At 33.6% G+C, this 98780-nt stretch carries 90 protein-coding genes and 3 tRNA genes; 50 read left to right on the forward strand and 43 right to left on the reverse strand.

Features of this window, described 5'->3' with window-relative positions; genetic code table 4:
* The 4 genes from DNK47_RS03420 to DNK47_RS00815 all read left to right on the forward strand — a co-directional run.
* On the forward strand, positions 1–494 hold a 494-nt coding region (locus DNK47_RS03420; protein ID WP_181454137.1), incomplete at its 5' end, for a hypothetical protein.
* 7 nt (positions 495–501) lie between these two features.
* On the forward strand, positions 502–915 hold the full coding sequence (locus tag DNK47_RS00805; protein ID WP_112665056.1) for a hypothetical protein: 414 nt from the start codon (positions 502–504) through the stop codon (positions 913–915).
* 141 nt (positions 916–1056) lie between these two features.
* Positions 1057–1314: a hypothetical protein gene (locus tag DNK47_RS00810; protein WP_112665058.1), complete on the forward strand. Its 258-nt coding sequence runs from the start codon at positions 1057–1059 to the stop codon at positions 1312–1314.
* Between the two features lie 10 nt (positions 1315–1324).
* Positions 1325–1768, forward strand: coding sequence for a hypothetical protein (locus DNK47_RS00815; RefSeq protein ID WP_112665060.1), 444 nt, complete (start codon positions 1325–1327; stop codon positions 1766–1768).
* 7 nt (positions 1769–1775) lie between these two features.
* Here the strand turns inward: DNK47_RS00815 and DNK47_RS00820 are convergent, their stop codons facing one another.
* The 3 genes from DNK47_RS00820 to lon form a co-directional block, all read right to left on the reverse strand.
* Complete coding sequence (locus DNK47_RS00820; protein WP_112665062.1) at positions 1776–2000, reverse strand: hypothetical protein; 225 nt, start codon at positions 1998–2000, stop codon at positions 1776–1778.
* Positions 2001–2436: 436 nt separating this feature from the next.
* Positions 2437–3024 carry a hypothetical protein gene (locus tag DNK47_RS00825; RefSeq protein WP_146737506.1) on the reverse strand — a complete coding sequence of 196 codons (588 nt, stop codon included), beginning with the start codon at positions 3022–3024 and terminating at the stop codon, positions 2437–2439.
* 42 nt (positions 3025–3066) lie between these two features.
* Positions 3067–5484, reverse strand: coding sequence for an endopeptidase La (lon, locus tag DNK47_RS00830; RefSeq protein ID WP_258393880.1), 2418 nt, complete (start codon positions 5482–5484; stop codon positions 3067–3069).
* Positions 5485–5701: 217 nt separating this feature from the next.
* On the opposite strand from lon, the gene rpsI reads away from it, so the two are divergent.
* From rpsI to DNK47_RS00860, 6 genes are read left to right on the forward strand one after another with little or no spacing between them, the layout of a single operon-like run.
* Positions 5702–6142, forward strand: coding sequence for a 30S ribosomal protein S9 (gene rpsI, locus DNK47_RS00835; protein WP_112665068.1), 441 nt, complete (start codon positions 5702–5704; stop codon positions 6140–6142).
* Positions 6142–6987, forward strand: coding sequence for an aldo/keto reductase (locus DNK47_RS00840; RefSeq protein WP_112665070.1), 846 nt, complete (start codon positions 6142–6144; stop codon positions 6985–6987). The genes rpsI and DNK47_RS00840 overlap by 1 nt, the downstream gene beginning before the upstream one ends.
* A gap of 3 nt (positions 6988–6990) precedes the next feature.
* On the forward strand, positions 6991–7311 hold the full coding sequence (rplU, locus tag DNK47_RS00845) for a 50S ribosomal protein L21 (RefSeq protein ID WP_220033418.1): 321 nt from the start codon (positions 6991–6993) through the stop codon (positions 7309–7311).
* 5 nt (positions 7312–7316) lie between these two features.
* Positions 7317–7796 (forward strand): division/cell wall cluster transcriptional repressor MraZ, encoded by a 480-nt coding sequence (locus DNK47_RS00850; RefSeq protein ID WP_112665072.1) that lies wholly within the window; start codon positions 7317–7319, stop codon positions 7794–7796.
* A 46-nt stretch (positions 7797–7842) separates the two neighbouring features.
* The gene (gene rsmH / locus DNK47_RS00855; RefSeq protein ID WP_112665074.1) at positions 7843–8775 is read left to right on the forward strand and encodes a 16S rRNA (cytosine(1402)-N(4))-methyltransferase RsmH; all 933 of its coding nucleotides are present in this window, start codon (positions 7843–7845) and stop codon (positions 8773–8775) included.
* Positions 8776–8822: 47 nt separating this feature from the next.
* Positions 8823–9374, forward strand: coding sequence for a Holliday junction resolvase RecU (locus DNK47_RS00860; protein WP_110555193.1), 552 nt, complete (start codon positions 8823–8825; stop codon positions 9372–9374).
* Here DNK47_RS00860 and DNK47_RS00865 read toward each other — a convergent pair.
* Positions 9367–13698 carry a PolC-type DNA polymerase III gene (locus DNK47_RS00865; protein ID WP_112665076.1) on the reverse strand — a complete coding sequence of 1444 codons (4332 nt, stop codon included), beginning with the start codon at positions 13696–13698 and terminating at the stop codon, positions 9367–9369. The two genes, DNK47_RS00860 and DNK47_RS00865, sit on opposite strands and share 8 nt — an antisense overlap.
* Positions 13699–13858: 160 nt before the next feature.
* Between DNK47_RS00865 and DNK47_RS00870 the strand changes: the two genes are divergently transcribed.
* Positions 13859–14392: a hypothetical protein gene (locus DNK47_RS00870; protein ID WP_112665078.1), complete on the forward strand. Its 534-nt coding sequence runs from the start codon at positions 13859–13861 to the stop codon at positions 14390–14392.
* On the opposite strand, the gene DNK47_RS00875 is transcribed toward DNK47_RS00870, so the two are convergent.
* The 10 genes from DNK47_RS00875 to DNK47_RS00920 all read right to left on the reverse strand — a co-directional run bounded on the left by DNK47_RS00875 (position 14389) and on the right by DNK47_RS00920 (position 25383).
* Positions 14389–14859: a tRNA (adenine(22)-N(1))-methyltransferase TrmK gene (locus DNK47_RS00875; protein WP_181454139.1), complete on the reverse strand. Its 471-nt coding sequence runs from the start codon at positions 14857–14859 to the stop codon at positions 14389–14391. The two genes, DNK47_RS00870 and DNK47_RS00875, sit on opposite strands and share 4 nt — an antisense overlap.
* Before the next feature lie 51 nt (positions 14860–14910).
* Positions 14911–15519 carry a 30S ribosomal protein S4 gene (gene rpsD / locus DNK47_RS00880; RefSeq protein WP_112665082.1) on the reverse strand — a complete coding sequence of 203 codons (609 nt, stop codon included), beginning with the start codon at positions 15517–15519 and terminating at the stop codon, positions 14911–14913.
* 5 nt (positions 15520–15524) lie between these two features.
* A complete protein-coding gene (locus DNK47_RS00885; protein WP_112665084.1) occupies positions 15525–15728 on the reverse strand; it encodes a large ribosomal subunit protein bL28 in 204 nt (67 codons plus the stop codon).
* Positions 15728–19114, reverse strand: a complete 3387-nt coding sequence (locus DNK47_RS00890; protein ID WP_112665086.1) for a hypothetical protein — start codon at positions 19112–19114, stop codon at positions 15728–15730. Before DNK47_RS00890 ends, DNK47_RS00885 begins: the two co-directional genes overlap by 1 nt.
* A gap of 83 nt (positions 19115–19197) precedes the next feature.
* Complete coding sequence (locus DNK47_RS00895; protein ID WP_146737507.1) at positions 19198–19644, reverse strand: hypothetical protein; 447 nt, start codon at positions 19642–19644, stop codon at positions 19198–19200.
* Between the two features lie 159 nt (positions 19645–19803).
* On the reverse strand, positions 19804–20664 hold the full coding sequence (locus tag DNK47_RS00900) for an ATP-binding cassette domain-containing protein (protein WP_112665090.1): 861 nt from the start codon (positions 20662–20664) through the stop codon (positions 19804–19806).
* Positions 20664–20936, reverse strand: coding sequence for a hypothetical protein (locus tag DNK47_RS00905; protein WP_112665092.1), 273 nt, complete (start codon positions 20934–20936; stop codon positions 20664–20666). The genes DNK47_RS00900 and DNK47_RS00905 overlap by 1 nt, the downstream gene beginning before the upstream one ends.
* Before the next feature lie 24 nt (positions 20937–20960).
* Complete coding sequence (locus tag DNK47_RS00910; protein WP_258393881.1) at positions 20961–21983, reverse strand: energy-coupling factor transporter transmembrane component T; 1023 nt, start codon at positions 21981–21983, stop codon at positions 20961–20963.
* 208 nt (positions 21984–22191) lie between these two features.
* Positions 22192–23082, reverse strand: a complete 891-nt coding sequence (locus DNK47_RS00915; RefSeq protein WP_309250883.1) for an ATP-binding cassette domain-containing protein — start codon at positions 23080–23082, stop codon at positions 22192–22194.
* 114 nt (positions 23083–23196) lie between these two features.
* Positions 23197–25383 (reverse strand): ATP-dependent helicase, encoded by a 2187-nt coding sequence (locus tag DNK47_RS00920; protein ID WP_112665098.1) that lies wholly within the window; start codon positions 25381–25383, stop codon positions 23197–23199.
* A 31-nt stretch (positions 25384–25414) separates the two neighbouring features.
* Here DNK47_RS00920 and DNK47_RS00925 point away from each other — a divergent pair, with 31 nt between their 5' ends.
* On the forward strand, positions 25415–26557 hold the full coding sequence (locus DNK47_RS00925) for a hypothetical protein (protein WP_112665100.1): 1143 nt from the start codon (positions 25415–25417) through the stop codon (positions 26555–26557).
* On the opposite strand, the gene DNK47_RS00930 is transcribed toward DNK47_RS00925, so the two are convergent.
* Complete coding sequence (locus tag DNK47_RS00930; RefSeq protein WP_258393882.1) at positions 26523–27854, reverse strand: alanine--tRNA ligase-related protein; 1332 nt, start codon at positions 27852–27854, stop codon at positions 26523–26525. The genes DNK47_RS00925 and DNK47_RS00930 overlap by 35 nt on opposite strands.
* A gap of 2 nt (positions 27855–27856) precedes the next feature.
* Complete coding sequence (mnmA, locus tag DNK47_RS00935; protein ID WP_112665102.1) at positions 27857–28957, reverse strand: tRNA 2-thiouridine(34) synthase MnmA; 1101 nt, start codon at positions 28955–28957, stop codon at positions 27857–27859.
* Between the two features lie 57 nt (positions 28958–29014).
* Here mnmA and ligA point away from each other — a divergent pair, with 57 nt between their 5' ends.
* Both ligA and asnS read left to right on the forward strand, forming a co-directional pair.
* Positions 29015–31018, forward strand: coding sequence for an NAD-dependent DNA ligase LigA (ligA, locus tag DNK47_RS00940; protein ID WP_112665104.1), 2004 nt, complete (start codon positions 29015–29017; stop codon positions 31016–31018).
* A gap of 1 nt (position 31019) precedes the next feature.
* Positions 31020–32363, forward strand: coding sequence for an asparagine--tRNA ligase (gene asnS / locus DNK47_RS00945; RefSeq protein ID WP_258393883.1), 1344 nt, complete (start codon positions 31020–31022; stop codon positions 32361–32363).
* Here asnS and nrdE read toward each other — a convergent pair.
* Both nrdE and nrdI read right to left on the reverse strand, forming a co-directional pair.
* Positions 32360–34489 carry a class 1b ribonucleoside-diphosphate reductase subunit alpha gene (gene nrdE / locus DNK47_RS00950; RefSeq protein ID WP_112665106.1) on the reverse strand — a complete coding sequence of 710 codons (2130 nt, stop codon included), beginning with the start codon at positions 34487–34489 and terminating at the stop codon, positions 32360–32362. The two genes, asnS and nrdE, sit on opposite strands and share 4 nt — an antisense overlap.
* Before the next feature lie 14 nt (positions 34490–34503).
* Positions 34504–34872, reverse strand: a complete 369-nt coding sequence (gene nrdI, locus DNK47_RS00955) for a class Ib ribonucleoside-diphosphate reductase assembly flavoprotein NrdI (RefSeq protein ID WP_112665108.1) — start codon at positions 34870–34872, stop codon at positions 34504–34506.
* A gap of 142 nt (positions 34873–35014) precedes the next feature.
* On the opposite strand from nrdI, the gene nrdF reads away from it, so the two are divergent.
* Positions 35015–36013 (forward strand): class 1b ribonucleoside-diphosphate reductase subunit beta, encoded by a 999-nt coding sequence (gene nrdF / locus DNK47_RS00960; RefSeq protein WP_112665110.1) that lies wholly within the window; start codon positions 35015–35017, stop codon positions 36011–36013.
* A 211-nt stretch (positions 36014–36224) separates the two neighbouring features.
* Here the strand turns inward: nrdF and rpmF are convergent, their stop codons facing one another.
* From rpmF to lysS, 6 genes are all read right to left on the reverse strand, one after another.
* Positions 36225–36392 carry a 50S ribosomal protein L32 gene (rpmF, locus tag DNK47_RS00970; protein ID WP_110555157.1) on the reverse strand — a complete coding sequence of 56 codons (168 nt, stop codon included), beginning with the start codon at positions 36390–36392 and terminating at the stop codon, positions 36225–36227.
* Between the two features lie 3 nt (positions 36393–36395).
* Positions 36396–38834 carry a hypothetical protein gene (locus DNK47_RS00975; protein ID WP_112665114.1) on the reverse strand — a complete coding sequence of 813 codons (2439 nt, stop codon included), beginning with the start codon at positions 38832–38834 and terminating at the stop codon, positions 36396–36398.
* A 71-nt stretch (positions 38835–38905) separates the two neighbouring features.
* A complete protein-coding gene (pth, locus tag DNK47_RS00980) occupies positions 38906–39487 on the reverse strand; it encodes an aminoacyl-tRNA hydrolase (RefSeq protein WP_112665116.1) in 582 nt (193 codons plus the stop codon).
* Positions 39453–40286 (reverse strand): 5'-3' exonuclease, encoded by an 834-nt coding sequence (locus DNK47_RS00985; protein WP_112665118.1) that lies wholly within the window; start codon positions 40284–40286, stop codon positions 39453–39455. The genes pth and DNK47_RS00985 overlap by 35 nt, the downstream gene beginning before the upstream one ends.
* A 4-nt stretch (positions 40287–40290) precedes the next feature.
* Complete coding sequence (locus tag DNK47_RS00990; RefSeq protein ID WP_112665120.1) at positions 40291–42567, reverse strand: hypothetical protein; 2277 nt, start codon at positions 42565–42567, stop codon at positions 40291–40293.
* A 243-nt stretch (positions 42568–42810) separates the two neighbouring features.
* Positions 42811–44271, reverse strand: a complete 1461-nt coding sequence (gene lysS, locus DNK47_RS00995) for a lysine--tRNA ligase (RefSeq protein WP_258393884.1) — start codon at positions 44269–44271, stop codon at positions 42811–42813.
* Positions 44272–44285: 14 nt separating this feature from the next.
* Here lysS and DNK47_RS01000 point away from each other — a divergent pair, with 14 nt between their 5' ends.
* Entirely contained in the window at positions 44286–48146 is a 3861-nt protein-coding gene (locus DNK47_RS01000) for a DUF3713 domain-containing protein (protein WP_112665122.1), read from the forward strand.
* Positions 48147–48148: 2 nt separating this feature from the next.
* Complete coding sequence (locus DNK47_RS01005) at positions 48149–51718, forward strand: DUF3713 domain-containing protein (protein ID WP_112665124.1); 3570 nt, start codon at positions 48149–48151, stop codon at positions 51716–51718.
* Here DNK47_RS01005 and DNK47_RS01010 read toward each other — a convergent pair.
* Both DNK47_RS01010 and DNK47_RS01015 read right to left on the reverse strand, forming a co-directional pair.
* Positions 51696–52340, reverse strand: coding sequence for a DJ-1/PfpI family protein (locus tag DNK47_RS01010; protein WP_112665126.1), 645 nt, complete (start codon positions 52338–52340; stop codon positions 51696–51698). The genes DNK47_RS01005 and DNK47_RS01010 overlap by 23 nt on opposite strands.
* A 300-nt stretch (positions 52341–52640) precedes the next feature.
* Complete coding sequence (locus tag DNK47_RS01015; protein WP_112665128.1) at positions 52641–53312, reverse strand: CPBP family intramembrane glutamic endopeptidase; 672 nt, start codon at positions 53310–53312, stop codon at positions 52641–52643.
* A gap of 244 nt (positions 53313–53556) precedes the next feature.
* Here DNK47_RS01015 and DNK47_RS01020 point away from each other — a divergent pair, with 244 nt between their 5' ends.
* Both DNK47_RS01020 and DNK47_RS01025 read left to right on the forward strand, forming a co-directional pair.
* A complete protein-coding gene (locus tag DNK47_RS01020; protein ID WP_112665130.1) occupies positions 53557–53748 on the forward strand; it encodes a hypothetical protein in 192 nt (63 codons plus the stop codon).
* 202 nt (positions 53749–53950) lie between these two features.
* Positions 53951–55294 (forward strand): MFS transporter, encoded by a 1344-nt coding sequence (locus DNK47_RS01025; protein WP_112665132.1) that lies wholly within the window; start codon positions 53951–53953, stop codon positions 55292–55294.
* On the opposite strand, the gene nadD is transcribed toward DNK47_RS01025, so the two are convergent.
* Together nadD and DNK47_RS01035 are read right to left on the reverse strand one after the other, a co-directional pair.
* On the reverse strand, positions 55291–55878 hold the full coding sequence (gene nadD / locus DNK47_RS01030) for a nicotinate (nicotinamide) nucleotide adenylyltransferase (RefSeq protein ID WP_112665134.1): 588 nt from the start codon (positions 55876–55878) through the stop codon (positions 55291–55293). The genes DNK47_RS01025 and nadD overlap by 4 nt on opposite strands.
* Complete coding sequence (locus DNK47_RS01035) at positions 55879–57738, reverse strand: hypothetical protein (protein ID WP_112665136.1); 1860 nt, start codon at positions 57736–57738, stop codon at positions 55879–55881.
* Between the two features lie 100 nt (positions 57739–57838).
* Between DNK47_RS01035 and rpsB the strand changes: the two genes are divergently transcribed.
* The 22 genes from rpsB to DNK47_RS03640 all read left to right on the forward strand — a co-directional run bounded on the left by rpsB (position 57839) and on the right by DNK47_RS03640 (position 79676).
* Positions 57839–58633, forward strand: a complete 795-nt coding sequence (gene rpsB, locus DNK47_RS01040; RefSeq protein ID WP_112665138.1) for a 30S ribosomal protein S2 — start codon at positions 57839–57841, stop codon at positions 58631–58633.
* Positions 58634–58640: 7 nt separating this feature from the next.
* Positions 58641–59081 carry a transcription antitermination factor NusB gene (locus DNK47_RS01045; RefSeq protein WP_112665140.1) on the forward strand — a complete coding sequence of 147 codons (441 nt, stop codon included), beginning with the start codon at positions 58641–58643 and terminating at the stop codon, positions 59079–59081.
* Between the two features lie 302 nt (positions 59082–59383).
* On the forward strand, positions 59384–59590 hold the full coding sequence (locus DNK47_RS03630; protein WP_258393885.1) for a hypothetical protein: 207 nt from the start codon (positions 59384–59386) through the stop codon (positions 59588–59590).
* 4 nt (positions 59591–59594) lie between these two features.
* The gene (locus DNK47_RS01055; RefSeq protein WP_112665144.1) at positions 59595–60875 is read left to right on the forward strand and encodes a NusA N-terminal domain-containing protein; all 1281 of its coding nucleotides are present in this window, start codon (positions 59595–59597) and stop codon (positions 60873–60875) included.
* A gap of 31 nt (positions 60876–60906) precedes the next feature.
* Entirely contained in the window at positions 60907–62631 is a 1725-nt protein-coding gene (gene infB / locus DNK47_RS01060) for a translation initiation factor IF-2 (RefSeq protein ID WP_112665146.1), read from the forward strand.
* 4 nt (positions 62632–62635) lie between these two features.
* Positions 62636–62986, forward strand: a complete 351-nt coding sequence (rbfA, locus tag DNK47_RS01065) for a 30S ribosome-binding factor RbfA (RefSeq protein WP_112665148.1) — start codon at positions 62636–62638, stop codon at positions 62984–62986.
* A gap of 5 nt (positions 62987–62991) precedes the next feature.
* The gene (locus DNK47_RS01070) at positions 62992–63846 is read left to right on the forward strand and encodes a hypothetical protein (RefSeq protein WP_112665150.1); all 855 of its coding nucleotides are present in this window, start codon (positions 62992–62994) and stop codon (positions 63844–63846) included.
* Positions 63847–63849: 3 nt separating this feature from the next.
* Positions 63850–64953, forward strand: coding sequence for a DUF1967 domain-containing protein (locus DNK47_RS01075; protein ID WP_112665152.1), 1104 nt, complete (start codon positions 63850–63852; stop codon positions 64951–64953).
* A gap of 459 nt (positions 64954–65412) precedes the next feature.
* A complete protein-coding gene (locus tag DNK47_RS01080) occupies positions 65413–65892 on the forward strand; it encodes a hypothetical protein (protein ID WP_112665154.1) in 480 nt (159 codons plus the stop codon).
* A gap of 149 nt (positions 65893–66041) precedes the next feature.
* The gene (locus tag DNK47_RS01085) at positions 66042–67640 is read left to right on the forward strand and encodes a CTP synthase (RefSeq protein ID WP_112665157.1); all 1599 of its coding nucleotides are present in this window, start codon (positions 66042–66044) and stop codon (positions 67638–67640) included.
* A 194-nt stretch (positions 67641–67834) separates the two neighbouring features.
* Positions 67835–68626: a hypothetical protein gene (locus tag DNK47_RS01090; RefSeq protein ID WP_112665159.1), complete on the forward strand. Its 792-nt coding sequence runs from the start codon at positions 67835–67837 to the stop codon at positions 68624–68626.
* A 379-nt stretch (positions 68627–69005) separates the two neighbouring features.
* On the forward strand, positions 69006–69758 hold the full coding sequence (locus DNK47_RS01095) for a hypothetical protein (protein WP_112665161.1): 753 nt from the start codon (positions 69006–69008) through the stop codon (positions 69756–69758).
* A gap of 64 nt (positions 69759–69822) precedes the next feature.
* Positions 69823–70386 carry a hypothetical protein gene (locus DNK47_RS01100; RefSeq protein ID WP_112665163.1) on the forward strand — a complete coding sequence of 188 codons (564 nt, stop codon included), beginning with the start codon at positions 69823–69825 and terminating at the stop codon, positions 70384–70386.
* A 125-nt stretch (positions 70387–70511) separates the two neighbouring features.
* Positions 70512–71042 (forward strand): hypothetical protein, encoded by a 531-nt coding sequence (locus DNK47_RS01105; protein WP_112665165.1) that lies wholly within the window; start codon positions 70512–70514, stop codon positions 71040–71042.
* Between the two features lie 97 nt (positions 71043–71139).
* Entirely contained in the window at positions 71140–72426 is a 1287-nt protein-coding gene (gene hisS, locus DNK47_RS01110; RefSeq protein ID WP_258393886.1) for a histidine--tRNA ligase, read from the forward strand.
* Positions 72427–72435: 9 nt separating this feature from the next.
* Complete coding sequence (locus DNK47_RS01115; protein WP_112665167.1) at positions 72436–74043, forward strand: amino acid--tRNA ligase-related protein; 1608 nt, start codon at positions 72436–72438, stop codon at positions 74041–74043.
* A gap of 174 nt (positions 74044–74217) precedes the next feature.
* Positions 74218–76314 (forward strand): class I tRNA ligase family protein, encoded by a 2097-nt coding sequence (locus tag DNK47_RS01120; protein WP_220084652.1) that lies wholly within the window; start codon positions 74218–74220, stop codon positions 76312–76314.
* A gap of 2 nt (positions 76315–76316) precedes the next feature.
* On the forward strand, positions 76317–77180 hold the full coding sequence (locus tag DNK47_RS01125; RefSeq protein ID WP_112665171.1) for an MPN551 family DNA-binding protein: 864 nt from the start codon (positions 76317–76319) through the stop codon (positions 77178–77180).
* A gap of 111 nt (positions 77181–77291) precedes the next feature.
* On the forward strand, positions 77292–78305 hold the full coding sequence (locus DNK47_RS01130) for a DHH family phosphoesterase (RefSeq protein ID WP_258393892.1): 1014 nt from the start codon (positions 77292–77294) through the stop codon (positions 78303–78305).
* A gap of 9 nt (positions 78306–78314) precedes the next feature.
* Positions 78315–78408, forward strand: a tRNA-Ser gene (locus DNK47_RS03430).
* Between the two features lie 46 nt (positions 78409–78454).
* Positions 78455–78530: transfer RNA gene (locus DNK47_RS01135), tRNA-Trp, on the forward strand.
* Positions 78531–78575: 45 nt separating this feature from the next.
* Positions 78576–79676, forward strand: coding sequence for a sodium:proton exchanger (locus DNK47_RS03640; protein WP_376764430.1), 1101 nt, complete (start codon positions 78576–78578; stop codon positions 79674–79676).
* Here the strand turns inward: DNK47_RS03640 and ileS are convergent.
* Complete coding sequence (gene ileS / locus DNK47_RS01145) at positions 79599–82364, reverse strand: isoleucine--tRNA ligase (RefSeq protein WP_258393888.1); 2766 nt, start codon at positions 82362–82364, stop codon at positions 79599–79601. The two genes, DNK47_RS03640 and ileS, sit on opposite strands and share 78 nt — an antisense overlap.
* A gap of 74 nt (positions 82365–82438) precedes the next feature.
* Here ileS and gmk point away from each other — a divergent pair, with 74 nt between their 5' ends.
* The 7 genes from gmk to DNK47_RS01180 are packed head-to-tail and all read left to right on the forward strand — an operon-like array spanning position 82439 to position 89348.
* Positions 82439–83017 (forward strand): guanylate kinase, encoded by a 579-nt coding sequence (gene gmk / locus DNK47_RS01150; RefSeq protein WP_112665177.1) that lies wholly within the window; start codon positions 82439–82441, stop codon positions 83015–83017.
* 46 nt (positions 83018–83063) lie between these two features.
* Positions 83064–83936, forward strand: a complete 873-nt coding sequence (locus DNK47_RS01155) for an HAD-IIB family hydrolase (RefSeq protein ID WP_258393889.1) — start codon at positions 83064–83066, stop codon at positions 83934–83936.
* Between the two features lie 12 nt (positions 83937–83948).
* Positions 83949–84428 carry an NAD(P)H-dependent oxidoreductase gene (locus tag DNK47_RS01160; protein ID WP_112665179.1) on the forward strand — a complete coding sequence of 160 codons (480 nt, stop codon included), beginning with the start codon at positions 83949–83951 and terminating at the stop codon, positions 84426–84428.
* Positions 84421–85551, forward strand: a complete 1131-nt coding sequence (locus DNK47_RS01165; RefSeq protein WP_112665181.1) for an iron chelate uptake ABC transporter family permease subunit — start codon at positions 84421–84423, stop codon at positions 85549–85551. The genes DNK47_RS01160 and DNK47_RS01165 overlap by 8 nt, the downstream gene beginning before the upstream one ends.
* Before the next feature lie 35 nt (positions 85552–85586).
* Positions 85587–86609 carry an iron ABC transporter permease gene (locus DNK47_RS01170; protein WP_112665183.1) on the forward strand — a complete coding sequence of 341 codons (1023 nt, stop codon included), beginning with the start codon at positions 85587–85589 and terminating at the stop codon, positions 86607–86609.
* Complete coding sequence (locus DNK47_RS01175; protein ID WP_112665185.1) at positions 86609–88099, forward strand: ABC transporter ATP-binding protein; 1491 nt, start codon at positions 86609–86611, stop codon at positions 88097–88099. The genes DNK47_RS01170 and DNK47_RS01175 overlap by 1 nt, the downstream gene beginning before the upstream one ends.
* Positions 88077–89348, forward strand: coding sequence for an ABC transporter ATP-binding protein (locus DNK47_RS01180; protein WP_112665187.1), 1272 nt, complete (start codon positions 88077–88079; stop codon positions 89346–89348). The genes DNK47_RS01175 and DNK47_RS01180 overlap by 23 nt, the downstream gene beginning before the upstream one ends.
* Positions 89349–89389: 41 nt before the next feature.
* On the opposite strand, the gene tsf is transcribed toward DNK47_RS01180, so the two are convergent.
* Entirely contained in the window at positions 89390–90271 is an 882-nt protein-coding gene (gene tsf, locus DNK47_RS01185; protein ID WP_112665189.1) for a translation elongation factor Ts, read from the reverse strand.
* Between the two features lie 39 nt (positions 90272–90310).
* Between tsf and DNK47_RS01190 the strand changes: the two genes are divergently transcribed.
* Positions 90311–91204, forward strand: a complete 894-nt coding sequence (locus DNK47_RS01190; protein WP_112665191.1) for a hypothetical protein — start codon at positions 90311–90313, stop codon at positions 91202–91204.
* Here the strand turns inward: DNK47_RS01190 and infC are convergent, their stop codons facing one another.
* Positions 91205–91756 carry a translation initiation factor IF-3 gene (gene infC, locus DNK47_RS01195; protein WP_309250884.1) on the reverse strand — a complete coding sequence of 184 codons (552 nt, stop codon included), beginning with the start codon at positions 91754–91756 and terminating at the stop codon, positions 91205–91207.
* Positions 91757–91802: 46 nt separating this feature from the next.
* Here infC and DNK47_RS01200 point away from each other — a divergent pair.
* Positions 91803–91890 (forward strand) — tRNA-Leu (locus DNK47_RS01200).
* Between the two features lie 11 nt (positions 91891–91901).
* Here the strand turns inward: DNK47_RS01200 and rpoE are convergent.
* From rpoE to DNK47_RS03435, 12 genes are all read right to left on the reverse strand, one after another.
* Positions 91902–92444, reverse strand: a complete 543-nt coding sequence (rpoE, locus tag DNK47_RS01205) for a DNA-directed RNA polymerase subunit delta (protein WP_181454140.1) — start codon at positions 92442–92444, stop codon at positions 91902–91904.
* A 10-nt stretch (positions 92445–92454) separates the two neighbouring features.
* Positions 92455–93840: an HD domain-containing protein gene (locus DNK47_RS01210; RefSeq protein WP_258393890.1), complete on the reverse strand. Its 1386-nt coding sequence runs from the start codon at positions 93838–93840 to the stop codon at positions 92455–92457.
* A gap of 44 nt (positions 93841–93884) precedes the next feature.
* Positions 93885–94064, reverse strand: a complete 180-nt coding sequence (locus DNK47_RS01215; RefSeq protein ID WP_112665195.1) for a hypothetical protein — start codon at positions 94062–94064, stop codon at positions 93885–93887.
* A gap of 392 nt (positions 94065–94456) precedes the next feature.
* Positions 94457–94687 (reverse strand): hypothetical protein, encoded by a 231-nt coding sequence (locus tag DNK47_RS01220; protein ID WP_112665197.1) that lies wholly within the window; start codon positions 94685–94687, stop codon positions 94457–94459.
* Positions 94688–94705: 18 nt separating this feature from the next.
* The gene (locus DNK47_RS01225) at positions 94706–94948 is read right to left on the reverse strand and encodes a hypothetical protein (RefSeq protein ID WP_112665199.1); all 243 of its coding nucleotides are present in this window, start codon (positions 94946–94948) and stop codon (positions 94706–94708) included.
* A 26-nt stretch (positions 94949–94974) separates the two neighbouring features.
* The gene (locus DNK47_RS01230) at positions 94975–95220 is read right to left on the reverse strand and encodes a hypothetical protein (RefSeq protein WP_112665201.1); all 246 of its coding nucleotides are present in this window, start codon (positions 95218–95220) and stop codon (positions 94975–94977) included.
* A gap of 32 nt (positions 95221–95252) precedes the next feature.
* Positions 95253–95480, reverse strand: a complete 228-nt coding sequence (locus DNK47_RS01235) for a hypothetical protein (RefSeq protein WP_112665203.1) — start codon at positions 95478–95480, stop codon at positions 95253–95255.
* A gap of 73 nt (positions 95481–95553) precedes the next feature.
* Positions 95554–96159: a hypothetical protein gene (locus DNK47_RS01240; RefSeq protein ID WP_112665205.1), complete on the reverse strand. Its 606-nt coding sequence runs from the start codon at positions 96157–96159 to the stop codon at positions 95554–95556.
* A gap of 63 nt (positions 96160–96222) precedes the next feature.
* Positions 96223–96726, reverse strand: coding sequence for a hypothetical protein (locus DNK47_RS01245; RefSeq protein ID WP_112665207.1), 504 nt, complete (start codon positions 96724–96726; stop codon positions 96223–96225).
* A 218-nt stretch (positions 96727–96944) separates the two neighbouring features.
* Positions 96945–97469 carry a hypothetical protein gene (locus tag DNK47_RS01250; protein ID WP_112665209.1) on the reverse strand — a complete coding sequence of 175 codons (525 nt, stop codon included), beginning with the start codon at positions 97467–97469 and terminating at the stop codon, positions 96945–96947.
* A gap of 246 nt (positions 97470–97715) precedes the next feature.
* Positions 97716–98171, reverse strand: a complete 456-nt coding sequence (locus tag DNK47_RS01255) for a hypothetical protein (protein ID WP_220084651.1) — start codon at positions 98169–98171, stop codon at positions 97716–97718.
* Between the two features lie 373 nt (positions 98172–98544).
* Positions 98545–98780, reverse strand: a 236-nt coding sequence (locus DNK47_RS03435) for a hypothetical protein (RefSeq protein ID WP_181454141.1), incomplete at its 5' end; no start/stop codon positions are given.

The following is a 98780-nucleotide window of genomic DNA, read 5'->3' on the forward strand; positions in this document are numbered from 1 at the left end:
CAAAAGGAAGACGACAATGTGATATAGAAATCGAGGGCGAGAAAAGATTTATTCTAGAGATTCATCCCTCCCTATCCTTTAAGAGTGATGTGAAAGCTGGGATAGCATCTGATGATCTCTATTTAAAGGGCCGAGGTTATGTTGGTAATGAGTCTGTTAATTTTGAGGAGACAATTCTTGGGAGAGGTCACAGAAGTGGAGGTGAAAATCGTTGACAGTTAAAGGTATTTAAATCCGGAACAACTAGGCTTGGTGAACTTAGTGGTGGTGAGGGGATAGATTATGGTGATGACGACATTGAGTGTGGTAAGGACTGATTTATAGTTGAGAAACCTACTTATGAAGGGGAAGGGGATTGAGAAAAAGCTGTTTCAAAGGTTACTTTTAAGCTGGCAAACTGTACTGATATAGCAAAAGGTAGAAAAGAATGTGAGATAAAAATCGCGAAAGAAAAATTTATTTTGAAGAAGAAAATCTCTTTCTTAAGCCTTTAAGAGTGGTGTGGGGGAAGGAGAACCTAAGGAGGGAGAAGTGCAAGATCTCTATTTAAGAGGTGAAGGTTATGATTCCGAGGGCAAGGCAATTGATTTTGATGAAAAGATTGTTTGGGCGGGGCACGGCTCTGGGAGAGGTGAGCTTCGTTGACAATTGACAGTTTATGAGTCCGGAAATTTTAAGTTAGGTGAGCTTGGTGGAGGGGATGGAATGAATGCTCCTGATGACAAAATTAACTGTGATAGGAAAGGAATATTTGAAGAGAATGGAGAAGAGGGATGATTTGGGGGAGCTGATCAATGAGAAAAAGCTGTTAATTCAATTAAGTTCAAGCTCACTAATTGTGGGAACGCTGGAGGAAGACGACGATGTGATATAGAAATCTCGGAAGTAAAAAATTTACTAATTAAAAGATACTAGTCTTCTCTAGCCTTTAAGAGTGAGTGGTCAGGGATAGCACAAAATGATCTCTATTTAAAAGGCCTAAGTACTAAGACTGGGGCTGAAGTTAATTGGGATGAGAAAGTTGAATTCGGGGTAGGGGGTACTAACAAATGACAATTGAGTGTCATTGAAAATGGTGAGACCGAAATAATTGACCTAGGTGAAGCTTCAACAGGTTGAGGGGAAGCAGAAACATTTAATTGTGACCCGCAGAACGTCTTTAAAGTTACACAGCCAACTTATGGGCGGGAGACCTGAGAGGGGAAGAAATGAGTAAGGAGTGCTTCAAAAATCAAGTTCAAACTCGCTGATAATTGTACTAAAACGAAAGGAAGAGTAGAGTGTGATATAGAAATCGCGAGCGGGGAAATTTAATTTATTTAATTTGAAAAATCCATCTCTTCTAGCCTTTAAGAGTGGTGTGCAAGATGAAGCTCCTAGTGATGGAGAGAAAGATGATCTCTATTTAAAAGGCTTAGGTTATGCTGGCGGGGAGAGAGTTGATTTTGATGAGACTTACGAAGAGGAAGGGGGTGATGGGGAAAAGAGAACGCACCTTTGACAATTGATTGTTTTTAAAGATACAGGGACGACTAAGGCGCAGACTATTCATAGTGGATTGGATTGGGGTGGTCGCGACGATGAACAGGGGACTTGTGATAAGGGCTGGTTTGAAGTTGAAAAGCCTAAATTTGGAAGTACGGATATGTGACAAGAAGCTGTTGCAAAAGTGAGGTTCAAGCTAAGTAAATGTAGTAATGCGGGAGGTAGAAGAGAATGTGATATAGAAATCGCGGATTCAGTTGGATTAAAAGAATCTAGTTCCTAAATAATTACTATCTCAAATAACCTATTTTTCATAAAGAGGTTTTGTATTTATCTTTAGTCATCTCACTTCCAGTCATCTTTTTAACTACTAGATTACAAGTGGTTCCAGTTCCGCAAGGCAATTGACCCACACATTCAGATGTTCCTTTTTTCTTACAGAATGTAATCTCAGGCTTAGAATCACTTGACTTAGTCAATTTCAAAAGACCTAAAGGTCCTGAATTACCAGCCATATACCACAATTTCTTTGTATCTTTATCAGTTATATAAATTTTTCTACTAGTATCTTTATCTATTATTTCTTGAGGAAATTCAACTAATTTTTCATTGCTAGAGCTACTAGAAGAAGTAATACTAGCTAAAGATACTCATAAATTACAGATTCATATGTCTGTTCCTTGTTTATTTGCCGTTAAGCCACAAACTCACTCACCATCACTAACTTTTTTTCTAAAAGTACTTTTAAAATCTCAAGAAGGATCAGTAAATCTAGATATTATGTAACCAGTTCCTATGCCCCCCCCGCAATAGCAGTTACAGCCACAGATGAAGAAAAAGCAAATAACTTAGAAACCATTTACTGGTTTCCTAGTTGCTGAAAAGAATTACCTAAATTTTATTTTTGAATTAACTACTCTACAACTCTTTACCTAAGTACTCACAAAAGATCTAAATTAAGAAGATTGCTTTAGGTTTAAAGTTAGGCTTTCATCCTAATCCAACTTCCTTAGAGATATTTATCTCACATTCTTCTTTTCCCGATATCTCCTTACAGTTATCCAAAGTTAACTTAATCTTGTTAAATCCTTTATCAAAATGTTTATCTGCCTCCTTTGTTACTTCCAATACATCTTCATTACAAAATAGATTCTGATCATCATAGTTGTCTTCACCCATCCCTCCACTTAATGGAGCTATTCTTACTTTCTTTGATACAGGAAAAATGGATAGTTCTCATGATGAATCTCTTGCTGTAATAATGTCTTCTAAACCAACATCTGTCTGTCTTTGTTGATCAAATCCTTTCCAATGTAGTTCTTTCTTTCCATCAGCCCCTAACTTGTAAATCAAAGACACATCAATAACATTAGAGCCAACGCTCTTGCAAGTAAGAATGGGAAGAGAAACTTGCCCTGCCCCTTCAAACACAAATGTGCCACGATCTACTTTCTTCCCCTTCATTAACTCATAAGCTACAGGAAGCCCACAACCAACACACACAGCCCCTCCTGCCATCAACAGCTTAGGAAGAAACAAAACTAACTCTTGACTTTAAAAGTTAAACCTTAAATATCTTAACTATTTATTAGAAAACAACTCTTTATACAGTTCTGAATAGTGTCTAATAGGTCTTAGTCTAATCTTTTCAAGTATTTCTTTAGGAATATCATCCAAGTGTCTTTCACTCTCTTTAGGATAGAAGATAGTATCTACTCCTCCTCTAACAGCAGAGATAACCTTTTCTCTTAATCCTCCTATAGGCAATACCTTACCTCTAAGAGTCATCTCTCCAGTCATAGCTATATTGCTAGGAATAGGTACCTTTCTAAAGGCTGACAACATAGCTGTAGTGATAGTAATCCCAGCTGAAGGACCATCTTTCGGTATCCCTCCAGTTGGCACATGTAAGTTAATGTCTATATCTGATCATTTAGTATCGTTTAACTTAAATTCACTTTCATTTGCCTTAATGTAAGAAAGTGCAACGTTAGCAGACTCTTTCATAGTATCTCTTAAGTTACCAGTAAGAATTAAATTGCCTTTTCCAGAGTAGTAATTTATCTCTACTGGAAGAAGATCTCCTCCATAATCTGTATAGGCCATTCCATTAACCACTCCAGGTATAGATAATTCATCTTTAACTGTATGTTCATACTTCTCTTTGGAAAGATACTCCCTAACTATTTCTACATCAACATTCAAAGATACAAAGTCTTTATCTAGTTCTTGTTTTTGAATAAACTTTCTAGCTATTTGAGATAAAGATTGTTTCAACGCTCTCACCCCAGCCTCTCTGGTGTATCTCTGAATGATGTAGGTAACTGCCTCATCAGTGAAGGTTAGTTCTGTGTCTTTTAACCCATGCTCTTCTAGCACTTCAGCTATTAAACCATTCTTAGCAATTTCTAGTTTTTCTCTTTCAGTGTAAGAAGATAACTTAATGATCTCTAATCTATCTAATAATGCTTCAGGTATATTGTCTTCATAATTGGCTGTAGCTATAAACATAACCTTTGAAAGATCTACTTCTTCTTCTATATAGTTATCTACAAATTGATGGTTTTGCTTAGGATCTAGTACTTCTAGTAAAGCTGATATAGGATCCCCATGACTGCTACTTACTATCTTGTCAATCTCATCTAGTATGAATACAGGATTATTTACCTTTGCTTGTTTCAATCCTTTAATGATTCTTCCTGGCATAGCTCCAACATAGGTTTTTCTATGCCCTCTAATCTCAGCTTCATCGCTCAAACCTCCAAGAGAGATCTTTACACACTCCCTATTAAGACCTTTAGCTATTGATTGAGCTAATGAGGTTTTACCTACTCCTGGAGGTCCAGAAAGACAGATAATTGTTCCTTGTAGATTCTTTGTTTTCTTCTGAACAGCAACAAACTCAAGTATTCTTTCCTTGGGCTTATCTAAACCATGGTGATTCTTATCTAACTCTTTCTTAACCTTTGAAATAGTCTTTTGGTCTTTAGAGCTTCTTTCTCAAGGTAAAGCAACTAACCAATTTAGATAAGAGTGAATAATCAAGCTCTCATTAGTTGAAATGACACTAGTGTACTCTAACTTCTTTAATTCCTCTTTAACTCTTTCTTTAACATTGTGAGGGGCATCCACCATCTTTATTCAATCCTTGAATTTCTTTAGCTCTCCATCTCTAGAAAGACCTTCTCCTAACTCTTCTCTAATTACCTTTATTCTTTCTCTAAGATAGAACTCTCTTTGTTGCCTAGAGATGTTTCTATTTACCTTCTTTGAAATAGAACTATTGATCTCATCTTTTTCTGCCTCTGTTAGGTATTCATAATCAAGCATTAAGGTAATTCTCTTTGAGAGATTTAGCTCTTCTAATCATTTTTGTTTCAAATCTACTCCATCCCTTTCATTTTGAGGTCAGATACTACATAACTTATCTATGAGCTCTACACAAGAATCTTTACTAGAGTTCTCTACTCTCTCTATAGAAAAGAGTTTCTTGATATCTTCATAGTCTTTGCCTTGTACATCAAATAGTTCTTCAAAGTACTTAATTAGTTGTTCTAGGTCCTTTTTGTTCTTTACGAAGGAGGTGTTCTTTTCCTTAACGAACTCATAGTCTGCAAATCACATAGGACCCACATGTTCAAACCCAGTACATCTAATTACCTTAGGATCAGAAATTTGTACTCTTTGAATCCCATCTACCTTAGCTGTTATAGAACCATCTTTATGTTGCTTAAGAATGCTCACCTTTGAGAGCGTACCAATCCTATATAAATCCGATGGAAGAGGGAAATCTACATCGTAGTCTTTCTGAGCAATTACTACTATCTCTCCTTTGTGTTGAGTGAGAGCATAGTTAATGGAAGCTATAGAACACTCTCTACCAACCTCAATAATGTTCTTAGAGTTAGGGAAGATAACTATATTTCTAGAAATTAATAGAGGAAGAGAATTATTAGTTACTGGTAGGTTGGTGTTTTCAGTTTCAGTCATACTAACCATTTAAGTTAATTCTTTGAAAAAAGTTCAAAGCTTATTTTAGCAGATTAATCTTTTAATTGCTAAATTTACTTTCAAGCTAATATGAAAATAGCTCTTTAAGCAAGCTAAACTTGCAAACCAAAAGATAAATTTATAAGTTTAGTAATTCTTAAAAATAAAATCTATATTGGTTTTTTGTTTGTTTTTTATTAAAAAGTAATCTCAATAGATTAGTTACATGGTTACAGAAATAAGAGCTTTCTCCAAAAGAAAAAAGAGTAGGGTAAATATCATTCTCACCACGCTCCCAAAAAGTGAGAATCAAGAACACAAACTCTTAATCTACACCAAAAAAGATGGAGAATACAGAGTAAGTAATCCAGTTGACTACTTCAAAGATGAATACTTAACTCCTATTCTTTTAAGCCCTTTCTCCTTTCTTCCCTCAAGAGCTTTAGAAGAAAAATACTCTGTAAAGGCTTTTCCTAAAGGAGGAGGGGTTAGCGCGCAGGCTCAAGCGATTGTGCTAGCTATCGCAAGAGCGCTTCTAAAATACTACCCAGAAATTAGAACTTCACTAAAGAGAGCTAACCTATTAACACAGGACCACAGAATGAAGGAAAGAAAAAAGATAGGTAAATACAAAGCTAGAAGATCTCCACAATTCACTAAGAGATAATGTCTTCAGAACAAGTGAAATTCACTCCCAAGATTGGATTTGGTACCGAATCTCTGAGAATCATTGAGATACTATCTCCATATCTAAAAGCGGCAAATGATCACAACTATGACTTTGTTGATTGTGGTTGAAAGTATGGAAATGAAGCTATTATTGGACTAGCGCTTAGAGGTTTAAAAAGATCAGAACAAAAGTTTGAGTTTCTTCCCTATTTTCAATCAAAAGTGTGACCTTCTCAATTCTCTGGAGGGATTATTAAGTCTCTTAAGTTCTCCCTAAGCAAGATAGGTGTTGATACAGTAATACATACATACTTCCTTCATAGACCTTCAAATAATATGGAACTAAATCTTTCTGCCTACAAACAATTAATTTCCTGCAAGAATAATGCTTTAGCAAAGAGAATAGGTCTATGTAACTTTGATAAGGATGTAATTGAATGATTTCATAAGTTAACTGGAACACTGCCAGATGTTATTCAGTTTGAATGTTCTGTTAACAATATGAGATGAGACAGAATTGCATATTGCAGACAACACAATATTGAAATACAAGGACACACTCCTTTCGGTAACTATGAAAAGAATTCACAAAATCCTGTGTTGCAAGATATGGCTAAGAAATACAATGTTTCTCTTAAGACCTTATTAGTTGCTTATCTACTAAATTTAGAAATAGTTCCTGTTGTGGTACCTAGTTCAGAAGACGAAATAGGAGAGATCATTAAAGCTAAAAAAATTAAATTAGATGAAAAAGATATAGAAACCCTAAAACAACTAAATGAATATGACAGTCAAACTTTTGAAACTCTACAAATTGACTATCCACAAGATGAACAAAACTAGTTAATGAGCAAGAAGATGGAGTTATGCTTTGAAATCAAAAACAAACAATATCTCTGTAATATAGGAGACAAGATCATCTCAGACTTTATAAAGAACACTGACTCAGGAGATGAACTTAGTTTCTCTAATGTATTGCTTTACAAAGAAGAAATAGGCAAGCCTTATATTCCTAACCTAGAAGTTAAGTGCAAAGTAGTTAAACAAATAAAACATAAGAAACTTCATATCTTACACTTAATTTCTCAAAAGAGACATAGAAAGAGAATGGGTTTCAGAGCTAAACACACTCTTCTGGAAGTTACTGAAGTAAAGAAGCTGTCCTAGTTTAAATGTTCAAGACAAAAAAAGACGAGGCCCCTCTAAATACCAAAAACGTTGTATATAGATACTTCTTTTCAGGTACTTATGTTGAAAGAATGGATAACAAAAACAGAATAGCTATCCCTATTCCTTGAAGACATATTCTTAGAGATAAAGTCATTGTCACAAAAAACACTAATGTAGGTTGTTTAGTTGTATGAACTGTTGGTTTCTTTCAGTGATACGCTAACTCCAAAATCGAATCATGTGCCTCTGAACAAGAAAAACAACAAGTTAAGAGAATGTTTATTGGTAGCGCTAGAACGATAGATATTGATGCAAAGTCGAGAATGTGCCTTCCAGAAGATCTATTGACTATGCTTGTTCAACAAGATAACTATCTTTACTTTGTTGGTACTGGAGACTATATAGAGATTTGAACCAAAGAAATGTTTGAGAGCTGAAAATCCCAACAAATGCCTAAAGACTATAAAAACGAAGATCTTTAATTAGTCTCTCTCCTGCCCTTAAATGGGCTGGGGAGATACTTAAGACTTGACACAAAAACCCACTCACTTTCCTGTACTCAAGAAAGAAGTCTGTCAACACTGGCTTAACTCTCCAACAGGCTTCTATATAGACTGTACTTTTGGACAAGGAGGTCACTCAAAAGCTTTACTTAATCTTTTGTCCCCCGCAGCTTCTCTTTTGGGAATAGACATAGACCCTGATTGTTCTGAAGATGGCCTACAACTCTCTCAAGAAGACTCAAGATTTCGTTTCCAAAACCTTAACTACAGCTCACTTTATAACTACTGAGTAAAACAAAAGCTTCCAAAAGCTTCTGGAGTACTCTTTGACCTAGGTTTCTCTACGGCTCAACTACAAGATCCTAAAAGATCTTTTAGCTACAACTCTAGCTCTTCTTCTCTAGAGCTTAGATATGGATTAGATGGAAAGAGTGTCTATGAAATTCTCAATGAATACTCTGAACACAAACTCAACTGAATATTTAAACACTATGGGAATCTCAGAGAATATAAAGAGCTCACACAAGCTATTCTCAGAGAAAGAAAAAAAGAACCTATTACCAGCATAGAACAACTAAAAGCAATACTCACTAATAACAAAGTCTTTCAAAAAAACAGATACAACAAGAACCAAATTAAGTTATTATTTCAAGCTCTTAGAATAGAGGCCAATAATGAACTAGAGAATCTAAGACACACTCTAGAGAAAGTTAAAGAGATACTAGAAGTTGGTGGTAAATTACTCATTATTACCTTTCAATCCCTAGAAGATGAACTAATAGAGGATTGAAAAAGGAAATATTCTTATTCCATCAAGATACCTGATATAGGGGAGACCATCCCTCCTTTATTCCAATTACATCCAGACTCCCCAATTCTACCTAGTAGAGAAGAAATAGAACTTAACTGAGCCTCTAGAAGCTCTAAGCTATGAGTCTTCACTAAGCTCAGAGAATAAAACATTTATTCTTTTTGTCCATTTCTACTTATTAATGAATTAAGAGAATGTATCAACTCAAAAACAATCTAGGGTCTTTTGTTGAGAAAATTATGTCCAACACAGCTGAATACTATATCCAAAATAACATAGCTTATTTAAGGAAATCTCATCCAGAATACATTCACCTATCAAAGAAGGCACAGAGACACTCTAATCTATTTGAAAATGAGGGAGACACCTATTCAATGAGAGTTTGTTCCAAAGGAGACCTAGACTTCTATGGTGTTTATAAAGGAAGGTATTTCTCCTTTGAGCTAAAAGAAACTCAAAAGCCAGTATTTGCTTTATCTCTAGTTAAAGACCATCAACTAGAGCAACTAAAGAGAATTGATTCTTGTGGGGGTTTAGCCTTTCTTCTTATTCACTTCTGTGACAATGATTCTAGATTTATACTCTTAAGTTATCCTGAACTCTTAAAGCTATTGGAACTGAAGAGAGCTAAAAGATTCTCAATAACTGACCTAGAAAAAGTTAAAAGTTATGAGTTAAAAATAGTATTTCCTAGTGTCTTTAATCTCTTTGAGCAACTAGATCAAATACTTTCAGACTCTAAATAACTTTAGGACCAATTATCTCTAAATTCTCAAACAATTTCAAGATATTTATATTCAATTTCACTCTAGACTCTAAATCTGCTCTGTCTTTGTAGGCGCCATTTTTCTCCCTTTCTTCTTCTAGTTGAGAGGCGGTAATTGCCCCCAATCCTAAGATACAAGAAAAGGGAAGCAAGATAGTTCTATTGATTCTATCCGGTTTAAAAGTTGAGGCTAAAGACTCATTCAGTTGAACCATTCTGAACTTAATTCCTCTTGAAATCATTTCCAGTGCAACCTCATAGATCATTACTAGATACTTAGATTTCTCTGCATTCTCCTTACTAGACTTACTCTTAACTCTTATCTTGTATTCTTGATATTTCCTCTTGATCTCTAGTAAATCATTAGTAATTAGAGACTCAATATCAAAGTGCTTATTGGTAATAGTGAAGTAAGCTGCATAGAACTCTACCGGATAGTAAAGCTTAAAGTAAGCTATTTTTCAACACATTAAGACATATGCAGTTGCATGTGCCTTTGGAAAGATATATGTGATCTTGTTGGCACAAGCAATATATCACTCAGGTACTTTAAAGTCCTTTAGAAGTTTTAAGTGCTCTTGAGGAATTCCTCTACCATTTCTAACACTTTCAGCTATTCTAAAAGCTATATCAATACCTATTTTTTTATCTAACAAGTAGTTCATAATATCGTCTCTACAGGTAATTACCTCACTTAGATTTAGTTGATGGTTAGAGATCAATCTATCTATATTGTTTTTTCAGACATTCTTTCCATGGCTAATGCCTGAGATTCTTATTAAGTCTGAAAAGTGATTTAGTTTCTCTCTACAAGCTTTAACTATTTCTCTAGTTTTTTCGGTACCAAACTCAGGTAATCCTAGAGTTCCAACAGTCTCACCTATTAGCTCTAGTTTGTCGCTTGGTATCTCTAATACAGAGATATCACTAAACATCTTGAGAATCTTCTTGTCATTGTAGCTAATTGTGTCTAAGTTCTGATTTGTTAGTTTGGAAAGTAAAGCTAACATAGTTGGATCATCTTGCCCTAGTATGTCGAACTTAAAGAGTGAATCTTTGAGTGCATCTTTTTCAAAGTGAGTAGTTAATCAATCACTTGTAGTGTCATTAGCTGGATAGTTAACGGGTGTATAGTTATAGATACTGTCTCCTTTAGGAATAACTATTATTCCTCCGGGGTGTTGTCCGGTAGTTCTCTTGATATCTGTGAGTCTACTAGAGAGTCAGTGTAACTTTCCTTTATTGAACTCGATCTCATTATCTAATAAATAATTTCTAGCTAAAGCGAAGGCCGTTTTCTCAGCGACAGCAGAGATAGTTCCCGCTCTAAAGGTATTGTCTCTCCCAAATAACTCTCTAAGAAAGTTGTGTGCTTTCTGTTGATATTGACCAGAGAAGTTTAGGTCTATATCTGGTACCTTCTTCCTTTCTAGCCCTAGGAAAGTTTCGAAAGGAATGTGTTGTCCATCTTTATGTAGCTCCAAGTTGCAATTGGGACATTTTCTCTTGGGTAGGTCAAATCCAGATTCCTTGGTATTTTCCTTAAGTAAGAAATAAGAACATTTACTGCAATAATAGTGAGGTGGTAGTGGGTTAACCTCACTAATCTCCAGCACATAAGCTAAGAAGGAAGAGCCCACAGAACCTCGAGAGCCGACCAAGAAACCTTCTGACTTAGACCTTTGAACTAATAGGTGTGCACACCAATAAACAGTTTCATAACCATTCTCCTGAATACCTTGTAATTCCCTATTTAAGGTAGCTACTAGATATGAATTGGGTTTTGGTCCATATTTATTACTTAATTTGCGATTAACATAGTTTTTTATGTTTTCAAAAGCCCCATCAATCTTAGGTAAAGAAAGAGTAGAAATATGTATCTTGATATCCGAGGAAATAGAGTCAACTATCTCTTCTCTGTACTTGAAAAATAGTTCCTCTGTTTGCTCTTCAGTTAGTCCTAGAAACTCAAATTCTTTAATGAATCTTTCAGTGGTTCTAAATGAAAGGTCTGGCAAAACATCATTACTGAACTTAGAAGAGAAAAGAGGATGTCTTTTCCCGCCTATATTCTTGGCATGTACTATGACTTTGTATTGTTCTATCTCCTCGTATCATTTGAACTTCAAACAATAGTTAGCCATAACCTTAAAATTGCATTCCTTAGACCATCTATAGAACTTCTTAAGTAGGCCTTGAATTTCCTCTAAGGTATATCTTTTTCTATGAATCTCATGTAGGAAATGAGAAGGCGGAGGTAAGCTCAAATAGTCTAGTTTTTTTCCTTCTTCTAAAAAGAGTTCATAGTCGTCTTTAAAGAGTGCATCTAACATAACACTATTGGTAGGTGAAGAGATAAGAATTAAGTCTTTTCTCTTTTCTTGAATAGACTCCCAGTCAAGTTGGGGTTTATCTACAAAGCAATCTATGTGGGCTTTTGAGATTAACTCATAGAGTGACCTTATTCCCTCTTGATTCTTAGCGAAGAAAATCACATTAGAACCAAAGTAATTTCTCAACATCTTCTTTGAGTTAAAGAGAGTATTGATACCATCTAGCTGTTCATATACATATGGATCTATGGAGAATTCATAGAGTTGTTTTTCTCATTGTTTTCAGAGTCTTAATAAGCATTGAGTGTCGTATTCTGCAGAGTGAAGCTCTCTTTCGACTACATTGAAAGACATCTTTTTAGATAAAGCAAAGAGAGAATAAGACTTAGACTTCTTTTCACCCTCTAAAGCTTTAGCGAGTAGGATAGTGTCTAATAAAGGAGCTTGAATTGGTTCTAGCTTAGCCTTCTTATATTGAGCATTTAAGAATGGTAGGTCAAACTCAAGTCCATTGTGAGCCATCAAGATAGTTCCAGAAACATACTCTTTAACTTCTTTTAAGACCTGTATCTTGTCTCTACCTAATAAATCCAGCTTTTCATCTGTGATATGAGTTAAGTCAATAATTTCACTACTTAATTTCTTTTCACATTTAAGATAGCTGTGATAGTGATCCATGATGATTCCATTGCTGTACTTAACTATGTAGATTTCTATTATTTCGTCAAATAAGGGATTTAGTCCTGTGGTTTCTAGGTCAAAGATAGAGTAGACAACTGCACTATTCGGTTCCAATAAGTGAAGATTGGAAAGAATCTTTAAGTTCTCAGGAACAACTTCTATTTCGGAACCATACAAAGGTTTAAGACCATACTTCTTTGCACTCTTCTCTGCTTCCGGAAAAACATGTACATTATTGAAGTCTGTGAATGCAATCACTTCATGACCTAATGATTTAGCCAATTCAGCTCATTGCTCAGAGCTGAATAGTCCATCAAAACTAGAGTATTTGGTGTATACATTCAAAGAGAAAGCTTTCTTTGGGGAGTTATCAATTAACTTAAGGCCTTCAGGGAAATCAACCTCTGAGCAGTTCAATAACCAACCATCATAGTTTGATAGAGTCTTAGAGTTAGAGAGAGACTTTTCATCTAATTGGAACTCTATCTCGAATCAATTTCCTACTTTTAGTATCTTTAAGCTTTTTTCTTTTTCCTCTGGAGAAGAAAGTCTACCTAAAGCTAATAAATAATGTTCAGTGAAATTAGTGAAACCAACCTTGTACATCTTTTGGCCTCTAAAGTTATAGTTCTCTACTTCTTGAAAGAAATAGAGCTTGAATGTACCTTTACCTCTTGAATCTAAGGTTTTTATAGAGCCAGAGAGAATGGGAGATGGAGTTGGGATCAAAGAAGAGGCGCTACTAGTTCTTAATAGTTCTTCAGGTACATAGTTTGAAGGAGAAGTAGATGGTACTAAAGGAACTTGTTCAACCTTAGCTATAGAAAGATATATCTGTTTTTGTTCAAATACAAACTCTAAGAAGGCTTGAAGATTAGAGAGATATTTCTGAAAGTATTTCTCGTAGGCTATATTTAGAGCCTTCAATATCACTTGAGGGAACTCAAAACATAAATGAACTTCCTTAAAACTACCCTTAAAAGCTTTAGATTGTTCTTCTTCTGCAAATGAAGCATAGGTTTCAAATCAACTTAGTAAGAGTCGATGTAAAGAAGTAGAGTTATAGAGATAGTTAAGTCTTACAACTAAAGTACAAACCTGAGAAGAGAAATTAAATAGGGCAAATAGTTCTTTTGGTGCTGGCTCTTTGAAATACTCGAATATTAAAAAGAAATGATCTTTATTGGGTGAAAACTCTCATTTAAACTCAGCTTTACTTAATAACTTTTCTAGTTCTTCTTTATTAAATATCCTTAATTCCTCTGAAAGCAATCATTTGAGTTTCTCCATTATTTTCTAACTAACTAAAAATTTAGAAAATCAAGACCATAGGGAAAATAAGGGGTATTCATCTTAAAATTAAAGATTGATTACGCACTTAGTGTATTTTCTTCTATATGATGTCACAAGCGAACAATATATTCTAGGAACTCAAACTCTTTAACGATCTATGCAAAGTAAAACAGCAGTTAGGTTCATTAAGAGAACAATTAGAAATGTTTTAGATTTCTTTTATTGCAGTAGAGACAGGTTACAGGAAGGAGTAGAAAAAGTATTAAATATCTGGATTTATGAAATAATTGCTTTTGTAGGTTTGGTAGCTGGTTGTTTAGGGATAGGGATAGGTAAGAGTGATTGAAACCAAGCAGGCCTTTTGTGAGCAGGTCCTACAGGATTTACATTCTTACTTAACTTGTTCATTATTTTGAACTGATTTTCAATGATGAAGAGAAACAGTAATGATCAAATAATTGTTAACTTTCCTCCACAAGTTAAAAATCTATTGTTGCTAAATATCTTGTTAGGATTCTTCTTTCCATATGGTATTTTTGCTAAAAGCCTATTCTATAAGCACTTCTATGCTCTTTACAAGCAAAATCAACTATACTGAGCTAATCCAAATGACACCAGACAAGAAAGAAGAAAGAGATACAGAGAATATAGAGCTCAAAAGAGAAGAGAAATGGACTCAATAATTGGCTAAATTACCTTACCATAGGAAAAGAGAAATATAGAGTAGTTTTTCTCCCTAAGACTAAAATCTTCTTCTTTTAGTAGTTTTCACTCGCTATCCCTAGACCATTCCCTTATTTTCTTTGGGTAAGCATGTGGCAAACAACAAAGTCATAACTGTTTAGTCTTTCAGTCTTCGGGCAATTTCTCTAGTATAGTAATGATCTTTTTAGAACCTAATCCAGCTAACACAATAAGTATCTCTTTGTAACCTCTAATATTCTCAAAAGAAAGCTCAGAGAATCCATCTGATAAAAAAAACCTAGCTTTTAAGTCTACCCCTTTCTCTGAATAAAGCTTTTGAGAATTCTTTAATGAGACCTTACTTAACTCAACATTTCAAACCTCACTAATTAATTCATTTCTTAAGAGCTTTAAGCCTAAAAGGCCAAGATCAGCTCCTATATCAACTAAAAGAAAGTTATTGTTAGGAGTCAAAATAGCAGAGAGAAACTCTGCTATCTTCCTTATCCTTATAGCAACTCTAGACTAGCTGTATCTCTTGTATCACTCAGTAGCTGAAACTTCATTTAGCTCTAGATTTATCTCGGATCTAAGAGGATATCTCTTGTAAATAGTTTTGTATCTTCCCTCTGCCTCCAAGAAAGGTAAAGGAGAAAACTCAGGGAAATAGTTAACCATTGGAATTCCTCTACTTTTCTCAACTACCTCAATAGTTGAACCTAATGGAACTATATAAGAGGGGATATCAACTTTCTTTCCATTGAGTAGTATGTGGCCATGTGAAACTAATTGTCTAGCCCCTCTTCTAGTATTTGCAAACCCAGATCTAAATACTAGATTGTCTAATTTACTTTCAAGAAGTAACAGAAAATTGAAAGCGAGAGCCCCTTTCATATTCTGAGCTATCTTAAAGAATCTTCTCATTTGTTTTTCTCTAAGCCCGAAAAGCAAGGCAATTTTTTGTTTTTCTCTCAATTGTTCTCCGTGGAGGCTATGCTTCTTAAACTTTGAGGTGCCATGTTGGCCTGGAGGATAGTCTCTTTGTTTTCCTTTGCTGAACTCTCTTCCATCTTCATAAAAAGAGAAACCATATTGTCTAGCCTTCTTGTACATAGGTCCTAGATATCTAGACATAAGAATTATTTAATCTTTCCTTGTTTTCTTCAAGTCCTTACAGTCTTAACTGAAGTTTTCACTTTAATAGGTTTACCTGTTTTTGCATCTACTAACTGAAACTTTTGAATATTTAAGTTTCAAGCTCTTTTAGTAGCATTCATAGCTTTAGATCTATTATTACCTGTCTTTGATCATCTATTAGTAACTCTATCTAATCTATTTCCCATTATCTAGAGGAGATACTATCTTTAGACTCTTTAAGTTCTGATATTAATTTTCTTCTAGCCTCTAGTCTTCTATCTATCTCTTCAAAGTTTAGGTCTATCATATCAGAAGCTTCAGCAAATATCTGATTCAATTCATTCTCTTCTTGTTCTAGATATTGTTTTAGATTATCCAAATCAGTAGTCATTTCAGAGAATAATATCTCTCTTCTATTTCTTTCCAATTCACAAGCATCTCTGTAGTTGCCAGAAGCCTTTTTCAAAGTTTGAATCTCTTTCTCTAGAGATAGAAGTCCCTCTTCTATCTCAACTATGTCTACTTTCTTCTTTTCTTCTCTGTATCTCTTGAGATTTAAGTGAGCTCAATCCTCAAGTTTAGGCATCATGCCTTTTTTAGGAGTAGCCATCTTAGACTTGGATGGTGTTTTGTCTTCATCTAAAGCTTCCAAGATAGAGAGATAACCTTCATCCTCTAAGTCATATAAGTCAGTCTCCTCTTCTTTAAAAGAAGTGAGGGGGCAAGAGTCTACTAAGCTAAGTTTCTCACTTGTCTTAAAAAAGTAATCAAACTCACTTAATTTTTCTACTGTATCAGAGTCATCAAACTTGCCTTGATCACTGATATTGATCTTGTCTCCTCACTTCTCTACTTCTTTTAAGGTAAATAGTTTCTTAGATAGATGTGTCAACATATCTTGGAATTTGTGTCTTAATTCTGAAGTAGTGAAATGTATTTCTTTTCAGTTATGGAAACTAGCTTTTTCAAACTCTTTAAGCTTGTTATATCTCTCTTCTTCATCTGCTTCTTGCGGGAAGTCTCTTTCAAAAGTTAAAGTCTTGAACTTGTAGTCTTTTTCTTTTAGTTTCTTTTCAAGATCATCTTTAGCTTTTTGAATAAGCTTGTCTATTCTCTCCCTATCTTTTTCTTGAGACTCTTTCATTATTTTTTCTTTGAGTTGAAACTCTTGAATAGGGGTTAGCTTAGTTCAGACTTGATCAATAACTAAGAAATCTTCATCATTAAGTATCTTGGGTGAAAGCCCGATTAACTCATTGACTTTAGGCTTAGTGTATTTAAGACTTGGTCTATAGTAAATTAGTTTCTTAATTTCTTCAGAGAGATTAAAGACTGACTTATCCATCTTAGGAAGATGTCTGTGATGATGTTCAGAAGGCTTAGGGGTTGAGAGATAGTATCCTAGGGTTTTGAACTCATCAACAATTTCTTGATAGACCCTGTCTCATTCTTTCTTTCTGGCCCTTGACTCTTCTAACAAACTATCTTGAGTAGAGTACATCTTTTTGATCTCTAACACAATGATCTCAGAGAATTCTTTTATTAGCTCTTTCTTTCTAGCCAGTATCTTTTCTAGATGATCAATTCCCTCATTGGCTCAATCAACTCAGACTTGATTGACTGAACTATGAAGAAGGCTTAAATGATTGGCATAGTAACCACTAATCTCTTTTTGAAAATCCAATATTTGCTCTCTAACGGCAGTAATGAAAGAAGAGTATTGTCTCTCAATTGCCTCTGCTTTAAGTTTCAGACCATAGATTTCTTCTCTATATGCATCTACTTTCTTTTTGAAAGTGGCTTTCTGATTTCTAAGTTGTTGGGATTGTTCTTCGAAATCAGGAAAATAGTCTAGTTTTTGTAACTTAGAAAGATAGCTGGAGAGCTTAGACTTTTCTGCCTCAATTTCTTTTTGAATGGCATGTTTAGAGAGCTCAAGGGAACCTTGAATCTCCAGTCTTCTTAATTCTTCAGCTCGATTAATTCTGCTTACTGATTGTTGTTGAGAAAGAACTAATCTAGAAAGACTATCTTCTTGTTCTAGGAACTCTAACTTCATCTCAGCCTTTCTAGCTTGATGAAGGGTACTTAATCTCTCAAAAAGAAGCTTTTCTACTTCTTGTTGATAGAAAACTATCTCATTCAGTTGATCATTGAGGTCTAGTAGAGCATTGCAGACTAGAGAGTCATACTTAGAAAGTATTGCTTTGGAACCAAAAATAGAAAGATAGAAGTTAGGGGAGAAACCGATATGTTTCTCTGAATATTGCTGTAACCTATCTGAATAACGATTAAGAACTTTACAGGTATTCTCTATCTCCTCTAATATCTTCTTTTTGTCTCTAATTGATTGGAGGTATAAAAGGTCTGTATCAGGATATTTACCTTGTTCTATAAGACTTTTTCTGAGTTCACCTAAATGAGTAGTTAATTGTTCATTCTTTGCCCTTAACCCTTCTAATTTGTTATCTAGTAAGTCTTTAAAGGAACTACTCTTAGAGTCATAACTACTTAGGTTTGTGTTTTCTTGAAGTTGTAACCACACATTCTTATTATTTGTTGGGTCTGAAGAAATAAGCAATTTCTCTACATCATAGGCACTTAAAGAGCTATAGAAACTCTTTAGCTTAGTTGTAAAGGTCTCTACATCTTTATATTTAGGTGAAATAATGGCTCAAAAGTGATGAGAATTATTTAGCTCTATAACTGAGGAAAATGGGAAGTTAGGATTAAAGTACTTTGCTCTCATTTTGTCTCTAGAAAGACTATTCAACACATCTTTGTAGTTATCAGTAGGACTCGGAAGTAACTCAATAAGACTAGACTTAACTTCTTCTGACATCTGCTTATCTTCATCATTGAAAAAATCTTCATCTTGGTCCCGAGCATCATCTCCTTTTCCTCTATTTCTTGGTCCAAACATAGAAACACTAGAGAAAAGGTCATTTGGGGAGTTAAATGGAGAAGACAGACTTAGAGATTCTTTAATCTGTTTGTCTTTTACTTTGATCTTTCTACCTAGTTGCGAAGATCTTTCTATAGAATCTTCTTGGTATATAAAGTCTCCTCTACCATAAGAATTGGATAGTTGAGCCTCTACATCTCAACTTAAATCAGAGAGATTCTTAACTTCTTCTTGTGTTTTTATGTGAAGTTCTTTAAGTTCAAAAAGATGAAACAATCTGGGCAAAGAGCAAGCTCACACTATTGGCTCAGAACTATCTCCACTAAACACTCTTTCTTGCTTAGAAATTTGTTCCTTTAAAGCTTTTTCCAGATTAACAATCTGAGTAACTTTCTTAACTTCTGACAGTTTTGTTAGCTTTGAAAAATCATCACTAATGCCTTCTTCTGAACAAAGGAGATAGTATTTGCCCTCTAATTCTCTAAGTAAGTATCTCTTGTTGTTATTAATCAGAACATAGCTAAATTCGGAGAAATTTTTGTCTTTTAAAGGGGTAAAGAGCTTAGATTTAACCCAACTATCAACTAGCTTTTTAGAAAGTTGAAAAACTGTATGACTTGGTTTAGAGTCAAGAAATTTGAGAGCTAATTCAGTAAGTTGTAGTTCTTTTTGGGTCAATTTACTCATTAGAAATTATCTAAGTACTAAGCTTACTCACCCTTAAAGAGGGTAAGTCTTTCTTAAAGAATGAAAACTAAATAAAGCTAGAGTTAAGATTCTGAATCTTTCTTATCTTTATCAGAAGTTTCTTCAGTAGTATCAACTGCTTTTTGTTGTTCTATACCTCGGATCTCAAAGTCTTTTATTTCTTCTTTTTTGTCCTTATCCTTGTCTTCTTTGTCATCTTCTTTAGCTAGAGGAACTTCAATTTCTGGTTTGTCATTTCCATCAGCCTTTACAGCCTTACCCTTCTTCTTTTTACTCTTTAAAAATCTTTTACGTCTAGGATCTTTGTCTTTAGGAGGAAATTTCATTACAACATCATCCTCTACTATCACTGCATTTTCTGAGATTTCATCTTCTTCCTTTGGGCTTCTCTTGGGCAGTATGCTTCCCCATTTTCAATTGGCATGAATATCCATTATGTTCTTAATAACCATTGTGAAGAAATAAGCGAAAGTTATTACTGGTAAAGCGAACAAAGAAGCTGCAGACAATCAAAAGAGCAGAAACAGAACCGAAAGAATAACAAATAATTTCTTTCAGGCCCCTCACTTGGACCATCTAAGACTAAAACAGTCTAAAAAAGTTTTCTTATTTAACTTAATGATGATAGCTAGAAAACAAAAAACCTTCTAAGTATAAATATAAATTTACTACTTCTTATTAACTAACTGAGAGATATTCTCTATAAGTTCTTCTTCTGATGAGCTAGAAGATAATCCCAGTGAATGTTTTTCCCTTAAAGCTCTCTCCAATTGAGAAATAAAAGGAGGGCTTAAAGACAATTCTGAAAAAAAAGAAGCTGGAAGACTAAATAACTCCTTAGTGCTTTTTAAATGGGACACAATCTTTCCATTCTTAAAGACAATAATCTCATCTGCCTGTAAAAGTTCCTCCATATCGTGAGTTATAGAAATAACTGTTTTTTGATAGTCAACTACCAGCTTCTTCATTAACTTAGTTATCTCTACCTTCTCCACTGGAGAGAGCATGGAACAAGACTCATCAAATAGAAATAATGAAGGATTTAAGGCTAAAGTAGAGGCTATAGTAACTTTTTGCTTCTCTCCTCCAGAAAGATTCACTGGAGACTTATCTCTTAAATTGTGTAGATCTAAGGAATCTATAAGATTTTCTACTATTTTCTTCATAAAAGGATTAGGAACTTTCTTGTTTTCTAGTCCAAAGGCCAGTTCCTCCTCTATAGAAGAAGTAATAAATTGGCTATCAGGATTTTGAAAGACTACTCCTAAATAGGAAAAAATCTTTTGATAGCTCATTTCTGAAATAGGCCTGTCGAATATCTTGATTACTCCTGAATCTGGTTTCAATAATCCTGTTAGTAACTTAGAAAAGGTAGACTTTCCGGATCCATTATGACCTACAATACAGTAGTATTTAGACTCTGGAAGTGAAAGGGAGAGATTGGTAATGAACTTCTGTCCCTTTACATGAGAAAAAAAGAGTTTCTCGACAACTAAAGCGAACTTGGTTTTCTTCTCCTCTTTTTCCATTAGTTAAGTGGAGTTGCAGGAATAGAGGACTGACTCTCTTTCTTTTGTTCTTTTTCGTGTTGTAATTTAAGTCTTAGGAATCTAATTGCATAGACTATAGCAATAATGAGTGCAAATCCTGCAGCTTGTCAAAAGCTTTGAGTTATTGCCAAAACAATAAATATAACTATTAAGAAGGTTCAAAGTATTATTGCAAAGATCTTTCTAACAATATATCTAACACACTTGAGTGCAAAACCACTGACAGCCTTTCCATCTCATTTAAGTGACATTTCAAGTTCTAATTACCTATTTTTTTAAGTTGCTACTAATAACAAAGGATCTATAGGGCCAAAACAAGAAATATAAGAAGAAGAAAATACAAAGTAAAAGCAAATAGTTATAAATACGATAGTGGCTCCAAATAAACCTAGGCTTAAGTAATTAATTGAATAAGTTCTATAGCTAGTTCTTCCAGCTTTAGGGAGATAAGCTCTCGAAATCATTGCATTCGCAAGCTCTCTAGACTTAATCATTGAAATAATAAATAGAGGTATAAATAGAGAAAGAAAAGCAGAGGCCTTATCTCTTAATCTTCCATTCTTAAAGTCAATACCCCTACTTGATTGTGCCTTTACTATTCTCAATGTTTCGACTAATAATGAAGGAATAAATCTTATTGCTAATGAAATAACTAAAGTAATTTCCTTAACAGGTATCTTTAAGAACTTAAGTGGTCTAATTAATTGACCTATTGCAAAAGTAAATGAAGTTAAGTCAGTAGTGTGACTTAATGCACTTGACAACGCAATCATCATTACTAACTTGTTAGACATATTGAAAGCTAATAAGAATTGAAATAGAGTTACTGTATATCACTTAGGAATAAACCCTGCTATCTTCTTCCCACTAGCACTGGTTACATAAAAAGTCTTAAGTCCCTTTAAGTGGTTTTTTAAGGTACAACAATTAATTCCAGTGGTATCCTTGCAACAATCTGCTTTATTTTGCTGTGCGCACTCACAAGCTTTCTTTAATTCTTCCACACTATTTGCTGAAAAGATTTCAGAGCCCCCAGATCCCTTTGCACACTTACAACATCCTGTTCCTGTTTTGGCTGAACAGTGCTTTACAACCTCCCCTCCTAGTTGCCACCCAACTTCTATATTTGAGGTGCCATTCCCAGAACTAGAAGAATTTTGTCTCCCCCTAAAGCTAAAGGGAGAGATAGATCCTAAATCTGAATAAGCAGATGTCAAGTAGTTCTTGTCCCAAAATCCAGGATTTTTATTAAATATTCAATTAACAGTAAAAAGAAATAAATATATTCCTACATACAAGCAAAGTAATTTCTTATACAGTAAAGCAAAGCTCCCAGAAAAATAGAGAATTAATAAGGTAAAAGCAAGTAGTAATAAATGAAGTAATATTCCAATCTTGGAAAAGATTAGAAAAGTTAAGAGTATAAAGGCTATTAGCTTTAATACAGGATGAGCGGAAGGAACCGAAGCCCCTAACCCACCTATACTCTTAGTGGTTAGACGACTGTTAACTAAAATTTTTGACTAAATTATCTATAGACTCGGCGAGTTCCAATATATTTCTAGGTTGATATTCTCAAAGTCTTTCAAAGTAAGCATTAAAGGCAGATAACTTCTCAATAAAACTAATTACCTTAGGCTTAATTAATTCTTTTGGACAATTTCTGAAGAATGAATAAGTTGGTTGGGTTTTTTGCAACCTTCCTTCATTCAGAAAAAGAGTTGTATCCGTACTTTCAAATATGAAATCCATATTACTAGAAACCAAGATAATAGTTACTTTTTTCTTTTTAAGCTCCTTCACTAGCTCTAAGACTTGCTCTGTGGATTGGGGATCAAGCCCCAAAGTAGGTTCATCAAAAACAATCACCTTTGGCTCAAGAATTAGTATTCCTGCTAAAGTAACTTTTCTCTTTTGACCTCCAGATAGCTTAAAGGGAGAAGAATTAACTAGTTCAAGTGGGAATGACAACTCTGAAAGTATGGCCTTTGCTTTTTCTTCTCATCTTGGAAGTTCATACTTTTGAAGATTAAAGAGAATCTTGGGACCAAAGATTATGTCTTGAAGAACAGTTTCCTTAAAAAGTTGATACTCAGGAAGTTGAAAGACTATTCCAACCTCTCTCCTGATAGCCTTATAATTTTTTAGTTTTGAGTTAAAAAAAAGAATCTTCTCTCCACTAGCATAATAAATGTTGGCTGTCTCAGATCTATGCAATCCATTTAGGTGTTCACAAAAAACACTCTTTCCAGAACCACTGGGGCCAACAATTCCATAAACTTCACCTTTCCGAAATTTAAAGGAAAAAGAATATAGTACCCTCTGACCTTTAAAAGTAGAACTTAGATTATGTACTTCAAGAGCATTAGTAGATTCAATTGTGTGATTTAGTGCAATTTTTTTTTATATCTATATTCTGCTAACCTATCCTTATTCAAATAGATAGCTAAACTGTCTATTCTCTTCATTTGGGAGGCTAATTTTACTCTTTGATTTTAGAGCAATTTTTTACTATAACAAAAGCAAACTTTGTGAGTCCTGAGAAAGATTACTTAATACATTGATTCCATTATTTTTGAAATCCAAAAAGTCTAGCTCTTTAAGAAATTTAGAGACCTTAGGTATTCTATCTCTAAAGCTAAATAATCTATTGGGAACATTCTGTCAAGTCTTGTGATGCATATGCAAATCACTAACTATATAAAGTTCTTTCTTGGCTCTAGTAATACCTACAAACAAAATTCTTCTCTCTTCCTCTATGTCTTGTAAAGTGTCTGCATAATGCTTTGGGAATTTCCCTTCCACTAAGTTCAATATGAATACATAGTCAAATTCACAACCCTTTGCGCTGTGAACAGTAGAGAAATTAAGATATTGGTCTTCTGTGGTGTGGCTCACAAAGTGTTTCACATAAGCCAAAAGTAATTCAAATAATTCTTTCAAGCTAAAGGTTGATTGATTGCTGTAATAGGTCATAACTTTATAAAAATGAGTAATATTTCTTATTGCTTGGTGTTTTTGTCCTGCAATAATCTTCACTAGTTGTTGATTAAGGTTCTCTTTGACTCACTCCAACAAGCCCTCTTGATTCACAATAATTGTTTTAGATTCATTAACTCTGTCCTCTCGAGAGTTACTGTTTTTATATTCAGTTTTTAAAAGCTTTCAAAGCTCTTTAATTTTTTTAATTCACTTTTTGTCTTCCTCAGAAGTTCATCTATTCTCAAAATTAGAAGAAGTTAAGTAATTAAGACTCTTTATTAGATCTTCGGAGTATTCTTCTATTTGCTCATAGAAATAATCTGGTACCTCTTCTCTTCGGAACCAAAACTCAACTATGTATTTAATTGCAAAAGAATCAAATCTAAATTTGAGCGAAAGTAAGCAAACTAAAAAATAACTTTCATAATTTCAAGCTATATGTTTAGAGAAATTAAAGTCTAGGAATTTAATTCCTTTAGATCAAAATCTTTTTCTGAGATTCTTGGTTTCTAAATGAGTTCTAGAGATAATAGCTATTTGATTTAAGTTAATTCCCTTCGATTCCATATTTCTAATAATGGAATATAGTTGTTTAGTAACTCCTCCTTGCTTGTCATTAATTAACCATCGAACTTTATCACCTATCTCATTCTTAGTGTGCATCTCATTAAAGATGTCTTTTTGATTGTTCTTGGAAATTAATTTTTGAGATAACTCCAAGATATTTTGAGTTGACCTATAGTTCTGAGAGAGATTAAAGAATTTAGTAGATAGGTCTATATTGGTCTTGAAATAGTTAAAGATTTCTGGATAAGCTCCTTGGAAACCATATATAGCTTGGTTTGGGTCTCCTACAAAAAAGATATTCTTCTTAGAGCCGGAGATCTGAGCAATAATTATGAGTTGAAGGAAGTTCATATCTTGAAACTCATCAACTAGTATCTTTTCAAATTTAGATTGGATTAATTGTTTTTTGTCTGGATTGTGATCCAGAATATAGTGAAAATAAATAATTAAGTCGTCAAAGTCAAACATCTCTTTTCTATCCAAATAGTCTTGATAGAACTGAAAGACATTTCTAAGTACTCTAATAACTTTGTCTTTCTGGAAACCAGTTAACTTTTCTGTTTTCTTATTAAGTCTTGAAGAAAATCAATCATACTTCAAAACTTTTAGCTGAAAGTTATTAGATAAATAGTTTTCTATCTTGTTTCTAGAAATAGAATTTTCAGTCTCTTCTAAAACTATCTCGTGAATATATTGCTTAAATAAGTTATCAATGTCATCCCCGCAAACTATCTCTACTTGTTTTCTTATCTCTTCCTCAAGAAAAAAGAATCTCTCTCTGCCTTCTAATATAGATAGTCTGTTAATTTCTTGCTTTAAGAGCTTGGAAAGATCTTTCTTTAACTCTGTTTCTAAAAACTTCTTGCAGATAGAATGAAGGGTTCCAGCATATTCAAACTCTCTTTTTGCCTTTACAAACTTGTTAATTCTTTTTTTTATCTCAATAATTCCCCTATTTGTATAAGTAACTAAAAGTATCTTTCTTGGTTCTATCTTTTGAGAGAGATAAAAACCAATTTTCTCGATAATTACAAAAGTTTTGCCGGAACCTGGTCCTGCAATTATTCCTACATTCTTCTTTTCATTGAATTTGATTGCATTTAACTGTTGTTTGTTGGGGGTTTGTTGTGAAATTAAATTAAAAGACACTATTTAATCTTTCTCCTGTAATAGCTTTTAAATGTTTTATCTAAACGAGAAGAACATTAAGGAATATACAGTAGTTGGTTATCTAGTCTCTGAGAAATTTAAGACTCAAGTAAGACCTAAGTTACTCCAACTAATTAAAGATAAATGAATTGAGCAAGGAAGTTTAACTTCATTGTTTTTAACAGGTACAAAAATAGTAGAGCCATTAAGTTCTAAGTTGGACCCAGAAGCCTTACAAAAAATAACTAAGTATTCTAGCTATTTAGGAAAATGAAGTGAATTCTTTTTGGAGAGATTAGTAGATCTTTGAAAAAAGAAAAAATACACTCACTGAGAAAAAATTGAGCTTAAGGAAAACTGAGAAATAGTTAAGCATGCCACTGAAGAGAGTAGAAAATACTTTGCTTCCAAAAAAAGTAAATCAACTAATTGGGTTTGATTCTGAGAGTTAAGTAATCTATCTGCAGACTATAAGTACTCATTCTTTTTTGAACAAGAAGAGTTCAAGAACAATGAAGACTTTGAACTTTTCACAGTTATCATGAATCACTTTAAGTCTTTTTTGCCCCATTTTGAAAGTTGCATAAGCTGAAATAAATTCACTAAGTTACATAGACTCAAGAGCTCAGAGGAACACAAACAAGAATGTGAGATCACTAGATGAGAATTTGACTTCTTTGGGCTAGAAAATCAAGAGCTTGTAGAGCTTAAATTTCACAAAAAAACTTGAGATATTAATTGAGTATGGCAAGTTTTAATTTACTCTTATCTCTTAGACTTCTATTACGACATTAGGGTCAAAAGTATAAGAATTATTAATACCTTCACTGGAGAACAACTTTCTTTTTCTCTTTCTGATCTTTTTATAGAAGGTGGAGAGGAAGCTTTCTATAAAATGATGAAACTTGAAATCTCTGATTACGAAAAACTCAAATTTATGAACAGAATACTAGCTTGCTTTAAGGATTGAACTGAAAATCCTAATTTAAAAGAGATAATCTCCAATAACTTCTTTTGTGAGCTTGAAGACCTAAATATCCCTAAATACCACCAATTCATCACTCAACTAAATGAAAATAGATCGAAAGCTGACTTCTTATCTAATATTCACTCTCCGAAGTGAGTTTGAGAAGAATGAACTAAGTTTTCAACTCAAAAGCAGCAGAAAATTTAGTATTCTTTGATTTTTGAGAGTGTTGTTCCATTAATTCTTTAAATATTTCCTCTGAGAATTTCACTTGCTTTTCTCCCAATATCTTCTTAATAACTGGAAGAGGAGCCCCTTCCCTTTCAACTAAAGTAAAGAGTTGTTCTTCTAAATTATCAGTGCTTTTAGAGAGAATTAAATTTATTTGCTTTTGAGTTCTGTTCAATACTTTTTGAAAAGAAGAACCTTCCTTTAATAACTCTGACAACATCTCTGGATATTTTGGTTTTAGATAGGAATAGAGTTCAGAAACTAAATCTAAAGCTTTTCAAAGTAACTTAGCTAATGCTATCTCTAAATCTTTGATGTCCAGTAGATAGAGGGAGACAAATACTCTTCTCATTAACTTTCTGAGAACATAACCTCTCCCTTTGCCCGAAGGAGTTAAGCCCTCTCCTAATAGTATTGTTAAAGTTCTTAGGTGGTCTGAGACTATTTGAAATTGTGCGCTAGTCTCAATTGCTTCAGTGTTGTATTTCTTGCGAGAAAGACTTTCAATTTCCCTAATTATTGGATAAAACAAAGAGCTGTAAAAGACATTTTTAGAGCCCTCGAGAATAGAAATAACTCTTTCAAGTCCAGCCCCAGTATCTATATTCTTATTCTTTAGCTCTATATACTGACCTTTTTCTGCTCAATATTGACTGAATACAATGTTTCAAATCTCTATATATCTTTCATTATCTATAGATTCTTGAAGTAACTTTAAGCCTTGGCTTTTAGGATCAAATTCAATTCCTCTATCGAAATAAATTTCTGTACAAGGACCACAAGGACCCTCTCCAACTTCCCAGAAATTAGCCTTATCTAGTCTCAAAATCCTAGTTTCTTGTCCCAATAGTTCTCTTCAGATGGCCTCGCTTTCCTGATCATCCTTGTGAACAGTAATAACTAATTTACTTAAATCAAGATTCAAAACTTGATCTAGAAACTCTACAGCATATCCAATTGCCTCTTTCTTAAAGTAAGAACCCACTGAAAAGTTTCCCATCATTTCAAAATAAGTGCTATGTCATCCATCTTTCTCAATACTCTCTATATCTACTGTTCTTATTACCTTTTGAACACTAGTAAAAGACTCACAAACTCTCTCTTCTCCCTTAGAAATAAAAGCTTTCTTAAGAACACATAGACCTGCATTTACAAATAAAGTAGATTTGTCTTCTTCTGGAGGAATTACTGAATGTGACTCAATTACCTTATGTCCTTTAGACTCAAAAAATTGAATCCAACTATCTCTTAAGCTTTTTGCTGTTAACTTCAAGGTTACAAAGATTTATGGTAAGTCCCAGACCCTAAACATCGTTTCTTATCAATGGAGTAGAAAACTACATACTGTCCAGGAGTTGAAGCAACACAAGACTGATGAGATAATTCCATTAAATCATTATCAATTGTTACTATCTTTCCAGACAAAAAACTTGCAGTGTGCTTGAACTTAACAAAAACCCTTTCGCCCATTTTAGGAGAGCTGTTAATTCAATGAAGATTATTAATTAAACAGCCCTTCTTAATTAAATATTTGTGTTTAACGCTCTCTCTACAAACTAATAGAGTTGAGTCTAAAAGTTCTTTCCCACACACATAATATTTTTCAGTTTGTCCTGAAACACATGTTCCTTTTCTTTGATTTATCGAATAATAGCAAAGGCCTTTATGCTGACCTAATTCCACAGATCTTTCTACATCTATTATTTGCCCTTCTTTTCCCTTGATATAGGATGAAACAAAGGAACAAAACTCTCTCTTTCCAATAAAACAAATTCCTGTACTACTCTTTTTATCTCAATTAGGTAATCCTTTTTCTTTGGCTAGCTTCCTTACTTCCGCTTTGCTTTCAAACTCACTTAAGGGGAAGACAATCTCTTTTAATTGGTCTTGAGTTAATCTAGAGAGAAAATAAGTCTGATCTTTTTTAGGATTCTTACAAGTCTCTAAATAATAGGTTCCATTTTCTTCTGTAACTCTAGCATAATGGCCTGTAGCCAATTTAATATTTGAGCCAAATTCCTTCTTAACAGTATCTAATAAAACTCCAAACTTTATCTTGGAATTACAACCTAAATCTGGATTACCAATGAGATTTTTCTCAAAATCAAAAATATAAGGTTTAAAAACATAATCCCAATATTCTTTGGTGAAGTTGTAAATATATAAAGGTATTCCCAAAAAGTCTGCTACTTTCTTTGCCATTTCACTATCTTTTTGCCCTTGACAGTTACCTTCTACATCAGACTCATTAAGTTGCCTATCTCAATTGTGCATATACACCCCAATAACTTCATAGCCCTGTTGTTTTAAAAGATAAGCAGTTACTGAGGAATCAACTCCCCCAGACAAAGCAACTACAATTCTCTTTCCTTCCATTTCCTGAAAATAATATAGGTTTATTTAATTAATTATTAAAGGCTTTTTTATTAATACATGGAAGAGAAAGAGCAACTAAAGAAATTTAAGGAACTAATAAAGAGCCAGGAAGAAGCCTACTACAAGGGAGAAGAAACTATACCAGATGAGCTATACGACTTCAAGCTAAGAAAGCTAAAAGCTCTAGGAGTTGATACAGCTAATCTTCCGATTGGACAGGTTCACTCTGAAAAATCCCACCTTAAGCATACTCACTTATTCCCAATGCTCTCTCTTGATAATGCTTTTAATGAGGCAGAACTCAATAAATTCTTTGAGAATCACCTAAAAGAATTAGGGGACTCTTGCTCTCTTGAATACTTTATTGAACCTAAGGTAGATGGAGTTAGTATCAGCTTACATTACAAAAATGGTCAGTTGGTTGAAGCTTTGAGTAGGGGTGATGGGAAAATGGGAGAGAGTCTCATTGGACATATCAGAGAGATGAGCTCCATCCCTAAGACTATTGATTATTCCTCAGAACTCTTAGTTAGAGGGGAAATATTCATTACTGACTCAGACTTTAGGGAAATACAAGCCTCAACTCAAGAGAATCAAAGACAGTTCATTAGTTCCAGAAACTATGTTGCAGGAGCCTTAAGGCTCAAGGAAACTCAATTAATTAGTGAGAAAAAACTCTCCTTCTGTGGTTATCAAGTTTTATTCCCTGACAACAACACTTCCTTAGCAAAACAATCTGATGCAATTGAATTACTTAGATCCCTTCACATTCCGACCCACCAAAAAGAACTAACTCTTATCAGCTCTAATATGTCTGAGATCTGAATTTTCCTTAAAAGCTTTGGGGAAAAGAGAGAAAACTTGGAATTACCAAATGATGGCTTAGTACTTAAGTTAAATCCAACCTCCTTTTACTCCAAGATAGGAAGTACATCTAAATTTCCTAAATGAGCTATAGCTTACAAATATCCTAGCCTGATTAAGGAAACTATATTAGAAAAAATAGAAGTTACTGTAGGTAGAAGTGGAAGAATTACCTATCTAGGTAAATTAACTCCTGTATTCATTAATGGAAGTTGAATAAATTATGTTTCTCTACATAACTTTGACAACATTAAGAAACTAGGACTTAAGGAGGGAATGAAAGTTCAAGTTTATAAATCTGGTGAAGTAATTCCTCAGATACTAGGAAAAGCTAAAGATACTTCATCAGAATTCGAAGGAAAAGAGTTTCAATTAATAGAACATTGTCCTTGTTGCAATTCTCTTCTAATCTTTAAAGAAGGTAACAAGTTGCAATACTGTCTAAATCCAAATTGTGAGCAAAAAGAGATTTGTAAGATCTGTCATTTTGCCTCAAAAGCCGGACTTGATATCGAAGGCCTATCAGAAAAAACTATCACTAAATTATTTAAGGAAGGGATTTTGAAGAATATACTAGATATCTACTCTTTACACCAACACAAAGAAAGAATATTCCAAGTTGAATCTTTAAACATTAAAGATAAATCCTTTAATAACTTAATTACCTCCATAGAAAATAGCAAGAAAGTAACTCCCAACAAATTGTTATCTGGATTAGGGTTAGAACATCTGGGCCCAGAAGTTATTAAGTTACTTCTTAATAAATTCCAATCTATAGATAAGATATTCGAAGCTCCTGAATATGAACTCACAAAAATTGTTGGAATAGGTCCTAAAGTTTCATGCTCTCTAAAAGAGTGAATCTCTAAGGAGGAAAATGTGTTTATTCTTTCAGAGCTTAAGAAGTTAGGTTTCCAATTTGAACTATCTAACCCTGAAACTGCAATCTCCCTAGAAAACAAAAATCACTATTTATACGGCAAAACTGTGTTAATAACAGGAAGCTTTAGTGTAAGTAGATCTCAGCTCCAAGAACAATTAACTAAAAAATTCAATCTGAAATTCAAATCTAGTTTTTCTAATGAGATTAACTATTTATTGGCTGGAGAAAGTCCAGGCTCTAAACTCCAACAAGCAATAAATGCTAATATTCCAATAATTTACAGCTCAGAAATTGAAAGCTTATTAACCCCTTAAGTTGAAGAACTTAAAAAGTTCTATTAGTGCTTTTCTAGAAGATTCAGATAATCTAGACCTAGCTCAACTGTATTCTCTTAAAGGTTGAGTGAGATCTATTCAAAAATTCAACTCAATTGGTTTTGTCTCTCTCAATGATGGAAGTAATCTAAGTGGAATACAATTGGTTTCTTCTCCTGAGCTAATTCAAGAAAAAGACTTAGCTCTTGGAGATGCTATTCAAGTTGTTGGTTATCTCAAGAAATCTCGTGGAAAAGAACAGGAATGAGAATTCAAAGTAGAACAACTGGAAGTTCTCAAAAAAAGTGATAAAGATTTTCCTATTATTCCCACCAAGCTTTCTCTAGATTTCTTAAGAACGCAACAATTAGTTAGACATAGAACTTCAATATTTCAAGCAGTATCAATAATTAGGAAAGAATTAGTTCAATCAATTCATACATTTTTGTATGAAAATCACTTCTTTCCTTGCTTTGCCCCTATCTTAAGTACTAACTCTTGTGAAGGAGGCGCTGAATTATTTAAGTTAGATTCTGATGGTGCCGATTTCTTTAAAAAAGACGAGATTCTATTGAGTGTTAGTGGTCAATTTTACTGCGAAACTATCTCAAATGGTCTAGGAAGAAGTTATTCTTTTGGTCCTACTTTTAGATCAGAAAAGTCTAATAGTAGTGCTCACCTTGCAGAATTCTGAATGATAGAGTTGGAAATGGCTTTTACTAACCTACTTCAACTAATTGAGTTGGTATACAACTTCTTTATCTATCTAATTAAGAAAGTACTTCATAACTGTAAAGATTGTCTAGAAGAGCTATCTAATAAATTATTAGGAGATCGACAACTACTTATTGAAAAATTAGAAGGAATTGCTTCTAGTAAATATATAACTCTTAGTTACTCTGAAGCAATAGAGATATTAAGTCAAACTAAAGATATCTCTTGAGGATATGAGATAAGCAAGGAAGATGAAAACTTTTTACTTTCTAAGTTAAATACAAAGATTTTGTTTGTAACTAACTATCCTTCAAGTCAAAAGCCTTTTTATATGAAAATGTCTGAAGATAAAAAGATTACCTATTCTTTTGATATGCTGGTCTCAGAGGTTGGGGAATTAGCAGGTGGTTCTGAAAGAGAAGATAGTCTAGAGATACTAAATCAAAAAATTAAAGAACAAGGTTTAAATCCTAAAGAGTTAGAGTGATATTTAAGCCTAAGAAAGTTTGGATATGCTTCTTCTGCGGGAATGGGAATGGGGTTTGAAAGACTCTTAATGTTTGTGACTGGACTAAAGAATATAAAAGATTCTTCTGTATTCCCTAGATCCTATTCGCAACTATCTATTTAAGCTTGGCAAGCTGTACATTCTGTTGGTTGTAGGTTCTTAGTTCTAACATAGTACAGAGACTTAAGCCCTTTATGGTGAGCATAAAGATACAACTTAACTAAATCTCTGGTGGTTGAGTTATTAGTTACATATAAGACAGTAGAAATTCCTTGATCCACATGTTCTTGGATGGTAGCGGACAAATCAATTAATTTCTTTTGATCTATAAGATAAGCAGACTTATATAGGTGATAGTTGTCTTTATTTAAGAATGGCATTGGGAAATAAGTGATAGAGCTTCCATACATTCTTGTTTCGATGGGAGAAATAATTGGTTGAATTGAGGCAGTGGCTCCTTGGAGGTAGCTAATGCTTTGAGTTGGGGCTACTGCTAACCTATAGGCATTGTAAAGTCCATTTTGCTTTACTTTCTCCTTTAATTTGGCTCAATCTTTTTTTGTAGGTAATTTCATATTTTTAAACATTTCTATAACTTTTGGGCTTTTAGGTAAATAGGATCTGGTGATGTATTTCTCGAAATATGCTCCTGTATAGTAATCAGTATTTTCAAATTCCTTGAAACTAATCTTTTTTTCCTTAGCTATTCTAGAGCTAGCTAATAAAGAGTAATAATTAAGAGCTGCGAAAAAGACATTAGCAATTTCCTGTGTTTCTGGAGAGTCATATTCCAATCCATTCTTGAGTAAAAGTCCAGTAAAGTTAAGAACTCCTAATCCTACTGACTTGAATTCCTCATTAGCTTTTCTAATGCTAGGAGCATTGGTAATAGAAGTGAGATCACTGACTGCACTTAAAGCTCTCATAGACAAATCAGCAATTTCTTCTAGATTCCCGTGTTCAAAAACATTAACCAAGTTCAAAGAGGCTAAATTACAAGACACATCATTTCTGATGATGTCTCCTAATCCATAATCTCCTATAGTTGAGCTCTCTTGATTTTGGAAAATCTCTGTACAAAGGTTACTCATCTTGATTTTTCCTATATTTTTTAGGGGATTCTTTCTATTGGCATTGTCAATAAAGATTACATAAGGATATCCTGATTCAAATTGAATCTGAGCTATCTTAGTTAAAACAGCCCTAGCAGACAATTCTTTCTTTAAAAGTGAGTCATCATTAGCTAAGATATCGTACCAATAATTAAAGTCCAGATCTGGTAAGGAGAGTCTATATTTCTGATAGATAGTATTGGGTTCAAAAATAAAGAAGTTCTTATTCTCAGTGGCTAATTGAAGAAACTTATCAGGAACAATTAATCCGATTGATAGAGTTTGAATTCTTGACTTTTCATCAGCATTAATCTTCTTGCAGTCTATGAAATCAATTAAGTCATAGTGAAAGATATTTAGATATACAGCACCGCTCCCTCTTCTCATTCCCAATTGATCCGCATAATCAAACACATTCTCAAGTATCTTTAGAACAGGAAAGATTCCTGAAGCTGTACTGTCAATTTGTTTAATAGCCGCCCCTCTTCCCCTTAGCTTACTTAAATTGATTGCAACTCCTCCTCCTATCTTGGAAAGTTGCATAGATGTAGAGATTATGTAATTAATAGAGTTAATGGAGTCTTCTGCCTCGAGCAAAAAACAAGAAACTAACATTCCTGATCTTTTTTTTCCAGCATTTGAGAAAGTTGGAGTGGCTGGTTGATAAATCTGTTTAATAATTAAATCTGCTATTCTTTGAGCTAGTTGAAAATTTCCATCAGCTAAAAAAAGTGATGTTGCAATAACTCTATCTTCATAACTTTCTAGTATGTATTTTCCGCAATTGCTTTTGAGCGCAAAACTCTCAAAGAACTTAGAAATTGAAATATAGCTTTTTCACTGAAAACCAACTTCATAAACCTGTTCAGTTAGCCGATTTATTTCATCCTCACTATATTTCTCTATTAACTGAGAGAGATAGTATTCAGTCTCAATTAATCACTTAATTCGCTCATATCCCCTCTTCTTGTGAGAATACTTTTCATGCTCAGCAATGTATTTCTGATACTCTTGGATAGCAAGATTATCTTTTTCAAGGCAAAAGAATCCATCTTCTCCTTGAAGAGTTACTTGATTATTAAAGATCAAAGAGTTATAGTAGGAAGGGTTTGTGATTTTTTGAGATTTGTTAATCAAGGTTGAGCTTTTACTTAATGAAGATTTAGATTTTTCAGTGTCTCCTTAAATTCTGAAATTAACTGTTTGTTTCCTCCAAGGTCAAACTTTTGAAGGATAGGTACATTGTATTTTTGACTAATTAGAGTTACTGCATTGCAGAAATTCTTTCCAAAGTTTATATTTCCGCTTCCTGCCACACCTACTAATAAATTGTGATTATTTGAAAGAAAGCTTTCTACAATAGAAGGAACTTGCCCATAACCATCTGTGTAAGTGAAGATAACAAATTGTTTTGTAGCTATCTCTTCCCCAGTTAATAATTTATGTACGTCTTTAAATCCTAATTTGGAAACTATTTGTTCTACTCTTCCAGTTCTGCTGGCATATCAAAGTTCAATCAAAAAAGCTTAAATTTTTGAGATTTATTTTGAGTTTTTTATAGGCTTTTTAGGCTAAATTTGTCAAGCAGTAAACTAAATTTTAGCTTGGTTTTCAGCCCCAAAAAACTACCCAAAAAAGCTTATAAAATCATTCTAGTTTAGTATGGACAGAATCTGCAAAAACCTTAGTTCTATAGACTGCTGAGAGGGGGTAAATTGGAATGAAATTAGTTGCAAATTTAACAAAGAATTTTGAGATCAAAATGTGAGACAATTTTGAGTTGATGAAGAAATCCCTTTGAGTGGAGATAAGTTAATCTGACAATCTAAGTTATCTAAAGATGAAAAAGATGTTTATATAAAGGTTCTGGGTTCACTGACTCTCTTAGACACTCATCAAGGGGCAATTGGGATGAATCGAATCTGTCTAGCAGTACCTGATTTACCTACCAAGGCTGTTCTTCAATTTATGGGGATGATGGAACAAATGCACGCGAAGAGTTATTCCTCTATCTTCTGTACCTTATTAAGTACTGAAGAAATTAATGAACTATTTGATTGGGTCAAGAAGGAACCGACTCTTCAAAAAAAAATCAAGATTGTTGTTGAATACTACGAAAGTATTAAAGATGCGAAGAGTCTTTATATGGCAATGGTTGCTTCAGTATTCTTGGAATCTTTCCTTTTCTATTCAGGATTCTTCTATATGCTTTATCTTTCTTCCCAAGGGTTAATGATTAACAGTGGTGAAATCATTAATTTAATAATCAGGGATGAAGCGATTCACGGTCTATATGTTGGTAATTTAGCCTCTAAGCTTTTTGAAACTTTTGACTTAAGTGAGCAAGAGAGTCTCAAAGAAGAAGTCTACAAATTACTAGATGTCTTAATGGAGAATGAGATCAAATATACCCAAAAGATCTATAAGGCTTTAAATCTAGTGGATGAAGTTCTTAAATTCCTTGAATACAATGCCAATAAAGCATTGCAAAATCTAAATCTTGATGACAAATATGAGGTAACTGAAAAAGACATTAATCCAATGATTTTCAATGGATTAAATACTTCTACTAAGAATCATGACTTTTTCTCCACTAAAGGCAATGGTTATATCAAAACTACTCAAGTTGAAATGATTCAAGATGAAGACTTTATTTTTTAGCCCTTATTACTTAAGTACTAGTTAAATTTTTTAGCGAAATACAGCGAATATTATGAAGATAGCTAGTCCAACAGCAATGAAGAAAGTGAATCAAATCTTATAAAGATCTCTAGACCCTTTTTTATCTACTACTTTTCTATATAAATAAGCATCTACTCTATATTTCTTAAATAAAACAGAAAATTTCTTGAACTTGTCTTCTATGTAGGGATTAAAAAATCTTCTTATTTCTGTATTGACCACACTTACAAATTCTATGTAATCTAACTTGCTCTGCGCACTTTGGACACTTCATTAACGGAGCTAAAGAATAGATGCCAGCATGAGAATTTCTCATACCTTTTCTAGACTTTGAAACCCGTCTTGGAGATACTGCCATTTCCTACGATGAAGAAATTTTAAATTTTTTAAAGAGTAGAGAGCCTGCGCCGGCAATTACTCCTGCGCCGGCCCCCACACCACTAATAATTACCGGAAGGAAAGAATTAGAGTTCATTCAACTTACCTCAGAATCTTTTGAAGATAAGAAGGAAGAGCTGGATGAAGATGAATAATATCTAGAAGATCTTCTATTATCTCTTCAACTATCAGAATCTCCAGACCCAGAAGTATTACTCTTATTTCACTTAAATTTTGTCTTGCCAACTAATGAAACTCCTTCGTAAGTTTTGTCTGAGGCTTGAACTTGTTTAATTTTTTGATCTCCTTTGTATTCCACTTCAATTTCTAGTGCATTATTGTCTTCAAATACTTTGGTAAATGTGAAGTCAGATAGTGAAATGCCTACTTTTTCCTTTCCAACATTAGAGATATTAAATAGATTAGGGTATTCGCTGTAGGGAGTTGACTTACCTCAATTGTGTTTGAAGTTTTGAACTAGATAGTTTTCTTTAACTCCTTGAACAGTTATTTCTGTAGTTCTGTAGTAATCTAATCAGTCCGATGGTACTGAACTTTTTAGCTTCTTTGGTTTCAAGATATACTTTTCAGTTCCACTAAATAGGTCTTTTTCTTTAAGTTCAAGTTGCATATTCTCTCAGAAATACTTACCAATCTTGTGAGAATTTTGTTCACTAATTACCTTTTCAATAGGAGTCGTAAGATCTTTTCTGGTGTATTTTTCTTTCTTAAACAAAGGTAATTTCAATAAATTAGATAGTTCTACTTTTTTGGTTTTTCCTTCAAGAAAGTCAAAGTATTCTACAGTGGCTGATTCACTAAGATCTGTTCCCGTAATCTTAAGCTCCAATAATTGATTGAATTCTTCGGGTAGATTGATTAGCTTGGTTTCAGGATCACTCTCTTTCTTGCTAACTAAAAAAAAGAATTTTTGTAGAAGTTCTTTGTTTTTTAGCTCTGAATAGTAAAAGTTATGTAGATCTTCTTGGTCCAACAATAATCCATATAACAAGCTAAATCTTGAGGCAACTATTGAAAGATTTACTTTATAGGTGAATTCTTTCTTGCCTGTTGAGGAATTCAGCTTAATATCTGGATTGTCTGAGTAAACTGCTAGTTCGAAGTTTGAGAATGTACCTACATCTGCTGATCTAAAACCTAGGTCTTCTTGGAACTCAAATTTTTCTGATCTCAAAACATCTCCAATTGTGAAGGCTTGCTCATATTTCTTATCTCTGTACTTAAATTTCATCTTGAACTTTAATTTGGTACTGATCTTGAAAAAAGCTTCAATATTCTTTACTTTTTGATAGTCTATGTAGAAAGAAAGTTGGAATTTCTTTTTTGCAAATCTATCTCTGTGAGTATCCTCTATTAACTTAATTTCAGGGACAAATAGGTTGTCATAGTCCACATATCACAAATTCTTTTCTTCACTAGCTTTATTTACTTGATATTTGGCCGGTCTATCTAAAGTTCAATCACCAAGAGAATAGAAGTAATAATGAGTAGTTCAAGCATCAGGATATTTGTATTTATACCCAACTAATCCAGAGGAATAAATTCTTCTGTTTTGATGTCTATAAAAGTAGGAACCAAAATTCAATAAATCAATTCTGTTACATTGAGAGTCAAAGCCCTCTTCTACTGCTCTTCTCGCTACTCTTAATTCATCATCTTCACTTTCTCCAAGTTGAGAACAATTCTTGTGCTTTCCTCTTTCATAGTGATATACATCACTTCATCTAACAAAATTAGGTTTCAGATTTCCATATACCACTTGAGAAATTACATTATTAGACTTCTTCAGTTCCCCGTTCTTTCAATAGCCTGAATAGATAGAAATAATAGGACTCATTAGAAAGGCTAAGTCTAGTTCAATTCTCTTGTTGTGCATTTCAAAAGAATTTTCAATATTCTTTGGAAGATCTAGATTCAGAATATTTCTTAATGTATGTGAAGAGCCTCCTCCATTTATTCAGTTGATATGCAAAGATTCATCTTTCTGCGGATATTTATAGACAGAAGTTCAAAGATATTTGTAGTGCTTTGAGTGAGTTAGATTATTAAGTCAATTTTCCTTGTAACTTCCTTCTTTACTCTCTTTCTCGAAGTTATAGTCTCTCTTATCAAAAACTAATATCTCTTCGTCATATTCATATTTGTCTAGATATTTTCACTCAGAAATTCTCTTATAGTATTGGTCAAAAATTATTAAGTCAACTGGAAGTGATAGTTCCTTTTTAGGTTGAGAGATTAATCTTTCAGGGGAGTGGGAAGAAAGTCCATAAGTCTCTATGTGTTTTTGATTTTTAGCTTGATTCTCTTCAACAATCTTGTTGTAGTCAACAGTTAATTCTCCTGCTGGCTTGATTGCGGCCATCATAGCCGCTTGAAGACCATAAAAAGTCTTTGTACCCATAACCTTTTAAGGTATTGATTGCTAAATGCATTAACTTAATTGGCTCTGGTCCTGAAAATAGCATAAATTCACTACTTTTTGAGATAATTGATAGGGTCTTTTAGCTCTTTTTCACTAAGTCAAATAAACCTCTTAACCAAATGGAGAATGGACTCAAAGAGTGGTAAGAGGGATCTTCTTTCGCTGGAAGAAAACTCTTCCATCACATAGTCTCTTATTACCAAACCTGAACTAACAGATTGTGGTCTAATTCCCACCTTCAACTTGAGACACTCAGAAAAAGGAAAAGCTAACTCTATATCTCTAACTCCTAAGTGTTTAATTTTCTCTTCTTTTCTCTTAATTAGCTTATATTTGCCAAACTCAATATCTAGTTCATCGTAAATAAGTAATACATTTTCAAACTCAAAATTTAATGTCTGTAAGGTCTTCTTTAAGGTCTTTCCAGAATTATTCATATATTCAAAAGGCTTACAGAGAAGAAAAACATTTCCTCCTAAAGCATTATTCTTAGAGACTAAGGAACCGTTAACTAGATTAAATGAAGAACAGTCTAATTCTGTTCGTAAATAATCTATTATTAGAAAACCAAGATTATGTCTAGTGTTTTCATACTTGCTAGTTGGATTGCCCAGTCCTACTATTATTTTCACTAGATAAAGCTAGGTCTGACAAGCTATATTTAAATTTAATTTCGGTCTGGATAGTAGCCAATTGCAAGAACTTATCTAAATCTTTGATATTCTCTTGTAAAGATTTCTTTATCTTTCCTTCCTGTAGTTGATTCAAAGAAGATACCAATCTTTCTTTAGTTGGATAGTCTTTAATTAACTTCATTGCATTTTTGGGACCTATACTGGGAATTCCAGAGTAATTATCACTAGAATCTCCAGATAAAGCTTTAAATAAGGGAATTTGAAAAGGCAATAATCCTTCATTTAACTCTGAAAAATTCATATGATTATTGATTTCTAGGTTAAAAGAGCTTTTTATTCTGATCACAGAGATTAAGTAATCTACTAGTTGAAGTAAATCTCTATCAGAAGTGACAATATCCACTCTAAAGTCTGCTTTAGCTAGTTGCTTAGAAATAGTTCCTATTAGATCATCTGCTTCATAACCTTTTGGGGCAAATATAGGATTAATTCCTATTTCCCTTGCCTTAGAAAGTATCTCTGGAAATCAATCCAATAGTTCTTTGGGCATTGGAGGCCTGTCTTGTTTATAGCTAGAAAGGATCTCAGTTCTAAAACTCTTCCTATCAATATCAAACAGTACGGCACCAAATCCATATCTATTCAAGCTGAGTCACTTTCTTACCTGAAAAGAAAACAAGCTAAAAAAATTCTCCTTAAATCTTTCTGGGGATGTGTCTGCATTCTTGGCACTAATAGAGTGAAAACAACGATATATCAAAGAACTTCCATCTATTAGCAATACTCTCTTAATCAATTTCCTAAGTAAGTAAATTAAAAGTTCTTAAATCTATTTTCAAAGACTCCAGTTGTCTTTTCAAAAATAACTCTTTCTCTTCAGAAGTGAAATTTATTTTCAATAAGCTAGGGTTGTATCCGGAACCAAATAGTCACTCATCATAAAAAATATCTAAGTTGTAGTGAAGATATCTTTGAGACTCTTCAGACTTAAATACTTTTCTGAATCAATTGAGATAATTCAAGATTAAAAGTTCAGACTTAGAAAATCCTTCTTCAAACAAAAAGAAAATAATCTCTCTTAAATCTCTTAACTCTTCTTGTTCTATTATTTTGGAGGCCGACTTTTGAACCTTTTCAAAGAATTCAGGATTGATATTTTTCAAGACATTAAGACCTATTTGAAAAACCCTTTGGTCTTTAGAGAAACTGCCTCAATAAGCCCCTTGACCTAGTAATTCAGGAAGTTCCAACTGAAATCCCATTTTCAACAATTCTTTCAAAATCTGTTCAGTAATACCTTCTTTTTCTAGTAAAGTTAGGAAGAACTCTTCACTGAAATTGGCTTTTAAATAGGCTGCTTGGTAGGCTGAGAGTGCATAACCTACTGCATGTGCTTTGTTAAAGCTATATTCCCCAAAAGACTTAATGAACTCTCAAATTCTTGTTTGTTCTTTCCTTGGTAATCCAGTGCCAGAAATAATATTGAAAAACTCCTTCTCTAATTCTGTTAATTTAGATAGGTCTTTTTTCTGTAAGGCTACTCTATATTTATCTGTTAAATACAGGGGAATATCTAAAACAAGAGAGATAATAGACATTATTTGCTCTTGATAAAGTATGATTCCCCTAGTTTCAGAGAGAATTTCATTTAATTTAGGAATAGAAAATTGTTGTTTCTTTGGGTCATAGTTAACAAACTTAGAAATATGTCTGTTAATTCCAGGTCTTATGACTGAAATTAATTGGGCTAAATCAGAGATAGATTGTGGTTCAAATTGTTTCAAAACTTTCTTAATTAACTCATTGTCTAGATGGAAAAGAGAATAAGTGGCGCCAGAACCAATTAACTTGTAGGTATTTAAGTCTTTTAAGTCTAGGTTTTCAAACTTTAAATCTATCTTTTTAATCTCTTTTATCTTTCTTAGTATCTCAGCAATGAAATCTAAATAAGGAGAAGAAAGGAGGTCAAACTTCTGTAATAAGAAATAAGAAGAAAGATTGTATTCTAGAAAGGCTACTGGAAAAGATAATTCATACTCTTCAGTGATGTGTAGTAAGGGGGGGTTCTCTTGATCTATAGGAATTAAAGAAGATACATGGGGTTGGTAAAGAAAAGGTAGATTAATCAATTTAGAAATTAATTGTTTATTTGCAGGTTCTAGAAAATTAGGCATAGATCTAGTTAAAGTTGCATGGATCAAATTAATGTTTTTTATCTTCTTTGGAACTAGTGGGATTACAAAGTTATCTCTTCCGAAACATTGACCTAAATAATCTAATAGTTCTTGTTTTTTAAGACTTTCGATATCAAGGTCTAAGTCAGGGACTCTCTCGGAAGATAGATTCAGGAATCTATCTAGCAATAGTCCATATTTCAAAGGATCAACCTTAGAGATTCCTAATAAGAAAATAATTAGGCTACTGGAAGCAGAACCTCTTCCGGCACTAGTAAGAATTTCTTTTTCCCTAATATACTGGAGTAATTTAAAGAAAATGAATAGATAATTTCAATATTCTTTGAGATCAAATAACTTTATTTCCAACTTAAGTCTTTCTGAATAAGGTGTCTTATCTTCGATGTCTTTTAAATATCTAGTTAGTCTAGACTTACAAAACTTAATTATTTCTGCCCTTTCAGCTTCTTGAGAGGGCTTGTCTGTGGCTAATATATTTATCTCGCTTGTGGGATAAAACTCACAGCTCTTAAGTATCTTCAGAAGGTTCTTGACTCAATGAGGTCTTGCTTTAGCCGAAAAGTCTTCTTGAAGAAGGAAATTACTCTTTAGATGGGAATTGAATTCTAGTTCTGATTCATAAAGAGATTCATTTTTGATTGCAGTAACAAGTGCAAAAGCTTCATAATCTTCCGCTCTTAAAAAAAGATTCTCTCTAATATACACTCCATCTTCTGAGTCAGAATTAGCAAGATAGTATTCTTGCTCTCCTCAAGGAGTCTCTTGACTCTCCCCAGAGAGGAATATCTTGATAATGTTCTTTCAACTGAATTGTTCAATTTTTCTTCCATTAGTAAACCTAACTAAAGACTTATAGCCTTCAAAGTTCTTAGGAATTAACAATCACTCTGAAGAATTGTTCCAAATGTAGTGAAGAGAAAGAACTGGTATTAACTTCTTTTGGCTTGCTTTGTAATGAAAAGAGGGAAAATGTCTTATATACTGTGACTCGGAAAAAACAGAATGTCTATGTTGATTGGCTAAGCTGAATTCAATAATCTCATCTATTGAAATTATTGACTCAAATACTGAATTACTAGATCTAATGAAGAGTTGGGGAAGTTTTAATCCCCTTATTTTGAAAGACTAGCCCTTAAGATACGGAAAAGAAATCACCTCTTTAATAGATTTACTATCTAACAAAAACATTATTAATCTATCTAGTCCAATTCCAACTCCACCGGTTGGAGGCAAACCATATTCTAAAGCAGAAAGATAGTCTTGGTCTAATTTCAACTCAAACTCAGTTTCTGAACTTATTTGCTTCTTAAATTGTTCTTCTTGCCTGAACGGATCATTCTGCTCCGAAAAACCATTTGCAATCTCCTTGCCTCCAATATATAACTCAAATCTCTGTGCGAAGAAATTATTAGCACTATCTTCTTTGGCTAGTGGAGAACATTCAGAACTAAATCCATAGACAAATGTGGGCCTCTCTAATTCGCCAGAAATAAGCTCCTCAAAGAACTTTTCATAAACTCTCGCTAAGCTCTGCTTTTCCTCTTCTGTCAACTCCAATCCCAGCTCTACAGCCTTCTTAACAGCTATTGGCAAAGAAGGAGAATTATTGTAAAAGTCTAATCCCGTTTTTTCTTTTACTAATTCCCACATCGGTTTTCTCTCAAATTTTTGAAGTGAGTTCTTTCTTTCTGGGGGCAAAAACTTCTCAAATAAATTAATAATTAACTTTTCTGTTAAATCTATAGTCTCCTCAAGCCCAAAATAGGTACTATATATCTCTATAGAGCTAAATTCAGGATTATGAAAGTTGTCTATTCCTTCATTCCTGAAAGATTTACCAATCTCATAGACCTTAGTTCATCCTGAAACTATTAATCTCTTTAGATATAGTTCAGGGGCAATTCTTAAATATAGGTCTTCTTTTAAGGTGTTGTGGTGGGTCTTAAAGGGTCTGGCTGAAGCTCCTCCGGGAATCTTGTGTAGTATAGGAGTTTCAAACTCTAGATAGCCTAATTCCCCTAAATATCTTCTCAGTTCACTAATAATTTGGGATCTCAAGCTCAAATTATGAAATAACTCTTCATTAAGTAGAAGATTCCCAACTCTATTTCTAACAGCTAATTCTGGACTTTGAATTCCTGCTCACTTTTCTGGTAAAGGTTTTAATGCTTTAGAAATTATCTTTAATTGCTGAGCTCTAATACTTAAAGTTCCTTTATGAGTCCTAAATAAAGGGCCGGCAACACATACATAATCTCCTATATCTACATATTTTTCGAAATAGTTATGTATATATTTAAGAGTCTCTTCTTTTAAATCTATATAAGCCTGTAATTTACTATTATTCTCTTTAATTACAAAGAAGGGTCCCCTTACAGTAATAACTCTTCCTCCTAAGACTAACTGCTGTTCTAAATACCTATCTGGATAGCTTGTAACCTCCTTAACGGAGTGACTAGGAACTAAGTCCTTAGAGGAGTAGGCGTCTTCCCCTAACTCTTTAAGTCCTAGTAGTTTTTTTCTTCTAACTTCTTCTTGGTCATTTAGTTTTCTCTTAGTATTTTGTTCTTTTTCTTGGTCTAACAATTATCTAAGAGGCAATGCTAACCCTCTTCACAATCAAGAAGATTTTATTTTTTGGTACCCTAGGGGCTGGTATTTTTGGCCCCATTATAGGCACTTCTCCTTTAATTAGAGAATTTGCTTGGAGCTCAGATGTCTCTCCCTTGAAGGAAGGCTTGTACAACTTAGGTCTTGTAGATATATATGAAGGAGAGAGTATTCCTAAATTCTTTAAGAAAGCTCTACTCTTAAAGGAAGGGCAGGAAGGTCTAATTGAATCCATTGCTCAAGAATTAGCTAGAAAGTGATATTTCTCTCAACCTAGTCATTGAACCCATAAACAAAAAGAAGCTTGAAGAAAATTACAAGAAGAACAATTCAAAGAAGCTTGAGAGAAACTAAAGCCTATCAATGTTCAAAGAGACTTTTGAGACAACTACTGGGGCTCCAGAGAGAATATGAACTCCTTTTGACTTAGACACAATAGTTACAGATTAGTCAAAGAGTTTTTAACTAATTTCAGCAAATCTGATTTCACCCTAAATAGTGGCTTTACAAAGAAAGATGAAGGATACAAAAACTCAGGAGATTTACAAACTGTATTTGCCAAAAGTCATTCTATCTCAGAAACTGAATTAGAGAAAGCTGAGAATTGAGACAAGATTGGATTCTTCCCTTCAGCTTCAAAAGCTGAAAGTCAAAGTGAGGAATGAAAACAATTTGTGTGAGGAAAATATGAATTTATCAACTGATGTTACAAATATTGATTCAATAAGAATCTCCCAACATACTTCTGAAAAATAAGTTGACACTATAACAAGGATGCAACCTCTTCAGATCTAGCTAAAGAATATAGCAAAGAAACCTTAAAGGGAGATTTTCCTGAAAAAACTAATTATGGTTTTCCAATATTTTCCCCATCAACCACTAAGAAATTCCAAGACTTTATGAAAAAGATTGCAAATATCCAGAATGGAACAGTCGGAAACTCAAATGGCAATAGTCAGAGCTTACAACTAGACAAATACCATGTTGAAGGTTGACATGGAGATCAAGTACATTCATCTACTTTACTTGAAGTTTTTAACTCTTTTGAAACTGTTTCCCCAGAATATGCCTCTGTTACTTCTTATCTAATTAATAAGGTCTTAAGTGGCACAACTGGAACTCAACCCTCTACATCTGGCACTAGTTCCACTTCCGGCAAAATAAATGCACTAAAGCTAGAGAGCTGAAAGAATGGGAGTGGTGGAAATGGAGGCTCTGGAAGAACCACTAATGGTGATAAAAAACCTATATCCATCTTTTTTGATGACAATGGCACAACAAATTCAGGAACTGAAACCCAAAACAATCAACAAGTAATTGCCTTTGATTCAAAAATTCTTGTAAATGGAAATGGTAGTGGTTCTAAGAAACATATTTATGACTTAAGAGAAACAGATTCCAGTAATTGAATATTCTTTAGGGATGAACAAGGAGTTCATGCAATAACTCTAGATGGGTATCTTTATCTTCTGAATGGCAAACCCAATAATGGGGCCACAAAAGACTCAAAAGAAAAGTTACTCAATTGATTTAATTTCCGAAACCTTCAATTAAATGGCTCTAGAAGACATTTCTCTGTTAAGAAATATCTTCAAGTATCTGAAGATTGATTCGCAAAGTTCAAAGAATATTTCTCTAAATACTTTGATAGGTTATTGGTTGAATACTACCTAAAAGAAGGGGAAAAGAGTCTTTTATTCCTTCATCTAAAAGAAAAAGAGTATTTCAATAATTTCAAAGAATTATTAACTAACTTATTTACCTTAATAGAAGAAAGTGAATTAAATTTCAAACTCTTTACCTTAAGAAAAAAAATTATTGAACAATATAGTTCTCGGGAGTGAACTCTCACAGGTACTGATAAAAAAGAACCTCAATCAGAATCTAAACAAGGTCTAGTTTCTCCTTGACCCTATGAAATTAACTTGTCTGATAATGACAAAGAGAAAGGAAGATTCCCTCAACAAGAGAATGTTTTCAATAAATTCCTAAAGTCAGACAACAAATCAACTCAAACTGCTACAGTAGCTGTACAAGTTAACTCAACTGAACCTGCACAGACTCCAAAAGAATCTGAATATGACAAATTATTTTCTAAATATCACCAATCAGTTAATTCTTTATTAGAAAACAAAAAAATAAATCTAAATATCAGAAGTAATGGTTTTGACTTCCAAAGTAGTCAAAGATTATTTATTTTTGACTCAATCTTTGACTATCTACTAGACAAGTTATTTGGCAATAAAGACTTGCTCAATTATCAAGTAAAGGAAGAAAAGTTATTAACAAGCAACTTATTTGGAAGTAATGGGTTACTTAAAGAAAAAAAAGATCAAAAGGAAGACAATCTTCCTTGAAATGCTCCTATTAGTGCTGAAATGAAACTAGATCAATTACTATCACAAAACCTAATGGCAATAACTAAAGTGTCTGAAGAAACCAAACCATCTTCTACTCAAGATAATGGCAAGTGTTGATCTTGTGAATCTTCTATTCTTGGCGATGAAACAAAAAATAAAGAAAGTCGAAGATCTCTTTTGAATGCCCTCCTAAAAGTCTATTTCTTTAGAAGTTATCTCAAGAAAATTGGTGAGCGTTACTTCAACTTCTTAGGGGATTTCCCGAACACTAAAAAGTCAACTGATCAACAACAAAGTCAAATTCAAACTGAAGAAAGAGGGGCTACTCACAGATTCTCTTTCTTAACTAGTGACCTATTTAATCACTGAAGACAGTCTTATCTAAGAGATATCAAAGAGCGAGAAAATTTCTTAGATTTCTTAATTACCCTTAACTTCTTAACTAAAAATAACTTTGCTGAATTAAAAAAGGCACTAGAAACTGAATTAGCAGTAACTACTAAATATCACTATCTATTCTTTGACTCAGTTACAGGAACAACAAGCGGGGAGGAAGGAAAGAATAAAAGGATTCATCCCTTTCTATCGGGCAAAAAGGAAGGAGTAGACGGCAATGATTTTTTTGAAAATAGAAATAAAGCTTGAACCTTTCTAAGAGAAAGTTGAAAGACTCATGGCGAACTATCGCTAAAGACTGAAGGGACTACTTCCGGACAAGCCCAACAACTATCCTCTCCTGACAATAAAAAAGTAGCTATATTCAAGGAAATGTTTACTGAACATTCCGCTTTACCAAACAAAAAACATAACCTATTTAACTTCACTAATCTAAAGGGACTATTAGAAACTATTAAGCATATGGCTAGTCCTGCAGATTTTGAAAGATTAGTTTTCTTGTTATCAAAAATCCAAGACACTATTAAGGCTGAGTTCTACAGAGTTGACAAAGTCTACTTGACTAATCATCAAGAAAAAAAGATCTTTCTAGAAGAAAAGAAAAGACTATTAGCCTATCAACTACTAAACACCAATGAAGGAGCCTTTTACAGTTCCACAGTTTTTGACAATAACAAAGAAAACAAGATTTTCAAAAAGTCCTTGGATGATTTCATTACTGAACTAGATAAAAAAGAAAATGGAAAGCCTTCTTCTACTACTGGTGCCACAACTCCAGTTGCAACTTCAGCCCCAGCCCCTCAAACTAATGGAACAAACCATCATTTAGATAAGAAACATTTTGAAAGAGAGATGGGAGAAATGCCTGGAGGTTACTTTATTCAAGTCTCAGCGAAAGACTGAAACGATGATACAAGCATCTGTAATTTCTTTAACTTACTACCTATGGACTTACTTGCAGATTTCCTTGCAATTCAAACTGACAAGCCTTTAAATAAAGAGAATGCCAAAAACAATTTCTTTGAGAAAACTCTTAGATTAAAGCCGAGAGATATGAAATTTAAGAATCACATAGATAGTAAACACTTGGAATAGAAATGCTTCTCCTTAAGAAATTATTGATAGCCAATGTCTTAGGGGCTGGAATCATAACCCCTATTGTTAAGTACACAAGACATCAAACACCCATAGAAGAATTAGAGCTTGAAAACACCCTTAAAAAGTGAAAACAACTCTTTAGCAAGATCTCGGGAGACACAGACTTTGAGAAACTCTCCAGCTTATTCAGTAGAAACTTAACTTCTTTTTCTAAGTCAGCCATTGTTAATGCTGTTAAGCAATTGCTAATGAAATGGGTCATTGATATCTGAGAGAATCAAGAAGCTTTCTTTCCAATCTCTCAAAGACTCAATAAGTTCTTCTTTTACTATCACATTCACCATTGAAAGATGAAGAATGAAGTAGAAGAGCTTTCTTGAGAGTTAATCAAGAAATTCTTTATTGACTTCTTCTTTAAAGAAAAGGGTTGATTCCTTCTATCTAAATTCGGTGACTTTAGCTCTTTTGTGCTGAAAGAATGAGAAAGAAAAGAAAAACCAATGAAGATACATGAGTGAACTCTTAAGTACTCTAATGCAGGAGAGAATAAACAAGTCTCATCTGAAGAAGAAAGTCTTTACAGTAGAGAAACTATGGAAAAAGTCAAGAATAGAATCCCTTTCCTTTTCCCCGAGATCAAGGGAAGTGAAGGATATTCCAGTTTCATTTCCAAATTAACTCATAAGGGGGAAGTTGAATTAAGTAAGTTCAAGAAGAGATGAGTTACTCTTTCTGAATTAACCAAACTTACTGATGGATATAAACTAGGGGCCTTAATTCATCTTTATCAACAACAAGCTACTGATTCTGAGTTTTCATTAGAACTAGATTCTTCAACAAATGGTTCTGTCCCAACTCTTCAACTGAAGAAAAATGGTAATGGTCAAGATTCTTGAGATTCGGCAAGTAACCCTCTTTATCTGTTTCTAGATAAAAAACCAAATGGAGATTGTTTACTACTGCATAACTCACTATTTAATAAAGAAGTTACAAAGAAACTCAAAAAAAATAGCTCTTCTTGTCTTTACAGTGCTAGATGACTAAGTAGTGGGAATGGAGATGACAACAATGGAAAAAAGAATCAAAAGGTCTTAGCATCTCGAGAGCAAGAAGGAATTAGTTTCTACTATCTTTCTAGAGACTCTGGCCTTCAAGGTAAAGGAGGCAAGAAAACTATAGATGAACAAGATACTGAAGTTGTTGAAAAAGTAACTAAATATCTAACAGAAAATTTTGAAACCATATTCTTTCAATATTTACTGTCTAAAGGTGAGAGCGATACCTCAGAATTCAGTGGAGACTTTACTCCATTTGCCCTACAGCCAATTAATAAAAATTCATCGTTAAAGATAAAAGAATGGAGCTTTTCTGAATTTCTTAAAAAACACTTAGAGATTCTTTTAGCTTCATCAAGTTACCTAGAGTCTTTATATTGAGCTCAAACTCTAAAAACTCTTCAAACTATTTTGTTAAGTGTGTACAAGAATGTTCCCTCAACAATTGAACTTAAAAAATCAAATGGTGGCTCTGGCGATGGGGGGGGCGGTGAAGAGGATATAGTTGGCAGCACAAAAATTCAATTGCAAGATACTGCGGGCCTCTTTAGTCCTCTGGCCTACAAGCGACCTAACAGTCAAGAAGAACACAGAGAACTTGATTTCTTTGAACTTAGAAATCAACAAAATGGAGGCGATGATGAAAATGGCAAGAACAATAAAAATTGATTCTTTGATGAACTAACTGATTTCTTATTCGGGAAAGAAGAAAAGGGCAAGAAGCTATTTTCTCTAGAACAAAAAGCTAATGAGCTTAAAAAATTGTTGTTAAGAAAGGGTAGTGATAGTATATTTAAAAATTCTTCCTCTTCCCTGCAAGATTTCTTTTCTAAGAACTTATTCTTGAGAGCTCAATTAGAAGATCTTTCAGGAGCAGACAATTCTAAAAGTATTCCTTCAATCTTTGCATTAAAGGCTGAAAAAATAATATTCCCAAAGAATAAAAATGAAGGGCTAACAGACACTAGTTTCTCTGATTTACTAGATAGTTACATAAATTCTTTAAAGAAACAGGAAGAAGGGGGGGGAAAAACAACAGAAGATAAATCTACTTGAAGAGACTTAATTAATGAAAGTATTTTTCTAGAACCTTTCCTGAAAAGTGCCACTGAGAAAAAAATACTCTATGGAACTCTAGATATTGCAAGTACTCAATCGGAATCTAAAGATACAGAACAAAATGGAGAAGATTCTGATAATAAGAAAAGACTTACTACTAGAGCAAGAAATCATTGACTATTAAATAACTACTACTTCAGTGATTCCGCTTATGAAAGCTCTTCTGAAGAATACAAAGAATTCTTGTCTTATCTTCTTGCAGTTAAGTGAATGGTTGAAAACAATTATTCCAATCTACCTTACTTAGTAAATCGAATTTTTAAGAAGAACAAGAACAAAAATGCCTATCTACTGTGATACAAAGAAATAAATGAAAAGGAAAAAGATAAATTAGCTGAAAGTACAGGTACTTCTGCTCCATCTTTAACATCGGAAGATGCAAGTAACTCAACTGTATCACAAAAATCTGCCCCTGAACAACTTAAAGAATTCCTTCAAGAAAAGTTCTCTGAAGATATTTCAAATCCCTTACTTAAAGGAGAATTTATTACAGATTCCGATGAAGGGGAAGCGCAGGGATCTGGGGGCGGTGATGGAGATCAACAACCGAAAACAAAAGACTATTCTTTGAAAAACACAATGTACAATGTTGATGCCTATAAAGACAAAAATGGAAAACAACAAGTGAATACAAGTGAAATAACCAAATTAAGTGGTTTTGCGGGCCTAATTACAGAATCTTTCACAACTAGAGATATCCCTAAATCATTAAGGGACTATATATTTAAGAATTTCTTAAGTTCCAACTCTTCAAAAAACACTAATTATTCTGTAGAAAATTCATCTTCAACCCCTAAAGAGCCTAGCGAGACATCCTTTATTGAAGGGGCCTTCTTTCAAAATAACACAAAAAGAAATCTAAAGAGTAACGAAGAACTCCTAAGCCTATTGAAAAACATCACCAAAAAAGAAATACTACTTCAGTTCCTAGATAGTAAATCTATTAATTCCCTAAAAATTGCTCTCGACAACCAAGGAGAAGAAGAAATCAATAACCTAACCCTAAAACAACTAAAAGATGAGCTAACTAAATCTTTGAGTCAATCTAACACTTTAGCCTCAGATACAACTGAAAATTCTCAAGATTCAAGACTAATAAAAGAGCTTTACAGACTCTTTAATAGATTCTCAGGTTATCTATATGTTTCAGATGAAAAAGAAAAGTCTCCCCATGTATTCACTGAAACTAAAGAAAACTCTTCTGAAAAGAAATACTATATTGGATTCCTATATCAAGTCAATCAATTTGACTTTGATAAAGAAGGAATTGAGGCATTAAAGAAATCTCTTTCTGAGAAAGCCCTACATACCCTGATTTCTTTACTAGCTTCTAATAAGGAGATTAGAGAATGAATATATGAGGGAGTATTAACTAGACAGTTGTTTCTGAGTTAAGAGGGGAAACATAGTCATAGAGCATAGATTTAGCTAATCTCTCAGCCTCTTCTTTTCCGCTAAACAACTCTACTACTAAAAAAGCTAACTGTAGAGAACAAGCCGCTGCTTGTGCTGTAATAAACTTCTTCTTTAGGTCCACATAAACTGGGGTGTCTACTCATAACTTGTCATAGTCTCCAATAAATCTTGGATCTTTATAACAAGTGAACTTAACATCAGGCTCTCAATCTTTTTCTATTACAGACATCACATAAGATGGGGCTGCACATATTGCCACTAATCATTTATTGTCATCCTTATAAAACTTTCTAACAGCAGTATTTAACTTAGAGGCACCAAATTCCTTAGCGGTTGAAGGGGGAGAGAAATAAGTTGTGTGTCCAGGACCTCCTGGAAAGAATAACAAGTCATAGTGTTCTAAGTTAGTGTGTTTTAACTTGCAATTGGTGGTAAATTTGATGTCTGTGTAATTTAAAGAGGCAATATTCTTAACTTCACAGGAGATCGTTTCCACCATAAACTTTGCCCTTCTTCAGATATCAAAGGGAATAATGAACTCCATATCTTCAATATTGTTGGCAACAATAATCCCAATTCTTACGATTCTGCTCGGCTTCATTCAATCTATTGACTAACAACTATATATTGGTGGAAGTAATGGGTTATGCTCCCATCTCCGTTAGAGACTCCTATTTACCTTACTCCTTTAGTGCGACTAAGTTGTCCCTCTGCCTAAAAGTTAATTAAAAAACTAAACCGCTAAAACGTTTAGCTGTGTTCCTCTTCCGACTAAGTTAATTAAGTTTTTTGGATTTTTTTTGCAGTTCAGGGCACTGCTAGGCCCGTCGCGGAGTAAGTTGAGCCTCTTCGTCTATCGTATAAATACTCCCATAATAAATTTAAAGAAATTAAGACTGTCTTATATTCTTACCAAAACAATGAATAAGACTGTGAAATTATGCAAAAAGTGTGCAAATATACTAATTCAGATATTCCTAAATTTCTTGTAACTTCATCCAAAGACTAAACCTCCCATAAAGTATGGAATGATGTGAAATATAGTCTCCTTAGTAACTTCTAGGTGGGCCATTCCAAAGATTAAAGCGGAGGAGAACAATACAGAAGTGTGAAAGTTTGTAATTTTCAACATAGATCTTCTGTAGATTAATTCCTCAAATACAGGAGCAAAAATTAACACAGAAATAATTGTTAAGAATGCTGTGGCTCCCCTTAAGCTCTCTTGAATTTGTTTCTCATTTTCACTCTGTTGTGGACCATCTTTGGGAATAATCAACTTGATAATTTGGGATAAAGCAATGGTTGCAAGCATCTCTGCCAAGAAAACAAAACCTACTTTCTTTCCATAGAACTTAAATCTCTCTCAAGAAAACTCATTGGACTCATTTCAAAATATGAGCCTAAAGTGAGCTCCTAATGTAGACAATGACTTCTTGATGTAGAGATAGATAGAGCCAAAGAACACAATCTGTGAAGCCAATCCTATTAATTGAGAAAAATCTTCATATTCTTTCTTAAGGCTGGAAGAACAAATTCTCAACACAGGAATAAATATTGAGCTAAAAAATCACAATTTATGTTCAGGTAGAAATGCAGGTTCTTGGGGCTTATCACTTTCTATTATTTGGGTCTTAAAAAACTTAGAGTAGGCGAGAAATAAAGCTCCGGTAAAAAATCTCCAACCTAAATTAAGGTAATTGAAATAACTGGCTTGAAATCATTTCTCGGAAGCTTGTTTAGTAGTCTTAGAAGTCTGAAGTGTACTAAAAAAATTAGGAATTAAAGAGTCAAAGAAATAGGAACTAGCTGAGCTAACAGTGGCTGATTGAGTTGATGTACTACCTGAGTTAGACCCCCTTGAAGATAAAAAAGAAACAGTGGAACATATTAAAAGAAAGAACTCAATAGCAAATGGGAGTAAAAAGAATACTTGTAACTCCCATAAACTGAATCTTGATTTACTTAAGGGGGGGGCGCTTTTCTCTTTATCTAATATGGGAAAGAATTAATTAAATTTACTTATATTGGGTAAAAAAGGTTATATCTACGTAAACTTCCTTGTGAAAGCACACAGATACCTACTATTAATAATTATTTAATTAAAAATCAAAAATACTAAATCTTCGAGACTTTCTCCCTTTTCCTAAAAACCCAAAACGTGATCTAGATCTTAGTCTAGGATTAGAAGCCCTCTACCCGAGGGTCTTTCTAATGTGACTATCTCTTTTTCTTGGATACTGTATTTTCTGTGCTAACTGACTAATTTTCTCTAAGTTAAAGGGTTCAAATGGAGAGTCAGGATCTAGTGGTAATGGTGAGGGATGAGGTAAAACACACTCAACAATTTCTACAGGGGTAGCTGAAGAAGCAGTTAACTACTCAGTAACTCTGGCTAGAGGGATATTCACTATCCCAGCCTCTATGATACTAGTCAAGTTAGGTTATAAAAGGGCTTGTATCTTAGCTTTTGGACTTGCAACGGTAGCTTTACCACTTATATTTAGTCCTCACTGAACAGTTTTGATTCTAGGAAGACTAATTATGGCCGCTGGAGGTACTCTAACAATTATCTACATTTCCCCTTTATTAGCTAAATTAGCTCCTCCAGAAAAGAAAAAGAAATTAGCCACTCTTAATGGATTTACCTATGCAATTTCAGGTTTAGTTGTCAATGTGTTATTCATGATTCAGGACATTTCTAAATTTCTAATCTCCAACTGAAAATGAGTTGCTGCTATTGTAGCTATATTCTCTTTCCTTCCTTTAATACTTTTCTATATATTTGGAGAAAACTTTGAAATTGTTTCTATCTCAGAAAAGTTAAGAGTTAATGTTCCTGACAGTTACTCAACTTTATTAAGAGACAGAGAGGCTTGAACTTGAATTCTGGCTTACACTGGGATGCTAGTAGTATCTATTCTCTGTTCCAGTTTTGCTCCAAAAATAATGGTAGAGCTTGTTGATAAATTGAAAAGCTCTATGAGTGGAGTGGAATGGACCTCTCTATATACAGTTATCTTCTTCTTAGGAACTTGTTCTGGACTTTACTTCTTGGGTAGATTCAACTCCAAAGAGGTTCAAAGAACTAGCATAGTCAAATTCTCTATTTCTTCAGTGGTAGTGTTGTGGGCTTTTATGGCTTTAGTTGCTCTAATGGCTCATTTAATTCAGAACAATGCCTTTGCAATAGTAGCTAATGTCTTTATATTTATTGCTGCTTTTTTCTTCGCTTGTTTTGGTCTGGGTATTCAATCAGTATTTCTATATATTCCTCTTGAGTACAAAGACTATAGCCCTCAAAAAACCTCTATCTTCTTTAGCTGTCTTTGAGGAGTTGGGTATATTATTCTGACTGGATTCTATGTACTTTCTTCAGTAATCAAAACTTATATTGGAAAAGGGGCCGCTCTAGCATTCATCTCTTGCCTATTAATTGCTTACTATGTGATGGTTACAAAACTAAGAGAATCTAGACCAGAATATCCTAGCTTAAGAGAGTGGATTCAGAGGAATTGAGCCCCTCAAACAAATAACAGTGGCACTATAGAGTCTTAACTCAACTGATTTTTCAAATATCTTTTAACCCTTTTGTGTAACAGTCTATATTTCTTTTGTTCTCTAATAGCTGTTGAGGAATGAGGAAACAACTGATTTTGGAGGAAGATAACTTTCTTCAATACTTCTTTATCTAGGTGTTTCAAGGAATCTAATTCAGTTGAACTACCTTTTCTCTTGAAAATGACTGGAGTGGTTACTTGAAAAATCTCTTCTATCCCATCTCAACTATTTAAAGTTGAACAATGATCTGCGCCAATCAAAAAATAAAGTTCATCATCAGGAAATCTTTTCCTAAAGTGTCTAACTGTGACAATAGACTCTACAGGTTCTTTTAAGTTCAGCTCGAAAGTAGAAATAACACTTAGATATTTGGTCTTAGAAAGAGAGAGCATGTAAGCTCTTTCTTCTCCTTCTAAGTAGTCTTGTTCCAGCTTATCTACTGATTTAAAGCTAGGAATAAAAATTAAAAGGTCTAACTTTAATTGTTTAATTGCAAATTGTGCTAGTAAAGTGTGGGCCATATGTGGGGGATTAAAAGAGCCTCCAAATAGTCCAATCTTTCAATTCTTAGAGGGATACATCTAAAGCTCTGTGTCTTCTGAAACTGGTAAAGCTATTACCTCTTCTGGTTCCGAGAAACTAAGATTCAATGTTTTCCATTCCCCTCAAAGAGTAGTGTTTTTATCTTTAACGTGCTTAAGAGCCTTTTCAGATTTAAGAAGTTTGTTTTTGGCTTGCTTGAATTTTCTTTCTAGATCCTCAAAGAACTTCTCTACAACTTTAAGTATTGTGAAAGAAGCTCCTTCCGCCTCTGCAGTCATATTATGGCAATCTCTAATAAAGTCAGCAATCTTTTGATCTAATTTCTCAATAGGCTCTTCCTCACTAACTATATTGACTTGTCTAGAGGTTGGAGCTAATCAAAACATTAAATAAAACATCCTAATTCACTTGAAAGAGGCTTCTGGAGTCATAATTGCAATAATAGGCTCTCCTTCAGATCTTCCGGATCCCAATCCAAATCTTCCATAGTCCCTATCTGAAACCACCCAAATTGTCTCGCTCTTTATATACTCTTCTAACTCAAATTCTCTATTAGTCACTAAAAAAATGAAGTGATATGGTTCCGAACTATATTTGGCTACTTCTAAAGCTTTTCTTAGATCTGATTTAGTATTACTGAATTGTTGTTCTAGACTAATATCTCCAAAAGAATATTTCAGCTCTACCATAATTCTGAAGCTATTAGTAGAACTTTGTTTGTTTCTACTATTTCTAAAGACTAATTTGAAATCTCCTTTATCCCCCTTGGAGCTTGTAGGTTGCTCTTCTAGTTCAATGTAGTCTAGCTCTTCAGAATTAAATAATTGATTTATTCTCTCTCCTCAATTACCCTCATAGATTTTTCCGGCCTTGATCCTATTTTTTTCTAGGTCTAATTTAAGATTTAACTCTTCAATTTTCTGAAAATTCTCTCTGTAAAAATCTTGATATTTAACCAGATTATCTAGTTCTGTATCTAAACCTCTACTGAGAAAGTTTTCATAGAACCTTGCATAGTTTATGGATACTTCTTGTAGTTTTTTAGCCCCCTCAGACTCTATTAGTAGTTGGTTATTGGTTTTTTCAAGTTCTTCAATCTTTCTCTTAGAGCTCTCTGAATCGACTAATTGGTTGGTTTTTTCTTCTTCTAATTGTTGTATTCTCTGGTTTTTTTCAGCAAGTTTGATAGATAAATCTTTATTGAGAAATTCCAGTTGTTGAAGTTTTTGGAAGCAACTCTCGGCCCTTATTAATAATTCTTTGTTAGTTGTTTCAAAAGACTGAAGTCTTTGGCTATCACCTTCAACCTTTATTGATAGTTCTTTGTTATAAGATACAAGCTCCTCTTGTTTCTGTTTGTATTCTTTTAGCTCAGTAAATCTTTTTTGTTGGTCTTCCTCTAGTTGTTGAATTCTTTGGTTTTTTTCAGCAAGTTGAATAGATAGTTCTTTATTAAGGAGTTCTAGTTGTTGGGTTTTTTGAAAATAACTCTCAGCCCTTATTAATAATTCTTTATTGGTAATCTCAAGAGATTGGAGTCTCTGATTATCTCTTTCAGTTCTTATTAATAAATCTTTATTAAAGGTTTCTAATTCCTCTAACTTCTGCTTATAGTCTTCTAGCTCGGTAAGTCTTCTTTGATTCTCTTCCTCAAGTTGTTGAAGTTTTTGGGTACTAAGCTCCAGCTTATTAAGGGTTTCAGACTCTCTTTTTTTGAACTCATCAATAGTAGCTAAGAGACTTTCTATCTTTTGGTTTAGCTCTGACTCTTTACTTTCTTTAACCTTCTTTTCTTCTCTACCCTTTAGGAATAAGTGAGTGCTTAATGCAACAGTGAGAAAACAAACTAAACCTAAAGAGACATAACCAACCATATCACCAGTATAAAACCAGAACATAGTACTATAGGGTCGTAAAATCCCCTTATAGTATTTATTTGTTTTAATTTAAGTTTGAGTGTAAAATTGGTCTAAATTCTCGAAAGATAAGGAATTTTTTATGGATAAACAATTGGTTTCTCTGGAAAAAATGATTGAATTTGATCTGCACTTAGGGGCTAATACTAGACTCTGGAATCCTAAGATGTCTCCTTACTTACTGAAGGAGGGATACAAGAGAAGACATGTCATAAATCTAGAAAAGACAGCTAGACACTTAAAAGACGTATACTCCTATCTCTTTGATCTCTCCAGATCTGGACTAGAAATAATGTTTGTTTCTTCAAAGAACAAAGTTATCTCTGAAATAGTTAAAGAATCTGCCAAAAGAGTTAATGCGTTCTATATCACTCAAAGATGATTAGGTGGTTTACTTACTAATTTCAAACAAGTAAACAAAACTCTAAAGATACTTACTCAACTAGATGAAATGCTAGAACAAGACAATATAAACCAACAGTTAACTAAGAAAGAAATACTTCAACTAAGAAAGAAGAAGGCGAAGATAGAAAAGAACTATGACGGCATCAAGGGCTTAACCAAACTACCTAATGTATTAATAGTCTTCAATCCCATTAATGACCTAATTCCTATTCTTGAAGCTCAAAAGATGAATATTCCAGTAGTTGGAATAGTCAATAGTAACAACAATCCAGATCTAATTAACTTTTCTATTCCTGCCAATAACTACTCTCCTAAATCTGTATATCTATTAGCTAATCTATTGTGCGATGCTATCGCAGAGGCTGTAGGACAAGATACCTTGATTGCTTACAAGGAAGATAGTCTAATTAACTTACCTGAACATCTAGAAATACTAAGTACAAATACTTATACTCCAAAACAATCTACTTAGTGTCTCTGTGGAAGAGCCTAAGAAACTCTCTAGACACAGAAAGCGTATTTCTATCTGTGAAGCTATCTACTCTAATCTAGTATTAAGAGAGCTAAAAAGCCCTTTAAACTCAAATAATACTAAATTTCTAGAAAGTGGCTTTGAAAAAAAAATATATGAGAAATACATTGAACAGAGGGATCTCTATCTCTCAGAGATTAACCAATTACTAAAAAGTGGTTGAGATGTTGAAAGACTTAATCTCAGTATTCTTGCCATCCTTTTAGCAATACTTACTGAATATGAAGTATTTAAGACAGCCCCAGCAGTCTTAATACATCAAGCAGTAGAGTTAGCTAAGAAATACGGTGAAGATGAATATAAACTGGTTCACGCCTTAATAGATAACTACCTTAAAAAATTCAAGAGTCAACAGAACCAACCACAAGCCCAAAGCCCCAACAATTAGTACTTAGATGAAGACATAAGTACTGATACTATCTAATCTTTAGTATTTTTGGTCCTGCTATCACTCTTGCAATTGTTATTGCTTTAAAAACTAAATCCAAGTTTACTGAAAATGGAACAGAATCTTGAGCAACACTGAGTATTAGTGGTCCTGTCTTTCTAACTTCTTTCTTTACCTATGTATATAAGTCTTTTAAAGAGAATGCATCCTGTAGAGACTGTATTAAACCAACTAGAATGAAATATTTTCAATCTGGATTACTATGTGCTTTCATACTATTTAGCCTTTATTTAATACTTTGAGTGATTGGATATAGAGTACAAAAACCAGGTCTTTTCTATGCCGCTCTCCCAACAGTAATGATCTTTGGACTAGCAACCATTATCTATCTCTCCCTATATGAATTCTGCATCTCTTTTGATGTCTTTTACAGTAAAAATAAAGAACAGTTAGTACATAATTTCTTAGAAAGAGTTTCAGGCAAAAAACTAAAAATAGTTAATGATTAATTAAATGGCTAAAGCGAAACAATCAATTAACCATAAACACTTCTTAGATGCTATCTCTAAGCTATCTGAACAGTATTCTCTAAGTACTTCTAAGATTGCTTCATTTCTAGAAGAATCTTTTAAGTCTGTATTTGAAAAAGAAAATGCAGAAACAAAACTAAAAACAGAGATTGACCTAGAAAAGTGTTCCATTAATCTCTGAAAAGAACTAAAAGTAGTTAGTGATGATTACTTCTATGGAGAAGGTATGGAAGATGCTGGTTGTTTTATTCCCTCTTCAGCTTTAACTACTAAAGAGAAAAAACAATTTAAAGAAGGAGACACCTATCTAGAAGAGATTCACTTAAACCAATTAGATACCAGAATAGTCAAAAACATACTATTCCAGTTTCAAAAGTTAACTCTAGAAACTGCCAACAAAAAGATATATGACAAGTGAATTGAGAGAAAGGGAGAAGTCTTTGAGGGTATGGTGGAAAAAGTCTTTGAAACCAAAGAAAAATTACCTAGAGAAGCTATTGTTTCCCTAATTGATCCAGAAAACGAACAGGACAACACTAGAGGAGTAGTATACAGAATTGACTTTGTTCAAACTCTTTCAAATGCTGGTTACAGAATTTATGAAAGTCTAGTGCCAGGGAAAATCTATCAATTCCAAATTAAAGATGTTTTAGAGGAATCGGCGGGGTATCCTATCATATTGTCCAGAACTAGTCCTGAAATAGTTAAATACCTAATGAAAAAACATATTTCTGAAATTCATGATGGCTTAGTTGAGATCAAAGCTATTTCTCGTGTCTCTGGAATTAAGAGTAAGCTATTAGTTAGTACCAAAAACAACAACATAGACCCTGTTGGTTGCTGTATTGGCCCTAAAGGTAATAGACTCAAGATTGTTTCTGCTCAACTCCTTAATGAAAGAATTGATGTTATTCTCTGAAACTCAGATCCAATAAGAAATATTGTTAATGGATTTGCTGGGGCACAAATACTTGGTTACAAGATACTGGAAAGTGAAGTGGAAGGGGAAAACTCCATACTACTAATTGCTACTCTAGAAAATCTACTACTAGCTATTGGTAGAAGAGGTATTAATGTAAAGCTGGTCTCCATGCTTACTGGTTGAAAGATCTTTATCAAAACTATTCAGGAGGCCAAAGAAGAAAGAATTGAATATACAACTATAGATGAAAACTGAGATGCTAAAACTTCAGATGTTTCAGGAAGACTTTACAAATTCCACAAGTTCAAGTTTGAAGAAGAAACCAACTCTCAAAATAGTTAACTTAATTTCTTACTTAGTCTATAGATAATTAATGGATAGTTTTCAATACAACAACAAAGCAGTTTCAGTTAAGTTCTTTTCAAATCAAACCAAGATCCCGGCAGTAGAGATCATCAAATACTTTTTTCTCAGGGGAGTTGAGATGAAAATCAACTCTTGATTAGACGAAAAATACTGCAGAGAGCTCTGTGAAGAATTTGGATTTAAGTTTTTAAAGGCTGAGCAGTCTCAAAGGAAGAATCTTTATTCCGAAGAGTTTCTATCAAAAGATAGTGGAAATCAAGAATGGGTCAAGAAATATCCTGTGATTGCTGTGATGGGCCATGTAAACCACGGAAAAACCACCTTACTGGACAAGATAAGAAAAACAAATGTTGCTGAACACGAGTATTCCAATATCACTCAACATATCTCTTCTTATCAAGTAAAGTTTCAAGACAATTTCATTACCTTCCTAGACACTCCAGGCCATGAGATCTTTCAGAAACTCAGAGAGCTAGGTGGTGTTATTGCAGACATTATTGTTTTGGTGATCTCTGTAGAGGATGGAATTCAATCCCAAACAAAAGAGGTAATCCAATACTTTAAGCAAAACAACTTAAAACTAATTATCTTTGTTAACAAGATTGACAGGGGAGAGTCTGGTTTAGGGGCTCTGAAGGAGGGATTAACTCAAGAAGGAATTGAACTAGAAGAATATGGAGGAGATGTAATTCTAGTTAAAGGATCTGCCAGATCAGGATTAGGTATTCCTGAATTGCTAGAAACAATTACAGTAATCTCAGAGGTTGAAAATTACTGCACAACTTTAGAGCCCCCGGCTATAGGAATAATCTTGGAATCTCGGGTTGAGAAGGGGCTTGGTCCCGTTGCAGAGATTATCACTATTAGAGGAACTCTCAATTCTGGAGACTACATCGCGGGAGAAAAGATCTTCTGCAAGCTCAAAACTATTCAAGGTGAAAAGAAAGAAAAGCTATCTAAATTAATTCCTGCGACTCCAGCGACTATTGCAGGATTTGATCAACTACCGATTCCTGGAACTAGGTTCTTTTCTTTTTCTGATAAAAATGAGGCTCAAAAACACTACCAAACTCAAACACAAAAGTTACAAGAGGGATTTGATTTCAAAGATGATTTAGCTATTGCAGAAACAGATAACCCAACTCACTTCTCTTTTATTATTAAGAGCAAAGTTCTAGGTTCCTCTGAGGCCATTAGGTCTTTTCTTTCTAAATTCAAATACTCCATACTATCTATTGGTTCTGGGGAGTTAACTGAAGCTGATCTAAAAGAAGCTTCAGTAAAAAAATCCATCATTATCAACTTTGAACAAAAAGTACCAAAAAAGCTGGAACCACAAATAGAATTTCTAAATATTCCTATTTGATCTATTAGGTCAGTCTATGAACTAGAAGAAAGAATACTAGACCATATAGAGAAAAACAGAATTATTGAAAAGATTGAAAAGGTTGTTGGAAGATGCAAAGTCATCAGACTCTGAACTCACTCCAAAATTGGTACCATTGCAGGTTGTTCAGTGATTTTTGGTACTGTCAAAATAGAAAATAAAATCAAGCTCATTAGGGAGGGGAACCTCCTAACTAAGACTTCCATTAAATCCTTTAAGACAGAGAATTTTGAGATTAAAGTTGCTGAAGAAGGAAAAGAGTGTGGTATTGTTCTAAATAACTGAAACAATATAGAGATTGATGACATCATAGAAAGTTATGAAGTTATAGAAAGAAAGGTCTAATGAGATGTCCATACTAAATGAAAGGCTCTCTAAAGAAATATATGTTGTTTTAAAAAAAATTTGACTTACTGAATTAGACGATAAGCTCTTTTCTTTTATTGGAATTAACCACATAAGACTTAGTAAAAACCTAACTAATATAACTGTTTTTGTTGAATTAGAGTTACTCAAGCAAAAGTATCAAAAATCAGAGATATTTTCTAAATTAGAAAAGCTCACTCCTTTCTTTAAAAGAGAATTAGTTAATAAGTTAAATCTTCCGCCTCACTTAAAACTCAGTTTCAGAGAAGACCTATTCATTCAAAAAGCTAAAAGAGTTGAGGAGTTAATTAATGACTCTTTGAGTGCTAAATAGCTAACTTGGCAGAGGAAAAGAGAACTCTAGAACAAATAGAAGACAATGAGCTGGCTAGGTTATTTCTCTACAAAAATCAAGAGGCTCAAAGTAGTAATCAAGTCTCAATCTCAGATATCTTTGTAAGCTCTCGGGAGGAATTCTTTCAAAATAATCCGGCGCCAAACCCAGAATTACATGCAAGGCTTGAGAAAGAAAGCTCTGAAGCCACTATTACTGCTAGTATTGAGAAGGTAATAAGAAGCTATCACAATAGACAAAAGTTTCTCCAAAAACTATCAGAGATCTTTAGCCTAAGAGTTAGAAAAAAAGGAGAGCTGATGAAAATGAATATTCCTTTTCTTGGGGCTGATTACAGATATTTCTATACCTATCTAGAAAACCAAAAAAAGTCAATTAAGAATGCTTGAATGGAGTTCAATAGCTTTATTGAAATACTTTTTAAGGCCCCAGGAAACTTTGCTAAGTTAAAGAAGTTTGAGCTAAAAACTGCTGGAATTTTACTCGGGCTTCTGTTTTTTCTCTTAATAGCTAGAGCATTTCTAAACAATTGAGACAATGTAAAGAATGTCAGCCAACACTCTAAGTTCTTTGCTGATTGACTTAGCTCTATTGTTATTATCTGCTCAGTTGCCTGTATAGCAGTAGTATTTCCCTATATAGTACTAGGAATTTTCTACTTCATAAACATTAACTATCTCTATCAGACTAAATATTTTCATTATTTCTTATTGGCTTGTACATTCTTAGCTACAGTATTGTTTTCTGTTGCTTTCTGCAACTTCATAATCTATCAAGCTACTCAGCTATTTGGTGGTTGAGGAATAGTAAACATCCAAATAGTAGATGAAAGGAAATAGCTAATGAACTATATAAGACTGGCGCTAAAGGCTGGCAGGGGAGGAGATGGAATTATCTCCTGAGCTAAGACTAAATACAATTCTAGATTGGGTCCGGCGGGAGGAAGTGGTGGAGATGGAGGTAGTATTTACCTAGTTGTGGATTCCAAATACTCTGATTTCTCGCACTTAAAGAATGTAGAGAAAAAGGCTCCAAATGGAACTAATGGTCAGAAAGATAAAAAATCAGGAAGTTCTGGCACAGACATCTACCTTAAGGTACCTGAAAACGCAGAACTTTATGACCTAAATAAAAAAATAAGAATATCAACTTTAAAGGCAGAAGAGAAGTTACTTATTTGCAAAGGAGGAAGAGGTGGAAGGGGTAATTCTTCTTTCAAAAATGCTCAGTTCCAAGCCCCTTGACTCTATGAGTTGGGAGAAAGAGGGGAAAGTCTAGATCTCTTGTTAATAAAAGAAGGAATTAATTATGTTGGGATTATCTCTCTTTCTGAAGAAAATCTCTCTGATAACTTAATTGAAGAGTTTCAAGAAATATCTTCCGTGGGAGATCAAGTTCATTTCTTTTCTTTTCCTCTGTCAATTTTCGAAAAAAAGTCTATTAAGCCTTTTCATCTAAAAGATTTGGAACTTTGCAAAGCAATTATCTTAGTGTCTGAGCCGAAAAACGAGAATTACAACAAAAAACAAGAGTGGTTGACTCCAATGCTCAAAGATTTAGGTTTTTATTCTTTTATCTCTGTTGTCCTTGGTACAAAAGATTTACAAGAAATCTATAAAGAATTAATTAAAGATCTAAAGAAAACAACTCAATTGCCTTGCTTTAAACCTAAAGGTTCAACACCAGACGATGACTACATTGAATACTCTGATGATCTTTTACCTGATAAAGAAGACTATCAGATAATTAAAGTTCCTGAGGGTTGAGAGGTTAATTCCAAGAGACTAAGTTACTGAAGCTCTAGAATTCCCCAAACAACCTTACACAATATAGAGAGGTTAAAGGCAAAGTTAAAAGTAGAAGAAATTATTAAACAAATTAAGAAATCTGGAGGACTTAAAGGAGAAACCTTAAAAATATGTAATTACACCACTAGCATTTACTAAATGGAAAATGAAACTTTAAATTTAAGATAGTTTGGCCTCTCCTCTAGTGGCGAGTGTGTTTGGCTTTTTAGGGGCTGTTGCCCTATCTCCTCTCTACTTATCCTCTATAGGATTTAGTGCCCCCCCCGGCTAAATGAACAAAAAGAAAAATTAAAGCTAGTTAAGGTTAAGTTAGACTCCTCGATTCACTTAGACAATTCAATTGAAAGAAATCCGCAAGTCTTAAGCAATTCTGCTTCACAACCTAGTAATTACTTAAGGGCAGAAAGGGTTCGAAGAGAAATTCAACAGGCCCCTCAACAAATAAAAGGAAAAATAGAACTCAAGTCTATTTCTCCTCAAGAATATCTCTCAAATTTCTATGAAAAAGCAACAATTAACGACAAAGATAATCCATTAACCATTGTTGTGAAATATGAAAACTACTATTTCAAAATAGTTCAGTGAGATCCAGATTGCATGTGTTTCAAACAATTACCTAAAGATCTGGGCCTATGAAACAATGATTCAGGTTCCTTTATTGTCTTGAGAAAAAACTATACTGCTTTGAGCAATAAACGAACAAGAGAAAATGCTCAATGTAAAGCTTGAACTACTTTTTGATGACAAGAATGAGATATCTACGATAAATTCATTAACTGAATAAAGTTACCAAAAAAGCAAATAGGAAAAAATAAAGAAGTTCAATCTAATTGCTATACCAATCCAGTAGTACTGTTAGACTCTGAATTTGAGTTAGTTTACTTTCCTAACCAAGCTAATTTAAGTCCTGAAACAAAATTGGCTAACTCTAAAGAAGTTTACTGATCACCAACTTTATCTAAATTTGTGGATAAATCCTATCTAAAAAACACTGCTGGTCTAATAAAGATAAATAATTATTCAGATTACTTAAAAATATTGGGTCTACAAATGGTTAGAGAATCAGATCTCAATTAACTTTCAAGAAATAATGTACCAATAAATTAAGTCTCAAAATTAATTAATAAAAATCGGAGTTAAAGAATGAAAATTTACAAGATTTAAAAGAACCTAAAAGAGAACAACAAAACAATCTTAAAAGCAATTAATTTAATCTAAATAAAGATATGAAAATTATTTTTCTCACTGGAGGGGTGTATTCCTCCTTGGGAAAAGGAGTTATTCTCTCTTCTATTGGAAAAGTCTTGCAATTTGAAGGATATGAGTGCAATGTTCTCAAATTTGACCCATATCTGAATTACAACTCTAAGTTTCTCTCTCCATTACAACATGGAGAAGTCTTTGTAACTAAAGATGGGGAAGAGACTGACTTGGATCTAGGGCACTACGAAAGATTTTTAGGAATAGAGCTTGACTCTAATTCTTGTTACACGACAGGAAAGATATTTCACAAATTACTCGAGAAAGAAAGGAAAGGAGCATATGATGGTAAAACTGTTCAAATAGTTCCACATTTAGTCAATGAAATACTCTTGACTTTAGAACATTTCAGACAATCTGGAACCCAAATTCTTTTAATTGAGTTAGGAGGGACTGTCTTTGATCTTGAACAAAAACCCTTTATATTAGCCGCTTCGCAACTAAAACAGAAAAAAGATGATGATTTAGTCTTTATTCATTTAGCTCCTTTATTACACCTAAGTCACAATAATGAAAAGAAAACAAAACCTATTCAACATTCTCTAGCCTTACTGGCTCAACTAAGTATCGTTCCTGAAATCCTTATCTTGAAAGGGGGGGAAGAAATCAGTGAGGCAGAACTATCCAAAATAAGCTTTAATTTCCCTGCTATTCCCAAAGAACATATACTATCTGCACCATACAAACTAGATATCTATGAAATCCCTTTGCAACTTTATATCTCTGAGAAATTATTTGAAAAGATCTCTCCTATCTTGAAGTTAGATACCATCCCTAGAGATATTGAGAGTGGAAAAAAATATCTCAAAGAATGAACAGACTTTAATGAACAAATCAAAGCTATTAAGAAACATCAAGTAAAAATAGCGATTGTAGGTAAATACTCTAACTCTCCTGAGTCTTATTACTCCATCATTCAGTCCCTTAAATTTGCAGGATACAAACTATCTGCAGATGTTTCTATCAAGATAATTCAATCTACCGATCTAACTTCAGAAAAACAACTAGAAGGCTTTCATGCCATCTGCGTTCCTCCTGGGTTTGGTAGCAAATCTCTTAAAGGCATACTCTTAGCTATTAAATATGCAAGAGAGAAGAAGATACCTTTCCTTGGTATCTGCTTTGGAATGCAATTGGCTGTAATTGAGTACTTTAGAAATGTGCTGGATTTAATTGGGGCTGACAGTGTTGAGTTGAATCCCAACACAACTTGTCCTGTATTTACTGCCTGGAATGAAAAACAAGAAATGAGACTAGGAAATAGAAAGGTTAGATTTGAAGTAGGAAGTAAGATTGCTCAGGTTTATGGAATTCTTGAGAAAGAAGCTAGACATAGAAATAAGTTTGTGCTTAACTGATCTTTAGCTAGAGAGAAGTTGACTGAAGACAAAGAGTTAGTCTTCTCTGCCTTTGAAGGAGAGATTGTTGAAGCTATTGAATTAAAGAGCCATCCTTTCTTTGTTGGAGTTCAGTATCATCCAGAATTCAACTCTAAGCCTAATGATCCTGAAAAGTTATTTCTTGCTTTAGTGGCTAAAGCAATTGACAAGATTATTGTTTGTTAGTTTTGGCTACGCCCTGCAACAATCTGTTTGATGGGGGTTACAAAAGATCTTTAATAAATAATCTAGTTACTTTGTCCCAAGACTAACAAAAAACTTAAGGATTGTTAAGATGTATATACTCCAAAACAAGTCATAGATTCTAATTAGTTAATGATTAGAAAATTGATTTCTTGTCTCTTTAATAGGTTTCTTTAATGGGATTAAAGTTACTGTGGCCTTTAGCTGGCTTTACTGGAGTAGTGGGTAGTATTGCGGGGGTTTCAGGATTTTCTATTTTTAGCTTACGTTCTCAAAAATCTGCAAATACAAAGCCAACTCATAAATGAAGTAATATAGCTCTCCCAAGCAAAATAAGTGCCAAACTAAATTGTGGGGGAGAAGTATGGAATCCGAGACCAACAAATCAAGGAGGTGGTTATTTCGAACAAGTTAAAGCGGATGTTAATTGGGACTTAGATTTAGATAGTAAAGACGGAGAACTATTGAAAAAAAAGGGAGAAATTCTAAAAGAAATAAAGGATTTTAGTATTACTCGAGAAGGAAGTAATGATGGAAAATTGTGACCTATTTTGAATAGGGACAATACGAATTATGAAAATTTAAGGGTTTGAGTTTACCCAGAACAAAAAAGTTTACAGATCAAAATGAATTCTTTTAGAACACCATCAACAAGTTATGGAGGAGTTTATTACTCTTCACAAATATACGACTTAGCTAAAAAATTTAGTTGTTCAATTGATAGCTCTCAAATTTTGAAAAACGGCGATGGGGGGGGCATTATTTTTGGACAAGATAAACAAGTGTGACAAAATAGACATCGAAGAATTAATACAACAGAAAAGTTATATGTTTCAATTGCCTTGGGGGACTGTAAGATCGGGGAAGGAAAGCAGAATTTACAGTGTCCCCTAAAAGTAATTAGCAAGAATTCTTTTGATTGAAGTAAGAATGTTGATCAAGTAGCTACAGTTACATTGTCTCAGTAAAGCTTTCAAGAACAATTAATTTTTTAGATTAAAACTCTTTCAACATCAATAAAGGAATATGTTTGTATTTATGGAAAATTCTCGAAACTAACTAGACTAGTTAATGATTAGAAAACTTATCTCTTTTGCAGTACTTACAGAAAATAACTTTTCTTATTTTTTTATCTAGGCCATCTGAAAAATCAATAAGGTTAACTTAATTCAGTAAAGGGATTTCAACTTAACTGAAACCATCCAAACACCCTACAACCTAACGGGCTATAACACAGAAATTCAAAGTGGAATTCAGCTGGAAAATAAATACAGGTAATAGTCTGTTTTTGCTAGTTAGATTCTTGGGTGTCCTAAAATAAAATCTACAATTAACCATTTTTAATTAATGGCGTTGAAAGCACTATTTCCAGCATTCAGTATTTCAGGAATTGTTGGAGGTATTGCTGGTACGGTTGGATTTTCCTTCTCTAGCCCCCCCCGAGAAACAACACCTAAATACAAAATAGAAATGCCTGACCAAATAAGTGCAGAAATTAACTGTAGGGGAAATATTTGAAATCAAAATGATCGACATAATAGAAACGACGAACATGTTGAGGTTGCTTTGGGTTGACAAGTGAAATTAAATGAAGGCGAAAGAGAAGCTTTAAGAAACGGTCAACAAGTTTCAAAAGAAGCAACTGTTTCTATCAAGAGAGTTAATGGTAATCAAAACTGATGACCAGTTAAGAAGGGAGAAGATATTGAAAGTCTATGAGTCTTTGTAAAACCACAAACAGAACAATTAGGTATTTATCTAAGGAGAGTGCAAGAATCTAAAGGTGAATGACGAGGAAGAAGCTATGTGTTTGTAACTCATGGAGGGACTTACAATAGAAGCCTGAGCTGTGATAAGCCAGACTTGTTAAGTAAGTCTGGAAATGAAAGAAAAATTTATGAGAAATCCACAAGAAGAGGGTATCGTGGCAAATACGATAAGCAAGACACTACAACTCCTTTGAAAGTAAATGTTTCATTAGAGAAATGTGAACCTAAAGAAAAAGGCAAGCCGACTGAATGTCTTCTAAAGGTATTAACTGGAACTGATCTTGATTGAAGTTCTAAAGTCGACAAAAAAGCAACAATAACACTTGAATAAATACCACAAATTACTAAAAGATCATCTCTTAAAACACTAAAATAGAAAATTTACAACAAATAAAATGCCTTCTGCATTAGGTTGATTTACCGGTATCTTTAGCTCAGGTGTTCTTGTTTCTTGCCCTATTACTTTTGCACATGTAAATGGTAAAAGAAATTTGTCGAGAGTGTCCCCCCCCAGTACACCTGTAGTTAAAGTAGTAGAACCAAAAGTAGAAAAGGAAAGTAAGCCCGCACCTACAGTACAGGAAGTAATGCAAGAGATGATAAAGGAAAACAACTACTTAGGTTGTGGTCTTCTATCTGGATTTAGAGACAGAAAAACCATTTGATATGTCTGTTCTAGCCAAGATGGTTTAAATACACCTACTTTCTATAACTACGACAAGTCTAAGCCAGCAGAATCAAGAAATAGACAAATGGTTTCTATTTCTTCTTCCCGAAAAGCAGTTACATTCACTAAAGGAGTTACAGAAAGCTTAGCTCTTCCTTTCTGGATGAGTAAATTTCAAGGAAAAGATCTAGAACCAGAAAAGAATTGCAAATTTATACAACAAGGGACAAGAACAACATCTTACAACTTGAAATGTCATGAACAAACATTGCCTCATGCTGTTGAGTTCTAGTAACTGAATTATTGTTAAGGATTTATTTACTTGTCTAAAATTTCGGATAATATAGGTAATACATAGGTAATGCCTTCAGCATTAGGTTGATTTACAGGTATCTTTAGTTCAGGGGTTCTTGTTACTTGTCCAATCACATTTGCACATGTGAATGGACAGAAAAACTTATCAAAATTAGGTTCAGGAACGCCCCCCCCGTTGTAAAACAGCCAGCGCCAGAAGAAGTTAAAAAAACAATACAACCTGCTGAATCTCCACAAAAATTAATGGAAGAAATAATAAAGAAAGAACAATACGATGGTTGTTCTCTTCTAACCTCTAGAAGAAATACTTGATGATACGTATGCTCTAAGAAAGAAAATTCACACAAACCTACTTTCTATAACTACAACAAATTTAGAAAAGCACCTCACTCAAAAGTTATGAAAGTAGTTTCTTTCTCTTCAAAAGAAATGACATTTGAAGATAGAAGTACTGAAGACTTAAAATTTTCTCCTTTCTATTGAATGGGTAAATTTGGAGGAGGAACCTTAACTCCAGAAACAGAATGTAGTTTCAAGGAAATTGGAACTGGGAATCAAGTTACCTACACTCTAAATTGCAAAAATCATGATGTTCAAACAGGAATTCAACTTGAAAAAATTAAGAGTCAATAATCCTTTAAATAATCAATATCTTTAGAAGAAAATAAGACTGATAGAAATCTTTTATTAAATAATTATTAGTTAAGCAAATTCACTTTAGCTATCTAACTTGAAAGAGGAAACAACCAAGATACTTAAAGGGCCTAAGGGAACTAGAACTTTATTTGAAGAAGAGCTAAATAGAAGGGAGTTTATTGTCCAACAATTAAGTTCTTGGGCCCGTTCTTTTGGTTTCAGTAAGATTCAGACTCCTACTTTTGAGAGAAGCTCTTTGTTTGTTGACTCCGTAAATCCAGAAAGTGAAATACTAAAAAAAGAACTATTTTTCTTAAGGGGTGAGAGTTATGCCCTAAAGCCTGAAGAGACTGCTGCAGTTGCCAGAACAATAGCTACTGAAAAATTACTTTTTAGTGAGTCAACTCCCCTTAAATTCTTTTATGCCTCTCAGTGTTTCAGGCACGAAAGACCTCAAAGACAACGATTTAGAGAATTCACTCAATTTGGAATAGAGATAGTGAAAGCCAGCTCTCTTCTTTATGAAGTTGAACTTATCTACATGCTTGATTCTTTTTTCAGAGAGTCACTCAAGCTAAATCTACTGAAATTAAGAGTTAATTACCTCTCAAATAGAAAGACTAGAAGGAAGTGATCTGAAGAGTTAACTAAATATTTTCAAGAGAATAATGAAGGCTTAAGTGATAAGTCTCTACAAAGAATTACAGTAAATCCAATAAGAATATTGGATGATGACAAAGACTCTTGACTAGAGATAGTTCAAAAGGCTCCTAAGATCCAACAATTCTTAAGCCAAGAAGAACTTGAAAGAGTAACTAAGATCAAGAATCTTCTAGATGAACTAAGAATTAACTACATCTGAGATGAAACGCTGGTCAGAGGTCTGGATTATTACACAGGCATAGTGTTTGAGTGGAACTATAGAGGATTAGGGGTTGCTGGAGGGGGGAGATATGATGAACTCTTTGACAAATTTAGCTCTCATTCTAGGGAGCTAAAGAACATTCCCTGTGTTGGATTAGCTGTTGGGCTCGAAAGATTAATGCACACTTTAGAAAAAACTGAATTTCAGTGACCAACTAAACCAAACAGAAAAGTTTATTTCTGTAATTTACTAACTGAAATAGAACCCAAGTTACTCAGAATACTTAAGGAATTAAGAGATAGTGGATTTGATGTGGAATCTAATTGAGAACTTAAAGACTTAAAAACTCACTTTAAATTCTCAGAAAGGCTCAATATTAAATGGCTATTGATTTATGGTGCGAAGGAACAAGAAAAAAATGAGATTATCTTAAAGGAACAAAATAAAAGCTTTCAAATAAGCTTCTCTTTGGATCAAGTTGGGGAATTAATTAGGGAATTGCATCGTTTAATTTAACTTGAATAGGTGTTTTCTCAAAGGGTTTTAATCTCTCAACTAACTAAAAAACTACACTCACAGAAAGTTGTAATTGCTGGCTTTATTGAGAGAATCAAGAAATTTAAGAACTTAACTATATTAGTAGTTAGAGACTGTAGTGGTTCAATCTCAGTGAATTTTTCTTTAGATAAACTGGAGCCTAGTTTAGTAACTCGAGAAAGTGTAGTTCTCATTCAAGGTACTCTCAAGTTCTTAGAGGAAAAGAACTTATTAGAGCTGGAAGGAGAAAACTTAGATCTACTATCTAAAGCTAAACCAATCCCAATTGACCTAAATGAAGAACAAGTCAGTGAGGAAAAATACAGAATGCGTTACAGATACCTTGACTTAAGGAGAAAGCCTCTACAACAAAATCTGCTTTTTTACTCTAAAGCTAAACTATTAGCCTCTGAATATTTGAGTTCTTTGGGCTTCGCAGAAATCAACACTCCTATACTCTCCTTCCCTACTAAAGAGGGGGCAAATACCTTCTCTACCTTGATTGATGATCAAGTCAAAGAAAGCTTTACCTTGGCCCAATCACCTCAGCTTTATAAACAGCTGTTAATGATTGCTGGCTTTGAATCTTACTTCCAGTTCTCAAGAAATTTCAGAGCCGAAAAGCTAAGAGAAGATAGACAATATGAATTCACTCAATTAGATATTGAGCTATCTTTTTCCTCGCCTCAAAAACTATTTGAGATAATTGAAGACTTATTGTTACTACTTATTGATAAATTATTAGGAGTTAAATTGGAGAGACAAGATTTTCCCAGAATGAGTTTTCAAGAAGCTTTTCAAAAATATGGAACAGATAAACCTGACTTACGAAATCCCTTAGTTATTCAATACTGAGAGTCTCGGGGGCCCGCTCAAGAAGCTTATCATTATATAGTGCTCCGTGGGGTAAAACTTGAACAATCCCAACTCTTATCTCTCTTGGGAAAGAAATATAAATGTATATACAGTGACGGAGATAACGAATGAATAGGAGATTTAGATGAATTAATTGATGATTTCATAAAGTCTTTGGAATTTAAATCAAATACTTATGTGTTTTATAGAAAAAGTACTGACCAACTAGATAAGAAATCTCTATACACTTTAGGGGCTTTAAGAGATGAGCTCTTTAGATTAGGGCTTGTTCAGCCAAAAGACAGTAAACCTTATAAATTTGTCTGAATAACTGATTGAAATTATTTTGAAAAGAACAAGGAAGGAGAATTAGCTACTACTCATCATCCCTTTACCTTACCACTTAAGACTTCAGAAAACATCTTGGATTGAAAATCTACTGGTTATGACTTAGTTCTAAATGGGGCTGAAATTGCCTCTGGCTCTATGAGAATCACAGATTCTCAATTACAGAGAGAAATATTTAAGCTACTTGGTTACTCAGATGAATTAATTAATAAAGAGTTTGGTTGATTCCTTCAAGCCCTAGAGTTTGGTGTCCCCCCTCACTTAGGAATTGCGATGGGCTGAGAGAGACTAGTAAAAGAATTATTGGGATTGCAAAGTATCAGAGAAGTAATTGCCTTCCCTAAGAACTCTCATGGTAGTTGCTCAATGTCATCTCAAAAGCCTTTTTCTTAATCTTCTTTAATACTCATTACTAGACCTAAGGATTTGGATTTCTCCTCCTTCTCTCCTTTAGACAAAAAAAAATTTTTTAAAGAGATAGAGAAAAAATGAATAGAAAAGTGAAAAAAAGAAAAGACCTATTCCTTCAAAGATGATTTATCCAAACCTAAATACTATATATTGGACATGTTTCCCTACCCTTCTGGGGCGGGATTGCATATTGGACATGTTAAGGGTTATCTTGCCACAGACATTATTGCTAGATACAAGAAAATGAAGGGATTTTCTGTCCTTCATCCAATTGGTTGAGATGCTTTCGGGCTGCCAGCAGAACAATTTGCAAATCTAAATAAGAAACCTCCACAACAATTCACTCAACAGAATATCAACAACTTCAGAAGAGAATTGAACTCCCTCTTCTTTAGCTATGATCCTGATTTAGAAATTAACAGTACAGATCCAGAGTACTACAAAATCACTCAGTGAATTTTCATTCAACTATATAAACAAGGCTTAGCAAGTCTTGAAAAAAGAGAAGTTAACTGAGTTGATGAACTACAAACTGTTTTAGCTAATGAAGAAATTTATCAAGGGCCAGATGGGCAATTTTACTCTGAAAGAGGGGATCACCTAGTTCAGAAAAAGAAATTAACTCAATGGGTCTTAAAGATTACTGCCTACGCAGAAGAACTCAATAGAACTCTAGATAGTCTACAATGGCCAGAAAAAATCAAAGCTATTCAGTCTGAGTGAATAGGAGAGCAAGAAGTTTATCAAATTGAACTAAAGATCAAAGATAAAGTTTTCTATCACTATGAATCTGAACTAGACAAACTAAAAGCTATTTCTGGCTTTTTAATAGACAAAGAGTCAGAGATCTATAGTCTTCTGGAGTTAAGACAAGAGCCAAAAGAAGAAGAGATCCTCTTCTATTACAACGACACTTACACTATTCAAAAACTTCCATTTAAATTCACAACTAAGAAACTTTCTAATAATTCCCAACTAGAACCTATTTATGAAGACTTAATTGGAGATAAAAGAATTCCTTCCTTTTTAAACTGAAAGCTTCTCCCTAAAGTTAAGAAATTCAGACTACAAGATTGAGTTTTCTCTAGACAAAGATATTGAGGGGAACCCATTCCCATCTACTATGACTCATCCAACAATTTCTACATAGAAGAGCAACTGCCTCTAAAGCTACCAGAATATAAGCCAATAACTCAAAAATCCTCAGGAAAAACAACCCCTTTAGAGTACTATGATGACTGACTCTATGAAAAAGAAGGATTTAGAAGGGATGCAAACACAATGCCCAATTGAGCCGCTTCTTCCTGATACTATCTTGCCTATCTAATTAAGCAAAAAGAGGGCTATCTCCCCCTAGATAGTCAGGAAGCTAAGAAAAAAATAGAAAGATGAATGCCAGTAGATCTCTATATTGGTGGTCAAGAACACGCAACTATGCATCTACTTTATGCTAGATTCTGATACAAAGTTCTTTACTCAGTTTTAGGCTTGAAGACTGATCTTGGGGCTGAACCTTTTTACACTCTTAAGAATCAGGGAATGATTCTGGGAGAAAATGGAAAGAAAATGTCTAAATCCAAAAACAACTATGTCTCTATCTCTTCCCTTTTACAAGAATATGGTGGAGATGTCATTAGACTTAGTGTTGCATTCCTTGGCCCTCTGGAATTAACTCAATATTGAGATAGCAGACAGCTTCCTGTCTTCCAACAATGAATCGAAAAGCTTTATAAATACTTCCTAGAATTCAAAGAGGCTTTCCAGTCAAAAGAATCTAAACCAACCAAAGAACTATTTCAATTCCTATCTAAGATTGAATACAACATTCAAGCTTTCAAATTCAATGTATTAGTCTCTGAATTAATGGTTTTCTTGAAATATCTTCAAAGAGTCCGAGAAAAAAATTGACTAGAACATTCTTGCTTGCTTCAAATGGTGAGTTTGGTGGCTCCAGGGATTGCAGAGGAAATTTGAAGAGAGATTTTGGGACAACCCAATTCTCTTTTCAACTCCAATTGACCAACTATCTCTTCAGAATCTTTCTCTGAAGAAACTCTTAATTACTCCATTCAACTAAATGGAAAACACAAATTAATGGTTAAGTTACCATCTTCCTTGAAATCTGAACAAGAGATCTTTAACCATTTCAGTTCTCTTCCAGAATACTCTCAAGTCTTAAGGGAAAATAAATTAGAAAAGTATGTGATTGTCCTAGGAAAAGTAATTAACTTGATTACCTATAAAGCTTCTTAGACTTGAAATTTAAGAACTATTCCTATCCTGAAGACTTTTATTTTGCCAATAATCAAATATTCCTAACTAAATTGGGAAGACAAAAGTCTGTTAAATATAGAAGAAAAATTACTGGCTCTAGAATGGCTGCAGTAATAGGTAGAAATAAATATAAGTCTCCTTTTCAGTGTTGATGCGAGATGTTAGGTTTTGTAGAGATTGAGATTGAACCTTTCTTTGCGGAGGCTGGAGTAGTTATTGAAAAAACCTTACTTAAATACGCTGAAAAAGAACTAAATAAAAACTTTACCTCCTATAACAGCAAAGAAGTAGGATATGACATCTTTCAAGATACAGAAATATTTGGTGGTATTCCAGATGGAGAAGAGTTCTCTGGTAACTCAGTCCAATCCATTATTGAAATTAAGACCACTCCTTTGGACAAATATTGCTATACCTTTGAAGACAATGAACTAAAACTGGTCAGAGATAGTTTTGGCAAGCCAATAATTAAAGAGTTAAAGGGAAATCTACACAAATGATTCTCTCTGGAGTCCAAAGAATTAAAGATACCTGAAGAGTACCAGTTTCAATTAGCTCTATATCTTTACCTTAGAAAGATAGAAAAAGGTTATTTCTGTATAGCTTTCTTAAATAAAAACCACTACTTAAAACCTGAAAGTTTTGAACCTAAAGCCAAAGAACAATGAGCAAAAGAGGAACCACAGATGATAATAATTGATGAAATGAAAATTAATTTAAATGCTTTTCAAAGAGTCATTGACTATGCAAAGGAATGATACCAAAAATATATTGTTAGAGGGATTAGTCCCCCACTAACTCCTCAGGATTTAAACTGAATTAGATTTGGTTTTCCTTCTCTTTAACTTATCTCTCAATTAATAGAAGAAAAGAGTAATAATAAAGCATTAGAGGATTTTGGAGAAATCTTTCTCCAAAAGATTCAACAATACCAAACTATCTCTCTGTTTTTACATTTAAAACCAGACTTTGATGCTTATGCCTCTGTCTTTACTCTCTATCAGTGGATTAGTCTTAATTTCCCGACAAAAGAAGTTATTGCTTGAATTGATCCTGACTCCCTAACTGATAAGGAAGAAAAACTATTTGACTTATTAGAAGAAAAGATAAAAACAGAGCTAACAACAGAAGAATTAAAGACTGGTTTAGGAATAGTCTTAGACACTCCTAATGAAGAGAGAATACTGACCCAACAACATGTTTTCTGTCAAGAATTAATCATTATGGACCACCATCCCAAGATCAATTCCTTTGCTCAATTGGAATTCATTAATCATCTTTATTCCTCTACTTCTGAGATACTAGTGGAGTTACTTCTTTACTTTGAAACCAACTATGGTTATGCCTTTACTACTCAAATGGCACAATATCTTTACTCAGGAATCATCACTGACAGTAATCATTTAAGAGCTCATGTAACCCCTTCAACTTATTACCTACTCTGAAAGCTTTTAGGAAAAGGCATCAATAGAAAAGCTATTAATGAACTAATTGTTGAAAACAGCTTTAATCAAAAGCTTTTTGACCAAGAAGTAGTTAGAAATATAAAGGTAACTCCTAATGGTCTTGCCTTTTCAATAGTTAGTGCCAAACTACTAAGGAAATATGAAATTCGAGAATATGTCTCTGCAATATCTAATCTTGAAAACATTGCAGGAATAGAGATCTGAGTTATCTTTATTGAGGATGAGTTCCTAAAAAAATGAAAGTGTTCTATTAGATCTAAGAGACTTCCAATAGACAAAATAGCTACTCAACTGGGGGGAGGGGGACATAAACTTATTGCCTCAACTCTATTAAATAAAAAGAGAGAGTTTTGGTCTCTCTTGTTTCTATTAGATAGCTATTTAATTAAGTTTGGTTTTTCTAGTTGTTCTGACTGCGGTAAATTAGGAAAATCAAGAATGCTAACCATATATAAATGGTGAAGGGGAAAGAAGGAAGTTAAACAGCTAGATAATATAAAATAGTGGGTTCTTGGAATAGTACTCAAGTGATTTAAGAGGGCAGCTTGGAGAGCTGTTAGATAGAGTCTTTCTCTATGCGGAGGTTTGAATCCTCTCTATTCCGCCATTGTATTTAGCATTTAAATTTAGTTAGTGGTCCTCCCTATTTATTTGGGGGTGTAGTTCAATTGGCAGAACAGCAGTCTTCAAAACTGCGTGTTGTGGGTTCGAGTCCTGCCACCCCCGCCATAATAACGTAACCTGTCAACTTCTCTCAAAGAAGACCCCTTCATATTACTATTCTTCTTTTTAGTAACTGGTGCAGGAGTACTTACTCTATCTTTCCTATTCTCTGAATCTATCAAAGGTGTACTTAATAGATTCAATCTATCTGAAAAATTTGTAGGTTCTAGTTTATTAGCTACAGGGACTTCGTTCCCTGAAGTTATTAATGCTATTACTGCTGGGTTTTATGACAGAGAAAGTAGTCAAAAATACAAATACTCTATTGATTCCTTCTACAACTTAACAGGAGCTAGTTTAATTCAAATAATCTTCCTTTCTGGATTAGGAATTGTTTTATATCACCTAACTAAGAAAAAGAAATTTGCTCAATCAGAATACAGAGGATTTATTACCTCTACTTTTCAAAACAAAACTTTCTTGTGATTTCTATTTACTGCTGAGTTAGTTCTTCTCTTAATTGCTGTCTCTTTTCCTAGTTTTTCTCAAAAAATAGGAATTGGTTCCGTTAGCTTTCTTCCTTTTTTATTCTTGGTTATTTGAGCTTGTTACCTAGTCTTCTCTAGGAAAGATAAAGAAGACTTTAAGAGTTATTCAAACATATTTGATCAACTTAGTAACTTTAAATTCTTAGGCATATTTGGATTTATTTTTATCTGTTTTTCAGGCTTATCTTTTCTCAACTTCAATATTGTGACTATGTTTGAAAAAACATTTCGCATTCCAAGAAATATAGGGCTAGGAACAATATTGAGTCTAGTAACTTCTTTTCCTGAATTCTCTTCATTCTTCTTTTTGTTTAAGTCGAGGCATTTTGGCTTAGCTAGTGCTGGTATTTTTGGTTCCGCCCTATTTAATCTCTTCTTGCCCTCTTTAACCCAATCTATAAAAGTAGGATGATTTTTGTCTGAATTAGTAACTAACTCTAATTTACAGGCTTCTCTAATTGGTTGATTAGGTCTTGCTGTGGCTTTAAATGTAATCTTCTTAATTGCTTTTTATAAGAACAAAAAAGGTAATTACATCTTGAACTTCAACTATCCTAGATGAAATGTGTTTTGAAGTTGAGTCCTGCTAACTAGCTATCTGACCATTTCTTTCATTATTTTCCCTATATTCCTTAAGAGCGAGACGGCAGGAGACACAAAGTAGATACTCTGAGGCTTCAAAGCTCTCATTTCCTAATTCCTCTTTGAAGCAAAAATACAGGCATCTTTGACATTTGTGTTTCTCTGTTGATTCAAAAAATAGTTCTGAATTTGTAGACTCCGCCACTTCCGCAACCATCAATAACCTAGTTAAATCTTTTGTACTAAAGTATTTGAGCTCTGATGAAGGAAGACTTAACTTTTGCTCTCTAAGAAACTGGATTTTCTCTCCAGAAGACTTGTGCCCCATTTGAGAATCTAATTGACTAAGAATTTTGTCTCTTAAATTAAAAAAATGTGTTAACTTTTCTTTTTGACCTCTATTTTCTAATCTCTTAATTAACTTTTGATAATCAATAGAGTCTCAATCTTCTAATTGAATTGATTCTTGTTTTTCAGGAAAATCAAGGAATTGATAAACCTCTTCTGTGGTTTGAGGAATAAATACTGAAAGGATTAACAAAGAATACTTAAAAACTATGGAGATAACTTTGATTACCTCTTGTCTATATGGATCTTTAGAACTTCTGGAATATAAAGCTGGTTTTACTAGCTCTAAATATCAGCTAGAATAAAGCTCTAAAAATTCCTTGAATTGACTAATAACTTTATGAAAATTGAAGAGATTAAATTCAAGCTCTGAATTACTTAGCAGTTTTAAGAAGAAAGAGTATATGTATTCATTTTCTGGGAAATGCCAGTCATAATCTTGTAACTTAATGTCTTTTCAAGAATTGTTTCCAATAATTCCTAGAGAAAACCTAAATAGAATATTTCTTATTCTTCTATAGTCTTGTTGCGAAGCTAATAACTTCTCTTCACTAAAGCTAATGTCTTTAGAGTAGTTAACACTTGCTATTCAGAGTCTAAAGATATCTGAGCCAAACTTTTGAGTCAACTCTACTGGGTCTATTACATTCCCTTTGGATTTAGACATCTTTTCTTTAGAGGCATCAAGAATAAACCCATGAGAAACTAAATGAGTGAATGGAAGTTGATTATTGCTAGCTACTGAGAGAATAGAAGAAGAGTTAAATCAACCTCTGAGTTGATCTCCTCCTTCTAGGTAAACTATTGAACTTTCTGGTTGTTTTATTATTTCTTCATCTTTCTTAAATACAGAGCCAGAGTCAAATCACACATCCAAAACATCAAAAGATTTACTAAATTCCTCTAAATTTTCTTGCTCTCCTATGAAATAAGAAATTGGCTTTGTATATCAACTTTCAACTCCCTCTGTGAGAAGAATAGAAATATTTCTTCTTAATTGAGTTAATCCTCCAAACTCCTTTCCATTCCTAAAAATAATTGGGATTGGAAGTCCTCAAGCTCTCTGTCTAGAGATACATCATTCTTCTCTAGAAAGTACAGTTTCCTTGAGCTTCCCAAACAATCAATCTGGATTAGAAAAAGTTGTTTGTGAAAAAGCTTTATTTAACTTGTCTCTTAATCCCTTTAAATTCAAGAATCATTGTTCTGTAGCTCTATAAAGAGTAGGTTTCTTGGTTCTTCAGTCCTTTCCGACCTTGTGTTTAATCTTTTCAATCCTTACAAGGGAATCAGCTTCTTCAAGAAAATTAATGACTATTTGAGAGGCTTCTTGATAGAACTTTCCTGAAAGAGCGGGAAACTTAACTTCATTCACAAAAAATCCTCTATGGTCAATCGAGCAATAAATAGGAATATCGTTCTTTTTGCAAGCCAAATAGTCTTCTGGTCCTAGCCCTGGTGCCAAATGTACAAACCCACTTCCCTTGCTCTCCAATACAAAGCTGGATGAAAGAACAGAATTAATTTCTCCTGTTAAGTTATTGAGGTATTTGCAGTTCAATAATTCTTCTGTTGAGAGCTCTTCAATAATATCGAAAGCTTTTTCCCTTAAAAAGAAACTCTCAGAAGCAATATAGTTCTTGTCATTGGCCCCTTTAGCTAAACAATACTTAAGTTCTGGATGTAAAGCAATTGCTAAATTGCTCTCTAGGCTATAAGGAGTTGTTGTTCACAGTATTATTCTTGTTCCTAATAATTTAGAGTTATTGGACTCAACTATCTCTCAAGAAAAATAGATACTTTCACATTCTTCTTCTGTATATTCAATCTCTGACTCAGCTAAAGCTGTTTGAGAGGAGTAAGACCAAGCAACTGGCTTATATTCTCTAATAATTAAGCCTTTTTCTCAGAGACTCTCAAGAAGTGAATACTCTCTTTTAATAAACTCTGGGTCAGCTGTGAAATAGTATGAATCTAAAGGATGAAAGAGTTGAAGATTCTTTAATTGATTGAGTTGAAGATCTAGTTGGGATTTAGCATAATTAAAGGCTTTTTCTCTTTTCTCTTTGGGGGGTAAGCTTTTAAATCCCTTGGTTTCTGTCTCTACTTTGTGTTCTATTGGTAAGCCATGAACATCTCACCCAGGCAAAAAAGGGCTCCGAGATCCTGAGATATTCTTTCATCTAATTACAAAGTCTTTAAGAATCTTGTTCAGTGCGTGACCCATATGGATTGCGCCATTAGCATATGGAGGGCCATCAATAACTAAAAACAAAGATTTATGAAGGTTTTTCTGAAGTCTTTTCTCATAAATTCTTTCTTGGGCTCAAAACTGAGCATACTTAGATTGATTCTCGACCAAATTGGCTTTCATAGGAAAGCTTGTTTGTGGTAATTGAAGGGTTTTTCTTAATCCAGACAAGAGAAAAGATTTAATTTTTTAAATTAAATATAAAAATTAAAATGCCCCTTATTCTCTTAATGTTTACTAATTAATTGAGGTATAAGAACAAAATTTTTATTGTTTGCGGTCCAAGTGGAGTGGGAAAAAAAACACTATTATCGGAACTAGTAAAGATTGAGAAATTTAATTTAGCTGTCAATATCTCTTACACCACTAGAACTCCAAGAGAAGGAGAAGAGAATGGAAAAGACTATTACTTTATTTCTAAACCTAGATTTGAAGACTTAATCAAGAGAGAAAGCTTTCTAGAATATGCTCACTTTTTTGGGCAATACTATGGAACTCTCTGAAAATCTCTAGAGAAGTTAATAGAGGCAGGAAAAAACATTATCCTAGAGATTGAGACTGATGGTTTCAATCAACTCAGAAAAAAACTAAGTAGTTTTGTATCTATCTTTATCTATCCTCCTTCTATGGATAACTTAAAAACTAGATTAGAAGCTAGGGAAACAGAAAAAGAACAGGAAATCAAAGATAGGTTAGAGAAAGGAAAGCAAGAAATGCAAGAACTTCCCAATTTTCAATATAAAGTTTTAAATGACTCTATAGAAAGAAGTTTGACTGAATTAACTGAGATCTTTAACAAAGAGCTAGGATTTGCAGAAAAATAGTTAAAACAAGTTAGTTAACTTACCTAACTATAACTAGATCTTGACTTTGAAGATAACTATGGGGCCAGAAATAAAAGTGATTTATTCAGACTTAGATGGAACTCTATTATCTCCTAAGAAATATTCTTGAAAAAAAGTACATACATACACTCTATCTACTTTGAGCGCTTTTCTAGAGAACACCAATAACCAATTTATTTTGGCTACTGGAAGAAATCTAGTAAGGGCTAAGTCTATTTCTAGTTGACTGGAAGATAGATTGGGGGGTTACAAGATTCCTTATCTTATTTGCTTAAATGGAGGGTTACTCTTTGACAATAGAAATGAACAAGTGATTTACTCACAAGTTTTTCAAACTACCCAATTACTTAAATTACTAAGTTTTCTAAGAAGACATTTTTGTGTAGTCTTTTTGGTAGTTGATAGTGAAAATCAAGTGTTCACAGAAGATAACTGAATCTCAAGAATAATTGCTAAGAAATTCACTAAAAAATACAATGCAACCTTAAAAATCAACACTCCGGAAAATTACAAAAATGGTTGAGAGAATATTCAAAAAGTAATTCTCTTTACCTTTCATAAAAACTCTGCAAAACTAAGGGTACTCATTGAATCTAAATTTTCTGAGTTTTATGTCTCTATTCATGGTGACTGACTACTGGAAGTTATAGATAAGAAAGTTAATAAATTCTTTGCTATTCAAAAAATTAACGAAATAGAAAATTGACAATTAAGTCAATGTTGTGCAATTGGAAATGAACACAATGATTTATTAATGATTGAGAAGTGTGGGTTTGGAGTCGCAGTTGATTTTTCTCCTAAGCACACAACCTTTAACTATGACCCTAACTTAATTAATCTACATACTACTAATAAAAAGGGGATAGCTGTAGCTAATGCCATTAATCACTTTTCTTAGTTTTTTGGGACCTTGCTAAAGAAATTAATTATTTGCGGAAGTAATAGTAAAAAGTCTAGAAGTGTTACTTTAGCTGAGCAACTTTCTAGAGAGCTTTCTATTTGAGCTATCTATCTCAATGTTTCTGAGAATATTCCACTATTAAACAATGATTTAACTGCAAAGAAGGAATTTCCCCCAACCATAACTTTCTTGGTTGAAAAGATTAGGGAGCATGACGCCATCATACTAGTATTTCCCCAATACAACTACAACTTTTCAGGCTTTCTTAAAAATGTCTTAGATTGATGTAGTCTTGTCTCTAGAAAAATATTTCACTCAAAGATATTGGTTTTATTGGGAGTTAGTCTAACAGAGTCTGGGAGCGATGAATTCAAACAAGTTACTTCTTTTACCTGCAATGCTTTAGGGGCAGACAAAATAGTTTTTCTTAACTGAACTCCCAATACTAGATTCGAAGAGCTGATCAAGAACATCAAGAGATATGTCTAGCTTTTTGCAGGCCTATTACAGGCCTGCTAGCTACATACATAATTTCAATTCCTCCCCAGACTCTAACTTCAAAAGATTCAACTGAAACTCTCTTCTATCCAATAAAAAGTTCTTACTTGTTTCTCTTTCTCTTGTTTCTCTTTTCTTAATAGGACTGAATCTTTATAGAAAGATAGAAGGGTGGGATCTAGAGCAAATTCTCTCTCCATTATTTGGTTTCAGAGCCCCGGCACAAAAGGGTCAGGAGGTAAAGGGGATCAACTTCCTACCATATCAAAGAATTACCTGAATTATTTTGGCTTCTTTGATGGCTGCGACTCTCTTGGCCATCTCTGGAAATATCTCTCAATCTCTTCTGCAAAATCCTCTAGCAGACAGCTCAACCTTAGGAATGATGGATGGTGCCGCTTTAGGATTAATTGTTCTTAAAGCTTTTTTAGGTTCTAGTATTGGAAGTTACTACTGAGCTCACTTTGTTGTTTCCTTCTTCTTTTCCTTTATTGTTTTTTCTTTAATTCTCTTCCTATTTAACAGAAGGGCTACGTGAGAGAGACAAAATCTATGCACTATGTTAATTCTTTTTGGATTAATGTTGAATATCTTTTTTAGAACAGCCATTCACTTAATAAAAGAATACAGTGAGGTTTCGCTAAAGACTTCCTTTGCTTTAGCTATTGGTGGTGCAGAGAATATCTATGAATTATTTCCTTTTCAATTCCCATTGATTCAAATTGCTTTTCCAATAGTAATAGTCCTATTACTAGTTACTAGATTACTTTCTAAAAACCTAAATCTTGCAGAACTGGGATTTGATCAAGCTCATTCTCTGGGAGTAAATGTAAAGCTATTGCAATTCTTTGGCTATCTGATTATCTTGTGTTGCAATACTCTAACGATTAACTTAGTTGGAAATATAGCTTTTTTAGGACTAATCAGCACTCATATAGCGAGAAAACTTTTAAAGACCAGAAAATATGAAAACATCCTTCCTGTTTCTGCAATTATTTCTATTTGTTTATTGCTCACAGCAATAACAATTAACTCCTATCTAACCTATATCTCTAGCTCTAATCTAATTGTTGCTTTGGGTGCTGTTTCCCTTCTATTCCTAAACAAAAAGTAATGAACAACAACTACTTTTCTAGTTTCTCAGCCTAATTGAGCAGAGCTAGCTCTCTGCAAATTAGAGCACAAAATGAGCCTTCTAAGTGAATTTGTTTAGCTCTAGTTCTACTATCTTCTTCTTTTTTTGCTTTATTCACTTTCAATTGAGAGTATGACTTCTCCTATAAAGCTCTAAATCCTAGATTATGGCAGTATTTCTTAGCCATATTCAGTGGAGGGGCTTTAGGAGTTGCGGGATTAATGCTTCAAAAACTAACCAAGAATCCTTTAGCAGATATTTCTCTGTTAGGTATTGGATCCCTAAATATTATTGCCATAAGTGTTTTTATCTTTCTGAACTTTGACGGAGAGAAAGCTTCCCTTCCATTCTTAAAGGCTGTATTGCCAATAATTTCTTTACTGGCATCTCTGCTTGGTACCACAATTGTTTATCTCTTAACTAAAAAGAAGAAATCAACTCAATCTCTTGTAATCTCTGGAATTGCATTTCAATTCCTTTGTGAGGCAATCAGTGTCACTATCTTAAATTTCATCTCTAATGATCAAGACAGCTCTAGACAAATATTTGTTGAAATCTCTAACTACAGCTATGGAAAGTTACCTGATATTGCTACTGTTTCTTTATTTCCTGAATGAAGAATTACAACCATAGTTTCTTTCCTGTTAATTGCAGTTATTGCAATAGCTATTTGGGTATTCAGAAGAGATTTGGAGTTAATGGAGATTGGAGAGGATTATGCAATTTCTCAGGGAATCAAAGTAAAGAAATTGAGACTGATTTTGTTTGGTGCAATCGCATTGTTGGCGGGGATTGAGAGTGCATTAGTAGGAACTATTTCTCTATTGGGAATAATTGCTCCACATATTTCTAAATTTTTGTTTGGAAATAAAGCCTCATCAAATGTAATAGCTAGTTTTATTGTTGGAGCATTATTAGTTGTTTTAGCTACCTTCTTCTCTGTTAACTTGGCCCAGAATATCCCTATTGGAATCTTCTCAACAGCAATAATTACCCCTATCTTTCTATTCTTATTACTTAAAAATAAGAATCTCTAATGAGATACTTGGCTCTCTCTATTTGTGCTCTTAGTTGTGCATGCTTTGGAATTGGTTTAGGGGTTATTAACAAACAAATTACTTCTTGCTTTCAAGAGCTTAAGCAAGATACATTTGTCAAAGAGAATAATCAAGTAACTCAAGGCCCAAACTTTAATGCTTGGAATCTAATCTACTCTTCTGGAAGTATCTCATATTTAAGACAACTTATTGACCAAATTCAAATAGGTTCAGATTCGGGCTTAAAACAAGTAGACACTGATTCAGGGGCTATGACAGTCTCTTCAACCTCTTATCTACCTAGACTCAAAAATCTTTTGAATTCCTTCCTTAAAGACTTAAGTTGAGAAACTTTGATAGCTAACCATGAAAAGGTGTCTCCGCCAAGTGACCAGAATCAAACTCAATCTATTTCCACTAGCTTTTATCCATTTAAAACAAAATTCTTTTCCTTTAGTAATTGAGTTGAACTAGGAGTCATTGTCTTAGTTATTGAAGCAATATTTTTACTTTCCCTAATTGTCTCAATAGCTTTAATCTCTCTGGATTGAAAGCTCAAAAGAGCAGAGAAGATTAAGTGAATACTCTACTACTTATTCACTAATCTTTTGGGTTGGGTATATCTAAATTACCTGAAAAACAAGTCTGGAAAGAAAGCTTGAATACCTAAAAGAACTAGAAAAGATAATGATTATCAATTACTAGATTATTCGGGTAATAAGTCAGCGATTGTTTTGTCTGATGTATGTTTTTCCCAAGATGATTACAAGATTCTAAAAGGGATTAATTTAGCGTTACAGAGAAATGAATTCTATGCTATTATCGGGCCTAATGGGGCGGGAAAAACCACTCTATTAAAGAATATTGGAGGGATTCTTAAATCTAGCTCTGGAAAGGTTGAAATAGGAGGAACAAATCTCTTATCAATTCCTAAAAAATCACTCTGGAAAAAGATTGTCTATATTCCTCAAGAGTTAGAGATCCAACCAGATACACCGGTATATGACTTCTTACTTTATTCCAGGTATATCTTTCTCCCTAGAACTCAAAAAGCTACTCCGGAAGATCATTTAAAAGTATTGGAAGCAATTAAGAAATGTGGATTGGAGAGTTTCAGATATTCTAGGATGGGTGAGCTTTCTGGAGGTCAAAGACAAAAAGTTATCTTGGCAAGTATTATGGTCAAAGATGCAGAGATCATTCTTTTAGATGAGCCCACAACCCATCTAGATATTGAAAATAGAATGTTTTTGATCTCTTTCTTTAAAGAGTTAAAGAATTCTAAGAAGATTGTGGTAGCTAATCTACATAACTTTGCAGAAATAGCTCAACTATCCTCCAAGATAATTGCCATCAAAAATGGAGTATTGCAAAAAATCTCAGGAACTACACAAGTTCTTAAACCTGATTTCCTAAATAAGCTTTATGACCTAAAACTCTCTGATCAAAAATGAAAGAGAATCTTAAATGCTTCCTTACTTGGCTATTAAACTCTACTTTTCTCTTCTCTGGAATAGCTGAAAAGGCCTTCCATTTAAGTTAAGTCTTAGGTTAGCAACTATCTCACATTGAGCAATAATTGGACTTTTCCTAATTTGGTTATTACTTAATTACCTAAGTGGGCTTTCTCTCACTTCTTTTGGCTTTATTGAAAGATGAAAGATCTTCTTTTTAGTGGTTATTGGGTTACTCTTTTGCCTTAAACTGTCATTTCTTTCAAAGATTTATCTTTCTTACATAAATGTCAATAAGTGATTTAAGTTCTGTTACTGGCTTGAAGGACTCTTAAGCCCTGTGGGGCTAGTCTTAATGAAATATGCTGTTTGCTCTCTACCAGTTAAGTCTTGGGACTCTTTGGATAAGAACAAATTATTGTCTAGCTTCAAGACTTCTTTTTTGAAATCTTCTTTTCCTGAACTCTCTCTTTCTAGTTCTAAAAAGCTATTAGTGATCTCAAATCTCTCATTTTCCTACAAATCTCTCTCTTCAATAGTCTTTCAACTCTACAAATTTTTCTCTAAAAGGGAACAATTATCTAGACAGTGAGCTAAATATCTTTCTGGTCAGGAGAAAGAAAAACTAATTAGATCTATTAACTTGAGCTTGATGTCTCAAAAATTTATAGCTGTGGTTGGAAGAAATGGTTCCGGAAAAAGCACTATAGCCAAGATAATTGTGAGCTTACTGTCTAGTTATGAGGGTCAAGTATTTTGAATAGGGAAAAACTTACAAGATATCTCCGTAAAGTCTTTTGCTAGAAATGTTGCATATATACCGCAACATTCAATTATGTATCAAGATATCTCTCTATTTGACTTCATTGCAATAGGGTTTTCTCCTAGTGAAGGACTAATAACTTCAAAGATCTCTAAAGAGGAAAAAGCAAAAAGAATCTACACAATAATCAAGGAATTAGGGCTAGAGAAAGAATCTGGCAAGTCTCTTCACTCTTTATCTGGAGGAAATAGACAAAAAGCAATAATTGCTAGATCTATTGCTCAGGGCACAAAGATTATCGTTCTGGATGAGCCATTAAATTTCCTAGATATTAAGAGTCGAATAATGGTACTAGACTATCTAAAGTTCCTTCAAGAAAATAAGAAAGTAACAATCATCATGATTCATCACGATATAGAACAAATTAGAGAATACTTAGATGAGATAGTAGTTATTGAGCAAGGATTTTTGGAAGGACATTGAAGACTAACTTCTGAGTCCCAACTACCCTTTTCTAACTAATTTCTCTCACTCTCCCCCAGCAGGGGAAAGAGGGGGCTTAACTAAAGAACTATCTTTTTAGCTCAGACGGGTGTGAGTTCAAACTTCTCTAGAATAGCAGATATCTTAATTGAGGAGTTAAGTATGAAAGATTGTTCAGAGAAAGTCACTTCTGCACTTCTTTTAGGAATTTGTTTCTCTACTATTTGATCTACATTCTTGAGTTCAGGATTTTTCTTTAACATGTTTTCTTTGATTACCTCTGATTCTCTCTCTATTCACTCTTTAGATACATCTTCTTTAGTTAAGAAAAGAGACTCTGTGCCTGCATAATGAACAATCAAGTGTCTTAGTTCTTTTTTGTCTTGTTCATCGAAATCAGAAAGTTTTTTAGAGCCTAGTCTAAGAGTTAATAAAGCAGCAAGTTTTGCATTGTAGTGGGTGTAAGAAATAGTGAAACAATTAGTATTTTTCTCTGAAACTCAACACTCTCCTAACTTAATTTCTTCCTTTGTAATAGAAGAAACAGAGGAGATCTTTTCTTCGACAGTAAGATTGTCTTTTTCAGACTTAAGGGCTAGTAATGCTGATGAGTTTATTATTGAGGCATGAAATTCTTTTTTTTGTTCGTAATCCTGTAGTAATGTTTCTCCTATTTCTTTTTGAAGACCAACAAAAGATTGAGAGTTAGTAACGAAATCTGTCTGAGCTCTTAAATGAACTATTGCTGCAAAAGATAAGTCTTCAGGTCCTACTGTCAATAATCTTCCTTCTGGTAGAGAGTCATCTGTGCTTCTAGATTTAGTCTTTAAAATGCTTTGCTTGAATATAAGTTTTTTTGCTTCTTCGAAATCATCTTTTGCTTCCTCTAATGCTTTAATACAAGATGCAAAGGGGGCTAGTGTCTCCTTTCTTAATTTGGCTATTAATTCCTTATTAGCCATTACTAAAAACTAACTTGATTGTAATAATATAAAGGCTATTTGAAGGCCAAGTTAATAGGGTTTTTGGGGCTTTTTATTGCCCCTCCCGCAACCATCTTTACCTTGCTTAGTTTTCAAGATAAAGGATTAAAGGTGATGGATATAGAGGGAAGTGGTTCTCTTTATGAGCCAATACTTCTTTTAACTAAAGACCATAAATTAAACACAGAACTCAATGTTTTACCTACAGGTTCTGCGGGAGGAAAAGAAGCCTTAAATAACAAAAGCTCAGATTTAGCTTTAACTTCTTTGTCTACGAAAGAGAATTCCGTCCCCAAAGAAGCAAAGCTTGCAGAAGATCCTATTTATTTAGTACATAAAAAGGGGACAAAGTGTTCAACCTTAAATTCAAATGGTCAATCACAAACACAAAATGACTTACTTGCTAAGTTATTTAAGAGAGAGAATGGCTGTAAAGATTTCGTTTTGTTTTTGAGGGAAGGGGGACATGAGCGTTCTAACTTAAACAAAACAGTAATTACTCAAGAACAATTAAAGGAACTGGGAATCATTGTTAGGGAACTGCCTGAGAATAACTTTCTAGCTTATGAGAGATTTAGTAGAGAAGCTTATGCAGATTCAATTATTTTCTTTCCACACTCTTTCATTGAACTAAATAAAGATCTGTTTTCTGGTTATGAACAGAAAAAGTTGAATGGGAACTCTAAAGCAGACTCACCTAAGCTAAAGAAAGAACTTAATTTGCTATTTAATACGGAGAAGGCTGGAGAGAATTCAGAACTAAAACAATTGATTATCAAAATTCTTGGAGGATCTGAGGGCTTAAAAGAGAAGTTCAAGCTTACACCACAAACTTGAAATGATAAGGGAGAGGCATCCTGTACAGGGAAAAATATTGATGATCTCTTTAATGGGAAGGGATCTTCTAAATAACTATTTCTTTATATCTGAGTGTGGATGGAATACACAAGTATATTGAGATGGGCTAATAGACTTTAAGGGCTCTAAAGATCTTCCTTCTTCTTTCACTAACTCACTAAATCTTTTAAAGAGGTTATTGGCAATTATTGCTTTAGTTTCAGAGATCTCATAGGGAGTTCTAATAATTAGTTGCACTTTTTCTCCTGAACCAAGTCATTCCTTGGTCTTCTTGACTTTTCATTGAAGATCATGCTCATCTATCTTTAACTTCAAGGTAATGGATTTTTGTTTAATTGAAACTTTTCCCTTTTCTTTTTTAGAAGATTGATAAGCTTGTTTGGATTGTTCTCTCTGAAATTCACTGAAGTTAAGTAACTTAACTACTGGTGGATTAGTCTTATTGTTGACTAATAATAGGTCTAGTTGTCTTTGTTTAGCAATAGAAAACATTTCTTCTCTACTAACAACCCTTGAAGCCCCTTCTCCTTCAACAAGTCTAAAAGAGTCACCTTGAATATCTTCATTTAGTAAGTAGTTCTTAGGAGACTTAATAGTTTTTAGGATTTCAAGAAAGCTTTCTTAAGAGATAAATAAGTTAATCTAAATATAGGCTCTTATGGTGGAATTGGCAGACACGGTAGCCTCAAGAGCTACTGATATTGAATATCGTCCCAGTTCGACTCTGGGTAAGAGCACCAATTTATCTTTTTTAGTCGTAACTATCTTCGTCTTCTTCTGATTCTTGAGTTCTAGCGGGAGTACTACTTTCCATTTCTTCATCTAAATTTACTTCTTCTGATTCTGGTTGTTCTTCTGAAGAAGATTCTTGTGTTTCAACTTCTGTTTCTGTAGTTAAAGTTTCAGCTGTTGAAGGCTCCGCAGTAACACTCTTTTTACCCCTTCCTCTCTTCTTTACTTCTGTCTTAGCATCTTTACCTTCTCCTTCTGAGGCATCTGGATCACTAAACTGTACATCTTGAGCTCTCTTACCTACTTCTCTTAAATATTCTCCATAATCCATAAATTCTCTAAGTCTTCACTTGTGAGTTCCAACATAAACAAATCTAGGATCAATTAGTAACTCAGTATAAAAGGCTCCTATTCAGTTCTCTATACTATCTTTCTTAAATGCTTTAGCTCTTGTTCAAGTCTTTGCTCATAATGCAGCGAAGTTAAAGCTTAGTCTTCCAAAATGTTCTTTTGCAGCTTCATAAGCAATATCCATTAAATCTCTAATACTGTGTTTTGCCAAACAGCTAGAGTTACCCTATAGTCTTATCACTTTTAACTCTAAATTTTATTCATTGTTTATTTAGCTGTTTAGTAATTAACACAAAATGAGTAGTTTTGTTGTTAACAGCAGGTAATACTAACTCCAATGTCTTAAATTCTTTGGATTCCCAATCCAAGTAGTCAAGAGTTTGAGTTCTATTGATTTCATCTATTTCAGCAATTAATGAGAATATCTCAGTAATAATGACAATTTCTTTATCTAACTCACTACTTCCTTTTTTAGTGAATTTATTGAAGCTCTCTAACTCTTCTGTCTTCATTCTTAATAAGACATGTTGACTTTCTCCTGAATAACCCTTAAATAGTAAGAGTAAAGAATAAAGTTGCTCTGCCCCATCACTATTCTTTTCTAGCTCTAAAAATAGTTCATTTATTCTTGCTAACAAGCTGTAATCACTTAATTTCATAAATTCAGAGATCTTTCAATTAACTGGCTCTTCAAAGAAAAGAGGAAGGAATAGATCATAGAAACTATTGCCTCTGAATCTACTATTAAAGATCTTCTTTAATTCTCTAAGAATGGCTAATAGCATAACTTGATAAGAACAGGCAGATAAGTTCCCATAAATCTCTTTATGCATATAGTCTCTAGATAAAAGCAAAGAACATCTTTGATAGTTAGTCTTTTCAAGAAAACAAAGTTTTCTTTTTCCCTGCAACCTCAGTAATCTAGTTCACTTAATAATTAGGTTGGTGTCAATAGAAAGAGTAAAGCTCCCACAAAAGTACTTATCTCTCAATAGATAGTCAAGTCTGTCAACATCTATCTTTGAGGCTATTAACTCTTCTATTCACTCTCTTCCACTTTTCTTTGAGAGAATCTTGACAATCTCTTCAGGAAAGAAATTGTCTTCTTTTCCATAGACCCTAGATCTCTCAGCTAATAGCTCATATAACTTAGAGTTTTTATTCAAAATAAGTTGTCTAGTCATGTATTCATGAGAGAATTCAGGTAGGAATTTTTCGAAAAAGTGTGAGAAGGGACCATGTCCAATGTCATGTAGCAAAGCAACACTTAAACATAAATCAATCTCTAGTTGATCTTCAGTGAGATTCAAGTCTCCTAGAGATAGGAAATGATTAATGAATTTGGAGGTTAGGGCATAGACTCCTAAAGAGTGGGAGAGTCTTGTGTGTGTCGCTCCGGGGAAGTTCTCTTTAAGTAGCCCTAATTGACTGATCTCTCCTAATCGTTGAAACTCAACTGTATTTAAGAGGGCATACAGTCAAAAGGAAGGGCCCTCAAAGGTTATTTCTCCATGTATTGGATCTTTGATAAAAGGTCAGCCACCTACCCTAGGAAGTTCTAAATGAATCTTTGAAAAAGAACGGAACATCTTATGCTCTCAAGCCATTTAATTATCTAATAAGTGTGAAATTTACTATTGAGTATTTGTGTTTACAAATTAATTTGTATAGGTTCTGTTTTATCTTTTGTCTTACAGTAAGCATAAGTAATTGTGTTATTGGAGAGAGTTGAAGGATGTAGAGTACAGTCTTCTTCTACCTCTAAATAACTGTTTTTTCAGTTAGTTATTCAGTGGGGATAGCTAGATAAGCTATCTTGAAATCCATTCATCAACCTAATGGATAGTTGTGGGTGAATGTTTGTATCTTGATACCTTAATCCTGAAACCCTTTCTATACTTACTGAATCTTCTGAATGATTTGTATCTGTTCCGGTGTATTCATAGAAATAGAAAATAGGTTTTGAAGAATCTTCTTTATTTCTACAAACATATAGTCTTTTATTCTCTTGTTCTTGGTTTCAAAAAGCTTTACAACTCTTATCTTCTTGTAATTCAGAGAGGCTAATACTAGTTTTTACTAAGGGCGAAGTCTTATTAGTTTTTGCATTATTAGTTATTAGAACTAAAGGAGTAACTGCGGAGGCAAGTAAGATGGGTGAGACTATAACCTTAATGAATCCAGAAAGACTGATTTACTTGCTTGTATTAACTAATTAAGGTCTTATTTTCCTGCACTACAGCAACTATTACTTCCGCCACCATTTTGACAATTAATTGTGGGGGCCACTCCATCTCTGTCTTTTATAAATTCTGTAATGCAACGACCATCGCTACTCATTTTTACAAAATCTTTGATAGTCTTAGGGGCTGGTCTCTGAACTATCCCTGAAATAACTCACCCCAGTCCTGTTACACCAATTAACACAGGAGCAAATATCTTAAAGGGGATCATAAAAACTTCCTAATTAGGTTAGAGGTGCAGTAACGCAACAATTGTTGCCAGTGCCCCCCCCGCGCTAACGGAACAACCAGATGAGAAAGGGGTAAAGCCAGTTATATCTGTCTTAAAAGAAGTAAAACAACTCTTAGATTCGTCTCAAGCGACCACATCCTTAAGAGTGAGTGGTCTTGGATGTTGCACAATACCTGAAATTACTCAACCAATACCTATTAAGGAAATTAAAGCTGGAGCAAAAAGCTTGAAAGGAATCAAAACTAAAAGTACTTAAATTAATTTTCTTATTTTTCTAAAGAGGAAGCTGTACAGCACTGACCACCATTTCCGCCCCCCCCAGTACAACCATGTATTTTGGGTTCATTTCCTTCTCTATCTTTTTTAAAGGAAGTAATGCACTTACCATCACTACTTAAATTAACAAAGTCTCTTATGGTAAGTTCAGGAGGTCTTTGAACTATTCCTGATATCACTCATCCTATTCCAGTCACGCCAATTAAGGCTGGTGCAAATATCTTAAAAGGGATCAAAGGAAACTAGAAAACTAATCAGTAAATATTATTTATCCACTTGCAGAGCAACAGCCTGAATCGCCCCCCCCGGTGGTACAAGATATCTTAGGTTGATTTCCGACTCTATCCACCTTGAATCCTTTAATACAACCCCCTGTTCCCATTTCTACAAAATCCATAATTGTTTTGGGGGCTGGTTTTTGAACAACTCCGGAGATGACCCATCCGACTCCAGTTAATCCAACTAATGCTGGGGCAAAGAACTTAAATGGAATCACAGGAATCCACTAAATTATCTATGAATTTTATTAGTTAAGGTCTTGTTTTTACTTATCTACCTTTACAAAAAAACTAAGTTAAAGAAAAGTTCATAGAGAAAGGTTTTTCATTTCTTTTTCCTTCACAAGACATTATGGTTTTCTCTCCAATAGTCTTTATTAATTTACATTCTTTATATGGATTTAAGTCTTGGGCATCAACTCAAGTGGAAATAATAGATGGTTTCATCTTTTCTTTTTGATTTCCTACTAGATTAATTTCTAAATATTGGTCTACTTGTTGCTCTCATTGTTTTTGCTTAAAACTTAAGCTGATTACTTTCTTAGCCTGTTGGGTACTTTTATTAAGGACTAGAGTGGCTTCAGAATCTTTTAATTGGTAGAAATAAAGATTTGGTATTGAAGGTTGATCTTTATCTTTACAGACAATTAATTCACTAAATTCGTTTAGTGAATTACTGTTATATTTCTCTAAGCTTCAACAATCTTTGGGTTTAGTGGCTCCTTGTCATTGGATCTGTCCTTTAGAAATTAATTCTGAGTTAAAGTCAATAGACTCAATGGTTACTTGTATATTATCTGGTCCGCCAGAAGATTTAGGTCAAAAAGCATAAGCAACTGGAACAACAGGGGTTCATATTGCTATTGAACCAAAAAGAAACTTTTGTAGTATTCCCAATTAATTATTTTTGACTTGAAATTCTTAAAAATGACCCCTCTTATTATATTTCGAAAACTAGATTTATAGATACTTATCCAATTTGATTATTGTGAAAGCTTTATTTAATTTACTAATTCTTTCACAATATAGATTGTTTGAAGAAAGATTAATACTACAGTCTTTCAATGGATCTAAGTTATTGATTCAAAAATACTTAATAGGGTCTTTAACTAATACATTAAGTGTTTGATTTCCTGCAAGATTAAATCTCAAGTGATAAGACTTATCTCTTTCTGTAACTAAGCTAACTTTATTAATCTTTCAGATGAATTTGTTAATGGTATTAGTTTCTTGAAGATAAAAAATAGGTTGTTTTTCTTTCTCGAAGGAAGAACAAACTAATCATTGCAAATCATTTAGTTTTTCTAATACATAACAATCACTGGAGAGTTCACTTAATTTTTTGGTTTCAGAGCTTATTTTTAAGTCACTAGCCCCTATTAAATCTTTGGTTGGCTTAACTAAAAAGAAGTAAGAGAAGGTACTGCCTGTAAGTCCAGCTATAAAAATAAGTTTCTTAATCATTATCTTGTCTAATTAGTTGCAAGACAAGAAACTGTAATTAATACTTTTAATTTTTCTATCTTTTGTTAAGTCTTTGAGGTCAGAAACTCTAATAAATTAACTTAGAGAAATTTTCTATATATACAAACATGATCCTTTACTGATGGGGAGATTGTGATCTAAAAAATAGAAATATTTAGTAAAAAAGAAATTTAAAAAACTAGTTGATTTTTAGTGTTTTATAGAGAAAATGTGACATTTGCTTTTTGCTTAACCTTGGTACTCCAATTTAAGTCAGATCCTGTTACTATGTTTAGGGAACATTCAATTTCTTTTTCTTTAACTTCACAACTTTTTAAGGAAACATTAATCCCTAATTTCTGTCCAGTATCCACTTGATCATAGATATGTCCAGTTCTAGCGCGAGTACTTAGACTATAAATCCTATTACCTCCTGAGTCTTTACGTACTGTCGCCCCGCTATCCCTGCAACTCATACTCATACCCCTAGACTCCCCCATATACCCTCCCCGAGCAACATCATATCGAATAGTAAGACTAAGACCACCACCTCTATTAGTCGAAACCCACAGATTCCCAGGACCGTGGTTCTTAATAGGGTCCCATCATTTTCAGTCTTGACCTTTTCATTTAAGTGAGACTTTTGTATCTACAGTAACACCCTGACCCTTTATTAAGTCATTCTTCTTATCACTCAACTCCGCAATTCATTCAAGCGAGACATCTCCGGCCCCTTTCTTCATTTCTCCCCATTTATAATCATTCCCACTACATTTAATTTCTGCACTTATTGGTTTAGGTATCTCTATATTTCAGGGTAGTATGGGTAGGTATTAAAAGAGAAATAGCTTATTTTTATGTCCTCAAAAATTTAGATAAACCTTTTTATAAATCTATTAATAGACTGTCAGCAAAATATCTTTTAAGAGAATAGGAAATAGTTAAGAAAATTTCTTAGAAAGCCACCCCCTAAGTATCTTGTTAACTATTTAATTAATCTTTGTTACTACGTTTAGGGAACATTCTATTTTCTCTTTTTCTGTTTTTCTACACTTCTCGAGCGACACTTCAAGATTTAAGGATCCGTTATTATCTTTTTTTCATTCTCCATGCCCAGCTCCCCTCATCGTTTCACTGTATACCCTTAACCTTCCACTCGTCTTAGTAACTAAACCCTCTTCACCACAAGTTAATTCACCAAGTTCAGTGTTTCCATAAGATCAATAATCACTCCCTCGTCTAATCACACCTGGAATTCATCTCATTTGAATAATCACTACTTTTTTAGCTCTCGTCACATCAGCAATAACATCTAATTTCTCATTAACCTGTCCTCCTGTAAGGGGTCATAATCCCTTTCCGCCAGTATCTTTTTTAATAGAAATTTTCGTTGTTTTAGAGACTTTCTGCCCTTTTTTTAACTGCTCCTTGTCGTTATTTTCCAAATTCAATGTTCAACTAAGAGTCTCATCAGTATGTTGCTTGCCTTTTCTCCCTTGAGTCCAGACATCTCCACTACATTTAATCTCTGCACTTATTGGATTAGGTATCTCTATATTTCATTTATGGGTTGGGGTCTTATCGGCTGTTTCAGTAGAGCGATTGTTGGAGAAAGTAAATTAAATTCAAAAATTATTTTCAGATTTAAATTGTGGTTTTTAAATTTCAGGACAACCACTGTTGGCATTAAAGCACAAAATAGAAGATATTCCTATCATTTTTTAAAAACGTATCTCAGAGGAAATTCTGAGATAAATACCTTAATTAATAAATATTTTTGTCTAGAAAATTCAGTAAATATTTAGATCTATTAAATTTTTAGGGATTATTAGTTACTACGTTTAGGGAACATTCTATTCGATCTCCCTCTTTTCTGTCACAACCCTTTAATGAAACACCAATGTTCAACTCTCTTCCGACATTTACTTTGTCATATCTCCCCTCAGAACTAGCTCGAGTATCTAGACCATAAAGTCGTTTTCCTCTAGATCCCTTATTAATTATGTTTTCTTCAAGCGGACAACCTAAACTGATTGCACCTGTATGCCCCGTGT

It is taken from the genome of Mycoplasma wenyonii, assembly GCF_003265155.1.
Lineage (GTDB): Bacteria > Bacillota_I > Bacilli_A > Mycoplasmatales > Mycoplasmoidaceae > Eperythrozoon_A > Eperythrozoon_A wenyonii_C.